122 protein-coding genes and 1 CRISPR repeat array (1 of these 123 running past the window's edge) are annotated in these 115,343 nt (G+C 40.4%); of the genes, 57 read left to right on the top strand and 65 right to left on the bottom strand.

The genetic code is table 11. The features are described 5' to 3' along the window. Nucleotides 1–46: 46 nt before the first annotated feature. Nucleotides 47–2,996: direct repeats of the CRISPR family, unit length 30 nt; unit sequence ATTTCAATCCCATTTTGGTCTGATTTTAAC. Between the two features lie 354 nt (nucleotides 2,997–3,350). The 9 genes from cas2 to cas6 form a co-directional block, all read right to left on the bottom strand. After that, on the bottom strand, nucleotides 3,351–3,614 hold the full coding sequence (gene cas2 / locus DPC56_RS01455; protein WP_112093303.1) for a CRISPR-associated endonuclease Cas2: 264 nt from the start codon (nucleotides 3,612–3,614) through the stop codon (nucleotides 3,351–3,353). Between the two features lie 551 nt (nucleotides 3,615–4,165). Then, nucleotides 4,166–5,134, bottom strand: coding sequence for a type I-B CRISPR-associated endonuclease Cas1b (cas1b, locus tag DPC56_RS01460; RefSeq protein WP_112093304.1), 969 nt, complete (start codon nucleotides 5,132–5,134; stop codon nucleotides 4,166–4,168). 7 nt (nucleotides 5,135–5,141) lie between these two features. Then, on the bottom strand, nucleotides 5,142–5,660 hold the full coding sequence (gene cas4 / locus DPC56_RS01465) for a CRISPR-associated protein Cas4 (RefSeq protein ID WP_112093305.1): 519 nt from the start codon (nucleotides 5,658–5,660) through the stop codon (nucleotides 5,142–5,144). A 13-nt stretch (nucleotides 5,661–5,673) separates the two neighbouring features. Further along, nucleotides 5,674–8,199 carry a CRISPR-associated helicase Cas3' gene (cas3, locus tag DPC56_RS01470; RefSeq protein ID WP_112093306.1) on the bottom strand — a complete coding sequence of 842 codons (2,526 nt, stop codon included), beginning with the start codon at nucleotides 8,197–8,199 and terminating at the stop codon, nucleotides 5,674–5,676. Beyond that, nucleotides 8,199–8,990: a type I-B CRISPR-associated protein Cas5b gene (cas5b, locus tag DPC56_RS01475; RefSeq protein ID WP_181454355.1), complete on the bottom strand. Its 792-nt coding sequence runs from the start codon at nucleotides 8,988–8,990 to the stop codon at nucleotides 8,199–8,201. The genes cas3 and cas5b overlap by 1 nt, the downstream gene beginning before the upstream one ends. A 39-nt stretch (nucleotides 8,991–9,029) precedes the next feature. Further along, nucleotides 9,030–10,199 (bottom strand): type I-B CRISPR-associated protein Cas7/Cst2/DevR, encoded by a 1,170-nt coding sequence (cas7i, locus tag DPC56_RS01480; RefSeq protein WP_245923823.1) that lies wholly within the window; start codon nucleotides 10,197–10,199, stop codon nucleotides 9,030–9,032. Between the two features lie 2 nt (nucleotides 10,200–10,201). Beyond that, nucleotides 10,202–10,516 (bottom strand): hypothetical protein, encoded by a 315-nt coding sequence (locus tag DPC56_RS01485; RefSeq protein WP_112093309.1) that lies wholly within the window; start codon nucleotides 10,514–10,516, stop codon nucleotides 10,202–10,204. Beyond that, on the bottom strand, nucleotides 10,513–12,363 hold the full coding sequence (locus tag DPC56_RS01490) for a hypothetical protein (protein ID WP_112093310.1): 1,851 nt from the start codon (nucleotides 12,361–12,363) through the stop codon (nucleotides 10,513–10,515). Before DPC56_RS01490 ends, DPC56_RS01485 begins: the two co-directional genes overlap by 4 nt. After that, the gene (gene cas6, locus DPC56_RS01495) at nucleotides 12,360–13,088 is read right to left on the bottom strand and encodes a CRISPR-associated endoribonuclease Cas6 (RefSeq protein WP_112093311.1); all 729 of its coding nucleotides are present in this window, start codon (nucleotides 13,086–13,088) and stop codon (nucleotides 12,360–12,362) included. The genes DPC56_RS01490 and cas6 overlap by 4 nt, the downstream gene beginning before the upstream one ends. Before the next feature lie 231 nt (nucleotides 13,089–13,319). On the opposite strand from cas6, the gene DPC56_RS01500 reads away from it, so the two are divergent. Beyond that, nucleotides 13,320–14,312 carry a nicotinate phosphoribosyltransferase gene (locus tag DPC56_RS01500; RefSeq protein WP_112093312.1) on the top strand — a complete coding sequence of 331 codons (993 nt, stop codon included), beginning with the start codon at nucleotides 13,320–13,322 and terminating at the stop codon, nucleotides 14,310–14,312. Nucleotides 14,313–14,314: 2 nt separating this feature from the next. Here DPC56_RS01500 and DPC56_RS01505 read toward each other — a convergent pair whose 3' ends face one another. Further along, nucleotides 14,315–15,079 carry an ABC transporter permease gene (locus tag DPC56_RS01505; RefSeq protein ID WP_112093313.1) on the bottom strand — a complete coding sequence of 255 codons (765 nt, stop codon included), beginning with the start codon at nucleotides 15,077–15,079 and terminating at the stop codon, nucleotides 14,315–14,317. 6 nt (nucleotides 15,080–15,085) lie between these two features. Next, nucleotides 15,086–16,018, bottom strand: coding sequence for an ATP-binding cassette domain-containing protein (locus tag DPC56_RS01510; RefSeq protein WP_112093314.1), 933 nt, complete (start codon nucleotides 16,016–16,018; stop codon nucleotides 15,086–15,088). Between the two features lie 134 nt (nucleotides 16,019–16,152). Between DPC56_RS01510 and kaiC the strand changes: the two genes are divergently transcribed. From kaiC to DPC56_RS01540, 5 genes are read left to right on the top strand one after another with little or no spacing between them, the layout of a single operon-like run. Then, nucleotides 16,153–17,556, top strand: coding sequence for a circadian clock protein KaiC (kaiC, locus tag DPC56_RS01520; protein WP_112093316.1), 1,404 nt, complete (start codon nucleotides 16,153–16,155; stop codon nucleotides 17,554–17,556). 3 nt (nucleotides 17,557–17,559) lie between these two features. Further along, nucleotides 17,560–17,820 carry a circadian clock KaiB family protein gene (locus tag DPC56_RS01525; RefSeq protein WP_245923824.1) on the top strand — a complete coding sequence of 87 codons (261 nt, stop codon included), beginning with the start codon at nucleotides 17,560–17,562 and terminating at the stop codon, nucleotides 17,818–17,820. Beyond that, the gene (locus DPC56_RS01530) at nucleotides 17,817–19,760 is read left to right on the top strand and encodes an MEDS domain-containing protein (RefSeq protein WP_112093317.1); all 1,944 of its coding nucleotides are present in this window, start codon (nucleotides 17,817–17,819) and stop codon (nucleotides 19,758–19,760) included. Before DPC56_RS01525 ends, DPC56_RS01530 begins: the two co-directional genes overlap by 4 nt. A gap of 13 nt (nucleotides 19,761–19,773) precedes the next feature. Then, nucleotides 19,774–21,123, top strand: a complete 1,350-nt coding sequence (locus DPC56_RS01535) for an MBL fold metallo-hydrolase (RefSeq protein ID WP_112093318.1) — start codon at nucleotides 19,774–19,776, stop codon at nucleotides 21,121–21,123. A 19-nt stretch (nucleotides 21,124–21,142) separates the two neighbouring features. After that, on the top strand, nucleotides 21,143–21,619 hold the full coding sequence (locus DPC56_RS01540; RefSeq protein ID WP_112093319.1) for a pyridoxamine 5'-phosphate oxidase family protein: 477 nt from the start codon (nucleotides 21,143–21,145) through the stop codon (nucleotides 21,617–21,619). Nucleotides 21,620–21,893: 274 nt separating this feature from the next. Here the strand turns inward: DPC56_RS01540 and DPC56_RS01545 are convergent, their stop codons facing one another. Next, nucleotides 21,894–22,739 (bottom strand): UbiA family prenyltransferase, encoded by an 846-nt coding sequence (locus DPC56_RS01545; RefSeq protein ID WP_112093320.1) that lies wholly within the window; start codon nucleotides 22,737–22,739, stop codon nucleotides 21,894–21,896. A gap of 54 nt (nucleotides 22,740–22,793) precedes the next feature. Here DPC56_RS01545 and DPC56_RS01550 point away from each other — a divergent pair, with 54 nt between their 5' ends. The 7 genes from DPC56_RS01550 (at nucleotide 22,794) to DPC56_RS01580 (ending at nucleotide 27,197) form a co-directional block, all read left to right on the top strand. Beyond that, nucleotides 22,794–23,432, top strand: a complete 639-nt coding sequence (locus DPC56_RS01550) for a diacylglycerol/polyprenol kinase family protein (protein WP_112093321.1) — start codon at nucleotides 22,794–22,796, stop codon at nucleotides 23,430–23,432. 11 nt (nucleotides 23,433–23,443) lie between these two features. After that, nucleotides 23,444–24,028, top strand: coding sequence for a nucleoside/nucleotide kinase family protein (locus DPC56_RS01555; protein ID WP_112093322.1), 585 nt, complete (start codon nucleotides 23,444–23,446; stop codon nucleotides 24,026–24,028). Beyond that, nucleotides 24,025–24,807: an MBL fold metallo-hydrolase gene (locus DPC56_RS01560; RefSeq protein ID WP_112093323.1), complete on the top strand. Its 783-nt coding sequence runs from the start codon at nucleotides 24,025–24,027 to the stop codon at nucleotides 24,805–24,807. Before DPC56_RS01555 ends, DPC56_RS01560 begins: the two co-directional genes overlap by 4 nt. Nucleotides 24,808–24,839: 32 nt before the next feature. Then, complete coding sequence (locus DPC56_RS01565) at nucleotides 24,840–25,412, top strand: hypothetical protein (RefSeq protein ID WP_112093324.1); 573 nt, start codon at nucleotides 24,840–24,842, stop codon at nucleotides 25,410–25,412. A gap of 2 nt (nucleotides 25,413–25,414) precedes the next feature. After that, nucleotides 25,415–25,690, top strand: coding sequence for a hypothetical protein (locus DPC56_RS01570; RefSeq protein WP_112093325.1), 276 nt, complete (start codon nucleotides 25,415–25,417; stop codon nucleotides 25,688–25,690). 18 nt (nucleotides 25,691–25,708) lie between these two features. Further along, on the top strand, nucleotides 25,709–25,993 hold the full coding sequence (locus DPC56_RS01575) for a DUF2769 domain-containing protein (RefSeq protein WP_112093326.1): 285 nt from the start codon (nucleotides 25,709–25,711) through the stop codon (nucleotides 25,991–25,993). A gap of 106 nt (nucleotides 25,994–26,099) precedes the next feature. Continuing rightward, a complete protein-coding gene (locus DPC56_RS01580) occupies nucleotides 26,100–27,197 on the top strand; it encodes an inositol-3-phosphate synthase (protein WP_112093327.1) in 1,098 nt (365 codons plus the stop codon). Between the two features lie 3 nt (nucleotides 27,198–27,200). On the opposite strand, the gene DPC56_RS01585 is transcribed toward DPC56_RS01580, so the two are convergent. Then, nucleotides 27,201–27,614 (bottom strand): V4R domain-containing protein, encoded by a 414-nt coding sequence (locus tag DPC56_RS01585; protein ID WP_112093328.1) that lies wholly within the window; start codon nucleotides 27,612–27,614, stop codon nucleotides 27,201–27,203. An 86-nt stretch (nucleotides 27,615–27,700) separates the two neighbouring features. Next, nucleotides 27,701–27,886 carry an ATP-binding protein gene (locus DPC56_RS01590; protein WP_112093329.1) on the bottom strand — a complete coding sequence of 62 codons (186 nt, stop codon included), beginning with the start codon at nucleotides 27,884–27,886 and terminating at the stop codon, nucleotides 27,701–27,703. A gap of 274 nt (nucleotides 27,887–28,160) precedes the next feature. On the opposite strand from DPC56_RS01590, the gene oadA reads away from it, so the two are divergent. Further along, nucleotides 28,161–29,873 (top strand): sodium-extruding oxaloacetate decarboxylase subunit alpha, encoded by a 1,713-nt coding sequence (oadA, locus tag DPC56_RS01595; RefSeq protein WP_112093330.1) that lies wholly within the window; start codon nucleotides 28,161–28,163, stop codon nucleotides 29,871–29,873. Here oadA and queC read toward each other — a convergent pair whose 3' ends face one another. Genes queC through DPC56_RS01610 form a run of 3 tightly spaced genes read right to left on the bottom strand, consistent with a single transcriptional unit; the run spans nucleotide 29,874 to nucleotide 32,088 of the window. After that, entirely contained in the window at nucleotides 29,874–30,545 is a 672-nt protein-coding gene (gene queC / locus DPC56_RS01600; RefSeq protein ID WP_112093331.1) for a 7-cyano-7-deazaguanine synthase QueC, read from the bottom strand. A gap of 6 nt (nucleotides 30,546–30,551) precedes the next feature. Then, the gene (gene larC, locus DPC56_RS01605) at nucleotides 30,552–31,748 is read right to left on the bottom strand and encodes a nickel pincer cofactor biosynthesis protein LarC (protein ID WP_112093332.1); all 1,197 of its coding nucleotides are present in this window, start codon (nucleotides 31,746–31,748) and stop codon (nucleotides 30,552–30,554) included. 10 nt (nucleotides 31,749–31,758) lie between these two features. After that, nucleotides 31,759–32,088, bottom strand: a complete 330-nt coding sequence (locus tag DPC56_RS01610) for an MJ1244 family protein (protein WP_112093333.1) — start codon at nucleotides 32,086–32,088, stop codon at nucleotides 31,759–31,761. A gap of 58 nt (nucleotides 32,089–32,146) precedes the next feature. Here DPC56_RS01610 and DPC56_RS01615 point away from each other — a divergent pair, with 58 nt between their 5' ends. Genes DPC56_RS01615 through upp form a run of 4 tightly spaced genes read left to right on the top strand, consistent with a single transcriptional unit; the run spans nucleotide 32,147 to nucleotide 34,940 of the window. Then, nucleotides 32,147–33,031 carry a phosphatidylglycerophosphatase A gene (locus DPC56_RS01615; RefSeq protein WP_112093334.1) on the top strand — a complete coding sequence of 295 codons (885 nt, stop codon included), beginning with the start codon at nucleotides 32,147–32,149 and terminating at the stop codon, nucleotides 33,029–33,031. Continuing rightward, nucleotides 33,028–33,771: an adenosylcobinamide-GDP ribazoletransferase gene (cobS, locus tag DPC56_RS01620; RefSeq protein ID WP_112093335.1), complete on the top strand. Its 744-nt coding sequence runs from the start codon at nucleotides 33,028–33,030 to the stop codon at nucleotides 33,769–33,771. The genes DPC56_RS01615 and cobS overlap by 4 nt, the downstream gene beginning before the upstream one ends. Nucleotides 33,772–33,778: 7 nt before the next feature. Further along, on the top strand, nucleotides 33,779–34,321 hold the full coding sequence (locus tag DPC56_RS01625) for a tRNA (cytidine(56)-2'-O)-methyltransferase (RefSeq protein ID WP_181454357.1): 543 nt from the start codon (nucleotides 33,779–33,781) through the stop codon (nucleotides 34,319–34,321). Beyond that, the gene (gene upp / locus DPC56_RS01630; RefSeq protein WP_112093336.1) at nucleotides 34,305–34,940 is read left to right on the top strand and encodes a uracil phosphoribosyltransferase; all 636 of its coding nucleotides are present in this window, start codon (nucleotides 34,305–34,307) and stop codon (nucleotides 34,938–34,940) included. Before DPC56_RS01625 ends, upp begins: the two co-directional genes overlap by 17 nt. Here upp and DPC56_RS01635 read toward each other — a convergent pair. From DPC56_RS01635 to rplJ, 4 genes are read right to left on the bottom strand one after another with little or no spacing between them, the layout of a single operon-like run. After that, nucleotides 34,933–35,427 carry a fumarate hydratase C-terminal domain-containing protein gene (locus DPC56_RS01635; RefSeq protein WP_112093337.1) on the bottom strand — a complete coding sequence of 165 codons (495 nt, stop codon included), beginning with the start codon at nucleotides 35,425–35,427 and terminating at the stop codon, nucleotides 34,933–34,935. The two genes, upp and DPC56_RS01635, sit on opposite strands and share 8 nt — an antisense overlap. Beyond that, nucleotides 35,424–36,566, bottom strand: coding sequence for a tyrosine decarboxylase MfnA (gene mfnA / locus DPC56_RS01640; protein WP_112093338.1), 1,143 nt, complete (start codon nucleotides 36,564–36,566; stop codon nucleotides 35,424–35,426). Before mfnA ends, DPC56_RS01635 begins: the two co-directional genes overlap by 4 nt. A gap of 33 nt (nucleotides 36,567–36,599) precedes the next feature. Next, nucleotides 36,600–38,879, bottom strand: a complete 2,280-nt coding sequence (gene ppsA, locus DPC56_RS01645; RefSeq protein WP_112093339.1) for a phosphoenolpyruvate synthase — start codon at nucleotides 38,877–38,879, stop codon at nucleotides 36,600–36,602. 31 nt (nucleotides 38,880–38,910) lie between these two features. Further along, the gene (gene rplJ / locus DPC56_RS01650; protein ID WP_112093340.1) at nucleotides 38,911–39,393 is read right to left on the bottom strand and encodes a 50S ribosomal protein L16; all 483 of its coding nucleotides are present in this window, start codon (nucleotides 39,391–39,393) and stop codon (nucleotides 38,911–38,913) included. Between the two features lie 221 nt (nucleotides 39,394–39,614). Between rplJ and DPC56_RS01655 the strand changes: the two genes are divergently transcribed. From DPC56_RS01655 to DPC56_RS01675, 5 genes are all read left to right on the top strand, one after another. Further along, a complete protein-coding gene (locus tag DPC56_RS01655; RefSeq protein WP_112093341.1) occupies nucleotides 39,615–39,836 on the top strand; it encodes a KEOPS complex subunit Pcc1 in 222 nt (73 codons plus the stop codon). Further along, a complete protein-coding gene (gene serS / locus DPC56_RS01660; protein WP_112093342.1) occupies nucleotides 39,833–41,368 on the top strand; it encodes a serine--tRNA ligase in 1,536 nt (511 codons plus the stop codon). The genes DPC56_RS01655 and serS overlap by 4 nt, the downstream gene beginning before the upstream one ends. Before the next feature lie 208 nt (nucleotides 41,369–41,576). Next, nucleotides 41,577–42,710 carry a mannosyl-3-phosphoglycerate synthase gene (gene mpgS, locus DPC56_RS01665; RefSeq protein ID WP_112093343.1) on the top strand — a complete coding sequence of 378 codons (1,134 nt, stop codon included), beginning with the start codon at nucleotides 41,577–41,579 and terminating at the stop codon, nucleotides 42,708–42,710. Then, a complete protein-coding gene (locus DPC56_RS01670) occupies nucleotides 42,707–43,498 on the top strand; it encodes an HAD-IIB family hydrolase (RefSeq protein WP_245923825.1) in 792 nt (263 codons plus the stop codon). Before mpgS ends, DPC56_RS01670 begins: the two co-directional genes overlap by 4 nt. Nucleotide 43,499: 1 nt before the next feature. Further along, entirely contained in the window at nucleotides 43,500–46,037 is a 2,538-nt protein-coding gene (locus DPC56_RS01675; RefSeq protein WP_112093344.1) for an alpha-mannosidase, read from the top strand. On the opposite strand, the gene DPC56_RS01680 is transcribed toward DPC56_RS01675, so the two are convergent. Then, entirely contained in the window at nucleotides 46,034–46,747 is a 714-nt protein-coding gene (locus tag DPC56_RS01680; RefSeq protein WP_112093345.1) for a peptidylprolyl isomerase, read from the bottom strand. The two genes, DPC56_RS01675 and DPC56_RS01680, sit on opposite strands and share 4 nt — an antisense overlap. After that, the gene (locus tag DPC56_RS01685) at nucleotides 46,738–47,838 is read right to left on the bottom strand and encodes a nucleotidyltransferase family protein (protein WP_112093346.1); all 1,101 of its coding nucleotides are present in this window, start codon (nucleotides 47,836–47,838) and stop codon (nucleotides 46,738–46,740) included. The genes DPC56_RS01680 and DPC56_RS01685 overlap by 10 nt, the downstream gene beginning before the upstream one ends. 40 nt (nucleotides 47,839–47,878) lie before the next feature. Between DPC56_RS01685 and pyrC the strand changes: the two genes are divergently transcribed. After that, nucleotides 47,879–49,153, top strand: coding sequence for a dihydroorotase (gene pyrC, locus DPC56_RS01690; RefSeq protein ID WP_112093347.1), 1,275 nt, complete (start codon nucleotides 47,879–47,881; stop codon nucleotides 49,151–49,153). A 19-nt stretch (nucleotides 49,154–49,172) separates the two neighbouring features. Here the strand turns inward: pyrC and DPC56_RS01695 are convergent, their stop codons facing one another. The 5 genes from DPC56_RS01695 to hmdC form a co-directional block, all read right to left on the bottom strand. Then, a complete protein-coding gene (locus tag DPC56_RS01695; protein WP_112093348.1) occupies nucleotides 49,173–50,414 on the bottom strand; it encodes a 4Fe-4S binding protein in 1,242 nt (413 codons plus the stop codon). A gap of 22 nt (nucleotides 50,415–50,436) precedes the next feature. Further along, the gene (mvhA, locus tag DPC56_RS01700) at nucleotides 50,437–51,855 is read right to left on the bottom strand and encodes a F420-non-reducing hydrogenase subunit MvhA (protein ID WP_112093349.1); all 1,419 of its coding nucleotides are present in this window, start codon (nucleotides 51,853–51,855) and stop codon (nucleotides 50,437–50,439) included. Beyond that, a complete protein-coding gene (gene mvhG / locus DPC56_RS01705) occupies nucleotides 51,856–52,785 on the bottom strand; it encodes a F420-non-reducing hydrogenase subunit MvhG (RefSeq protein WP_112093350.1) in 930 nt (309 codons plus the stop codon). Between the two features lie 21 nt (nucleotides 52,786–52,806). Then, nucleotides 52,807–53,235 carry a hydrogenase iron-sulfur subunit gene (locus DPC56_RS01710; protein ID WP_112093351.1) on the bottom strand — a complete coding sequence of 143 codons (429 nt, stop codon included), beginning with the start codon at nucleotides 53,233–53,235 and terminating at the stop codon, nucleotides 52,807–52,809. Nucleotides 53,236–53,376: 141 nt separating this feature from the next. Next, nucleotides 53,377–54,894 (bottom strand): 5,10-methenyltetrahydromethanopterin hydrogenase cofactor biosynthesis protein HmdC, encoded by a 1,518-nt coding sequence (gene hmdC / locus DPC56_RS01715; RefSeq protein ID WP_112093352.1) that lies wholly within the window; start codon nucleotides 54,892–54,894, stop codon nucleotides 53,377–53,379. A 216-nt stretch (nucleotides 54,895–55,110) separates the two neighbouring features. Between hmdC and hmd the strand changes: the two genes are divergently transcribed. From hmd to DPC56_RS01760, 9 genes are all read left to right on the top strand, one after another. Beyond that, on the top strand, nucleotides 55,111–56,145 hold the full coding sequence (gene hmd, locus DPC56_RS01720; RefSeq protein ID WP_112093353.1) for a 5,10-methenyltetrahydromethanopterin hydrogenase: 1,035 nt from the start codon (nucleotides 55,111–55,113) through the stop codon (nucleotides 56,143–56,145). Nucleotides 56,146–56,240: 95 nt separating this feature from the next. Beyond that, entirely contained in the window at nucleotides 56,241–57,263 is a 1,023-nt protein-coding gene (hmdB, locus tag DPC56_RS01725; protein ID WP_112093354.1) for a 5,10-methenyltetrahydromethanopterin hydrogenase cofactor biosynthesis protein HmdB, read from the top strand. Nucleotides 57,264–57,269: 6 nt separating this feature from the next. Beyond that, the gene (locus DPC56_RS01730) at nucleotides 57,270–57,734 is read left to right on the top strand and encodes a DUF3236 domain-containing protein (protein WP_112093355.1); all 465 of its coding nucleotides are present in this window, start codon (nucleotides 57,270–57,272) and stop codon (nucleotides 57,732–57,734) included. Beyond that, on the top strand, nucleotides 57,731–58,486 hold the full coding sequence (locus DPC56_RS01735; RefSeq protein ID WP_112093356.1) for an SAM-dependent methyltransferase HcgC family protein: 756 nt from the start codon (nucleotides 57,731–57,733) through the stop codon (nucleotides 58,484–58,486). Before DPC56_RS01730 ends, DPC56_RS01735 begins: the two co-directional genes overlap by 4 nt. Then, nucleotides 58,483–59,187 (top strand): Nif3-like dinuclear metal center hexameric protein, encoded by a 705-nt coding sequence (locus DPC56_RS01740; protein ID WP_112093357.1) that lies wholly within the window; start codon nucleotides 58,483–58,485, stop codon nucleotides 59,185–59,187. Before DPC56_RS01735 ends, DPC56_RS01740 begins: the two co-directional genes overlap by 4 nt. Next, nucleotides 59,175–59,822 (top strand): hypothetical protein, encoded by a 648-nt coding sequence (locus DPC56_RS01745; RefSeq protein ID WP_112093358.1) that lies wholly within the window; start codon nucleotides 59,175–59,177, stop codon nucleotides 59,820–59,822. The genes DPC56_RS01740 and DPC56_RS01745 overlap by 13 nt, the downstream gene beginning before the upstream one ends. Continuing rightward, a complete protein-coding gene (locus tag DPC56_RS01750; protein WP_112093359.1) occupies nucleotides 59,819–60,307 on the top strand; it encodes a UPF0254 family protein in 489 nt (162 codons plus the stop codon). Before DPC56_RS01745 ends, DPC56_RS01750 begins: the two co-directional genes overlap by 4 nt. 38 nt (nucleotides 60,308–60,345) lie before the next feature. Further along, nucleotides 60,346–61,101, top strand: a complete 756-nt coding sequence (sufC, locus tag DPC56_RS01755) for a Fe-S cluster assembly ATPase SufC (RefSeq protein WP_112093360.1) — start codon at nucleotides 60,346–60,348, stop codon at nucleotides 61,099–61,101. Further along, on the top strand, nucleotides 61,083–62,315 hold the full coding sequence (locus DPC56_RS01760; protein WP_112093361.1) for a SufB/SufD family protein: 1,233 nt from the start codon (nucleotides 61,083–61,085) through the stop codon (nucleotides 62,313–62,315). The genes sufC and DPC56_RS01760 overlap by 19 nt, the downstream gene beginning before the upstream one ends. Nucleotides 62,316–62,320: 5 nt before the next feature. Here the strand turns inward: DPC56_RS01760 and DPC56_RS01765 are convergent, their stop codons facing one another. The 18 genes from DPC56_RS01765 to mcrB all read right to left on the bottom strand — a co-directional run bounded on the left by DPC56_RS01765 (nucleotide 62,321) and on the right by mcrB (nucleotide 76,101). Continuing rightward, nucleotides 62,321–62,587 carry a PRC-barrel domain-containing protein gene (locus DPC56_RS01765; protein ID WP_181454358.1) on the bottom strand — a complete coding sequence of 89 codons (267 nt, stop codon included), beginning with the start codon at nucleotides 62,585–62,587 and terminating at the stop codon, nucleotides 62,321–62,323. Then, nucleotides 62,577–63,185 carry an NTP transferase domain-containing protein gene (locus DPC56_RS01770; protein WP_112093523.1) on the bottom strand — a complete coding sequence of 203 codons (609 nt, stop codon included), beginning with the start codon at nucleotides 63,183–63,185 and terminating at the stop codon, nucleotides 62,577–62,579. Before DPC56_RS01770 ends, DPC56_RS01765 begins: the two co-directional genes overlap by 11 nt. After that, nucleotides 63,173–64,657 carry a methanogenesis marker 14 protein gene (locus DPC56_RS01775; RefSeq protein ID WP_112093363.1) on the bottom strand — a complete coding sequence of 495 codons (1,485 nt, stop codon included), beginning with the start codon at nucleotides 64,655–64,657 and terminating at the stop codon, nucleotides 63,173–63,175. The genes DPC56_RS01770 and DPC56_RS01775 overlap by 13 nt, the downstream gene beginning before the upstream one ends. Before the next feature lie 104 nt (nucleotides 64,658–64,761). Further along, nucleotides 64,762–65,193 carry a universal stress protein gene (locus tag DPC56_RS01780; RefSeq protein ID WP_112093364.1) on the bottom strand — a complete coding sequence of 144 codons (432 nt, stop codon included), beginning with the start codon at nucleotides 65,191–65,193 and terminating at the stop codon, nucleotides 64,762–64,764. 1 nt (nucleotide 65,194) lies between these two features. Further along, entirely contained in the window at nucleotides 65,195–66,145 is a 951-nt protein-coding gene (locus DPC56_RS01785) for a calcium/sodium antiporter (protein ID WP_181454359.1), read from the bottom strand. A gap of 105 nt (nucleotides 66,146–66,250) precedes the next feature. Continuing rightward, nucleotides 66,251–67,186 (bottom strand): tetrahydromethanopterin S-methyltransferase subunit H, encoded by a 936-nt coding sequence (mtrH, locus tag DPC56_RS01790; RefSeq protein WP_112093365.1) that lies wholly within the window; start codon nucleotides 67,184–67,186, stop codon nucleotides 66,251–66,253. A gap of 24 nt (nucleotides 67,187–67,210) precedes the next feature. Next, nucleotides 67,211–67,456: a tetrahydromethanopterin S-methyltransferase subunit MtrG gene (gene mtrG, locus DPC56_RS01795; RefSeq protein WP_112093366.1), complete on the bottom strand. Its 246-nt coding sequence runs from the start codon at nucleotides 67,454–67,456 to the stop codon at nucleotides 67,211–67,213. After that, nucleotides 67,457–67,675: a tetrahydromethanopterin S-methyltransferase subunit F gene (mtrF, locus tag DPC56_RS01800; RefSeq protein ID WP_112093525.1), complete on the bottom strand. Its 219-nt coding sequence runs from the start codon at nucleotides 67,673–67,675 to the stop codon at nucleotides 67,457–67,459. Between the two features lie 17 nt (nucleotides 67,676–67,692). Then, the gene (mtrA, locus tag DPC56_RS01805) at nucleotides 67,693–68,412 is read right to left on the bottom strand and encodes a tetrahydromethanopterin S-methyltransferase subunit A (protein WP_112093367.1); all 720 of its coding nucleotides are present in this window, start codon (nucleotides 68,410–68,412) and stop codon (nucleotides 67,693–67,695) included. A gap of 12 nt (nucleotides 68,413–68,424) precedes the next feature. Beyond that, the gene (locus tag DPC56_RS01810; protein WP_112093526.1) at nucleotides 68,425–68,730 is read right to left on the bottom strand and encodes a tetrahydromethanopterin S-methyltransferase subunit B; all 306 of its coding nucleotides are present in this window, start codon (nucleotides 68,728–68,730) and stop codon (nucleotides 68,425–68,427) included. 18 nt (nucleotides 68,731–68,748) lie between these two features. Continuing rightward, entirely contained in the window at nucleotides 68,749–69,558 is an 810-nt protein-coding gene (mtrC, locus tag DPC56_RS01815) for a tetrahydromethanopterin S-methyltransferase subunit MtrC (protein ID WP_112093368.1), read from the bottom strand. Continuing rightward, complete coding sequence (mtrD, locus tag DPC56_RS01820) at nucleotides 69,559–70,254, bottom strand: tetrahydromethanopterin S-methyltransferase subunit D (RefSeq protein ID WP_112093369.1); 696 nt, start codon at nucleotides 70,252–70,254, stop codon at nucleotides 69,559–69,561. Nucleotides 70,255–70,257: 3 nt separating this feature from the next. Then, nucleotides 70,258–71,139 (bottom strand): tetrahydromethanopterin S-methyltransferase subunit E, encoded by an 882-nt coding sequence (mtrE, locus tag DPC56_RS01825; RefSeq protein ID WP_112093370.1) that lies wholly within the window; start codon nucleotides 71,137–71,139, stop codon nucleotides 70,258–70,260. Between the two features lie 113 nt (nucleotides 71,140–71,252). Continuing rightward, nucleotides 71,253–72,908 carry a coenzyme-B sulfoethylthiotransferase subunit alpha gene (mcrA, locus tag DPC56_RS01830; RefSeq protein ID WP_112093371.1) on the bottom strand — a complete coding sequence of 552 codons (1,656 nt, stop codon included), beginning with the start codon at nucleotides 72,906–72,908 and terminating at the stop codon, nucleotides 71,253–71,255. A gap of 17 nt (nucleotides 72,909–72,925) precedes the next feature. Then, entirely contained in the window at nucleotides 72,926–73,684 is a 759-nt protein-coding gene (gene mcrG / locus DPC56_RS01835; RefSeq protein WP_112093372.1) for a coenzyme-B sulfoethylthiotransferase subunit gamma, read from the bottom strand. A gap of 1 nt (nucleotide 73,685) precedes the next feature. Then, a complete protein-coding gene (gene mcrC, locus DPC56_RS01840; protein WP_112093373.1) occupies nucleotides 73,686–74,282 on the bottom strand; it encodes a methyl-coenzyme M reductase I operon protein C in 597 nt (198 codons plus the stop codon). Continuing rightward, nucleotides 74,283–74,735, bottom strand: coding sequence for a methyl-coenzyme M reductase operon protein D (gene mcrD, locus DPC56_RS01845; RefSeq protein ID WP_112093374.1), 453 nt, complete (start codon nucleotides 74,733–74,735; stop codon nucleotides 74,283–74,285). It lies immediately after the preceding gene. Between the two features lie 34 nt (nucleotides 74,736–74,769). Beyond that, nucleotides 74,770–76,101: a coenzyme-B sulfoethylthiotransferase subunit beta gene (mcrB, locus tag DPC56_RS01850; protein ID WP_112093375.1), complete on the bottom strand. Its 1,332-nt coding sequence runs from the start codon at nucleotides 76,099–76,101 to the stop codon at nucleotides 74,770–74,772. Nucleotides 76,102–76,364: 263 nt separating this feature from the next. On the opposite strand from mcrB, the gene mmp10 reads away from it, so the two are divergent. Both mmp10 and DPC56_RS01860 read left to right on the top strand, forming a co-directional pair. Continuing rightward, nucleotides 76,365–77,615 carry a methyl coenzyme M reductase-arginine methyltransferase Mmp10 gene (gene mmp10, locus DPC56_RS01855; RefSeq protein WP_112093376.1) on the top strand — a complete coding sequence of 417 codons (1,251 nt, stop codon included), beginning with the start codon at nucleotides 76,365–76,367 and terminating at the stop codon, nucleotides 77,613–77,615. Beyond that, nucleotides 77,612–78,904 carry a methyl-coenzyme M reductase glutamine C-methyltransferase gene (locus tag DPC56_RS01860; protein ID WP_112093377.1) on the top strand — a complete coding sequence of 431 codons (1,293 nt, stop codon included), beginning with the start codon at nucleotides 77,612–77,614 and terminating at the stop codon, nucleotides 78,902–78,904. The genes mmp10 and DPC56_RS01860 overlap by 4 nt, the downstream gene beginning before the upstream one ends. On the opposite strand, the gene DPC56_RS01865 is transcribed toward DPC56_RS01860, so the two are convergent. From DPC56_RS01865 to DPC56_RS08315, 9 genes are read right to left on the bottom strand one after another with little or no spacing between them, the layout of a single operon-like run. Beyond that, nucleotides 78,897–80,099, bottom strand: coding sequence for a cation diffusion facilitator family transporter (locus DPC56_RS01865; RefSeq protein WP_112093378.1), 1,203 nt, complete (start codon nucleotides 80,097–80,099; stop codon nucleotides 78,897–78,899). The genes DPC56_RS01860 and DPC56_RS01865 overlap by 8 nt on opposite strands. Further along, nucleotides 80,096–80,713 (bottom strand): 4Fe-4S binding protein, encoded by a 618-nt coding sequence (locus DPC56_RS01870; RefSeq protein WP_112093379.1) that lies wholly within the window; start codon nucleotides 80,711–80,713, stop codon nucleotides 80,096–80,098. Before DPC56_RS01870 ends, DPC56_RS01865 begins: the two co-directional genes overlap by 4 nt. Further along, on the bottom strand, nucleotides 80,685–80,981 hold the full coding sequence (locus DPC56_RS01875) for a nucleotide-binding protein (protein ID WP_181454360.1): 297 nt from the start codon (nucleotides 80,979–80,981) through the stop codon (nucleotides 80,685–80,687). Before DPC56_RS01875 ends, DPC56_RS01870 begins: the two co-directional genes overlap by 29 nt. Continuing rightward, nucleotides 80,978–81,856 carry a nucleotide-binding protein gene (locus DPC56_RS01880; protein WP_112093381.1) on the bottom strand — a complete coding sequence of 293 codons (879 nt, stop codon included), beginning with the start codon at nucleotides 81,854–81,856 and terminating at the stop codon, nucleotides 80,978–80,980. Before DPC56_RS01880 ends, DPC56_RS01875 begins: the two co-directional genes overlap by 4 nt. Before the next feature lie 7 nt (nucleotides 81,857–81,863). Continuing rightward, nucleotides 81,864–82,247 carry a NifB/NifX family molybdenum-iron cluster-binding protein gene (locus DPC56_RS01885; RefSeq protein WP_112093382.1) on the bottom strand — a complete coding sequence of 128 codons (384 nt, stop codon included), beginning with the start codon at nucleotides 82,245–82,247 and terminating at the stop codon, nucleotides 81,864–81,866. Then, on the bottom strand, nucleotides 82,244–83,047 hold the full coding sequence (locus DPC56_RS01890; protein WP_112093383.1) for an Mrp/NBP35 family ATP-binding protein: 804 nt from the start codon (nucleotides 83,045–83,047) through the stop codon (nucleotides 82,244–82,246). The genes DPC56_RS01885 and DPC56_RS01890 overlap by 4 nt, the downstream gene beginning before the upstream one ends. A 20-nt stretch (nucleotides 83,048–83,067) precedes the next feature. Further along, nucleotides 83,068–83,391 (bottom strand): NifB/NifX family molybdenum-iron cluster-binding protein, encoded by a 324-nt coding sequence (locus tag DPC56_RS01895; protein WP_112093384.1) that lies wholly within the window; start codon nucleotides 83,389–83,391, stop codon nucleotides 83,068–83,070. A gap of 15 nt (nucleotides 83,392–83,406) precedes the next feature. Further along, complete coding sequence (locus tag DPC56_RS01900; RefSeq protein WP_112093385.1) at nucleotides 83,407–83,967, bottom strand: DUF134 domain-containing protein; 561 nt, start codon at nucleotides 83,965–83,967, stop codon at nucleotides 83,407–83,409. A gap of 35 nt (nucleotides 83,968–84,002) precedes the next feature. Next, nucleotides 84,003–84,677 (bottom strand): metallophosphoesterase, encoded by a 675-nt coding sequence (locus tag DPC56_RS08315; RefSeq protein ID WP_220084802.1) that lies wholly within the window; start codon nucleotides 84,675–84,677, stop codon nucleotides 84,003–84,005. A gap of 97 nt (nucleotides 84,678–84,774) precedes the next feature. Between DPC56_RS08315 and DPC56_RS08320 the strand changes: the two genes are divergently transcribed. After that, a complete protein-coding gene (locus DPC56_RS08320) occupies nucleotides 84,775–84,993 on the top strand; it encodes a hypothetical protein (protein WP_220084803.1) in 219 nt (72 codons plus the stop codon). Between the two features lie 58 nt (nucleotides 84,994–85,051). On the opposite strand, the gene DPC56_RS01910 is transcribed toward DPC56_RS08320, so the two are convergent. Both DPC56_RS01910 and DPC56_RS01915 read right to left on the bottom strand, forming a co-directional pair. Beyond that, entirely contained in the window at nucleotides 85,052–85,963 is a 912-nt protein-coding gene (locus DPC56_RS01910; protein ID WP_112093387.1) for a methanogenesis marker 7 protein, read from the bottom strand. Beyond that, nucleotides 85,948–86,490: a hypothetical protein gene (locus DPC56_RS01915; protein WP_112093388.1), complete on the bottom strand. Its 543-nt coding sequence runs from the start codon at nucleotides 86,488–86,490 to the stop codon at nucleotides 85,948–85,950. The genes DPC56_RS01910 and DPC56_RS01915 overlap by 16 nt, the downstream gene beginning before the upstream one ends. Before the next feature lie 75 nt (nucleotides 86,491–86,565). Here DPC56_RS01915 and comB point away from each other — a divergent pair, with 75 nt between their 5' ends. Genes comB through DPC56_RS01935 form a run of 4 tightly spaced genes read left to right on the top strand, consistent with a single transcriptional unit; the run spans nucleotide 86,566 to nucleotide 90,225 of the window. Further along, complete coding sequence (comB, locus tag DPC56_RS01920; protein WP_112093389.1) at nucleotides 86,566–87,234, top strand: 2-phosphosulfolactate phosphatase; 669 nt, start codon at nucleotides 86,566–86,568, stop codon at nucleotides 87,232–87,234. A gap of 15 nt (nucleotides 87,235–87,249) precedes the next feature. After that, nucleotides 87,250–88,407, top strand: coding sequence for a TraB/GumN family protein (locus tag DPC56_RS01925; RefSeq protein ID WP_112093390.1), 1,158 nt, complete (start codon nucleotides 87,250–87,252; stop codon nucleotides 88,405–88,407). A 3-nt stretch (nucleotides 88,408–88,410) separates the two neighbouring features. After that, the gene (locus tag DPC56_RS01930; RefSeq protein WP_112093391.1) at nucleotides 88,411–88,623 is read left to right on the top strand and encodes a DUF1922 domain-containing protein; all 213 of its coding nucleotides are present in this window, start codon (nucleotides 88,411–88,413) and stop codon (nucleotides 88,621–88,623) included. A 6-nt stretch (nucleotides 88,624–88,629) separates the two neighbouring features. Next, nucleotides 88,630–90,225, top strand: coding sequence for a GTPBP1 family GTP-binding protein (locus tag DPC56_RS01935; protein WP_112093392.1), 1,596 nt, complete (start codon nucleotides 88,630–88,632; stop codon nucleotides 90,223–90,225). Here the strand turns inward: DPC56_RS01935 and DPC56_RS01940 are convergent. Next, nucleotides 90,209–91,051 carry a TIGR00269 family protein gene (locus DPC56_RS01940; RefSeq protein ID WP_112093393.1) on the bottom strand — a complete coding sequence of 281 codons (843 nt, stop codon included), beginning with the start codon at nucleotides 91,049–91,051 and terminating at the stop codon, nucleotides 90,209–90,211. The genes DPC56_RS01935 and DPC56_RS01940 overlap by 17 nt on opposite strands. 51 nt (nucleotides 91,052–91,102) lie before the next feature. On the opposite strand from DPC56_RS01940, the gene DPC56_RS01945 reads away from it, so the two are divergent. Further along, a complete protein-coding gene (locus DPC56_RS01945) occupies nucleotides 91,103–91,402 on the top strand; it encodes an MTH1187 family thiamine-binding protein (RefSeq protein WP_112093394.1) in 300 nt (99 codons plus the stop codon). Here DPC56_RS01945 and DPC56_RS01950 read toward each other — a convergent pair. Together DPC56_RS01950 and DPC56_RS01955 are read right to left on the bottom strand one after the other, a co-directional pair. After that, nucleotides 91,399–92,478: a DegT/DnrJ/EryC1/StrS family aminotransferase gene (locus DPC56_RS01950; protein WP_112093395.1), complete on the bottom strand. Its 1,080-nt coding sequence runs from the start codon at nucleotides 92,476–92,478 to the stop codon at nucleotides 91,399–91,401. The two genes, DPC56_RS01945 and DPC56_RS01950, sit on opposite strands and share 4 nt — an antisense overlap. Before the next feature lie 11 nt (nucleotides 92,479–92,489). Continuing rightward, nucleotides 92,490–93,509, bottom strand: coding sequence for a CPBP family intramembrane glutamic endopeptidase (locus DPC56_RS01955; protein WP_112093396.1), 1,020 nt, complete (start codon nucleotides 93,507–93,509; stop codon nucleotides 92,490–92,492). 81 nt (nucleotides 93,510–93,590) lie between these two features. Between DPC56_RS01955 and DPC56_RS01960 the strand changes: the two genes are divergently transcribed. Further along, the gene (locus tag DPC56_RS01960; RefSeq protein WP_112093397.1) at nucleotides 93,591–94,736 is read left to right on the top strand and encodes a tRNA (guanine(10)-N(2))-dimethyltransferase; all 1,146 of its coding nucleotides are present in this window, start codon (nucleotides 93,591–93,593) and stop codon (nucleotides 94,734–94,736) included. Here the strand turns inward: DPC56_RS01960 and DPC56_RS01965 are convergent. After that, complete coding sequence (locus DPC56_RS01965) at nucleotides 94,727–95,413, bottom strand: hypothetical protein (RefSeq protein ID WP_112093398.1); 687 nt, start codon at nucleotides 95,411–95,413, stop codon at nucleotides 94,727–94,729. The genes DPC56_RS01960 and DPC56_RS01965 overlap by 10 nt on opposite strands. 200 nt (nucleotides 95,414–95,613) lie before the next feature. On the opposite strand from DPC56_RS01965, the gene DPC56_RS01970 reads away from it, so the two are divergent. The 8 genes from DPC56_RS01970 (at nucleotide 95,614) to cofG (ending at nucleotide 102,216) form a co-directional block, all read left to right on the top strand. Continuing rightward, complete coding sequence (locus DPC56_RS01970) at nucleotides 95,614–96,315, top strand: DUF4013 domain-containing protein (protein WP_112093399.1); 702 nt, start codon at nucleotides 95,614–95,616, stop codon at nucleotides 96,313–96,315. A 393-nt stretch (nucleotides 96,316–96,708) separates the two neighbouring features. Further along, the gene (locus DPC56_RS01975) at nucleotides 96,709–97,449 is read left to right on the top strand and encodes a DUF4013 domain-containing protein (RefSeq protein ID WP_112093400.1); all 741 of its coding nucleotides are present in this window, start codon (nucleotides 96,709–96,711) and stop codon (nucleotides 97,447–97,449) included. A gap of 41 nt (nucleotides 97,450–97,490) precedes the next feature. Then, entirely contained in the window at nucleotides 97,491–97,955 is a 465-nt protein-coding gene (locus tag DPC56_RS01980; RefSeq protein WP_112093401.1) for an Lrp/AsnC family transcriptional regulator, read from the top strand. Nucleotides 97,956–97,976: 21 nt separating this feature from the next. Further along, nucleotides 97,977–98,966 (top strand): histone deacetylase family protein, encoded by a 990-nt coding sequence (locus DPC56_RS01985; RefSeq protein ID WP_112093402.1) that lies wholly within the window; start codon nucleotides 97,977–97,979, stop codon nucleotides 98,964–98,966. Between the two features lie 16 nt (nucleotides 98,967–98,982). Continuing rightward, nucleotides 98,983–99,657: a SepCysE family protein gene (locus DPC56_RS01990; protein ID WP_112093403.1), complete on the top strand. Its 675-nt coding sequence runs from the start codon at nucleotides 98,983–98,985 to the stop codon at nucleotides 99,655–99,657. 83 nt (nucleotides 99,658–99,740) lie between these two features. Beyond that, nucleotides 99,741–100,712 carry a GTP cyclohydrolase MptA gene (mptA, locus tag DPC56_RS01995; RefSeq protein ID WP_112093527.1) on the top strand — a complete coding sequence of 324 codons (972 nt, stop codon included), beginning with the start codon at nucleotides 99,741–99,743 and terminating at the stop codon, nucleotides 100,710–100,712. After that, nucleotides 100,687–101,136, top strand: coding sequence for a DUF2120 domain-containing protein (locus DPC56_RS02000; protein ID WP_245923826.1), 450 nt, complete (start codon nucleotides 100,687–100,689; stop codon nucleotides 101,134–101,136). Before mptA ends, DPC56_RS02000 begins: the two co-directional genes overlap by 26 nt. Further along, the gene (gene cofG, locus DPC56_RS02005; protein ID WP_112093405.1) at nucleotides 101,137–102,216 is read left to right on the top strand and encodes a 7,8-didemethyl-8-hydroxy-5-deazariboflavin synthase subunit CofG; all 1,080 of its coding nucleotides are present in this window, start codon (nucleotides 101,137–101,139) and stop codon (nucleotides 102,214–102,216) included. On the opposite strand, the gene DPC56_RS02010 is transcribed toward cofG, so the two are convergent. Both DPC56_RS02010 and DPC56_RS02015 read right to left on the bottom strand, forming a co-directional pair. Further along, a complete protein-coding gene (locus DPC56_RS02010) occupies nucleotides 102,211–102,765 on the bottom strand; it encodes a DUF429 domain-containing protein (RefSeq protein ID WP_112093406.1) in 555 nt (184 codons plus the stop codon). The genes cofG and DPC56_RS02010 overlap by 6 nt on opposite strands. Nucleotides 102,766–102,778: 13 nt before the next feature. Next, on the bottom strand, nucleotides 102,779–103,504 hold the full coding sequence (locus tag DPC56_RS02015; RefSeq protein ID WP_112093407.1) for a class I SAM-dependent methyltransferase: 726 nt from the start codon (nucleotides 103,502–103,504) through the stop codon (nucleotides 102,779–102,781). Between the two features lie 112 nt (nucleotides 103,505–103,616). Between DPC56_RS02015 and DPC56_RS02020 the strand changes: the two genes are divergently transcribed. The 7 genes from DPC56_RS02020 (at nucleotide 103,617) to comE (ending at nucleotide 110,669) form a co-directional block, all read left to right on the top strand. Continuing rightward, nucleotides 103,617–104,708: a formate--phosphoribosylaminoimidazolecarboxamide ligase gene (locus DPC56_RS02020; RefSeq protein WP_112093408.1), complete on the top strand. Its 1,092-nt coding sequence runs from the start codon at nucleotides 103,617–103,619 to the stop codon at nucleotides 104,706–104,708. Between the two features lie 201 nt (nucleotides 104,709–104,909). Next, entirely contained in the window at nucleotides 104,910–105,539 is a 630-nt protein-coding gene (psmB, locus tag DPC56_RS02025; RefSeq protein WP_112093409.1) for an archaeal proteasome endopeptidase complex subunit beta, read from the top strand. Nucleotides 105,540–105,616: 77 nt separating this feature from the next. After that, nucleotides 105,617–107,524, top strand: a complete 1,908-nt coding sequence (locus DPC56_RS02030; RefSeq protein WP_112093410.1) for a beta-CASP ribonuclease aCPSF1 — start codon at nucleotides 105,617–105,619, stop codon at nucleotides 107,522–107,524. A 13-nt stretch (nucleotides 107,525–107,537) separates the two neighbouring features. Beyond that, nucleotides 107,538–108,563, top strand: coding sequence for a phosphoribosylformylglycinamidine cyclo-ligase (purM, locus tag DPC56_RS02035; protein ID WP_112093411.1), 1,026 nt, complete (start codon nucleotides 107,538–107,540; stop codon nucleotides 108,561–108,563). Nucleotides 108,564–108,587: 24 nt separating this feature from the next. Beyond that, complete coding sequence (gene comC, locus DPC56_RS02040; protein ID WP_112093412.1) at nucleotides 108,588–109,610, top strand: L-sulfolactate dehydrogenase; 1,023 nt, start codon at nucleotides 108,588–108,590, stop codon at nucleotides 109,608–109,610. A gap of 5 nt (nucleotides 109,611–109,615) precedes the next feature. Further along, nucleotides 109,616–110,107: a sulfopyruvate decarboxylase subunit alpha gene (gene comD, locus DPC56_RS02045; RefSeq protein ID WP_112093413.1), complete on the top strand. Its 492-nt coding sequence runs from the start codon at nucleotides 109,616–109,618 to the stop codon at nucleotides 110,105–110,107. Nucleotides 110,108–110,114: 7 nt separating this feature from the next. Then, the gene (gene comE, locus DPC56_RS02050) at nucleotides 110,115–110,669 is read left to right on the top strand and encodes a sulfopyruvate decarboxylase subunit beta (RefSeq protein ID WP_112093414.1); all 555 of its coding nucleotides are present in this window, start codon (nucleotides 110,115–110,117) and stop codon (nucleotides 110,667–110,669) included. Here comE and DPC56_RS02055 read toward each other — a convergent pair. After that, entirely contained in the window at nucleotides 110,650–112,386 is a 1,737-nt protein-coding gene (locus DPC56_RS02055) for a DNA-directed DNA polymerase (RefSeq protein ID WP_112093415.1), read from the bottom strand. The two genes, comE and DPC56_RS02055, sit on opposite strands and share 20 nt — an antisense overlap. A gap of 96 nt (nucleotides 112,387–112,482) precedes the next feature. Continuing rightward, on the bottom strand, nucleotides 112,483–115,343 hold the 3' portion of the coding sequence (locus DPC56_RS02060; RefSeq protein ID WP_281267916.1) for a cobaltochelatase subunit CobN. 2,251 nt of this gene lie beyond the right edge of the window; the window shows 2,861 of its 5,112 coding nt (coding positions 2,252–5,112); its start codon lies off the right edge, out of view — the gene reads right to left on this strand; the stop codon is at nucleotides 112,483–112,485.

Below are 115,343 nucleotides of genomic sequence, written 5' to 3' on the forward strand. Positions count from 1 at the left end.
CCCTATTATCCATCCAATATTCTATGACGAGCGCCATTCTGAATACATTTCAATCCCATTTTGGTCTGATTTTAACGTTTTTGGGTTTTCCCATCTTGCTAGAAAGTTGACTATTTCAATCCCATTTTGGTCTGATTTTAACTCCCTGAGTAAGTCATCTTTTTTGTCAAATCCCTTGATTTCAATCCCATTTTTGTCTGATTTTAACTCTTTCTTCATCGATAATCCTTGCCATTGCAAGAAAATTTCAATCCCATTTTGGTCTGATTTTAACACAAATAATTCAGCAACTTTTTGGATCATAGCAGAATTTCAATCCCATTTTGGTCTGATTTTAACTTTTAAATGTCATTTGTTGGCGTTAGATTATGCTGAAATTTCAATCCCATTTTGGTCTGATTTTAACCGAATTGTTCCGCTTGGCCCGCTAACACCACCTATAATTTCAATCCCATTTTGGTCTGATTTTAACAGGATCCATATGGATCAACTCAGCAACTAACACCATAATTTCAATCCCATTTTGGTCTGATTTTAACAGTTCCACTATAACCACCAGCATATCGCAGTGTTGATTTCAATCCCATTTTGGTCTGATTTTAACTTGCACCAATCACACCAGCGATACCTGCAATCTATAATTTCAATCCCATTTTGGTCTGATTTTAACGATCGCATTGTCAATATCCTTCTTCAATTCAGAGTAATTTCAATCCCATTTTGGTCTGATTTTAACATTATGACTGGAAAAAAAGAGGAAAAAAAACTAAAAGATTTCAATCCCATTTTGGTCTGATTTTAACAAGAATGGCCTCGTGAAGATAGCGGATCCAACCAAATTTCAATCCCATTTTGGTCTGATTTTAACACATGCTGGCACCGTTTGCATATGCGATGAAGATAAATTTCAATCCCATTTTGGTCTGATTTTAACACGATTTTACTCAGATGCTGGAATGGAACCGCCAGAAATTTCAATCCCATTTTGGTCTGATTTTAACCCAAACTCGCACCACACCTTGATGTGCTAATCCCAAATTTCAATCCCATTTTGGTCTGATTTTAACCACCCCAAACCCACACGCCTTTTCTATACGTTTTAATTTCAATCCCATTTTGGTCTGATTTTAACTTAATTATGTGCAATCTTCTGAGTAATGCATCATCATTTCAATCCCATTTTGGTCTGATTTTAACCCTACACAAACGGTTGGACAAAATAGAAGAATACCAATTTCAATCCCATTTTGGTCTGATTTTAACGTTTATGAATGTGTTAAATCGAAGATAGAGGAAGTTGGATTTCAATCCCATTTTGGTCTGATTTTAACTTTAATTCCACATTTCTCTGAGGCTTTCTTAACGGCCATTTCAATCCCATTTTGGTCTGATTTTAACGAGAATGTCATTGACACTCTACCAGAGAATGTGAGGAATTTCAATCCCATTTTGGTCTGATTTTAACCCAACCCAGGGCCTTGGGGTGGTTTTCGGGGTGGTCATTTCAATCCCATTTTGGTCTGATTTTAACCAGTTTACACAACTGGTGGCCGTTTTGATCAAACAAATTTCAATCCCATTTTGGTCTGATTTTAACAATCCTCGCAGTAATGGTCAAAGAACTCCAACTAAGATTTCAATCCCATTTTGGTCTGATTTTAACCAGAGGCATCAACATCCCTAAACTCCACTTCTACAAGTATTTCAATCCCATTTTGGTCTGATTTTAACCCGTTTACTATCTTATCCTTCTAAAATAAGATGATGATTTCAATCCCATTTTGGTCTGATTTTAACTCTTGTCACACCACCACCTTTCCCCTTCCAATCCACCATTTCAATCCCATTTTGGTCTGATTTTAACTCATCCTTGAGCTTCTTTATCAGTTCAAGGTTTCTCATTTCAATCCCATTTTGGTCTGATTTTAACAATTCAAAAACGCCGTTGCCACAGTTTACACAACTGGATTTCAATCCCATTTTGGTCTGATTTTAACTCTTATCTCCATGTTCTTCACCTCCATGTTATATTAATTTCAATCCCATTTTGGTCTGATTTTAACAATTTGATTTCATGGGATGATGTTCTCATAAAAAGATTTCAATCCCATTTTGGTCTGATTTTAACAATAAAAGATATTGAAGAACTCATTAGATCCAATCTCATTTCAATCCCATTTTGGTCTGATTTTAACTCTGCAATGAGATCATACAAGGCTTGAAAGAACTCGATTTCAATCCCATTTTGGTCTGATTTTAACACTGAGAAATACAAAATGAAGATAGTGTTGGAAAACAAATTTCAATCCCATTTTGGTCTGATTTTAACACTCGTAGAATTCAAATTAGAGGAGCCAATTAGCCCAGATTTCAATCCCATTTTGGTCTGATTTTAACTGAGTATCAGGGCTTGAATTCTTTTGTAGTGCGTGAATTTCAATCCCATTTTGGTCTGATTTTAACGCAAATATGCTAAAACATCCCAGATAGCTTCTAAAGCATTTCAATCCCATTTTGGTCTGATTTTAACCCTCCAAGCAATAGTTCATCGATGTCATCTTCAGATATTTCAATCCCATTTTGGTCTGATTTTAACAATCGCTTAGGTCCTGGATGGTGAAGGATTCTGTTGGTGATTTCAATCCCATTTTGGTCTGATTTTAACCATGGAAATCCAAGGCCCTGGACAAGAACCTTACAACGATTTCAATCCCATTTTGGTCTGATTTTAACGGGTGGATGAAGACATTCCCACAGGTGTGGCCGAACATTTCAATCCCATTTTGGTCTGATTTTAACACTTGCAACACTTGAAACGCACCCCTGAGTGTGACATTTCAATCCCATTTTGGTCTGATTTTAACTGTAACTTTGAGGAGAGTCCGGGATGGAGTTTACAATTTCAATCCCATTTTGGTCTGATTTTAACTCAAGGAAGTATGAGTCTTCAAATAGTATATCGATGGATTTCAATCCCATTTTGGTCTGATTTTAACAGGGCGATTTTTTCTTTCTTTTTGTTTTATCTTTTTTCTTGTTGGTTGTATTTAATGGTTTGTGTCGGCGGTCCCTAATAATACAATCCATTTATAAAGATAGACGACTTTGTCAACGGAGTCAAAAAATGGAATAGGGATAATAGGATAAATTTAGGTACATAAAAGCAGATTAAATGGGGATAGATAGATAAACAAGTTAGTATATTTTGTAAAAGACTGAAGGAGAGATAAAGTAACAAAATGTTATAAAAATTGGCTTGGAAAGATAGGTTGATAAACGACAAAATAAGGTTTGGTTAAAGGCAGAATAGAAGGTTGAAGGGTTTTTAAGGTGGTAATAAAAAAAGTTTATCATATTATTTCAGATATTAGTGATTTTTCGATGCCTAAAACTTCTCTTTTCATTGCTCTTTTAGTTCTGAAAGAATAGATTATGATTGAATCTTCTGATTCGTTGCAAATAATCTTAAGGTCCTTTTTTATTCTTTCTAGTTGACTTTTTGTAATTTCGCCTTCAAAGACGGAATTTTGAACCCATAAAAGATATTTTCTTAAATATGCTTTGACTTTGTTAACACGTTTTACATTTATGTCATAAACTATTATAACATACATTATTTCAGGTTTTATGGTTCAAGTATAAAATGTTTTCATATTCTTGAAAGGACAAGTAATGAAATAAAAGGATGTAAAAGTTTAACTAAGTATTTATTAGCAATTCTTGGTGAGACTCGAGGAACAGGGCCGTGTAAAGTAAAAGTTTAACGAACCTTTTGCGCTTTTCTATGTCCCCGTTGAAATCGAACAGGGCCGTGTAAAGTAAAAGTTTAACTCGGTCGGATTCGGCATCATATGTCACTTTGACCCGAACAGGGCCGTGTAAAGTAAAAGTTTAACTAAGTATTTATTAGCACGTAGCTTAACCTCCGAAATCCGAAGATAGCCAATATAGTAAAAGTTTAACTAAGTATTTATTAGCACCTACAGAGTCTGCTTGGATGACAGGAGGGCGTATGTCGGTAAAAGTTTAACTAAGTATTTATTAGCACACAAGACATTTGATAGCACATGGCGGGAAACTGAATAGTAAAAGTTTAACTAAGTATTTATTAGCACCCTGGTCTTGATTTCTTTTAATTTTGCTAATGTTAGAATTCAATTAAGTGTTACCACCAGCTTATGAATGGTTTATACTGTTCCTTTCCTAGAACATGTTTTATCAATTTGTAGCATTCTAACCGTATTAAACGTTTATATGATACTTTTCTCCCGATTTTCCTATGTTTAATTGTCTTTTTAAGTCTTTTATCGTATTCTGCTATGAATTTTCTTTTCCCATTTTCGTTGAGTAAAGAATAATTTAAATCTTTTTCAAAGTCTGTTTTATCTATCATATTCTTCTTTATTAGATACAATATTAGGCGATCGATGATTATTGGCTTGAATAATTCGCTGATGTCTAATGCAAGTGAGTATCGTCTTTCAAATGGTTCATGGAGATATGATATAGTGGGGTTTAACTGTGTATTATAGATTTCGCTTATGATGGTTGAATATAAAAGGGAGTTGCCAAAACTAATTAGTGCGTTTGTCATGTTTTTGGGTGGTCTACGAGTCCTCTGACCTATCCTAAAATCTTTTGGGAGTATCTTGTCCAATAATCTATAATAGTCTGCTCTAGCCCTTCCTTCAACATTCATGATCTCGGTTATCTTATCACATGAATTAAGATTTTCTAAGAGAGCATCCATGTTATTATCCAGATTATAGTAGGATAAAACTCGTTTCATGTTAGATATTGCGCCTTTAACAAAATCTGAGGCAAGTTTTAACCTTTTCTCATTATCTATAAAATGTTCGACTTGTTTTATCAGAAGATCCCCAGACAGTAGCGTCTCCCTCGGATAAAAACTCCCTGTGTAAAATCCGTACCGGTTAAAAAAGTGTATTGGTATACCTTCTTTTGATAACAAATTCACAACCTGGGAGGAAATGCTAAGCGCCCCATATGTGTATATTGAATATATAGCGTGGATTGGTAGTGGGCGTTTCCCATCCTTGTTTATGAAATATAATGTGTTCTCTTTCCTTTTTAGGAGGCCATTTGTAAGTATATAGTAATTTTTCCTAGTCATCGTGATGTTATGACCAACAAAATTCAAGGTAGGCACAGTTTCTACATATTTTCTTCCTTTGAGGCTGTGGAACGTCGCCTTTAATTATGGAGTCTATATCTTGGAGAATTTTTTCTAATCTTTTCTCAATATCGTGGGTTAGTCTTATCTCTTTCCTTTTGCGGAGTTTTGGATAATCTATAAAACCTCTAATCTTCTCTATTCCCTTTTCATTTTTCAAGTAATAGAGATAATAGAGTAATTGGAAAAGGTGAGCTTCCTCCATTTTATTGCTTTTTTTAACTTCATGAACTTCAAGGACTTTTCCTTTTCTCATGAAGTCTGCGCTTATAAGGTCATCAAGTATCAAACCCTTTTCTTCCCGTTTATAAGTGTCATCATGTATCAATTTCCCTAGTTCAACAGCATCTGATTCCTGCTCCATTTGTATATGGTGAGAAAAAAGCCAAAGCTTAGTTTTACATACGAAATAATAATTGATTTGAGTTCCACGTACCAGAAGCTTCTTCTCAGCCTCTGAAATCATCAGATCACGTCCTTTATAGGATGGAAGGGGAGTTCGTGCTTTCAAATATGCTATCCAAGCCAAGTTCTTTTATTGCATTAAGATCATCCGCGTTTATATTACCCCATATGTAAAATCCTTTAAATTCTCCTGTAGTTTTATCCCAAAAATCGCTTTTCTCTTCGTAATAAACTGGCATGTTTATTGAGTATTCATAAAGTAATTTCTTAAGTGTCCACATATCAACTTTTTTGCCTGTCTCCTCCTTTATTCTTTCTATGATTTCTTTCCAGGTTTTAGCGCCTTCTTTTATACATTTTCCAAAAATTTTTTGGATTTTATTATCAGAATCCTGGATTATAATATCAGGTATTACTATCTTTACTCCTGCAATTCTTCGGAATAATAATTGGGCCTGGCTCTTTTTCTCTACGCTGAAATATTCAAGATCTTTGAGTATGTCTTCTATTTTGTTTTCGTAATGCTCTTTCAGTGTTGAATTTCCAATCTTCTTTTTAAACACTTCTAGAATGAGGTTCCTTTCAGAATTATAATCCAAAATTTCGCCTTCATATTCTTTAAGCACTTCTCTTGTTTTCTCCACTACTCTCTGATCATATATGCGCTTGGTTCCATTGTCAATTTTTAGATTGCCGTTTTCCACTTTTCCAGTAAATATTATTATGTTGGGTTCATGTTCTTGGTAATCTTCTTCTCTATTCCTGTAGATTCGTCCCCAGCGCTGGATTTGACTGTCAATTGTGGATATCTCCGTTATCATCGTGTCAAAATCGAGGTCTACAGAAGCTTCTATTATCTGCGTCGACACAACTATTACTTGCTCTCCATTTTCTACTTTCTCTCTTATTTCTTTTAATCTTCTGTCTTTTTCGATTTCAAGTATTCTTGAATGGAGAAGGTACACATTAGGATAATCTTCATTTAATTTTTTATATAATTGAATTGCCTTTTTGACATTATTGACCACTATAAGAAAGTTCTTATTCTGATCTTCTAGAACATCTTTTATCTCATTTTCACTTTCTTTATGGATTTTTAATTCTTTGTCCCTAAAAAGTGGTTTATCTATGACCTTTATCTTATGTCTTTTTAAATTTAGATTTTTCACAGGGAGCCCATAATCTTTAACATCCACAAAATCGAAATCTTTAAAGAATCTCTTAAAATAAGGGGGGAAAGTTGCAGTCATTATCATGACTTTACCATCTAACTCCTTGATAATATTAACTGTTTTAATGATGATAGCGGCCATTTCTTCATTGTATGTTTGTACTTCGTCTATAATAAATGAAGAGAATGGATAGGCAGATATTACCTTATCAGATCCATAATAATTAAGCGAAGTTAAAAATACCTGGTCTGGTGTCGTTAATAAAACAGGTGATGCTAGGAGCCTTGCAGAAGTCAACATTTTATCAAGATCTATACTTTTTCCTTTCCTTTCTTCGTCCATGTATTCTATAAAAGCAGTTGAATGAAGAATATCAACATTAGAAGCGTTGAAATAACCATTTTCTTCGTTTCTGAACCTTATGAAGAGATCGTTCAATGCTACTCGTAATGGTAATGTGTACATTAATTTTCTATTATTTTTTGCGGCCCAAAGGATGGCAAATTCTGTCTTACCAGAACCGGTTGGAGCCACAAGAACTAAAGAATCTCCCAGATCTATTTCATCTAAGAGTGTTTTTTGCCATAATTTTTTCACTGGGATTCTTTTTTTGAGTCTATCTTCGATATTAACGAATATTCTTGGAGTATATGATTCTATGGGCACGTTTGCACTTGCTGAATAATCTGATCTTCTAAGAAGCCCCAATAAGACTAAAAAATCATAATCTTCCGCTTTTGGATTATAAAATCCTGCGAAATCAGAAATATCATCATCATGCCTATTGATTTTTCTTAATAAAACCTTTGCTTTATCAAAATCCATCTTTTTTCTTAGATAATCAATTGCAGAAGAAACTATATTCTCCTGGAAGTCTCTTTTGATAGATTCCAATAATTGAATTAAAAAATCTTCTAATAGATGACGTTTTTCAATTATAAACTCAAGGTATGAGTTTACTTGATCCTCATAATTATAGACTATTTCCATCAAATCCCGTTCAACAGTAAAATATTCATTGTAATGATGTAAAAGAATGGCAGTTCTAATTTTTTTGTCTAACTTGTCATTACCTACGAGAAATGTGCTCCATATACTTGAAAGTATTTCGTGACGTGGAGATCTCTGAAGACCTCTTAAAGGTTTGAAAAACTCCTTTAATTCAATCCAATCCTTATCTTTCCTTTCTTCTGGCTTTAAAACTTTCCTCTGAAAATTATAGTCGATCTTTCCAAGGTCGTGGATTAGCGCAGCAACTATAAGCCTCTCAAACAAAGTCCTGTCTAAATCGTATGTGAAATTCCCCCTATTTTCGTCAAAAAATCTATACATTTCAACAATCCTATTCACAGTCTCCTCTAGGTGGTCTTTTAAAAGATAATTCTCTTGATCACTCGATTTAGCCCTTAAAAGCTCCATTAATTCCATTATAACCACCCGAAATTTTTAGATATCTTGAAAACCAGCCCCCCAACATGGTACTCTTCAACAGTTACCTTATCCTCTAAATATATTACTTGATCTGTGCCGGTATAAATTACACTTTCAAATTCAGGTACCCTATCTGTAGAATTTGATAATTCGGCCTTGTTTGAAATGACACGGTCCTTGTTTTTAAATAAAACCTTTAGGGGTATGGAATAAACGGGGAATTTCCTATTTTTTAAGGGGAAAGTTTTGCCATTATCTTCTAGCTTAATATATGTTGGATATGTGAGCCATATGTTCCTTTTAACCTTTTTTTCTTTTAAATCGAAATTTTTGTGCATATTTTTTATGAATATAATATCTTCGCTTCTTCCTAAGTAGAGTATATTAGAAGGTTTCGAAAGTGACTCTTCCACCTCCAAGAGCATGTTTTTATCACCTTTTAGGAAAATATAATAATGTCCATTGAAAAGCTCCTCTTGGTATGTTGGACTCCTTTGCGACTTTATATTTTCACTATAAAGGGGATATCCAGCATTCCACAATTCTAGGCGTCTATGACGTCTTCTTAAGGAGACTTCTCCCTTTATCAAACTCTGGTAATTCCAGAATTTACTTTCGAATAATCCATGAACACTAACCTTTAAATTGTATAATTCTTCGTCGTAGTATTTGCCAGTGGCGTTCTGTAGCATTCCGATGATCGTTGATTTAGGCGGTAAAGGATAACTCTGAGCATAATCAAATGTGAATGCATTTCTGTATTGTGCAAATGGTTGGAATATTTCCATGATTAATGTATCATCCATTTAAAAGCGCCCCAGTCCAAATTAAATTTGCACTTCTATACTCTCATCTTTGAAAATTTTCACATCCTTGTATTCACCTTCTTTATCGAATATCTTCTCGATAAATGAAAGAATTTTTTCATCATCTAACACGTCTATAGCGGCTTTAAGTCCATTAATTTCGAATAAAGGCTTCCTTGTTTTATTAGTTTTGTGTTTCACTTTTAATATGCGTCCATTTTCTGTTTCATTTTCTTCTATTTCATCGTATGCCTCTTCTACGTATTCGTCGACAAGAGCTAGTTTGTCTTTATATGTTTTGTATGGACAATCACTGTATATTCCTGCGATGAGGAGTTTAGGCGATAAATCCTCCTCCCGACCTTTTATACTGCGTTTTAAATTCATCAATGCTCTTATAAAATTCAATATCCTCTCTTTAATCTTTTCATTATCCTTTAACCTATATTTGATTGCATAAACATCATCAAATTCTGTGAACTCTGATAATTCTACGAGGTCTGATTGTAAAAGCTCTTTCTCATTTCTGCTTTTTTTCAATTTTATTGACAATTTTTCTCCACCATCTAAGCCACTTACTTTCTCTATACTTTCCACTTTGAATTTTCCATCTTGAATAGTAACATCTTTCTTTGGTTGGATGTAAACTTCTATTTCTCCGATATTTTCGATATCCACTACAACAGTGTACTGATAATATGTTTCGTGTTCTTCCATTGTGAACGGATTGGGTTCCATTTCACCGTGCATTTTTCGCATTCTATTTGCAAGGCCGATGTTGGCATTGAAATGTGCGTCATACATGAAAGGCGTCATAGAAACAGCATGAGAAATCTTAATAGGAGCCGTTCTAAAATTCTGTGGGGTGGTGTCCGTTATCAGATACCCGAAAAGATCAAATTCAGGATACTGTAATATGTCTCCAGTTAATAGAAATTCTGTTGCAGGTTGTATAACCTTGTTTTCACCCTTACCAGCTTTTATGAGGTTTTCTGCTTCGGTTAATTTAAATAAATTCATATTTTGCGCTGTTTCGAGCAAACTGTACCTTATGGCGTACCTACTTACTAGGGTATATTGTCTACCATCCCATTTCGTTATTTTCTTCAGTTCCTGATAATTTCCACTGCCTTGGTCATAGTTTAAAGAATTTCCATGGAAAACTATATCTAGCACTACATATTTTCCCATCTTTATTCACCTCGTACACTCATTATGCCCATTATGATTGAATATGCGATTTTTTCGAAGTTAGAAGGTGAAAGCGGGAACAACCATTCAAGTTTTCTGGAAAGTCTTTTAACATGTTCATCATTTTTACGGGAATTCAAAGCCCTTAGTAACGACGAAAAGAAATCATTCTGATTGTTCACTTTAGCTGAATTGAGTAGCTTGTAAACTAATCTTTGTCTATAACTTTCAGATCCAATATTTTCGAATGCTTTTTTCGTATATATTTTTATTTCATCATAATCTTTTGCTGAAATAGGTTTTTTAACAAATTTCATTGTTTACCCCCTATAAATCCTATGAAGAGGCCGAGAGCGTAATAAATCCATGTTTCATCATTTTGTACAATTTCATGGAAAACGTAATCATTTAAGTGCTTAATTAGCTTTTTATCCTTTTCTGGATTTGAAATTATAAGCCTTAAAAGGGAGTTTACAAATGAATATTTACTTTGTCGTCTTATAATAGAAAATAAATGTGGTGCGTTATTTTCTCTTATATCCTTAGAGAATAATTTCTGGATATTTGTCATGGCCATGCCCATTTTTTTACGGCTTTCCTTTATCTTTGGAATTAACTCATCCAATTTAGCCTTCAATAACATTGGATCCTCAAAGAGATTAGTAAAATCGTGTGCTGGGAATAATTCCGCCTCTACTGCAAGCGCGTAAAGTAAAGGTTGGACTTTTCGTTGTTTTGTTTTCTGGTTCAGCCTCAAAACTAAGTGATTCATTATTATAGGCATCAAAGATTTATTTTTAATGAATTCCTCAAAAAGCCATCTGTATTCATTTTCATCCACTTGCACTCTCTGATTCAAGTTTCTCCTGATATCATCATCCAATAGCAAGGTGGCCTGCAATCTGGAGATACCCATATACTCAACATCGATGAAGCGTTGAGTGTTCTCGTCCAACTTGGCATATTTTATGAGGTAAAGGTTTTCAAGAACCCACCATGACTCCATTTCTATTATAGTGTCAATAACTGTCTGCCACGTGCCTCTAAAAATACTATTCGGATCCTCCTCACTTTCAATCTTCGATTTTCTGAGCCTTAAACGCTTGTTAATTTCATATGTTGTAAAAATGTCATTTGAATAAAATACAAGATAATCAATGTTTCTATAATACTCGAATGCACGATCAAAACAGAAGAGATATACAAATAAATATGGTATATTGTTTATAAAGAATTTTGTCTTTAATGGCGCATAATAAATGTTAACTGCTTTACGATATGACGCCAAGAACTTGTTAATTGTCTTATCTATCCTATTAAGAATATGATCTTCCTTTTCTATCTTAAAATCTATAGCATGATAAAATTCTTCTTTTTGTTTTTCATGAGTGTAACCTGGCTGGAAGAATAAAAAATTCTTATAATATTTATTATCAATAGGTATCCTAAATACAGTACTTTCAGAAATATCTTTATTACCTACGATTTCGTCCTTCCATTTTTTATCTAAATATCTATCAACTTTAGAGAGCAGTTTTTTAAATTTTTTAGCATTTTTTATGAACTCTTCCCCATATTCTTTAAATTTTTCTATTGGAGCATCCCGAAACTTTTTTATATCCTTATATTTGAATTTTTGAAACCTTCCTTTTTTGTCTAAAAATCTCTTTATTTCATCTCTATTTTTTCTAATAAATTCCTTCTCAAAATCTTCTAATTCTCTTATTAACTCTTTTAGTTTTTCTAAAGATTTAGAGACTTTAGAGATAAACTTCTTATCATCCACCACTCTTTCTGTAATATAATCTTTCCAACGGCTTGTAGCCGCCTTGGTTATGTGGTTTTCCCATGTAAAGTCAAATATTTCCTTTTTTGATCTGAATTTTCTTTTATAAATTTCATTTAAAAAATCTTCAATAATCTTTTTAGAAACTGTTGAATCTTTCCTTTTTATCTCGGAACACATGTAGGCAAATGGGAAAAGCCCATAATATACGATTTCTTCATTTTCTTTTATTCTCTTCTGTGTCTCTAAAATATCCCACCCATAGATCTCCTCTAAGAGGTTTACGAACCCTAACATTCCTAAATCTATGATCCAGTTGCCGGTAAATTGTAAAACAGGCTCGCCTACTAATCTCGTTTCATTAGAAGCTTTTATCATGTTTTTATCACCATCCCAAATCCCATGCTATTTTTTTCTCCCACTCCGCAATCGTATGCGAATTCAATGAGCCTGGGATCTGCTTCCATTTCAAATCTCATATGGTATGCTCGATGGTATGTTTCAGCCCCACTTTTAGGTATTTTGATCCTCTTCCTCTTTATCGACCGCTGTTCTGGGACTATTTTAATGTATTCGTCTCCATCGTATTCTCCATGGAATGCGATGTACTTGTTGATGAGGTTTTTTTGCAAGTTTTCATAAAATTTAAGATCCGCTGGGTTGAGATCCCATTGTTTCAGCTTCCCATTTTCTTCCTTGAGCGTTCGTGTGATGATAGGGGATAAAGTTTTGAATTTCATTCGCTTTTTTATCTTAGGTTTTTTTAGAAGGCTGACTTTTTCTATCCAAATCTTATTTTTTAGAAGGTTTATTTGGGGATCTGTTAAGAATCCTTCTACAAGTGATTTGATGAATCCTTCGTCTGGTGATGATATGTAGAGGCCTATTTCTCCGTTTTCTGCTATTAGATACTTTTTGAGGGGTTTTCTTTTCATGATTTGGAGTTCTGAGAATGTGAAAAATTTGTAGTTTTTTGTTTGGTGTAATTTTGCTGCAAGATCTTTGTCGGCTATTTTGTTGTATATCATGGAGTTTATTGCATAATTGTAGTTGTAGGGTATTTTGATCGGCTCTTCTGCCTTAAATAGTAGGTGTAATCTCATGTGTGTCTTCCCTGTTTTGTTGTTGGTTATGGATAATTGTGTAAACTAATAATATATAAGCTTTTATTCTATAATTATATCGTAAATGATTTATATCATTATATTGTCTTTGTTTGTGGAGGACTTCATTGAAAGATGTGAATATTTTTTTAGTGGGATTGTCTCTTTTTTTGATCTTGAGGGGGGAGTGAGGCGTTAATATTATATTTTAGTGTTTTTAGAGTGTAGGTTATGGTGGGGAATAGGCGGTTTTTTTTTTTTTCGGCTCAGCATGATGAGATAGATAAGGTAACTGATATTTATTTTGTAAAGACTTTGAGGATATTGGAGGATTTGGGATTGGAGGATACGCTTGTTAAGGCGGAGGTGTTTGCGGGGGCGGATGGTGTATTCTGTGGACTAGTTGAAGTTTTGAATTTATTGGAGGATTCTGAGTGTAAAATATATTCTTTAGAGGAGGGTGAAAGGTTTTCGAAGAAGGAGGTTGTCTTGAGGATTGAGGGGAGGTATTCGGAGTTTGGGTTGTATGAAACCGCAATCTTAGGGGTGTTGGCAAGTTCTTCTGGCTGGGCTACGGCAGCCCATAAGTGTAAGGAGGCTGCTGGTGACAAGCCTGTTGTATGTTTTGGTTCGAGGCATGTGCACCCTTCTGTGGCGCCAGTCATGGAGAGGGCGGCGAGGGTGGGTGGCGCGGATGGTGTTAGTTGTGTTTTGGCCGCCGAGATCCTGGGGGTTAAACCATTAGGTACTGTGCCCCATGCCGCCATGCTAATAGCTGGTAGTACTGAAAGGATAGCCACCACTTATGATAAGATAATGCCAGAGGATGAGCCTAGGATAATCCCTGTAGACACCTTTAAGGATGAAGCGCAAGAATCATTGGATATTGCGAGGATACTTGGCAAAAGATTGGATGGGGTCCGCTTAGACACGCCAAAGGAGAGGGGTGGTGTGACGCCTGATCTAGTGCGTGAAGTTAGGAAGAGATTGGATCTTGAAGGGTTTTCACATGTTAAAATATTCGTGTCTGGCGGGTTAAACCCTGAGAAAATAAGAGTGCTTGGCGAGGCAGGGGCTGACGCGTTTGGCGTTGGATGGTATATTTCAGCCACTCCTCCAATTGAAATGACAATGGATATAAAAGAGGTGGATGGGAAGCCCGTGGCTAAGAGGGGTAGGATACCTGGGATAACAGAAAATAAGAGGTTGAAGAGGGTTAAATAGGATTACATTAGGCTTTGTTCTTTGACATTGAACATGAAAGCTGCTAATAGGACCATTATAATAGCAAATATTGTCACTACAAGTATGTTAATAGCTAATGGGAACACTGACCTGTGAAGTATTATGTAGCGTAGAGCGTCCACTCCATAAGTTAAAGGGTTCATGTAAACCGCATTTTTCAGCCAAATTGGCAGTCCTGTTATAGGGAATAGGGCGCCGCTAAGGAGGAATATTGGCAATACTATGAAACTCATTATAAGGTTGAATCCTTCCATGCTATCTGTGAATGCTGCTATCAACAATCCTAGGCCGCCGAAGCCTAATGATATTATCAATGAAAGTATCATTGTAGTGATGAAACATGCTGGCGTCATTGTAATTTCCACGATGAATGATAGTATTAGTAGGATGGTTGTTTGTATCATTGAGGCCGTGCTTATGCCCAGGGCCTTTCCAAGGACTATTGACGGTCTCGATATCGGGGCTACCAGTATTTCTTTGAGGAAACCGTATTGTCTGTCTATTATTACAGAGACTCCTGAGAATATGCTTGTGAATAGTATGGTTTGGCCTATTATGCCCGGGTAGATGAATGCTCTGTATCCTCCTGGGATTCCCCCGAATCTTACTGAAGCTCCGAGTCCTGTTCCGAATATGATTAGCCAGAGGAGTGGCGTTACTATGGAGGTGACTATCCTTGATCTGTAACGTAGGAATCTTTTCATTTCCCTTAACCATATGGTGTAGATGCCTTCTATTTCACCCATAATTGGTCACTTTATCCTGGTTCCTGTATATTTTATGAAGACGTCTTCGAGTGTTGGATGTTCTAGTTCCACTGATTTTATCTGGAAGCCTTGTTGTGTTGCGAAGTTTACTATCGCTGGTATGAGGTTTTCTCCCCTTTCTACCATGAGTTTTATCATGCTCCCGGTATTGTAAGCTTCTTTCACCCCAGCTAATTCTATGATCTTATCTGCGAATTCTCTGGGCTTGTTGGTTTTTATTTTTATCGTGTCTGCTTTTAGTTCTCTTTTGAGTTTTGCTGGTGTGTCTGCTTTTATGATTTTTCCACGGTTCATTATGGCTACTTTGTCGCAGAGTTTGTCGGCTTCTTCCATATAGTGTGTTGTGAGTAGTACTGTTACCTTTTCTTCTCTGTTGAGTTGTTTTATGTATTTCCAGATGCTTTCGCGTGTCTGGGGATCCAAGCCTAGTGTTGGCTCATCTAGGAATAGGACCCTTGGGTGGTGTATGAGTCCTCTTCCTATTTCTAGTCTGCGTTTCATGCCACCTGAGTATGTTTTAACATATTCGTCGGCTTTTTCTCCGAGGGCTATCAGTTCTAGCACTTCCTCTATCCTTTTTTCCCTTATTCTCTTAGGGACTCCGTATAATGCTGCGTGCATTTCTAGGTGTTCTCTTCCTGTTAGCATGTCATCGAGTGCCCTGGATTGGAATACTATGCCTATGGATGCTCTTACCTTCTCTGGTTCCTTGATGACGTCGTGTCCGTTCACTTTCGCCGTGCCGCTTGTTGGCTTGAGTATTGTGCACAACATTGATATTAGGGTTGTTTTACCGGCCCCGTTGGGTCCTAGTATCGCGTAGATGTCCTCCTCTGGTACTTTCAAGTCTACTTTGTCCACTGCTGTGAAGTTGTCATATTTTTTGGTTATTTTTTCTGTTTCGATGATGTAATCCATGGCCACCCCCCTGGAGTGTTAAAGCTATCCTCTTTTTTTTGTTCCCTATGGGGATTATTCTATTAGAAAGATTTATTATGAATTGTTGGTAATAACTTTTTTTAGTTAGCCTTTCACCTTGGGGGTGAATTTTCATGAGAGAGTCTCCTAGGCCTGTTGATAAGACTCCGACTGGTATTTGGGGTGTTGATATTATTACCAGGGGTGGTTTGCCTCGTGGCCGTAATACTCTTGTTTTTGGAGGTCCTGGTACGGGTAAAACGTTTTTTGCCATGGAGTTTCTGGTTAATGGTGCTAGTGTTTATGATGAGCCTGGTGTGATGGTAAGTTTTGAAGAGAGTGAGGATAATATTATTGAAAATTTCAGGTCTGATGATTTGCTCAGGGAGCTTATAAGGGAGAATAAGATTTTTATAGAAGATTTTTCATCTACTAAAGATTTTGAGAGTGGTGATTATAGTTTAGAGGCTTTGTTCATGCGTCTTGATCGTCTTGATGATGCTATAAAGAGGGTGGGTGCCAAAAGGATAGTGCTCGACAAGATCGATAACCTATTTTCACACTTTGAAAAGAAAGCGATCATAAGGTCCGAGCTTTTACAACTTATAGAATGGTTGAATAGCAGGGGACTTACAAGTGTGTTTACAACTGGTGAAAATCCTTATGGTGGGGCGGCCCATGGCCTTGAGGAGTATGTATCAGATTGTGTTATCCATCTTAAACATCGTTATAAAGATCATATTGGCACCCGGTATATGACAATAAAAAAGTATAGGGGTTCTGAGCATGGTTTGAACGAATATCCGATGCTCATAAACTCTAAAGGTTTGTCATTGTTCCCTATAACATCTCTTAGACTTGATTATACTGTGAGTCGTAGGATTGTGTCAAGTGGTATCCCTGAACTTGACAATATACTTGGCGGCGGATTTTATCAGGGGTCATCTGTGCTTATCTCAGGGACTAGTGGGACTGGTAAAACAAGTTTTGTGGCCAAATTTGCCTATGAAGCCTGTGAGAGAGGTGAAAGGTGTCTTTTATTTGCTAATGAGGAGCCTGCGGATCAGATAATCCGTAACATGGCCTCTGTTGGGATAGATCTTGAAAAGTTTAGTAGTCACAATCTCCTGATCCATTCTGAAAGACCCACTACATTGGGCCTAGAAGCTCATTTGACGGCTATGCAGGATCTTGTACGTGAATTCGAACCAGACCATGTTATAATAGATCCTATATCCGCGCTTACAGAGGCCGGTTTTGGCGTGAAAGACCTTTTTGTAAGGTTCACAGATTTCTTGAAGAATCGTAAGATAACCTCTATCTTAACATACCTTACAAAAGGTGGTTCGCCCTTGACAACTACAGAAATACACTTGTCCTCTCTCATAGATACTTGGGTTATACTCCAACAAGTAGAAAAAGGGGGATATTATGCTAATATTTTAAGGGTGCTTAAAAGTCGCGGCCTTAAACATTCCAAAAAACCTGTAGAATTCAAATTAACCAGTAAGGGTATAAAAATTTTGGGGGGAGAGTAAATTTTGGATGAGGTAATCCTAAGATTATATGTGACTCAAAAAAATCCTCATGCAAAGGCAGCTATCCAAACCCTCAATCAACTCCATGATAGAGTGAATATTAAACTTGAGATTGTGGATGTTAGTGAAAATCCGGATTTGGCCCGTGAGAATCATCTTATCGCCATACCCACCCTTGAAAGGATAAAACCCGAGCCTAGAAGGAGGCTTATAGGTGATCTTTCCGATACTAAGGCGCTCTTAAAAATAGGGTGTCAACTTTGAAAGAGAATGCTAGATCCTTAATAAAGGACATGAAAGTCCATGACCACATCTGTTTAATTTATGAAGATGAAAGAGAATGGGAATCCACTATCATACCATTCCTAGTAGAAGGATTAAAAGGTAATGATAAATGTATTTATATAACTGACAGGCATAAGAGCGAGACCATAAAAAAACTTCTCAAAAAGAGGGGATTCGACCCTGAAAAGCTTAAAGGGCAATTTGAAATATTATCAGAGGATGAAGCATATACCCTTGGCGGATCCTTCGACCCTGATGCCATGATAAAACTCCTAGAAAAGGAAACAGAAAAAGCCCTAGATGAAGGTTATTCCGCCCTCCGGGTCACTGGAGAGATGACCTGGATCTTGAAGGGTAAGCCTGGGAGTGAAAAGCTGATAGAATATGAGGCTAAACTTAACAGGTTCTTTCCAAAGGCAGAGTGCTTGGCTATTTGTCAATATGAAAGGTCTGCTTTTGAACCAGAAATCCTTAAAGGGGTTATAATGACCCATCCTATCCTAGTATGGAAGGGTGAAATTTACAGGAATTTCTATTATATACCTCCCAGGATTTTTCTTGAAGGCGATCCCGCCCGTGCAGAGGTTGAAAATTGGCTTAGGAATATAAGACGTGAAAATGAGTTTATAGAATCTGTTGAAATGTTCACAAGATTATTTAAGAGTTTTATTGCTAATGTTCCGGCTATTGTGTCTGTTAAAGATTCTGATTTAAGGTATTTTCTCGTGAACGATAAATTTTGCAGGTTCGCTGGGAAAAAAGAATCCGAAATAATCGGCAAAACCGTCAATGAAATATTTAACGGGGAAACAGCAGCCATATTTGGAGATTTGGATGAAATACCATTAAAGGGTGATGATATAGCCATTGAAAGGAAAATCAAGGGCAGATATTATCATATACGTAAGTTTCCCGTGGAGATACCCATCGGTAAAAAAGGTGTGGCATCCATAATAATGGATATAACTGAAAGTAAAAAATTTGAAGAAAAACTAAGTAAATTGACGAAAAATTTCATCAACATCGTCGAGAACAGTCCAGAGAGCATATTCATCGTTAACAAAACAGGGAAAGTATACTATGCAAACCACCAAGCCCTAAAATACTTTGGATGGGAAAAAAGTGAAATCATAGGAGAAAATATAGGAATGCCAATAAAACCCAACATCACAGAAGAAATCCAAACCATAGATGCAAATGGCAACCTGAAAACCGCCGAAATAAGAACCGCCAAAACATACTGGGAAGACGAAGAATGCACCCTAATATCCCTACGCGACATAACAAAAATCAAAGAATATGAAAAATCCCTCAAAAAAGCCCTAAAAGAAAAAGACGCACTCCTCCTAGAACTACACCACCGCGTCAAAAACAACCTCCAACTCATAATAAGCCTCATAAACCTCCAAGAAAAACAATTCCAAAAAGAAGACAGAAAACTACTCAAAGAAACAACAAACAGGATAAGAGCAATTGCACGAGTCCATGAAAAAATCTACCAATCAGAAGACCTAACCTCCATAAACCTCAAAGATTACATAAAAGACATCATCTCAGAACTAAAAGCAACATACAAACTCCCAAAAATAAAATTCAACTGCCAAATCCAAGACATAAAACTCAACATAAACCAGGCCATCCCCTGCGGACTTATAATAAACGAAGCCCTTACAAACTCCATGAAATACGCTTTCCCAGACAAGAAAGGGACAATCACAATAAAAGCATGCAAAAGTGGAGATTCCTTAAATCTTATCATAGCCGATGATGGTGTCGGATTCCCAGAAGGATTCAAACCAGAAGAATGTGAAGGTATGGGTATGAGAATAATCTACGCCCTGACAAGACAACTTGACGGTGAAATAAAAATAAAAGGAGAAAAAGGGGTTAAAATCAAACTCAAATTTCCATACTATTGAGAGGTTGGAAATAATGATATTTGAGATAATAAAATCCGAGGGAATATCACACAACTCCTATTTTTTAGGATCAGAAGGCGAAGCCGCCATCATAGACCCTAGAAGAGACATTGACATCTACCTAAAACTTGCAAGAAAACATGATATAAGCATCCGTTACATATTCGAAACCCACAGAAACGAAGATTATACCATAGGCTCCCTAGAACTTGCAAAATATGTTGACGCCGAAATACTACACGGAAGCAAACTAAACTTCAAATACGGGACCAAAGTAATCGAAGGAGACACATTCAAACTAGGCTCCCTAGAACTCGAAGTTTTAGAGACTCCAGGGCATACATATGAGAGCATATCCATCCTCGTGAGGGATAAAACCACAGACAAACCCATGATAATATTTGTTGGTGATGTGCTCTTCCCAGGAGAAGTTGGAAGAGTCGACTTTTTCGGGGAAGAAAAAATACCAGAAACCGCAAGCCTACTCTACGAAAGCTTACATGAAAAAATATTACCATTAGGTGATCATGTTATAGTCTGCCCAGCGCACACCGCCGGTTCAGTCTGCGGCGCCCAGATAAGAGACCAGGACCTCACAACCATAGGATATGAAAAATTAACAAATCCCCTCTTAAAATTAGACAAAGAAAGCTTCATAGAACATAAAAAGAACGAAAAAGTTTACACACCACCATACTTCAAGAGGATGGAAAAAAACAACCTCGAAGGAGCCCCACTAGAAAACCCACACCTAGAACCATTAAATGTCCAAGAATTCAATGGTATGATAAAAGAAGGGGCTCAACTAGTGGATGTTAGGAATCCCACAAGCTTCTGCGGAGGTCACATACCAGGAAGTCTGAATATCTGGAGCAGTGGCTTCCCAGCATTCGCAGGATACTTCTTAGATTATGAAGATCCGATAATCATAGTAGATGAAAGCGGATCCAACGAGTTTGTGAGAAGATCCCTTATAAGACTAGGATATGATAACAAGTATGGTTATCTGCAGGGTGGATTCCCCAATTGGTACATTAATGGAATGAAATGTGACAACCTGGAAGCATGGACTGTAGACCGGCTTAAATCCCAAATTGATAAAGGTGGAGACTTCTTCATCTTAGATGTTAGGAAACATGCAGATCGTGAAAAATATCCTATAGAAGGCTCCAAACATTGCTGGGTTGGTGAAATCCCAGAAAAATTGGATAATATCCCTGAAAATGTAGTTGTCTACTGTGATTCAGGTTATAAATCAACCATGGCAGCAAGTTTCCTTAAAATAAACGGTTACAAGAATGTTAAAACTCTCCTTGGGGGGATAACCGCTTGGATAAAAAGAGGTTATCCTATCAAAAAATAATAATGGGGAGGTTATATAGATGGGGATTGTTAAAATACCCTTAATGTCAAAGGAAGAATACGACGAGTTTATAAGCGAGAATTTTATGAGCAGGATAGCCTTCAGTGGAGAATACCCCTATATAGCACCTTTTATTTATGTGTTTGATGGGGAACATTTGTACTTCCTGTCAACTAAGTATGGGCGGAAAATCGAACTTCTAAAAAACAACCCATATGTTGCGGTGGAGATAGAAGAATTCGAACCAGACCTTTCAAGTTACAAATTCGTGACACTACAAGGCCAGATAGTCGAAGTGACAGACCAGGATGAAAAGAATAGGGTTAGGGGAATGTTCGCAGACATGATCAAGGAAAAAGGCCTTTCTAGGAAGGTGCTTAAGGCCTTGGGCCATTCCCCTGAAGATCCGCTGGCATGTCTTGTTAAAATGGAAAGATCCTATGTCTGGAAACTCGTAGATGTGGTTGATATAACCGGTATAAAAAGTGGAGAGTGAAAAATATCTTACATGCAGGTTGGCTGACAATGCTCTTTAGCTCCCCCAGATTTTAGGGATGATAAAGTCACACACCAGTGGGGGATCCTATAAAAGTACTATTAGGATATCTCAGTCAAGAAGATATGGGGGGCTGGTAAGATGAGCATATCTTTTTTTTAAATGTTTAGTGGGGGGGGTTAAAGGAGGGAAGAATGGGGGGTGAAAAAAATATTACCTCCTTAAACCCTTATCCCTTGATCTTCTTTTCACATATATTAACCTTTTTTAGTGACTATATTCCCAATATTATTTTTGTTAATGTTTCGCTTCCTAGTGCGAAGGCTATGAAGGTTATTCCCATCCCTATTTTTATCTGCTTGGAAACCCTAGTGGCGGTTTCTCTCCTGGGATCTGATAAAATCTTGAATGCGGCCTTTAGGAATACTATTATTGCTATTGCCAAAATTGGAATGTAGAGTATGCTGAATATTTTTATAATGTAGAGTATGGGGCTTGTTAGGCTGGCTATGAAGATGAAAATAGCGGCTATTATACTTGAAGTTTTGTGACCATACTTTATTGGTAGTGTTTTAGCTCCTTCCATTTTATCTCCTTCTATATCTTCCATGTCTTTGATTATCTCCCTCGCCATGGTCATGAGAAAGGCATATAATCCTATATAAGCTGCTTTAACTGTTTCACCGACTATTATACCCCCGAATACGAAACTTAGGCCTGTTAAGAATGATACTACAAAGTTGCCGATGAAACATTCTCTTTTAAGGGTATGGGCATAGTATATCATAAGCAGTGAACTTCCAGCCACTATAAAACCTGGCAGCGAACCCAGATAAAAACCGAACATGGAAGCTAAAATGAAAAGTCCCATCGCATAGACACCTGCAACCTCCCTTCTAATCCGGCCAGAAGGTATAGGCCTCCCAGGCCTGTTTATGGCATCGATTTCATAATCAAAATAATCATTAATGACATTACCAGCCCCAGTGGCCATGAAAACAACAGCAGCCGCTAATAGGACTTTTAAATTGAATTTCCATCCTATAAGGGCCATTAAAATGATTGAAACCACAGCCATGAAGGCATTAACTGGCCTTAATATTTCTATATAAGCTTTCATCATCAGCCCCCTAACCAAAAGTCAAATATACCCAAGATTATCTTTAATTAAAATATGATACTCAATGATATACTTGGCCTGGCATTAGTATATGTTTATGTTGCAATTTTACTTTTCATAGCTGATAAGTTCCAAGATTTGAATGTTAGTCGCAAATTTGTACATATAATGGTTGGTAATATCCTCTTTATATTACCAGTCTTTAAAAGTTGGTGGGTTATGACATTCCTCGCAGCAGCACCTTTCATCCCATTAACTTTCCTTATAAGCCCATATTCCCCCATTAAAATGGAACATAAAGTATCATCCTATGGTCATGGCCTTGGACTCGTATACTACTCAATCTCTTGGACCTTACTCGCACTATTATTCTTTGATCGTCCATGGATCATCGGAATCGGAATCGCAGCAATGTCATATGGTGACGGCTTAGCATCACTCATCGGCGAAAAATATGGCAGAAGAAAATACAACGTCCTAGGGGATGTTAAAAGTGTGGAAGGATCCCTTGCAATGTTCATCACACTCCTAATAACACTACCCCTAATCCTACTCTATTATGTACAACCCATAGAATGGCCTATAATATTTGCCATAGCAGCCACGGCCACAATGATAGAGGGGGTCACGCCAAAAGGACTTGACAATATAACAGCGTGCATGGGATCAGTGGCAGTTTACCTCCTAATCTAAGGGTGTGCTCTATGAGGTTCATAGTTATTGACGGATTAGACGGCGCCGGTAAAGACACGCACGGAAAACTCATAAAAAAGAGATACGAGAATATGGGGGAAAAGGTTATATTCAGGTCTCATCCAGAGGATGACAACCCATATGGCCGAAAAGCGAAAAAAGCTCTGCTTGAGGGTGGGAAAATAAATCATCTAAAAGCGAGCATATATTATGCATTGGATGTTATAAGATCCCTCAGATTATACTATTGGTCGAATCCAGGTGCCGATACTATCATATTTGTAAGATATCTTATGGGAGTGGCATATCTACCATCAACACTATCAAGGATATTATACCATATCTTCTCATTTATCTTTCCCACTACAGAATACATGTTTTTCCTTGACGTTTCACCCCAAGAATCTTTAAGGCGTCTTCAAGAAAGGAATGAACATGAAATGTTCGAAAACATTGAAGATCTCAGGCGAGTCCGCCAAAAAGCCCTTAGATTAGCCAAAAATTGGCATATTATAAACACTGAAGAGTCCATAAAACAAGTTCAAAAGAAGATTAACAAAATCTTGGATAAACTCGACCAAAGGAGGATAAAATGAAGATAACATGTCTCATAGAAGATAATGGTCCCGGCCAATTCAAGGTTGAACATGGATTATCACTACACATAGACCAGTTCAATTTATTATTTGACATGGGACAATCCCATTCCTTTATTGAAAACGCCCAAGAACTTGGCATAAGCATATCCAAGGTACAATGCGCTATAATCTCTCATGGACACTATGATCATGGGGGAGGCCTAGCCCACTTCCTTGAAGAAAATAACAGTGCGAACATTTACATTGGCAATGGCGCTTTTTCCAAAAGATACGCTGATGATAATGGGTCATGGCGTTATATTGGCTTGGACAGGAGATTATCTGACAATCCTCGGATAAAAAGCTTAAAAGGGGACACTACACTGTTTATCGGCTGCGATATACTAGTTGATATTCGGGATTTCTTCTCACCGCCAATAGGTAATCGTAAACTTTACAGGATATCAGAAGATGGGGTTGTAAAAGATGATTTCAGGGATGAGATAGTCTTAATCATGGAATCAGAGGATGGTCTGATAGTTTTAACCGGATGTTCCCATCGTGGCATCCTTAACATAATAGAGACGATAAAAAGAAAATATGGCAAACCTATAAAAGCCCTCATAGGGGGCTTCCACATAGAAGCCAAAGAGGCCCTAAACTTACTAGAACCATTCAAGAACATAAAAGAAATCTATACTGGACATTGCACATCAAAGGAAGCATACAATATACTAAAAGAAAACCTAGAAAATATAAAACCCCTCCATACAGGAACCCAAATAAAAATCAGATAAATTTAATAATTAATAAAAATAGAAAATTATCCGTGAAAACCAAAATCTTATTCCTCGTATTGGCTGTTATCTGCCTCGTAGGTGTTGTAGTCGCCCATCAACCACGACTCGCACCATCAACAGCCCCAATAAACAATCCTATAATCATAGAAAAACCAGAAATCTCACAAGCATTCTATGGCCAATTACAAGGCGAACCAGTCTACTACATGATAGAATCCCCCAAAAAGTTCAGATTATACGTCAACATCCTAGTACCAGATAATCCAGGGGCCGACCAACTCGTATATGCTAGGATAACCGACTATAAAGGCAAAACCATAAAAGAATTGGGCCCAGGAGACTGGGAACCCTACTTCGAAGAGTTCGGGGGTGACTACTATCTTAAAGGGCCCGAATTCAATGAAACCCTCCCACCTGGGAAATATTATATAATAGTATTCAACGAACAAAATAAAGGCAAATATTCCCTCGCAGTCGGTGATATAGAGGCCTTCCCAGCTGACGAAGCCCTCAAAGCAATCATACTCCTACCAATATTAAAAGCAAGCATCTTCAACATACCAATACTTGAATCGTTCCTACAATTCCTAGGATCATATTAGCAATGGGCACATTCATATCCCTAAACTTCACAGATAACAAGAATCTTATAAAAATCAACTGGGCGGGTATCATACTAACAACGATAATGTGGGGATTCCACTACATCCAAAACCCTCTTAACATACTTGCTAACGTCCAAAACATTATATTACTGGTGACGATAATCCTAACCTGGAAATTCAACAGGCAAATAATCCGGGGTAAGATGCCAATTTGGACCAGCAGAACCCTAATGATATTCTGGTTAATATTCCTATTCCTCAGAGTAACAATATAACCATCTTTGGGGGATATCATGGACCGCTTCCAAGAAGAATATACAAGGATAATGGCAATGGATAAAATAGAAATGCAAGAAGAAGTTAAAAGGTTGTCAGAGGATTGCGCATGCCCATCATGTCCATCCTATAAGGAATGCGATGAGAAACTATTCTGCATCCTAGGAGAATCAAAGTGTATAAAAGATGAAAAAGGATGCCTATGCCCCACATGCCTAGTAGCATCCACCCTAGGCATTGGGATTTCAAGAAACTTCTACTGTACTAGAGGCTCTGAGATGGATCAAAGAACCAAACCATAACTCTTGAAAAGCGAAAGATTTAATAATCTGGATAAGCATGATTATAGTAGTTGATCATTCTAACCTTCTCATCACAATAAACTGGAATACTGGAAGGGTGTTCTAATTGGGTAAAATAAAAATCGCTATCATAGGCGTGGGGAATTGCGCAAGTTCCTTAATCCAAGGAATATACTATTACACGGGAAAAAATGAAGAGGATGCCATAGGATTAATGCATTGGGATATAGACGGTTACAAACCAGAGGATATAGAAGTTGTCGCAGCATTTGATATTGACAAGAGAAAAGTGGGGAAAGACCTGAGCGAGGCAATATTCGCCCCCCCAAATTGCACAAAAATATTCTGTGAAAACATACCCTGGATGGACGTTGAAGTCGCAATGGGCCCAGTCCTCGATGGTGTAGCATCCCACATGAAAGAATATGATGAAAAATACACATTCTCAGTTGCAGATGAAGAACCGGTGGATGTTGTGGAGGTCCTAGAGGACAGTGGCGCGGAAATACTCCTAAATTACCTGCCAGTTGGTTCAGAGAAGGCCACACGCTATTATGCTAAATGTGCACTCGAAGCCGGCACAGCCTTCATAAATAACATACCAGTATTCATAGCAAGCAACCCAAAATGGGCATCCCGTTTCGAAAAGGCGGGTCTGCCCTTAATAGGAGATGATATAAAGGCCCAGATAGGGGCCACTATAACACATAGGACGCTAACACAATTATTCAAAAACAGGGGTGTTAGATTAGATAGAACCTACCAACTAAACACCGGTGGAAACACTGACTTCCTAAACATGCTAAACCGGGACAGGCTCCATTCAAAGAAAAAATCAAAGACAGAGGCTGTACAATCCATCCTAGGCGATGAAAGACTAGACCCAGAGAACATACATATAGGTCCAAGCGATTATGTAGCATGGCAAAAAGACAACAAAGTCTGTTACCTTAGAATGGAGGGGAGGATCTTTGGTGACGTTCCCATGAATCTTGAAGTCCGCCTTAGTGTCGAAGATTCGCCCAATTCTGCAGGTTGTGTCATAGACGCTATAAGATGTTGTAAACTAGCGCTCAAAAGGGGAATTGCAGGCCCCTTGACATCCATATCAGCCTATACAATGAAACATCCGCCAATACAATATCCTGACGAGAAAGCAGCCAAGCTGGTTGATAAGTTCATCAGCGGGGAAATTGAAAGATGAATTTTATATTTCCTCAAAAAGGCAGGTTCTGTCTCCAAGACCCCAACACTTCACTTCTTTAAGGTCTATATCATCTCCTAGGGCTGATCCGAGCAAACCCGCTAATAGGCCGCCTTCAAAATGGCACAGTGGCCTTCCAACCTTTGGGTGTCCTGAACAAGTGACGCATTCGTCCACTTTAACCCTTAAAGGGTCCGTGCTCAAGATCTTTACCCTGCCTATCTTTTTTTCCTTGAAAAAAGCGACTATCTCATCTAAATCTATTTCCATGTCAGTGGTTGCGGTTTTCGCACCATTGTATATTAGGCCATCCACTCTTTCACCTAACATTTCCATTGGTAGGAAGCGGATCATGCGGAAGAATTCAACATCAACGAACCTTCCAATAGTGGGTCTTTCAATCTTTCCAAATTCCATGGAATGAACACCCTCCAGTAGGGTCAATGGGGGAATGTTAGAAATTTTAACCCCCCCTCACAGGATATTCATTGTGTGGGGTTTTTTTATTCTGGTTCTACTTTTATGGCTTCATTTGGGCATACATCCATGCACACCTCACATTCATTGCAGTCTTCAGGATTTTGGACCTCTAGTTTGTCATCAACTATTATGAGTATCTCCATTGGGCATAAATCGGCACATTCTCCACATGCATCACATTTGTCATAATCTATAATTATCTTTGCCATCTTTGATTCTCCTCTGGTCTTTGAATTATAATCCCTTAAGATTTTACTATAATATAACCATAACCCTCAAAGATTAGAAAATATTGCAAAAAAGTGAGCTTAAAAATATTTTACTATGGCTCGAGTGGTAGTGTATTATCCTACTATGAGAACCTTCCCATAGTAATAATATGATTTTGTTATATTATGAGTAGGCTTCCTTTTTCTTTGTTGAAGTATTTAAGTCAGTTTTTACTATTGTATATAGAGATGATCAATCACCGTGAGGGTCAGCATGAAAAGGATAAAAATTGTTGAAACAGCATTCAGAGATGCGCATCAATCACTCCTTGCAACCCGTATGCGGACACGAGATATGTTACCCATAGCCGAAGATATGGATAAAGTGGGCTTTTTTTCATTAGAGGCATGGGGTGGTGCAACATTCGATACTTGTATAAGGTACCTTAACGAAGACCCATGGGAGCGTCTAAGAAAATTAGATGAAAAGGTCAAGAAAACCCCTATACAGATGCTTTTAAGGGGACAGAACCTTGTAGGATATAAGCACTACCCTGATGACATAGTTAAAAAGTTTGTTGAAAAAGCCTACGAGAACGGTGTTGACATCTTCAGGATATTCGACGCCCTAAACGATATAAGGAACATGGAATATGCTATTAAGGTGGCTAAGGACCAGGGGGCCCACGTCCAGGGCACCATCTGTTATACAATAAGCCCATACCATACCCTCGACAAGTATGTGGAATTTGCCAAGGAACTCGAGGCTCTAGAATGTGATTCAGTCGCTATAAAGGACATGGCTGGCCTAATATCACCGCATGATGCTTATGAGCTTGTTAAAGCACTTAAGGAGGAGACAGACCTTTTAGTGAACCTCCACTGTCATTGTACGAGTGGAATGACCCCCATGAGTTATTATGCCGCGTGCCAGGCCGGTGTTGACATACTAGACACTGCAATATCACCCTTATCATGGGGTGCTTCACAACCTCCAACCGAGAGCGTGGTAGCCGCCCTCAAGGATACACCATATGATACTGGTCTCGACCTCAAAAAATTAACCCAAATAAAAAAATATTTCGAGGAAATCCGGGAAAAGTACAAGTCCATACTAGACCCAATAGCAGAACGTATAGATACAGATGTCCTAATCTACCAGATACCCGGGGGAATGCTATCAAATCTAGTAGCCCAACTCAAAGAACAGGATGCCCTCGACCGTTATGATGACGTCCTGAAAGAAATGCCAAGGGTGAGGAAAGACATGGGATACCCTCCCTTGGTAACACCTACAAGTCAAATCGTTGGAATACAAGCTGTTATGAACGTGCTTTCAGGTGAAAGATACAAGATGGTGTCAAACGAAGTCAAAGACTACTTCAGGGGCCTCTATGGGAGGCCGCCAGCGCCTTTAAACCCAGAAGTAGCCGCCAAGATAATAGGAGACCAGAAACCTATAGACTGCAGACCAGCCGACATACTAGAACCCCAATTCGAAAAGTACAAGAGAGAAGGAGAAAAACTTGGGATAATCCGGAAAGAAGAAGACATCTTAACATTCGCACTTTACCCAACGATAGCACCAAAATTCCTCAGAGGAGAAATCGAAGAAGAGCCACTAAAGCCGCCAAAAGAGGCCGTGCCTGGACTTGCCGAGGCTGTTCCAACCCAGTACCTTGTAGAAGTAGACGGGGACGAATTCGAAGTCAAAGTGATACCTACAGGTTATTTGACTATTGAAGAAAAACCGAAAAAGCCAGAAGAACCAGTGGAAGGTGCTGTGGAGTCCACCATGCAGGGGATGATAGTGAAACTAAAAGTTAAAGAGGGTGACATAGTAGAAGAAGGAGACGTTGTAGCGGTAATAGAGGCCATGAAAATGGAAAACGACATACAAGCACCACATTCTGGGGTTGTGGAGAAAATATACACCCAAGAGGGGGAGAAAGTGGAAGCAGGGGACATACTCATGGTGATAAAATAATCAAAATTTATAGACTGTAGGATCCTCTATTCCAGCAAATTTAAAAGCCCTTTTTCTCCTCATACAAGATTCACATAGGCCACAATGCAACCTCCCACCCTCATAACAAGAATATGTGACCTCTAGGGGTGCTTTAAGCCTATGACCCTCCTCTACTATCTCCTTTTTAGTATAATTTATCAAGGGCGCCTCTACCTTAACATCTGCAAGAACACCCACTTCAAGGAGCTTGTTGAACGCTCTTAGGAATCTCCAGGAATTATCAGGGAAAGTCCTTGCTTCCTCCTTGTCCCAGCCGACTATGATGGCCCTTGCATCTATCGCATCTGCATATGCCGCTCCAATGGAAGTGAAAACAAGATTGCGACCTGGAACCCAAACCATCCTAGCGGTTTCCTTGGCAACATCAGATTCTAATTCATCCATTGTGGGTTTTGGTATTCTATTTTTTGTTGTGAGGGCTGAACCTCCAAGTTTTCCAAGCCAAGGAAGTTTAATAACATGATGTTTGAAACCATATGTTTTGCTTATAATCTTGGAGGCTTCTATTTCCATCATAGCACTTCTCTGACCATAATCAAAGGTTATGGCATGTATGTCATACTTTTCAGCGAATTTTACTGTGGCCACGGTCGAGTCAAGGCCTCCTGAAAGTATGCTGATAGCCTTCAATTTGGTTCACCATCTCCTATTTTTGAATTGTTCTTCTGCCATTTCCATGACTTCACGTAGAGGGAGTCCAGTTTTTGATGATATCTTTTTCGCATCTTCGTATTCTATACGTGCGCTTATTATTTCAGAATCTAGGAAGGCTACTTTGAAGTTTGCTGTCCATTCGCCTTTGATATTAACTTTAAATGGTATTTTATCCCTTTTTAGTATTGTTCTGTGTACTTGTGGGAATATTCTGATGCCAAGGGTTCCTGTTTCCTTGAATATTCTCCTTAGGATATTTTCTTGGTCTTCTGGTTTGGATATGACCCTCAAGAGGTGGCCTGGTCTGTTTTTTTTCATTAGTATGGGTGTGATTGTCACATCAAGGGCTCCTTCTCCTATTAGATCATCGAAAAGGTTTCCTATTATTTCACCGCTTAAATGGTCCAAGTTTGTCTCGAATAATACTATTTTATCCTCTTCTAGGCTCTTTGTGCCCTTTATTATCCTGAGTATATTGGGGAAGTCTGGATCCATTTTACCCGCGCCATATCCGATCTCAACCACCCTGATGGGTGGAAGGAAGTTCTTGAATTCATCTACTATGTTAACGAGTAATGCTGCACCTGTAGGTGTTGCAAGTTCCATTTCAACAAGTCCTCCGTGGATTGGAACCCCTCTAAGGATCTCAAGGGTTGCTGGGGCGGGTATTGGGATCCTGCCATGGGCTGAGGTGGTTGAACCTCCCCCTAATGCTACCGGGAGTGAATAAACTTTCTCCTTGTCAAATCCTAAGCTGAAATATGCGAATGCCGCCCCGAAAACGTCTGCAACAGCATCTGATGCTCCAACTTCATGAAAGTGTATATCATCTAGGGATTCTCCATGGATTTTCGCCTCGGCTTGTGCTATGGTATGGAATACTGCCCTAGAAAATGATATTACATTATCATCTATGAGTGGATGGTCAATGCTTTCAATTCTTTCCAAGAACTCAGGATACTTAAAATTTGGCATGGAAGCTTTTTTCACTTCAACATAGGTGGCTTTTATACCAGCCCTTTTAACATCAGAAACTTTAACATCAACACCGCCAAAATAGGATGCTGCGGCCTCCATAACCTCTACAACCTCGTCTGGGTGGGCTCCCAAGCCTATGAGAGCCCCTACGATCATGTTACCAGCAACACCAGCTAATTGGGGGTCTACAACCACTACCATTGAGGATCAGTTATGGTGGTGAATTCACGATTATGCGTTTTACAGGAACTTCTAAAAGGGTGTAACGTTTATCAGAAAGTTCATCCTTGAATCTTTCTATTATATTCTCTACTTGTTCCTCATCAACCACAGAACAGAGAAGTATAGCATCCCTTGCATGATTCCTTATAAGTGATATGGCGGATTCCGGATCCTCCCTAACAATGAACCCACTCCACTCACTAGGGGAAATACCTTTATATTCCACTAAATAAAATCCTGTGACACCCTCCTCTGCAAGTATATTTATAACCTTGCCAAGGTTTTCAACTTCAATAAACACCCTAAGATGCACCTTCATAATATCACCAAAGTTTAGATATGTGAAGATGACTAAATAAAACATTTGGTGATCCTCAATGCAAATCGTAAAAGGCGAAACTAGCATCCAATACAACAAGAACAAGCTAACCATAAAAAACAGCCATGGACTAAAGACACTAGAAGTATGCGAGACAAAAAGCGGCTTCCATGAAACAAAAAAGATAACATACCCAAGCAATGATATGGGAGCATCCGCAGATAATTTTAAACTCCTCCTAAAAGACTTTGAAAACATAACTTGCAGTATAGGAATTGGAAATTCACTACTAGACCTTATAATATTCATAGACGATAACAAAAGCCTAGAAGAACTTTTATCATATCTTAAGATAGTAGTAGAAACCAAGGACAAAATACTAGGACCCTTAACCAGATTCTACAAATCCAAAACCATCCTCATAATAAGTAGAGAAGGTCAACCAGGAAACTGCAACACCAAAAAATTAAAAAATTGCATAAAAACAAGCCTCCTTGAAACACTAAAAGATAATAATATAAGTATACTCGATCAGCTAAGAGAAAAGGGCATACTATTAGACGAGCTCGTAGAAGCCGGTCTCAAACTCTGCATAGGAGTTGAAATAGACAATAAGCTAAAAGAAAAACTCAAAAGGCAATTGATCAAATCATTGTCTGACATCAACGTTATAAGCTTAATATTAGCTGCGATAAGAGCTGAAGAAGACCTCCAATATCATAGGATAAAAAACGTGAACATAGATGATGATCCAGCCCACCTTTACGCTGATGAAGTCCTGGGGATGGCGGTTGCCAACCAAATTGCAGGTACAAAGGCAATATTCAACTTTAAACGTTACGATGAAGAAAAACCAGGTATAATAAGTAGATTAGGTCCAATGACAGATGATGTTATCGCAGGTCTCATCGCAGGATCCATGTCAAAAATCTTCGAAGAATGATAACCATGCTACGTGAAATAATAGGCCTCCTATCCTTCCTAACAATACTACCACTAAAAACACATATTAGCATACCAAGGATCGCAAAATACACATGGTTATTCCCAATCATGGGAGCCATCATAGGCCTCACCGGAGGAATCTTCGCAACCCTACTACAACTACTAGGAATGCCACCCATCATAATAGCCAGTCTAACATATGGATTCCTAATCTGGTTTACAGGCTTCCACCATCTAGACGGACTCATAGACATGGGCGACGCCCTAATGGCCCATGGAAGCCCAGAAGATAAGATCAAGATAATGAAGGACGAACGCATAGGAACCGGAGGGCTCAGTTTATTCTTTATCATCGCCATCACAACATTCACATGCCTCTATTCAATACTCCCAGGCCAACTACTCCAAATGATAATAATCGGGGAAGTAGGCGCCAAGATGGGCCTTGTAAGTTCATGCATCATATCAAAGCCACTCAATGAGGGGATAGGACGCCACTTCATAATAGAAATGGACAAAAAAAAATTCATAGCATCATCCATCCTATCATTTATCATTGGATTTTCACTACTCAAATATCAAGGCATGATAGGAATACTTGCAAGTATAATCGGGGGCCTATTCATCGGAACAGTTGCAAGAAAGAACTTCAAATATACAACAGGAGACGTTCTCGGCGCATCCAACGAATTCAACAGGATGCTAACACTAATCATATTAGTACTTGGGAGTAGGTGAAAAATAGATGATGATAAAAGTTTTAAGATTAGGTCACAGGAAAGCCAGGGATGCCAGGATCACAACCCACGTATGTTTAGCTGCGAGGGCGTTCGGCGCTTCAGAGGTTATCATTAGTGGGGAACAGGACGATAAACTCATAGAGAATGTTAATGACGTTACCGAAAGATGGGGTGGACCATTTAAAGTATCATATCAAAAAGATTGGAAGAAAATCCTAAAGGAATGGAAAGGTGAAATAATACACCTTACAATGTATGGTATACCCATACAGGATATTATAAAAAAGATCAAAGAAAGTAAGAATGAAAAATTAATAATTGTCGGGGGGCCTAGGGTGCCTGGGGAGATCTTCAAGATAGCTGATTTTAATGTGGCAGTCACAAACCAGCCGCACTCAGAAGTCTCCGCACTTGCAGTATTTCTTCACATGTTTTTCGAGGGGAAAGAATTAGAAAAAGAATTCGAAAACCCTAAAATAAGGATAATACCCTCAAAGGAGGGTAAAAAAATAGTGGATGGGGGGGTGAAAGATGATAAAGCTAGTTGATAATCTTATAGTCCAAGAAAAACTTGGGAGGATACGCCGCAAAGGGATCGACCCGGCACATTTCAGGCATGGTTTAACCGATATTGGACGTTATATGGCATATGAGTTCGCTAACACACTATCCTATGAAAAAACTAGAGTTCAAACCCCACTGGGAGTTGCTGAGGCCCCGAGAATTACAGATGAGATAACAATCATAAGTGTTTTGCGAGCATCATTACCATTCAGTTATGGTATAATGAAAGTGTTCCCAGAAGCCCAACATGGGATAATCGGAGCATGGAGAGAAGACAAAAGCCCATTCAAGGTTCACATTGACTATTTCAAAATACCAGAAGTTCATGGCAAGATAGTGATAATAGCAGATCCGATGCTAGCAACAGGGAACACCATGGAACAAATACTAGAAAGGCTAAAGTCTTTCCCCATTAAAAGACTTGTAATATTTAACATAATATCAGCAAAAGCAGGACTTGAAAGGATAAAAAGATTTGATATAGAAGTTTACACTTGTTCCATCGAAGAAGAACTTGACAATTCAGGTTACATTGTACCGGGTCTCGGCGATGCTGGGGATCTTGCATTCGGGAAACCATCAAAGACTATAAACCTCAAATGATGGATTTCCCATGGGCTGCCGCGACTATACCCGGGAATCCCTCAACTTCTAACTCATAGAGTGCTTCCATACCCTCCTCCTTATATGCGATAATTTTCTTTGACTTTACTCTGCTCGTAAGCAAAGCCGCCACAGGAGGCGTGACCACAAATATCGCACCAGCTTCATCTAATGCGTCTATAGTCTCCTCTTTGAGGGCTCCCTTCCCTATATGTATGAGAACACCCGCAGATGCTAAAAATGGGATGCTTTCTTCGATATCCTTCTTGTTACTGCTCGTTGGGGCGATACCAGCATCGCTTACACCTGTGTGCATTATAGCCGCGCCCCTCAAATCTACTGGTGACCTGCCAGATTTCACAGCATCCACTAGCCTTGGCAAAACAGCATCCCTGCCAGTATAAATCTTACCCTTTAATAGGATCCTATCACCAATTTTTAAAGATTTCAACTTGTTTGGTGTGGATGGTACTCTTATCTCCATCATATCCTTGTAAGATCCTCCATGAAAGCTTCTATATGTTCTTTTTTGATATGGGGCATTAAAACTATCCTCACAGCTGGGGGATACGATGAAATGGACACAGACCAACCTTTTAATCCAAGTTGATGTGCAAGAGCCTCAGGGGGCATGTCAGGCGAATTAAAAGCTACAATATTTAACTGGGGTTCTGTTACAAGCTCGAACCCACACCTTTTAAGTTCACGGGCTAAAAAATGTGTTATCTTCATAGAATCCTTAACAACCCTTATATATCCTTCCCGTCCCATATATTTCATTATAGCCCATGTTGCGGCTGCTGAAGCCCCACTACGAGTCCCTACTATAGTTGATTGCTGCTTCTCTGTAAGATATGGTGTCTCGATACTCATAGAATCAAGATACTCCCGTCCCCTGAAGACTATACAACCACTTGGTATAGGGGCTAAACCCATCTTATGAGGATCTATAGTAACAGAAGTAACACCTTTCAGCCTAAAATCGAAATCAGGAATATCATAACCAGCCTCTTTCAGGAAGGGTATTATGAATCCTCCAAGGGCCGCGTCAACGTGTAAATATACCCCTTCATCCTCACATAATCTTGAAAGTTCTGGTATGGGATCCACAAGTCCAAGTTCAGTAGTCCCGGCGATGCCTACAATAGCAACTGTATTGGATGATAGGAGCTCCCCAACAGAATCAATATCCACCCTATAATCAGGGCCGAGCGCGGCTTCCTTCAAATTTAACCTTAAAATCTCAGCAGCCTTTTTAAAAGAAAAATGAGCCGACTTGGGAACTATTATCTCCGGCTTCACAAGACCTTTAATATTACGGGCGGCACGCATTGCCATCAAATTAGCCTCTGTACCCCCAGTTACCACATGCCCCACCACATTAGGGTCGCCGAGGAGCTCCCCAATCATTTTTATCACATCATTTTCAAGAGCCCTTGTACCTTTAAAAAGGCCAGGGTCTCCAAGGTTAGACTCTATGAATTCGCAGAAAACTTCCTTTGCAATAGGATGGGGACTAGTACACATTGAACCGAGTATCCTACCTGAATCGTAGGTTAAGTCTTCCTCTTTAACCTTTTTTAAAAGTTTTAAAATTTTATCCCTAGAGAGGCCTTTGAAGTCCATTTCTATAACCCAAAGAAAAAATAGGAAAATGTTTTATCCTAGTAGTTTTCTCGCCGCTTTTAACATGATTTTTTGCTCTACTCTTGCAACTGTCCTTCGGACTTCTCCAACTGCATCTGTATTAGCCGATACGCTGTCGATTCCAAGTTCGACTAGTCTTTCAACTATCCATGGTATGCTCCCTGCTTGGCCACATATGCTTGTCTTGACACCGGCTTCCCTACACTTTCTTATAACCCTTTCTATGAGTTTCATGACTGCTGGGTGTCCTTCTGTGTAAAGATCGGCGACTAGTTCATTGTTCCTATCAATTGCAAGTGTGTATTGTGTTAAATCGTTTGTACCGAAACTTACAAAGTCTATCCCAACATCTATGAAATCTTCGATTATTAATGCGGCGGCTGGAGTCTCAACCATTATACCAAATTCAACATCCTTGTGTGGTTTGAGGCCAACTTCTTCTGCAATCTCCTTGGCTTTCCTTAACTCATCTGGATGCTGTACAAGGGGTATCATTATACCAATGTTGTTGTATCCTTTCTCTTGCAACCTTTTAATGGCTTTGAACTCGGCTTTTAGGATTTCAGGCTCATCAAGTTCTCTTCTGATACCTCTCCAGCCTAACATTGGATTGTGTTCGTATGGTTCGTCTTCCCCGCCTTTCAATGTTTTGAATTCATCTGTGGGAGCATCTAATGTCCTATACCATACAGGTTTAGGATAGAATGCGTCCGCAACCTTCATAATATTCTCAACTAATATTTTAACTAATTCTTCTTCCTTCCCATCCTTTATAAACTTCTTTGGGTGGACTCCGGGTGTTAACATCATGTGTTCAGTTCTTAGGAGTCCTACCCCATCAGCTCCGGTAGCTGCTGCTTTCCTAGCAGCCTCTGGCATGCTCACATTAACCTTGACCTCTGTAACAGTGAGTAATGGGGCCTCTGGTGGAATTTCCTCTGTCACTTTTTCCTCCTTTTCTTTGGGTGCTGCGATCTCACCCTTGTATACTATGCCTTTTGTACCATCCATGGTTACAACTTGGTTGTCTTTTAGTTTACGGGTTGCATCACCAGTTCCTACTATACATGGTATGCCAAGCTCCCTTGATACTATGGAGGCATGACATGTGACGCCTCCTTCATCTGTTAGGATTCCACTTGCCCTCTTCATCGCAGGTACCATGTCTGGTGTGGTCATCACAGTTACGAGTATGTCTCCTGTCTGTATTTTGTCAAGTTCATCTATATCCTTTATTATTTTAACTTTACCCGAAGCAAGACCTGGACTAGCACCTAAACCCTTTAATATGATCTCTTTCTCCTCTTCTTCTTTTTCTTCCGGGACTTTAATCTCTGTTAATGTTGTAACAGGCCTTGACTGTAACATGTATACTTTTCCTTCTTCTATTGCCCATTCTGTATCTTGAGGGAACTTATAATGTTCATGGATTTTCCTTCCAAGGTCTGCAAGTTTCGCTATCTCCTCATCTGATAAAACTCTCTTCTCCCTCATATCATCCGGTACCGGGACTTTAACTGTCTCGCCATCTTCTCTTTTGAACATTACATTCTTTTCACCGATTTTGAAGTTTAAGAGTTTCCCTGTGGCTTTATCAACTGAATAAGTGTCTGGGGTTACAGCCCCAGAGACCACAGCCTCTCCCAAGCCCCATGAAGCCTCTATTAATAGGATGTCCTCGCCCGTTGAGGGGTGTGCTGTGAACATTACACCAGCCTTTTCCGCGTTCACCATCTCCTGGACAACCACTGCTATGGAGACCTTTGCATGGTCGAAGTTGTTCTGTTCCCTGTAGAATATCGCTCTTGCCTCGAATAGTGAAGCCCAACACTCTTGGACATGTTTTAGCACATCCTCGGCCCCTTTTATGTTGAGGAAGGTCTCTTGTTGGCCGGCGAATGATGCTTCTGGCAAGTCTTCTGCTGTTGCGGATGAACGTACAGCAACATACACGTCCTCTCGGCCTATGCGCTGACATAGAGCATTATAGGATTCTATTATGATGGTTTGAATGTCCTCAGGCACCTCGGTAGATACTATAATATCTTTTATTTGCTTGGAGACTCTCTGAAGTTCCTTTGTATCATTAACGTCTAAGTCCTCAAGTAAGCCCATAACCTCTGGGAATAGGCCAGTGTCTTTCATGAACTTGTCATAGGTCTTGGATGTCACAACAAAACCTGGAGGTACTGGTATGCCTGCACGGGTTAGTTCACCAAGGTTAGCCCCTTTACCTCCAGCTATAGGCACGTCATCCTTGGTGAGTTCCTCGAAAAATGCCACGAACTTCATATTATCACTAAAAAAGGATTTTGAGGGGGTTTTATTTGATAAGTTCTTCTCCTCGGTCGATTATTATCTTGCATGGGACTGGGAATTTCATCGCAGCTCTCCTAAGAGCTTCCTTGGCGTTCTTGAAATTCCTCTTATTGGTTTCGATTGTTATTATTCTCTGGTTTTTCTTGACTAGTGCAACAGAACTCACTGGTTTGCCGAAGGCCTTTCTCATACCATCCTGCACACGGTCGGCCCCGGCGCCTGTGGCCATTGGATTTTCCCTTATGATATGGTGCGGGTAGACTCTAATCTTCAGATGGTAGCCCATTCTACCAGCCTTTCTCTGCATGTACCTGTTCGAGGCTATCCTAGCCGCCTCAAGGGCGTTATGTGTGATCTGGGCAGGAGCTTTAACGGCCAAACTTAAAGATAATGGGAAAGAACCTGACAAATTGCCCATATCATATTGGACTATCTTTACTCCAGGAATCTTCTTAATATACTCACGTCTAGTATATGCACGAACCATAATAATCCTCCCTTATATCTTATGAAGATAAAAAATTTACCTTATGTGAATTTCTCCAACTCCTTTAATAAACTTTTATCCTATATCACTTAAAATAATTTTTAGGTTGCAAAAAGTTTTGAAAAATACCAAAGTATATTGCAGCCCAAAAAAATTATGAGATAAAAAAACTAGTGGGAAAGATTATCAAACCTTATGGGCGTGGGGGATGTGTGCAAAATATGATGATAAAAGCAAAAATCAGATTAGATTACAAAGACACTGAAACTGCTTGGATAACTTTCAAGGCACTTGAACCAGACAATCGAGGTTTCATAGATAGTGAGATAATAGGTAAGAGTATAATATTCAAGTTAGAAGGGGAATCCATAGGTAGTATACGTCAGAGTATAGACGACCTACTAGTCTCTGAGATGATAATCGAAAATATGGTGATTAAATGAAATTTAAACTCAAAGGGAGAATAATCTTCAATAAAAAGGTATCACCTGCAATGGAAGAAATAGAAGAATTCATAGAAAAAGCCAATAAAGATCTCCTGTTAAGGGGTTCAAAAGAAGAAAAAGACGCCTCAAAGATAACCCAATGGAAGATCAAGGACAAAGAAATCCAACTGACAATAATATCAGGTAGGAGGGTAAGAGCCCATGACGGACTCTTAAGACTCAAAAAGCCATTAACCCAACTACTAGGACCAAAATATCATATTGGGATCCGTAAAATGGTTGTTGACGATTACACTTTCAACACAAAAATACCCAGAGACATCCCAGAGGAAAAATTAGATGAGATCAAAGAATTACCCTTTGTAGACACTTTAAAAATCGAAGAAGACACGCTAAAAATCCATTTCAAACCATTAGATGAAAAAGAGCTTAGAAGACACGTTATTGACCGTGTGGTTAAACAAGTCCAAAATCTCTTGGAATTTGAAGAAGATTTAACAGTGAAGATTACAAAGGCAAAACCAGGGGAAATAGTGGCTAAAAGCAGACCATACAAACCATTATTCTCCGGAGACCCAACAGAGGAGGCTATAAGGCGTGGATGGGTTAAAAAATTCCCGGGAAGGGGGCAATGGTTCTACACACCACCCATCACAGCCCTACACAGGGCCCTCGAAGAACTTGTAATCCAAAAGATCGTCAAACCGCTAAAATTCCAAGAATGCCTATTCCCAAAACTCATACCACTACCCATAATGCAAAAAATGAGATACCTTGAAGGACTACCAGAGGGCATGTACTATTGCAACGCACCACGAAGAGACCCTGAAACTTTCGAAAAGTTCAAAAAGGAGCTCATAATAAAAAAAGAGATACCCATAGACTTGCTTAAGGAAGGATTAAAAAATCCGGGGTATGTTATCGCACCTGCACAATGCGAACCTTTCTACCAGTTCCTATCACATGAAATAGTAAAAAAAGAGGATTTGCCAATAAAATTCTATGACCGCAGCGGATGGACCTACCGATGGGAAGCCGGAGGCGCTAAAGGACTAGACAGAGTCCACGAATTCCAACGAATAGAACTAGTCTGGCTTGGAACACCAGAACAAACAGAAAAAATAAGAAACAAAACCGTTGAATTATCACAGAAACTATCAGATGAACTCGAACTAGAATGGTACACCGAAATAGGAGACGACCCATTCTACCTAGAAGGCCGGAAAATAGAAGAAAGGGGCATAGAATTCCCAGACATACCAAAATACGAAATGCGAATAACACTACCAGGAGAAGAAAAAGGAGTGGCTGTCATATCAGCTAATGTGCACGGAACACACTTCATAGAAGGATTCTCAATAAAAGAAGCCCATGGAGAGAAAATATGGACAGGATGCACAGGCATAGGCCTCACAAGATGGGTGTTCGGATTCCTAGCCCAAAAAGGCTTCGAAACCAATAACTGGCCCAAACCAATAAAAAACAGAATAAAAAAAGTCGAAATCCCACCCATAGTAACCTGGCCATAAAACCCCCTTCAAATATTGGGAGCCCCCACTTCACCAATATTTTAGACACACCCCCCAAGAAAAATAACTTCATACTTGGCATAGGCTACCATCGCCATTCCTTGCGGATAAACATATAAATCAGAAGCTCTTATATTGTAAATCCTCATTTTTTGGGAAAATTTTATACTATCCCTCTAACAATAAATTTCAAAAAGGAGAGATTATCATGCTTGTCGAGGCGCCTAAAGGCGTTGAAGACATAGGCCCTATTAGGGTATATTATCCACAGAGTATAATCAAATTAGAATCTAAGAGTTCAAGTTTATCTGCTCTTAATTTTCCAAAGGAGAGTCTTAAGCATATCCTCGAAGATTTCTCTATTATAGTACCTATCAAAAATGAAAATATAAGATTATTTGATAGTGTGATCCGTTCAATACCTGCTGATTGTCATATAATAGTGGTTTCAAATAGTGACAAAGAAAAATGCGAAGAAGAAATGAAAGTTGTGGAGGATTTCCACAACATAGCAGGGGATCCTATAATCTTCGCGCATCAAAGAGACCCTAGTATCGGGTCAATATTAGAAGATATGGGGTATACAAATATACTTGATAATGGGATAGTAAGGGATGGTAAAGGCGAAGGTCTAATCATCGGCCTTTTAATAAACAAATGCCTTGGAAGAAAATATGTTGGTTTTGTTGATGCTGACAATTATATGCCCACATCAATCTATGAGTATGTTCTAGATTTTGCAGTTGGAATAGCAATGTCAAAGACGCCCTATTCGATGGTTAGGCTATTATGGAGGTATAAACCGAAGGCTGCAGGTAATAGATTACATCTTGAAAAATGGGGTCGTGTCTCAAGGATTACGAACAAGTACATGAATTTACTTCTAAGCAGCCGATTAGGGCATGAAACTAAGATTATAAAGACTGGAAATGCAGGAGAGCATGCCATGAGCATGGAACTAGCCGAAAGATTAGCATATGCCCCTGGTTATTCCTTCGAACCCTACCAGTTGATCCACATGCTAGAATCCGCGGATGGCCTAAATCTTAAGGATGGGGTCGAAGTGTTCCAGATAGAAACTTTAAGCTCGCATATGCATGAAAACAAAGGCGAAGAACACGTCAATGATATGATACTCAGTTCATTATCCACTATATACCATAGTAGACTATCCAACAAGGACATACAAGAAAAAATAGTAAAAGAATTAAAAGACAAAAACATCCTAGAGGATGATAAACCACCAAAGAATATTATAATACCCCCAATCAGGGACATTAACGCCAAACATTTTATAAATTCTGTAAAGAGGGAATCTGATATTTTCATGGAATTGAGGTGAACAATATCTTATATATCATCTTCACAGACTTGGACAACACACTATTAAACAAGGAATATTCCTACAGCGAAGCCGAAAAAGTTCTCAGAGAACTAAAAGAGGCTGAAATACCCATTATTTTTTGTTCAGCTAAAACCAGGAGAGAACAGGAGAAAATAAGGGAAAAGATGGGAATATACCACCCATTCATAGTAGAGGATGGATCGGCGATCTACATCCCCAAAGGATACTTCAAAGAAACAAAAGGTAAACCAATAAACAATTATGAGATTATTGTTCTAGGCACAAAACTTGAAAATATAATCAAGGAAATCCAGAAGCTGCAAAAAAAAGGATATAAGATAATAGGCTACCAGGACATGACCCCAGAAGAAATCGCAGAGATTACAGGACTAAGCATCCATGATGCCAAACTCGCCAAGAACAGAGAATTCAGCGAAACCATCATAGAATACGACGAGGAAGGATTAGAGAAACTAAAAAGAAAATTCAACGTCCAAATAGGGGGCAGATTCATACACGTCTTCGGCAAAGGAGCTGATAAAGGCAAAGCCATAAAAATCCTCACAAAATTCTACAAGGAAGAACATGAAAAAATTAAAACAATAGGCATAGGAGACTCATATACAGATGAACCACTCCTAAAAGCCGTGGACATCCCAGCACTAGTAAAAGGATACAATGGCCAATGGGCCCAAGTAAATGTGAAAAACCTCTACTATGCAAAAGAGGCCGGCCCAAAGGGTTGGGCAGAAACCATGAAAAAATTCATCCCCAAGGTGAAATAAGATGGATGAAAAATATGTTATACACCTCGTCCCACATACACATTATGACGCAATATGGGTTTTCACAAAGGAAGACTACTTCTATATAAATATTGACATGATCCTCAAGGCCGTGATAAAAATCATGGAAAAATCCAAAGACTACAAATTTCTAATAGAACAAACATACCTCCTCGAAGAAATCGAGAGAAGATACCCTAGATTATTCGATAAAATAAAAAAGTACATCAAAGAAGGGAGGATCGAAGTAGCAGACGGCGAATACCTAATGGCAGACACCATGCTACCACAAGAAGAAACACTCATACGAGAAATACTCATAGGCAAAAAATATCTCAAAGAAAAATTCAACCTAGACATAGAAGTCATGTGGCAGGCCGACAGCTTCGGATTAAACGCCCAACTCCCCCAAATATACCGCAAATGCGGCTACAAGTACTTAGCCTTTAGAAGGGGCTCCCCAGAGAATAAACCATCAGAATTCCTATGGGAAGGACTTGACAAGACAAGAATACTAACACACTTCATGCCACTAGGCTACAGGGCGGGCCTAGATTTTAAAAAACTCGAAAAAAATTTCCATATCCTCAAAGAACTCGCAGCCACCAACCATATACTAATGCCATCAGGCAGCGGAGTTACAATGCCACAACCTAACACAGAAAAAGTTGTCAAAAAATGGAACAAAACACACAAAAACTCCAAGATGATAATATCAACATCCAAAGATTTCTTTAAAAAATTGGAAGAGTCCGCCAAAAACCTCCCAATCAGAAAAGGTGAAATGTACAGTGGCCGATACTCAGAAGTATTCCCAGATGTCGCATCAAGCAGAATCTGGATAAAAAAGAGCCTGCGAAAATACGAAAACTGGTTAAACACCTTCGAAAGATTCTCAACCATAAAATTCCTCATAGACAACCACTATCCGGAAGAAATCTATGAATGTTGGAAAAAACTCCTATTCTTAGCATTCCATGACGTGGCCCCGGGCACGGGAGTCGATGAAGTATACGAAGAAGTTAAACAGAATATAAAATTCCTCAAGCAACAACTCACCACACTCACACCCAAGGTTTTAAAGGCTATCACATCCAAAGGAAGCCAAAAAGAGGATATAATAGTCTATAATCCATTCCCTTGGGATTCCAAGGATTGGGTTGAAGTCGACTTAAATTTTGAAGAAAGCCAAATAAAAAGTATTGGCACCCTAGAATGTGAGGGGGAAAAAATAGACATTGAAATATTAAAGGAGACTAGACACGCTGACGGGTCGATAAAGTCTGCTAGGATAGGTTTCATAGCAGAGGCGCCCCCACTTGGTTACAGAACATATAAAATCCTCGAAAGGGGGTGGAGAAAGGGAAAAAATGGTATAAAAGTCCTTGATAATACCATCAGGAACAGATTCTTCGAATTATCATATTCGCCAAAGAATGGGTTGATCAAAGTTAAAATGGACGGGGAAGAAATCCTCAAAGGCAATGAAATAATACTCGAAGAAGAAATAGGAGACCTATACAATCACAAAGAAGGGCTGAAAGAAGTCTTGAAAAGAGAATCAAGCAGTGGAATAAAATATGGGGCCTTCAAGGTCAAAGACATCCGCATAGGAGGTTCAGATCTTAGAAAAGTATTAGAAATTAAAGTTGACTATTATTCACTAAGATGGCCTTACCGCCTAACAAAAAAGTGGAAACCTCGAATCTGGCGACACAAATCCCTAGCCTGCACCAAAAAAATAATAATCTACAGGGACATTCCCAGGATAGATTTCGAGATAAAATTAGAAAATAAGCATCCCAGGACCAGAATACGGGTACTCTTCGAAACACCCTTCACCAACCCCACCTACAATTCCGAAACACAATTCGGGGCCATCACAAGAAAAACAGACCAATACTACTTCGCAGCAGAGGATTGGAAGGAAAAACCTTCAGGAACGTCCCCCTCACTCAGATGGATAGCCTATGAAGAAAACGGGAAAGGAGTCGCGCTCTTAAACCTTGGCAACCCAGAACATGAAATAAGGGACGGGAACATATACCTCACACTATTAAGATCAGTAGACCTACTATCAACCGATGGAAAAGCAGGGCCCATAATACCAGTACCAGATGCTATGGAATTCAAAGAATACACATTCAAATACTCAATATACCCTTACAATGGTAACTGGAAAGAATCAAAAGTCTACAAGATGGGATACGAATTCAACTATGGACTAATCGGACTACAATTAGATAACAGAGCATATAAGACTAGTGAATCATTCCTGGAGATCAGACCAGACAATATCATACTCACAGCACTTAAAAGATCAGAGGAAAGGGATCATATAATAATGAGATTCTATGAGGCCGCTGGAAAAAATACGAAAGCTTGTTTAAGATTCTTCAAAAAACCTAAAAGTGTAGAAATTGTTAACATGCTAGAAGAAAAAGATGAAGAATTTGACAAGGAGATCATCATGGATGGTGAGTCCATCAAACTCTCCATGGACCCCTTTGAGATCGTCACATTAAAACTTGAATTCTAATCTTCCTTTTCTTCTTTTTTTGTGAACACGTCAACAAATTCCACCTTTTTAATGTCCATGTTCTCCCAGATATCCCTGGCAATCCTGAACCTTGAAAGTGTAACATCCATGTATGGCCTTCTATCAAAGCGGCTCAACTCATCCATGTAGATCTTAACTGTACCATCATCAATTTCAACCTGGATCTTATCAAGGTTGATCTTATCCAATGGATAATATAATTGTATCATGCTCTTAACCTTCTCAGTATCATCCTTGATTATCTCCTTAACCTTAATATCATATTCAAGGGTTTTGCCTGCAAGTTCATGATTAAAATCTACACGGACACGGCCACCATCTATACTCTGGATCCTGCCTTCATGACCCTCTAAGGTTATGCTCATACCAACCCTCGGTTTAATGCCTTGCTTTTTAAATTCTATCATTGGTATGAGCCTTACAAGGTTAGGATCTCGTTTACCGAAGGCTTCTTCTGGTTCGAGTTCAATATGCTTTTCTTCCCCTTCTTCCATGCCAAGAACAGCCTCATCCAATCCTTTGATAAGATGGCCTCCTCCAACAATCACAGGAACCGGCCCGAAGACTTTTTTGATTTTTAGACCGGCCTCTTTGGCAACATCCTCTATGGTGGTGTCGAATACCTCACCGGTCTCTTTGACACGTCCTGTGAATTCTAATCTTACAAAATCTCCCTTTTTCACTGCCATATCTCTAGCCTCCTATGTGGTATTCTATCTTCAAATTCCTTTAAAACCTCTTCATTCTTATAATCTAATATTCTGATGGTGGAAGGATAATTTTCTATATATTTAGAGATCAGTCCTTTATGAACTTTTGCCTCTAGCACAGATAATATACGATTCTTATAATGTTTGCTGAAACCCCGGGGGATGCAAGCCAGTATCTTCTCTATACTATTAAATGGTCTATTTTCTATGATGGCATTGGCAGTTTTTTCATCAAACAGGTTAAGTTCTAGGAGTTCATCACGTCCTAGGAAGTTTGCATTTTCTATTATTTCATCTTCAAGGCGGATTTCATGTAATGGTGCTCTGCCTTGGCTGATTTCATCCTTGAGAACCTTAAGCGTCTCAGGGGGTAGCATGTTCTCTATTTCGTCAAGCCGCCCCTCTGATGTGGCCTTCCTGATCAAAGTGCCACTTATACCCTCTAAGCGTTCCACGAAGATGAATTTATCCTTAAAATCGAATCCTATCTTCCCAAGGGCTCTTGAAAGTGATAGGATGACATAATTATCCTCTTCAAGTTTGCCCTCCAATATTGTCTCACCAGTTTCAAGGTCGACTATCCTATAAGGGCGTGGAACCACCCTATGCCCCTTTTTTATCCTCTCCAGGATCTCTTGGAAACCTTCCATTGGCCTATAACCCCTTGGGATATAATCGGCATCAAGGGCCTTGAACATCTTAGCAAGACAGATGGAATATTGTCCAGAACCCATAACACCCATTGGGGGCCCCTCAACTGCAATGTCAGCCCCCACCATTACAGCGGCCTTTGCACGGGCTCTTCTCGTCATTATATAGGGTAGACCTCTTCCACTGCGCTCCAACGGCCCTGGGATAACTGCCACGAATAAACCGTCTGGTATCCTCTTCTTGGCCTCGAACATGCAATGCCTATGACCATTATGTAAAGGAGAATATTCTGTAAAATCGGCTATAATAGGCCTATCAGACGATGAACTCCCATACAATGGGGTGTGTTTAGAATCATCTACTATAAGCTGAAAATCTTCCCTGATAATCTCCTCTATGAATGAATAGTCAATTTTCATAGAATAAAATATAATAACTCATAGTGAATATTTTTTATTGATGTTAGACTTAGCACTTGAAAATTGTAGTATAAACCAGAATATAGTGAATATTGGCGTCAAGGATGGTAAAATAGCCAGTATAAGTAAATCACCCCTAAAGGCTGATAAGAAGATAAACATAAAGGGGAAGATCATATTACCAGGGCTTATAGATGCTCATGTACATTTTCGCGAACCAGGATACGAATATAAAGAGGATTTTAGGACAGGTTCCATGGCAGCCGCCCACGGGGGCTTCACAACAATACTGGACATGCCAAATACAAAACCGGAAACAAACACTGCAAAGGAATTTAAAAAAAAGATTAAGATAGCATCAAAAAAGAGCATAGTAGACTTCGGATTACATGCAAGCATAAACAAAATAAAAGAAATAGAAAAGATAATACCATTAAAACCAGCATCATTCAAAATATTCACAGAAAAAATAGAAAACCACAAAATATCTCTGATATTCCAGACCTTAAAGGGGTCCAAGATCCCGGTAACATTTCATTGTGAAGACCCAGAGATAATAGAATATTACACAAGCCAATTAAAAGATGAAACCAGACCAGAAATATACTCCCTCGCAAGGCCAAGCATAGCCGAGGAACTCGCAATTGCAAAAGCAATAACATTCTCCCACCACTACAACCATCCAACCCATATATGCCATGTAAGCTCAAAAAAAGCACTAAAACTTATAAGATCTGTAAGAGCCCCTGTAACGTGTGAAATAACACCACACCACCTACTACTCAGATCAAAAGATTTGAAAAAGTGGGGAACCATCACAAAGACTAACCCACCACTCCGACCCGAAAAAGAGGCCATAAACTTCAAGGACCTTAAAATGATTGATATAATAGCCACTGACCATGCGCCACACACACTACAAGAAAAAGAGAACAACATCTGGGACGCCCCACCAGGAATACCTAACCTAGAAGTGACCCTGAAACTCCTGCTCACATTAACCAGGAAAAAACGCCTCAAACTAGCCAGGATCCAAAAGATGCTCTCAGAAAAACCAGCAAGCATATTCGGACTCAAAAACAAAGGCCGGATAAAAATTGGGATGGACGCGGATTTCGTTGTCATAGACCCTAAAAAAACCGGTAAAATAAAAACTGACGAATTCTACAGTAAAGCACATTACACCCCATTTGAGGGCAGAGAATACATAGGGGAGCCGATAATGACCATACTCCGCGGAGAACTGATAATGGAATACGGTGAAATATCAAAGAACAAGGGAGCCCATATAAAAAGCAAATACACCAAAGAATAAAAAAAGAGAGAATAATAGGTTATTTTAGGGATAGTGCATTGTTTGGACAAACATCTATGCACTGGTCACAGAGTATGCAGAATCCCTTAAGTGGCACGTTTTCCTCTGTGAGTTTGAGCATATCATATGGGCATGCTTCTATACATGTACCACACTGCTGGCATTTGATTGGATTGTACTGTATCCTATTCCTTTTGACGATCTGGCCATTGATTTCCTTGTCTATTTCAGAGAGTGTTAATGCTCCGTGTGGACACACTACTGTACATGCACCGCATCTTGTGCACATGTTATATGATGGTTCCTCGTCCACTTTTATCTTCCCTGGGATTTGGAAGCCATTCTCTGTAACGACCCTTATAGCCTCATTGGGACATTTTTTGGCGCAGGCACCGTCTAATCTGCATTTTTCTTCATCCCATACAACGCCTTCTTCTGTTGTGGGCTTTGCTGGTCCGAATTCAACATCTAATGTTATGGCATCTACTGGGCATAATTCCTCGCATAAACCGCAAGCAGTGCAAATCTCTGGTAATTTAACAGTTAAACTGGACGCTTTAGCATCTATGAAGTCGCCTGGACAGGCTTCAACGCAAGTGTTGCAGCCTATGCATGTTTCCTCGTCCACTTCAAATTTTTTGATTTCCCTAGTCCTCTTTTCAGGTTTTCTACCTGAAATGTAAACTGCATTCCATGGGCATGTCTGGGAGCATACACCACACTTGATACAAAGGTCTTCGTCGATTTCAATTGTACCCCCTATCTCCTCGAGGGTTATTGCCTCCACTGGACATTCATCTACACAAGTTCCGCAACCCACGCAATCTGTGATGAATATTGGCTCTGTTATCTCTAGTTCAACTCTTTCGGGTTCTTTAACGCCTTCGATTCCGATAACACCAACTGGGCAGATATCCACACACTTCTGGCACATGACACAGAAACCCTTTAATGGGACCTTCTGTACTTTACCCTCCTCCAATTTAAGTATTTGTGGGGGGCAGATCTCTACACAGTCGCCGCACTGTTGACACTTATCAGGGTTATAAACTATCCTAGCTTGTGTAACTTCTCCATCATCTTCGATTGTGATATCCCCAACACTCAATGCCTGGTTTGGACAGACTTCAACGCATTTAGGCTCGCCCTCACAAAGGTCACAATAGATTACATCCTCTGGTGTGACTTCAATGGCTTCACTGGGGCATGTTCCTTCACATGCCCCGCAACGTATACAGTCCTCTTTATTTACTATTATCATCCCTACCACCTTCTAGTGGGGTTTAGAACTTCTTCACTAAGTTACCTTCGCTGTCATAGATTTCTAGGGTGGCGAGCCTCATTTGACTGTCAATTGTATGGGTTGCACATGAGAGGCATGGATCGTATGCTCTGATAACCATCTCCATTAGGTTGAAGATTTTATCATCTAACTCGACGCCTGGTTTTATATAATCTTCTGCAACCTTTTGTATGCCCATTTCCATGGCTGGGTTGTTCTGTATCGTGGCGACGATAATGTTGGCCCTTGTTATTAGTCCGTTTTCGTCACATGTGTAGTGGTGTGTTAATGTTCCCCTTGGTGCTTCAACTATACCTACGCCATCACCTTCCTGTCTTTCGAGTTCTCCTGGTATTTTCTCTCCTGATAGGTCCCCTTCTAGGGCGTCTGCTGCACATTCTGCACATGCTAGTAATTCTATGAGTCTTGCCCAGTGGAATAGTAGTGTCTGTTGTGCGTATCCAAACCTGTCCCTGAATTCTTTGAAGTAATCTTGGGCTTTTGGGGCGGCGTCCGGCATTTTATCTGCAACGTTTAATCTTGAGAGTGGAGCAACCCTATATACACCATCTGGGTAGCCTAAGTCTTTTATGTATGGGAATTTGAGCCATGAATATGGTTTCACGTGCTCTGCCATTGTATCAGCATAATCTGCTGGTTTGAATTCCCTGAATAGGTTACCTTCCTTGTCTTTGATCCTTACTATACCATCATAGACATCCCACACACCATCCTTCACTAGACCTGTGTGGTATGTTTCAATAACACCTAATGAGTTTACAAGGTCGATATTCTCTTCAAATATTGGCACTGCGAGCTCTATTGTCTCCTCTGCTAGTTCAACACACCTTTTAGCTTTTTCTAGAAGGTCTTTTTGTGTTTCATCATCGAGCTCTGATGTTATGCCGCCTGGTGTGAATGTTGTTGGGTGTATTGGTCTTGCACCGGTGGCTGTTACGAGGTCTAGGGCGTTTTTACGGAGTTCTATTGCTTTGAGTGCTATGTCTGGTGAATCCTTAACTATCTGGAATACGTTTCTTGTTGCCCTGTCTTTTCCTGCTATGAAGTCTGGGGCTGCTAGGAAGTAGAAATGTAGTGCATGGGAGTGCATGTATGAGCCCCAGTTCATTATCTCTCTCATCTTGTATGCTGCTTCTGGTATGTCCTCTGGTTCGAATCCGAAGCATGCGTCAACTGCTTTTGCACTGGCGAGGTGGTGTTGCACGTCACATATACCACAGATCCTGGGGACTATACGTGGTGCTTCTTCGATGGGTCTTCCCTGGAGGAATTTTTCGAACCCGCGGAATTCCATGACATGTAATCTTGTATCTTCAACATTACCTGCTTCGTCAAGGTGCACGGTGATCTTGGCGTGACCTTCAATACGTGTTACAGGTTCCATTGTAACTTTAACCATTTATTTCCCCTCCTTTTGGATTTTCATGGGTATAAGGGCGGCTGGGAGCGTGTAGGTATAGAATGTTCCGACGATATCATCTAATTGTTCTGCGACCTCCTCAGGGTCTACTTTCTTATCCCTTTCAACTCCAAAGTCTGATGCTATGGCACTTATCATCTTAGCTCCCTGGTCTATTACACGTGTTGTTGGCCCATAGCATCCTCTGCAGTGTACTCCATTGCTTGGACATTGTGCACCACAGATTGATACTGTTGCTGGGCCCATGCATACTATGCCCTGTGCTATGAGGCAGAGGTCTTCTTCTGGTTTCCCTATTTCGAATTGCCTTTTTATGAAGTCCATTGCAAGTCCTTCTGGTGGTTTTTCTCTTGGACATACCTCGCACAAGTTTGTGTTTGGTAATTCAACTTCTTCTCCTTTTAGTAATGCTATGACGGCCTCTGCTACAACATCTGATTTTGGTGGGCATCCTGGGACGACAAGATCCACATCTATCACGTCTGAGAGTGGTCTTACTCTGTCTTCGAGGTGTGGCACGTCTTCTGATGGTATTACCTTGTCAGGGTTTGGCGTGCTTATTGAATTGATGTATGCTTCTTCAATGACTTCTTCTTTTGGCCAGAGGTTTCTGAGGCCGGGTATGCCCCCATAGGCTGCGCATGTACCATATGATATGACGAAGTCGGCTCTTTCCCTTAACAGTTCGGCGAATTCCCTGTTTTCGTCGTTCACTATCCCTCCTTCTATTATTACGACGTCAAGTTTTTCTGGGATTTCATCATATTTTATGTCCATTAGGACTGGGCTGAATTTAATTTCTGCCAATTCTAATAAATCTAATATTTGTTCATGGAAGTCTACTATTGATAGGTGGCATCCGGAGCATCCTCCAAGCCACATCGTCCCTATCTGTGCCTTTTCAGCCATTTTTATTCTCCCTCCTCCAATTTAGGCTTCAGCTGCTATTTGTTCTTTTACTGGTGATGGTCCAAGGGCTTTTATCCTGTCGACCATCATCTTTACTGTCTCGGCGAATTTTTCACCTTCTGATGCTGATATGTAATCATGGTGTAGTCTTTCTTTGCCTATTCCAAGTTCTTCTACGAGTTTGTAGACTAGTTCCATTCTCCTGGCCATTTTGTAGTTTCCTGCGTCATAGTGGCAGTCCCCAAAGTGACAGCCAGCTACTACGACACCGTCTGCGCCTTCTCTGAATGCTTTGAGTATGAATTGTGGTTCGACTCTTCCAGAGCACATAACCCTGATTACGCGGACGTTTGGTGGATATTGCATTCTTGCAGTTCCTGCTGTGTCAGCCCCACCATAGGAACACCAGTTGCAACAGAACATAACGATCTTTATATCCTCCTCAGCCATAGAGTCTCCTCCTTGCTCTTTTTTATTGTACAAATTGTACTTGGTATATTGGTTGAAAAAGAATAGGTATAAAGATTACTTATGAATCAATTTCGAAAAATTTATATACTGGATTAATAATCCTTGCATTTTTAATACATTCTAAATGAAACTTATAGTATCCTTAAAATCTCTGGAGATCTTATTGACGACCTCTGGTATTGTTGATGATATTATCGTAGTATCTGCGTAATGGTATGCCCTTTTATCATCACCATTTGCACCATTTAAATCAACCTTTAGTTGGGATCTTAGATTATCAATCGTCACATTCTCCACCCACTTGTCAGTGTCGCTTATCACGATCTCATCAACATAATCTTCTAGTTCCCTGCCTATAACCCAGGATAGAAACCTTGCACCTATGATCGCAATTTTATCCCCTAAAAGACCCTCTGAGGCCATCCTTTTAATATCATTCACGGTTTTCTGGATTTTAACCCGCTTGTATAAGGGTGTGTGTGGTAGGCATGCCCAGTGGGCGTCACCCACAAAAGTATGACCTATCCTTTCAGGATAAACATTGTCTTCACCAGCGGCTTTAACGGCCATTGCAAGAGCTTCCATTTCGCTTTTCTGGATTGGAACCCTTGTAAGCCCCTCTGGGATTTCATCTTTCATTATCTTGATTATTCTGGGAAGTCCAAAGTTTCCTCTCCTAGCCGTGCCTGGTGAATATCCGCACATGTAACCGTGATGGTTCCGTGGAAAACCTGTTATTATAGCATTTAACCCTGCTCTAAGGCCTACTCTACACTCATCCTCATAGGCTCCATTGGTTGCCACGATTTTGCCCGGTGCAAGGATTCTTGCCATGGCAACTGCCCGTGCGAATGTTCCAAGACGGTCAGTTGCAAGGTTGAAAGGACCTCCTTCAAGTACGAAAACATCCACGCCAATTTCAAGGGCGGTTTCAAATCCTGTGATAAGATCATCATATCCATCCCCTATGAACATTATCGCCTCCAAGCCTTTTCCATGTTCCCTTGCAAGTTTAGCAACCTTTTTAGCTTCTTTTATCGGGGCTGCATGGGCTTCAGCCCCTTGTGCAGAGGTCAGATTAATTGCAACTGATGTTGAATTTCTGATCCACTCATCCCTTTCGTGGAGCGCCTCTTTTTCTTTATCCAATAACCTGGAGTGTATCCTATTGCGGGGACAACCCTTAAATGGGGGTCCTTCCATGTAGCATTGGCCGATGCAATGTGTTATATCCTCTGGGAATCTCATTGGCCCATATTCACCGAAGTGGTCTAAGTCGATGGGGACTTCTGTTATCTGTCTGACTTTGCGCATTAATTCCACACCGTTCATCCCATAGGATTCTGCCATGTCTGCGAACGCGTATGCACAAGCATGTATGGTTGCCCCTATCATATCAGCTAATATGCAATTGCCTAGGAAGTCTATTTCTTCAAGGTCTGAGGCGCATGTACCCACTAGGATTTCTGTTAAGTCGCATCCGATGGGGAATCTCTTAAAATTGTATCCTAGTTTAATGGCTTCTTCCATTGAAAGTTCCGAGATGGTGTCAACTACTTTTATGGGGTCCTTGTCCTTCTTTGCAAGTTCCCAGGCCGCATTTGGGTCATGAATGGCTTCCATGATAAGATCTTCCATTATATCACCATGTTCTCTATTATATTGGATAAATGTCTAAAATGATATTATTTTTTTGGTTTCTATATTATTCTTATTTAATAATTTCTTGTATTATATGAATAAGTTTCGGATATAATTTTGGATTTGATTATGATCAAAAAGTTTATTTATAATAAAAGAGGAGTTATTAGTACTATCTGAAAAGATAGTAATACAAGTTTGTGAGGTGATGGTATGAAAGTTGCAATATTAGGTGCTGGTTGTTATAGGACGCATGCCGCAACTGGTATAACAAACTTTGCAAGAGCTTGCGAAGTCGCGGAAGAAGTGGGTAAACCAGAGATAGCCATGACCCATTCAACGATAACAATGGCAGCAGAATTAAAAGAATTAGCAAATATAGATGATATTATAATATCAGATCCAGTATTCGATAACCAATTCGTGGTAATAGACGACTTCGACTATGAGGAAGTTATAGAAGCCCACAAGGAAGACCCTGAAAAAATAATGCCAAAAATCAGAGAAAAGGTGGATGAGGTGGCTAAGGACCTTCCAAAACCACCAGAAGGTGCAATACACTTTGTACACCCTGAAGAATTAGGATTAGAGGTTACAACAGATGACAGGGAAGCCGTGGCCGACGCTGATTGGATCATGACCTGGCTGCCAAAAGGCGACATCCAACCTAGTATCATAGAAAAATTCATAGACAACCTAAAAAAGGGTGCAATTGTAACACATGCTTGCACAATACCCACCACAAAATTCTATGAAATATTCGCAGAAAGACACGGAGACCTCGCCACCTCACCAGAAACCCTCAACATATCATCATACCACCCAGGCGCAGTACCGGAAATGAAAGGACAAGTCTACATAGCAGAAGGATATGCCTCAGACGAAGCAATAAAAACCCTCCTAGAATTAGGTGAAAAAGCAAGAAGCAAAGCCTATAAATTACCAGCAGAACTCCTAGGCCCAGTATGTGACATGTGCTCCGCACTCACCGCAGTAACCTATGCAGGCATACTCACCTACAGAGACGCTGTGACTAAAAACCTTGGCGCGCCAGCAGGATTCGCTCAAATGATGGCCAAAGAAGCCCTTGAACAATTAACCGGATTAATGGAAAAGGTTGGAATAGACAAAATGGAGGATCACCTAGACCCTGGAACACTCCTCGGAACAGCAGACTCCATGAACTTCGGATCCCTCTCGGAGATACTTCCATCAACATTCGAAGTCCTTGAAAAAAGGAAAAAATAACCCCCCCATCCCACTATTTTTTTTTGAAAAATATTTAAATCACCTACATTATAAATAATATTCACTAATTCTAATCTCGAGTTTAGGGTGTTAAATTGATAGAAAGGATCCTCAAAAAAGCAGAAAACATGCAACCGTTAAAAGACGATGAAATAATCCAACTATTCAAAATAGATGACAGAGGAGACTTTAATAGGCTAATGGATGTTGCAAGGCAACTTAGAGAAGAAAATAGGGGTCCCATAAAGCTTACATCAACCATTCATGTGACTAATAAATGTAAAATCACCCCAAAATGTAAATATTGTGGATTCGCCGCCGGCACATCACCCCAAGGATACTACAAAGAATTCTCAAGAAAAGATGAAGAAATATTAGAAGCAGCAAAAAGAATAGAAAAAGCCGGGATTCCAAGGGTCAGTTGCTCAGGCGCCCACGGATACAATGGGAAACACGCTACCAGAGCAGCTAAAATAGTCAAAGAAAATACTAGCCTAGAATTACTCATAAACGTGGGCTCAGACCTCAAAAGAAAAAACATACAAGAACTAGCAAAGTATGGAACCGACACCATATGCTGCAACCTAGAAACAATAAACAAAAAACTCTTCCATTACCTCAAACCAGGAGAAACACTAAAACAACGCATAAAAGTATGCGAGCTCATATCAGAAAAAGGCCTAGAACTCTCATCAGGACTATTAATAGGAATCGGAGAAACATACAAGGACAGGATAAAACACCTAAAATTCCTCAAAAAATTCAAAAGCCTCGGAGAAGTACCTATAATGGGATTCAACCCATACAAGGACACCCCAATGGAAAAACATCCGCCATGTCCAATAGACGATCAGATGAAAACCATAGCAATAACAAGAATATTATACCCCCACCTAAGGATAACAGTACCCGCACCCACCATAGGCCCCGAAAATGTGAAATTTTCCCTCATAGCAGGCGCAGACAACATAGCAACAGTAATACCCGACGATTATCCCCTACACGTCAAAGGCGTCGGATCACCACACGTAGGGAATCTTAAAAAAATAGTTAAAATCATAGAAAGCATGGGCCTAAAAGCCGAGATAAAAAATTTAGCCTCACCCAGCCCATGGTGATAAAAGATGCTAAAAGAACACATAAAAAAAGCATACAACGAATCAGCAGAGGGAAAAAGAAAAGGGGATAAAAAAATAGAAGTCGAAAAGATAAAAGAATACATCCTCTCAGCAGAGAATATAATCATCCCCAACTGGGACAAGAAAAAACTAGAAAGTATAAATAAAGTCCTCAAAAAATTCGGACTCCCCCAGGCCAAAGGACTGAAAATCCACACCAACGCCGCAGACCTGACAAGGATGCCAACCATAACCAAAGCCCTCATGGCAGTGGATACAACAGACTCGGACCTTGTAATAGCAAGGGGCCGATTAGGAATTCCAGGCTCTGGTTCAATGCTAGTAATAATGGACTGCAAGGGCAGAATACTCTCAGCAGCCATATCACCACCACACATCATCCACGGAAAAAGCCTAGAAGAAGCAGTAGAAGAAGAACTGAAAACAGCCCTAAAAAGGCTAGGATTATGAAAACAGAAACCGGTATAACAAACACAGTAAAAAGCTACTTCTCACAGCACACAATCCAAGATATCATAGAAACAATAGGCAAGATAAAAACAGACACCCTACTAGACTGGCTGGCCTATAAAAAAATCAAACCAGAGAAAACCCTCATAATAGGCGCCTACCTTACAGGTGCCATGATAGCCAACAAATTCAAAAAATACAATGTTACAATAGTCGACAAACACCCCCACCTTAAATGTCTAATCGATACAAAGGTAACATTCAAAAAACCAGAAGCCATCAGAGGATCCTGGGATCTTGTAGTGGATACAACAGGCATCGGAGGCATAAAACCAGAAAAATTAAAAATCAAAACAAAAACCTTCATAGTTGAAAGTCCAATTTCAGACGCCAGTGACACTATAATAAAAAACCATGACGAAACTAAAAAGAGAATAAAAGCCGTAAAAGCCCCAGTAAAGGGCATATTATATACCAGCGGCCTAAACACAAAAACATCAGGGACAATGACCCTAACCATAGAAGTGCTCAGAAGAAGCTTGGAAGAAATCCTAAAAGCTGATGGTGTGCTCTACGCTTCATCACAATTAAGATTCTATGAAAGAATCCTATTCAAGGAAAAAGATTGTGAAAAATTTAAAGAATCCCTCAAAGAAAATGCGATAATAGCATCATCCCTCAAAAAAATAGACTGTGACATGCCAATAAAAGGAAATCTTAGAAGAATAAAATCCGAAATAAAAGAAGTATGAGACTAAAAGAATTCATAAAAATTATAGAAGAGAAAATACCGCCACAAATCGCCATAAAAGGCGACAAAGTAGGCCTGATAACACCAACCAATAATATTAATGTAGAAAAAGTCCTATTGCTAATGGACTACATTGCCACAGACCAGATACCATACGACGATTATGACCTACTCATACTACACCATCCACCACAACTAAAACCTCCAATACCAACATATGTTATACACTCAAACTGGGACATCATCAAAGGAGGAGCATGTGACGCCCTTGCCAACAAACTAAAACTAAAAGTCATAGACACAATAACAGAGGGCCTCGGGAGAATCTGCGAAACAAACATCAGACTCGAAACATTCATAGAAGAGATCCGCAGAAGACTCAAAGCAGAAGAAGTAAGGATTGTTAATTTTAAAAGAAACCTTAAAATTGATAAGATAGCAATAGTATCAGGTTTCGGTTTAAATCCGAAAATGATAAAAAAAGTCCACGAAAAAAATGTTAAAGTTTACCTTTCGGGGGATCTCACCCAAGAGGGGGCTATACTAGCAAAGAACCTAGATTTAACCCTCATAGACGCGGGACACCATACAACAGAATTACCAGGCCTATACAAGTTAGGCGAGCTCCTATCCCAGCTAGGGGTTGAAGTTAGGATAATGGACACGAAAACGCCATGGGAGACCATAAAATGGAATCCATAGAAGAATTGGAAAAAAAGAAAAAACCCCATGGTAAAGTTACAATAATCGGCCTCGGGAGACTAGGCTTTAGAGTAGCCCTAAACTTGATGGAAGTGCACCGTGGAGGGCCAAAAGAGATAAAAGCCATTGATGGACAGCGAGTAACAGCCGATGACATTATATTCAGGTTAAAAGGGGCTAATATAGGAGAATACAAGGTCAAATTCCTTGAAAGATTAGCCAAGGGATCAACCACAAGAAAAGTGGTGGGAATCCCAAAATACATTACAAAGGATAACCTTCACCTAATAGATGGTGACATTATCTGCATTTCCATCGCAGGTGGCGACACACTCCCAATCACAGCATCCATCATAAAACATGCCCATAGGATAGAAGCCTCAACCATTAGTACAATGGGAGTCGCAGGAATCGGCCAAGAAAAAATAATAACAAAAGACATATCCAAAATCCACAAGGATAATCCGATAGTCAAATTCTTACAAAATAAAGGAATAAAGGATCACACACTAGTAGGGACTGGTAAACTTATAAGGGATTGGGAACCCATAACAGGATACACACTAGATGAAATAGCAAAAAACATAACATCCCATATATTAAAGATTCTCCATTTTGGTGGGGGAGTGAATTGATCAGAATAGCCACTGCAGAATGTTTCACCCATGGTAAAATAGCCAGGGAAATACATGCATTTTCCCAAGGCTACCCACTATCCTATAAATGGACTATAAGCCCCAAAGATTACAGATTATCACTTATAGCAGGCCTATTCATCCCAACCATCTCAGGGATTAGAAAGATTCTCAAATTCGAACCACTCCCACCAACTGAAGTGGTGGATGATATAAAAGTCTATGACGAATCCGCAGATAAAAAAATGGCTAAAAGGATGGCTGAGGCCATAAAAGATATTACAAGAGCAGACATTGGTATAGGGACAACCGCGGGTGTCGGCAGGGGTGGGATAGCTATCATAGCTGATAATATGAAAGTTATAAGTTCATCGGATGTTTACGCTGATCTAAGATCTTCACCAGCCACTGAGATCATGAAAAGACAAAAATCAGGGGTGGAAAGGGCCCTTAAACTCCTAGAGGTTATTCTTCCACATATATAAATATCATGGAGTCTATAAGGTAATAGTGGTGGTTTAACATGCTCCTTGAAATTACAGACTTAGCAGTTGAAGTGGATGGGAAAGAAGTCCTCGAGGATATAGACCTCTACATAGACAAAGGGGAAACCCATGTTCTACTAGGACCTAATGGATCCGGGAAGAGCACACTTTTTATGACGATCCTCGGCTTTCCCAAGTATAAAGTTAAAAGGGGTGAGATAATATTCAAAGGAAAGGACATCACAGACATGTCCACAACAGAAAGAGTTAGGATGGGTATAGGTGTGAGCTTCCAGAACCCCCCACCAATCCGTGGCGTTAAACTCGTCGATCTGCTCAAAATAGAAAATGGACAAACAGTCGAAGAAGAATTAAACCCTGAGATAATGGAAGTAGCCAAGAAGCTGAAATTTGATGAAAGATTCCTTGAAAGAGATGTTAACATGGGTTTTTCAGGTGGTGAAGTTAAAAGGTCAGAGATACTGCAACTCTTAGCCCAGAAACCCGACTTTATAATGTTTGATGAACCAGATAGTGGAGTTGACATTGAAAATGTTGAACTGATCGCAGAGGAGATCAACACACTACTAGAAAAGGATAAAAAACCAGGACAAAGACAAAAAGCAGGTCTCCTCATCACACACCTCGGCTACATACTGAACTTCGTAAGAGCCGATATAGCCCATGTTCTCTTAGATGGTAAAATAGCCTGCACAGGAAACCCCGATGAAATATTAGAGGATATAAGAACAGAAGGATTTAAAGGGTGTCTTAGATGTTTCCAGACACAATAAAGAAAGCTGAAAAGGCAAAGGAGAAAAAATCACCATACGGTCATGACATAGACCTTGAAAAGTTCATAAAAGAGGAAGCAGGAGAACATGAAAGGATCAACAAGGCGACCGAAGTGCCGAAGAAGATGAGAGAAACACTATTGAAAGTCGGTGTAGACCCCACAGAAAAAGAAAGGGCGGGCACGTTCATACAATTAGACCAGACAGGGATATACTCAAGTCAAGCTTCAAAGGCAGTTGAGATAATGGGCTTAAACGTCGCCCTAGAGAAATACAATTGGCTCAAAGATTACATGTGGAAGGTTGTAGCACCAGACACCGACAAGTACACTGCACACACAGCTTTGAGAGAATCCGAGGGGAATATAGGCGGATACTTCATAAGATCTAAACCAAATTCAAGGGAGATATTCCCACTCCAAGCTTGCATGTTCATAGGCGACGAAAGGGTTATGCAGACACTCCATAATATTATAATCGCAGAGGAAAATTCTGAACTCCATATAATAACTGGCTGCGCCACAGGAGAAGATGTGAGCTCAGCACTACACCTTGGGATAACGGAATTCTATATAAAGAAAGGTGCCAGGGTCACATATACAATGGTCCACAATTGGGCTGAACAAGTAGAGGTGAGGCCAAGAACAGGTATTATGGTAGGGGATAATGCAACTTTCATAAACAATTATATACTCACAAGTCCTGTTAAGAGTATACAATCATACCCAACAGCTTATTGTACGGGTGAAAATTCTAGGGTTGTTTTCCAGTCAATCCTTGGGGGTAGGAAGGAATCCGTACTTGATATGGGCTCTAGAGTCATCCTTGAGGGTAAGGGATCTAGTGCCGAGATAGTCTCAAGGGCTGTTTCAAAGGATAAATCAGAGATATATTCAAGGGGTCATCTTGCAGGCAGAGTTCCAGAGGTTAAAGGGCATTTAGAATGTCATGGTCTTGTATTATCTGATGATTCCATGATATATGCCGTCCCTGAACTCGTGGGTAGTGCAACAGACCTTGAAATGTCCCATGAGGCGGCTGTTGGGAAAATCGCCGAAGAGGAAATATTATATTTAACATCTAGGGGTTTGACAGAGGAAGAAGCAGCGTCTATGATAGTTAGGGGTTTCCTTAGCATGGATATAAAAGGTTTACCACCAGAACTTGCGGAAGAGACGAAGAGGATGCTTGATATGAGCTTGAAGGGGATGTAGAATTGTTATTCCGCTATTATTATGAACTCTCCAACTTTCTCCACCTTCCCAAATGGTACGAATAGGCGGTCACCCTTTTTCTTCGCCCCTTTTACTGTGACATTCCTCCCTTTTTCTACTTTTATGACTATGTCTGTTATTTTACCGGTTTTATCGTTGATTATGAGTTCTTCGAGTTCGCCGAGTATCCTAGCATTGTTCGTAGCGACCTGATAACCTTTAATGTCGCTCCAATATTTTTCTTCTCCCTTTATTAGACTTTTATCTTCCAATATCATCACCTAGTATCCTTTTGAATGCTATAAGATCCCTGGGGGTGTTTATGTTTATTGCAAGTTCCAATCTTGGGATCTTCAAAATTTCTTGTTTTTGTATCTTATTTTTACTCCTTAATATATTTACCCCGCTTGGCACCATACCCTTCCATGAAATAGGTGGTATGAGACCATGATCCTTGTAAACTTTAACTGGTACAAAAACAGTGAGAGCCTCAAACTTAGAAGCTTTATAATGTTCTATTATTTCATCAATGATGGAAGAGCTTGCCAATGGCAGGTCCGCGTTTATAATGAATAGGATATAATCGCCTTTTTTTTCGAAATAGGATAATATCTCCCCTAAATCTTCTATGTAGCCTTGGCCACTGGTGCGGATTATATTATATCCTAACCTTTTCACATGTTTTTCCGTCTTTGGAGTGTTTGGACTTGTTGCAACTGTTATACTTTGGATGTTCTCTGATCCCTCAAGGTTTTCTAGTACATGGTCTATGAGGGGTTTTCCCCCTGCTGGGGTGAGTGGTTTTTCATGTTCTGGGTTGAGGCGTGTGCCTCTTCCACCTGCCATTACAACAGCTTCTATTCGATCCATTTTTCCTCTTTTTTCTGTTGTATTTTCCTCCTCATCCCAAGTATGCATGGTCCTCCTTGTCTGCCACCTATTGGTGTGTGTGGAGTGCCCATGGAATTCATGCACCGGGCCATTACAGCAGCTCCCAAGGCAAGGGCATCTGATACAAACACGACATCCTTAAACCTTTTATTAACATATTCTAGTATTAGTCTTGGTTTTTCACCTGTTATGCCTGCTCTTCCCGTCACCCCCAAGACTGAACCTTCTTCTATAACTCCTTCTTCGAAGGCCTCGTCTATGAGCCTTTTTGCTATAAGTGCGCTCACATAATCTAGGGTCGCGAATAATGTGTGTATACCATCTTCTTGGTATATTTCATGGCCGATCTCTGTAAGTTCTGGAAGTTTGTCACCATTCTTTCCAGCGTCGCAGCCTATGAGTGTTGTACCGGCCTCATAGGCAGCCTCGGGATCTACAGGGACTGTGCCGAATCTTCTACGGTTTTCAGGTACCTTTCTTATATCTATTACCTTCTCGTGGACCATCTCGGCGTTTTCGCGCGCTTTTTTCCAATTAGCACCTTTTAGGATGGATTTCTTATAAAGGTCTATGGCTGCTCCGCCTTCCTTGTCAACCATTTCGGTTCCCCTTATGAGGGCGTCAGGTATGGCCCCTGCAAGCCCGCAGAAATTTCCGATGGTTCTCGCGTAGGGTTCTGCGCTGTTTACTATACGTCCTGCGAGTGTTGTGCCAAAATCTAAGGAGACGCAAGGGTTCCTGTAATCTATTTTTGTCCATTTAGCCCCTATTTTTATCCCTGCTGTAACTAATTCGCCCTCCATTTCATTAGCAACCACTTGCCTGCCAGTGGGTGGTATCACACTTGCCACAGCACCATCAAATATCACTTTATCTAGTAGTGAGAATTTTCTTAAACGTGGGGGTAGATTATCAACTGAAAGAGCTGGTGCCATCTTCCTTGGTGGTATACCAGCCTTTAGACATCCTTCCGCAAGTGCTATGATGAGTTGGCCAACATCTTTGGGTGATGCGAACCCTGCTGTAACACCAGTAGATCTTACCACGAAATCAAGATCCTTTTCTATGTCTATTCGGGCCCTCTTGGCCGATTCTAAGATCGTGTCCCTTACGAGTTCGGCTACTGACTCTTTTGTTAGTTCAACGCCCCATACTGTTTTTCCGAAGACTTCTTCTCCGGGTTTTGGGGGTCTTATGTCCCTTGTCATGTTCACTGTTTTATCTAGTAGGTAGCTTCGACTTGTATTAAGGTTGGTTGCGGTTAATATACATTTAGTGGTGGTGTTACCTAGTTCTACTGATGCTACTATGTAATATACGTCTGGGTTTAGCGCGTAGCCGGAGCCCACGGTCTTTTTTGTGAATGGTGATGCCTTTATTTCTTCTATGGTCTTATATTTACTTTTGGCTATTATTGGTTTAGGACCGAATAATCTTTTCAGCAATGACAAATTGGATACCCCCAAATCTAAACATTTAGTGGATTTAATAGCATTAGATATAAATTTTTTGGAGAAAACAATTTGAAGGGTCCTATAATAATAAAATGGGTGGCCTATACTGTTCTTACGAGGTGTATAGTGCAGGGAGCGTAATGTACAACTTTTTCGGACACGCTTCCAAGTAAATGTTTGTCAACGAGACTTTTACCGGTTCCCAACACGATAACATCGACTTTTTCTTCTTCTGCAAATTTAACGATTTCATCAGCAGGGTCTCCTTCTTTTATCACGCCCTTAAATTTTACGTTTGGGTTCTGGGGGCCGTCAATGCCCTTTTTCATATCTTCTATTATTTCTTTTCCTCTTTGGCGCAATTCTTTTACCATCATTTCTTTGATTTTCCTTGGCGTTAGGAATGGTACTGATGTGTCAACAACATATAAGCATATGACTTCTGCTTCCCTACCATGGAGTAGGTCGAGGGTATGCTCTATTAATTCATCCATGTATTCTCCCATTGTAGCAACAAGAATCTTCCTATACATATCAAACACCATATAATCTGATAAATGCATATAGTATGTATACTGCGAATAATATTATGCCCCCGCTCCTTTTAAGTTTCATGTTTCCCTGTTTGATTAATAATACAAGGAGTATTGTTACAATTATCATGACTGGAGCATCTAATCTCAAGGATAGTGGATCAACTGGGATCGTTTTTATAAGTGCGGGGACTCCTATACCTATAAGGATATTAAATGTGTTACTTCCGAGCACGGTTCCAAGTGATAGATGATGGAGTCCTTTAATTGCAGATGATAGTGTCACAACAAGTTCAGGTATGCTTGTCCCGATGGCGAGTGTGAATAAGCCCATTATCATTTCAGGGACGCCCATTATCCTCGCAAGTTCGACAGCAGTATAAACTAGGACCCTGCATCCTACTACAAGCCCTGCGAATCCAAGAACTGCTAAAAGGACAATTTTAGGGTTTAATTTTCTTCTTTTCCCATCCCTTTCATGTTCCATGTTATAATCTTTCTGGGCTTTTATAAGACGCCAGAAATAAATCAAATATACCAGTATCATGAAAAAGGCAGCGACCCTACCAATATCACCCAATAACATGAATAATACTAATATAACGGCTGTTAAAAGCGTGACTGTGAAATCCCTTTTAAGGCCAGCTGCCTCAGTGCCTATCTTCCCTGCTACTATAGCCGAAATACCTAGTATGCCCGCGATATTCCAAATGTTAGATCCTATAACACAACCCACCCCAATCGCTGTGCTCTCAGAAAGGGATGCTATGACCGCCGAACCAAATTCTGGCAGAGAAGTTCCAATTGCAGATGCCGTAACCCCAAGTATAATCTCTGATATCCCGAGTACGCCCCCAATTTCGACAAGGTTATCTACGAAGACATTAGCAGATTTTATAACTATAATCAATGATATGACCAACGCAACAACTAGGATAACTTCCACTATCAAAAGATATCACCACAAAAAAACCGTTACAACTAATCAAATTTAAACGTTACGATTTATTCAAAAAAAAAATATTAAAAGTAAAATAAAGGGAAAGCTACCAAAATTTTAAAGTAGCTTATAGAATGGGTGGTCCTCTGTTTGGGGTTCTGTGCCTAAGTCCATGGCTGCTTCGCATATGAAGATATCAGTCATGGCACAACCCGCGAAAGCCATCCTCACATTCTCTATTGGACCATAAAATATCCAATCTGAGCCTGTCATCTGCTGTATGAAATTGGAGCCCACATCACAGACAGGCCAAACCTCTCTGTGCTCTTTTCTAAAGTCTCGCACCCAATTCCAAGCAGATGGTACATTGTGGATAGCGCTGCCAACAGGATAACCCCATTTGCTCTTCACAGCAAAGGCTGTTCTTACTGCATGTCCTGCACCTGCACCCAATGGTGTTACTGCAACGTCCATAAGTGGCTTGTCAATACCACATTCTGCTGCAATTTCTAACAATCCTTTATGGATCATGCCCCCACCATCTTCCCATATGGCGATTCTGCCTTTAACACTGGGGTCCTGGGCATTGAAACCTAAAACTACAGCAGATGACACACCAGTATCCTTTAACCCTGCAATTTCATCATCATCAATTGACATGTTTATAGAATTGTATATGGCCCTGTCAGCTACTCCTATTTCATCGGCGTGGGCAGCCCCTGCAAGTCTTGCATCAGCAACTGTTGAGTCTATGAGGAATGGCGCATCTGTAACTTCAACGACGAAGTCTATATGGTTAGCCATTGCCTCGCCATCTTCAGCTTGTATACCTACGAAACAAGGATTACCAGTCGTGTCGGACATTTCTTCCTGAAGTTTTATCAGGGCCTCTGCCTTCTCCTTATTGAAAATATCCTTCTTTTCATCTTCAAAAATGTCCTGCCCAGGATAGAATATTGTTCCAGCTAGGACTGTTGGATATTCTCCAGGTTGACCTCCAACTTTAACACCTGCTATGTCAAATACTTCTTGTTCCTTATCAAACCTAAACATGTTATACCTCCCAAATAATTAATTTTAGAATCCCAGTAGGGATTTTATCAATCCTGCAAATAAAAGTCTTGTAGCTAAAAGGATTAAAAGGCCTATGATTATACCATATAGGATTCCAACATCCCTACCTATCTGCTGGCCTAGTCTCTGGGAATACTCCCCGACTACGAATTCAACTTTCTCTTCGACATCGTCTAGGCGTTCATTAGCTTTGTTGAACTCCTCAGCAGATACCATCACGCGAGGTATTATAGTTTCTTCCTCTGCCAATTAGATCACCCCACGTACCTTTAAGTACGACATTAGTAGAGGTATTATCAGCCCTAGGATAAATGCTATGATGAGACCATAGCTGATTCCGCTTATCCTAGTGGCTATTAGGCCCGCGAATAATCGGCCATCTCTACCGATTAATTGAGTTCTGTACTTTATGTCCTCTGTGACATTTTTTATACCCCGGACATTTGGTTTACTTGATAATTTGATCACCATTCCTATTACCTCCGTTATATCATTAATAGCAATCCTAGGATTAATGTGAAGGCCAAGCCTATCATTATGCCCTGGACTTTCCCTGAGTACATGCCTGCGAACATCCGATTGGTGGAACCTATCATTTTAACCTGTGTTTGTATGTTCCTCATCCTAGCTTCTATGAGTGCTGTTTCCGCTGCCACGGGCCTGACTTCTTCACCAACCTCCTCCTCAGCTTCTTCTTCCACTTCTATTACCATTGCCTCTTCTTCGAATGCTCCTGGGTCTTTTTCTATGCACTCTTTGACTTTCGCCTTGATCTGCTCGGGGTCTTCAACGTCTATCATATTGACGAGTTCTACTTGCTTCTGGAATCTCTCTATGCCCTCATCTGGTATGTTTTCAATGTAGGGTATTGCACCATCAGCTCCTATGATTTTTCTGTTCTGTTCTGGGTCCACTCCATTCTCGTAAAGGGCTGCAAGACTCTGACCCACAATATGGCCCTGAACCTCTGAACCACAAAGTACAAGGAACCTGATATTAGGATTGGAGATCACATTAGCAATAACCTTCTCAATACCGATGTTCTCTGTCTTACAAGGTCCGGCGATAGCGGCACCAGCTTCATGAGGGACATCCTCAATATGGCTGGCGAGAGTCACCGCGGCCACAGGACTCTCAGGGTCACCCACAACATAATCACCATTCACAACAGGCCAACCCTCAGCAGGAGCCTTTTTCTCAACCACAAAAAACACCTCCTATAAGAATATCAAGGCGCACAGCAGGATCATGCCAAGGATGAAACCATAGACTATGTTGGTTAGTTTACCCGCGGTGAGGTATACACCCTCCCTGCCAGGATATGATCCTTCTGGTACTGTGCTCGGATCCAATGAATTAACAAGATCATCTGCCGTGGCCTCTAAAGCAGCTATCTGTTCATTTATCTCATCCATGGATAATATTAGGAGTTCTCTTCCGACGGCCGCCCCTATCACACCAGTGGAAGGATCCAGGCTATAATTAAATTCAGGGACAACCTTAATCAAGGGTAACATGTCCACCATTTCCATATCCTCCTTTTATTCGAATTCTTCCTCCTTAGGCCATAATCCAGTCCACTTAACAGAAGCTGCGTCTTCAAAGGTTGCGCTGATAAATGCTCTGAAAGCTATTAACCATCCTATGGCGCCGATGAGTAATACGAGCCACCAGCTGGGATTAGTTGAAATTGATAGTAATCCTACCACGGCCATTGAAAGGAATCCGCATGCTGCTGCTAGCTTAAGGGTTCTTCTCTGGTTTTCGTTCGGTCCGAGGCATGCGTTAAATGGATGCTGGATAGCCATGGTATCTAATATGAACAGCAAAGCGATGAATCCCGTAGCCATAACTGAAGTTACCATTGGTTTCATGATGTAATTACCAGATAGGGCTATTATAAACCCTAAGAGAGATAATGCAGCGGCTCCTGAAATCTCTGCAGTGCATCTTGTAAGTATGGGGATCTTCATCTTCAAGACCTTCCGGCCTAAAAATCCTACCACAGCTCCGAGTATCATTGCAAGTATCAAACCTATAATAGGTATTGCCATCTCGGGAACGGCTACTACCATAGGAGCGGCTACACCAGCAACTACTCCTACTATACCAATGGCCACTGACATGTACCCTATAGATGGTACCCCTGTACCAAGACCATAACTTGCAACTCTTCTAATAGCATCAGCACCCCATACTATGGCACAAACTGCACCAAGACATGCGAGTAACGCTCCAATAATAGGAACACTAGATAAGTATATCCCCACAAGGCCGCCTACAATCCCAAGGACTAACAATCTGCTCTCCGGGATCGCCGCGGCTGTAGGGCCTCCAGCTGCTACTGTCATTTAGAATACACCTCCAATCAATAATGTTGAGAATATTCCGGCTACTAGGGAGGCGACTAGACAGGCTAATATGCCTCTACCAATTCTCTTAAACTTGGGATCATGGAATCCTTCGATTGTACCACCAATATTGTAGGATGCGATCACAGCATTAATAAAGAACACGCCCACAGCGAATATCCCTGCGATTGTAGCTGCTCCTAACATCCCATAGGATGCGAGTAGTGCCTGTTGTAGCGCCCAGTATACTAGGCCCCCTCCTATTCCACCGAGAGCTGCTCCTATAAGACCACTCACAAAGCAGACTGTTGGGAGGCCATGACCTTCTGTACCTGGGGTTACATAGTCTTTCTGTTCAAGCCTTGTTATAGGGTCTCTGTCGACCTTTGCTGATACTGGGATTGTACCTACACCAAATACGTAAATTAGGTTACCAAAAAGCATAGTTATACCTAGCATTAACATGGCACCAACTGCCCCCGCAGCCAGTATCAATATTGGGTTCTGGCCTGTCATTGCCGCTGCTGTTATCAGTCCAGTCATACCTGCACCGGCTGCTAGCATAGCAGTACCTGTACCCACACCAGTTGCTGTTGCCATGGCAGCTGGGGCTCCTCCTACAGGCACGAAATGAACGCCTCCACCTACAAGTATTCCTCCAACTGTAATTGCTCCTATTAATGTTAATGGATCCATTATCTATTCCTCCCTCTCCTTGTAGGGTCCGTAATTCTTTCTTGCGAACATTTCTATCTTATTGTTTAGGATTATCAACAACAGGACTATTATAAGGCCTGCGATTATCCCACCCTGTAGACCAAATACTATTGTGGTCCAGAAGCTGAAGAATACTATGAGTCCGAAGCAGAAGCCTGTGACTGGTCCTCCATATTTAGCGCAGAAGTTGACTACATCCATTGAATTCCTGGCTCCAAGCTCCGCCTTGGTTGTTATGTCACCATGGTTTGCTACTGGCACGCCACCACCGAATGGGTAATGCTGGTATTCTCTTTCGGCACCATAGTGGACGTCTCCAGTTGATGAACCAATGGCCCCTATTGTGATACCCCATAACACTGCAAGTAATGGCAATGGGAATGGGTGGCCAAGTCCTTTAAGTGGTAATGTCATGAGATATGATAATCCTACAATACCAAATGTCACGATAAATCCATGGCCTGCAATGGGGCCTATATGCTCGACGAGTATGTCGAGGAATAAAGGCTGATTAAATTGAGATTGGCTTGCAATCCTACCCATGTGGGAGGTTACAGCATATATTGAGTGAACCATTGCAGCTACAACCGCTCCAAGGGCTATTGAGATGATCACAGGGATATGAGCGCCTATGAACACGTATGCTACCGAACCTGCGATACCAGCCCATAAACCATAAGCTACTGGTTCCCCAGATACTGCCTTATTGAATATACGGTGTAAGTGTCCTACTTGGGGTGCTAACTGGACTTGTGAGTTTGGGTTACTCTGGGATCCTACATCAGATTCTAGGTCTTCAGCAGCGCCTGCTATGGTTGCAGCTGCGCTCATCAAAGCCAGTACACCTAAACTAATAAAGTCCATACTTTTGTTCCTCCTCTTTCCTTTAGTAATAAAAAAATAGGTGTATTACACGCGGGGGGACATGGGGGCCCTCCTACGTGTAATACACCTCTACACTCTTCTTTTGGGTGTGATTATTTTGCTGGTGTGATGAGGTCTCTTTCACCGGCTGGTTCGAACTCTCTTAGAGCACCTTTAGCGTATTCTCCACGTACGTTGGTCCAGTCAAAGACTAGGTTGGGGTCTGCGAATGCTATCTTGACTAGTGGGTTGAAGCAGAATGCGTCTCCACGTGCAGCGTGTACTGCTTGGACTATACCTGCGTATTCACCTTGGTGTCCGACGTTCATTGCGTAGTTTGGATAGTTGGCTCCTCTTGCCTCTAATGGTAGGCCTTCGTCTCCTCTTATTGCGAAGACGTTAGCTGCACCACACTGATCTTGTAGGTCGTATCCATAGAATCCGAGTCTTGCGTGCTGCTCCTTGTGCAGGTACATTGATAGGTACCATCCGCTTAATGCAGTCTGTGAGTTTCCTGTTGCGAATCCTGTTGAACAGCCTGCTGCTGCTGCTGCGACAGCTGCCCTCTGTGATCCTCCGAACTGTGTCTCGAGTAGGGATGGGTAGTCCTCATACTGTTCTAGGCCGTAGAATATGACTTCACTTGCCACATCTAATACAGTGTCCATGGTGTTTGGTGCTTCTGCAAGTCCATACTTATCTTCGACGTATTCTTTACCATAGTAGGTGAAGTCGTCTAGGATGTTGTCTGTGTATGCTGCTGTAGCATATTGTGTGAATCCTACACCACCTGACATGTATGAGCCTAGCCAGATCTGGTCGTATAGCATTGCACCTGCTGCGACTACGTCGAGTGCAACGCGTACTGGGTCATCGTAGTTTACTCTCATTGATTGGACTATGTCTGCGAGGAATCCGAAGGCTAATCCTCCGGGTTCGTTTTCACCTCTTGCACGTCTTACTGGTAGGTAGGTTGCCATGTGGATGACTTCTGCGTGTTTTGCAGCGTATGCGAAGTCTCCTGTTGCGGCTTCACCTGCACATTGTTTGTATGCGGAGATCATTGACATACCGATCTGCATTGCTGACCATCTGCTTGTGGTACCACCGTCACATGTCCTGGAGACTATTGTGGGTATTCTGACTGCTTGCCAGATTCCGTCTCCGACCTCGGCTTTGAGTTGTTCGGCCTGGTCTTCTGGGAATTGTTTGTTTATGTCTATGAGGAATGCGTCATCTATTTCGTCTGCTATTTCGTCGTTACCGGTGAAGACTTTAACGTAACTGTCAGCTGTTAATGCTGGGTGTGTTTCTACCATGTGTTCCTGGACGACTGCTGCACCTGGCATTGCGTGGTTGACTGTTTCAAGGTAGTGGTTTATGGTTTCTGGTGTAACTTCTTTACCCAGCCTCTTTTCTATGACTGCGTGAGCGTGGTTTAATCCTACGATAACTGTTTTTCGGATGTCGTCCCAGAATTGTTGCATTGCTGCATTGTTTACGAAGTGTAGGTCGTCACCTTCTACGAATGTGTCGGTTGTGGATACCTGGTATGGCATCAGTACCCTCTGTCCTAGAGGAGTACCAATGTCTGGGTTGTATCCGGGTATTCCACGTTTTTTGGCGATCTCTTTACCTGCTTCTACGAATTCTCTTTTTCTCTCTGATTGTTTCCAGCCGCCGAATTTGTAGAAGCTGGTCTGTCTCTCTTCTGGGTCCTCTTCGAACTTCCTCTTCAATGCTTTCATAAATAATTTTTCTTCAGCCATGTTTCACACCTCCCCTCCTATTTTATTTCTTCCGGTAGGAAGCCTGCTTGGCTTCTTAGGACGTGGATTCTTTGGGTTACTTCTACTACGGGTTCATCGTCACGATATGCTATGTTGTCTCCACGGTATATTGTGGTTTTCTCTTTTAGGGTCTCCTCATCTAGTGGTTCTCCTAGGTCTACTGGTTCGTCTAGTTCGTCTCCGATCTGGTTTTTAACTGCTTCTACTCTGCCTGTGTCTGGGTTGTAGACTTGTCTTCGTAGCATGTCGAACATCATACCGTTTTCGTCTAATCTTAGTGAGTGTCCGTGTACTGTTTTACCCCTTATACCGCTTCTTGCGGGGTCGAAGAATTCTGTTTCGATAAGTTCCTTGGAGAGTTTTTCAAGGTCTCTTTCTCTTGTTTCGATAATTTGTCGTCCTGATAGTGTACCTGCATCAGCCCCTCTGTATCTCCAGAGGTATGCTCTGGATCTTACATATGGTTGGGCTGGTGCATTGTACATTGAGTCTGTGAATTGGATGTATCTGACCCTGTCACCTGCCTTGGCACCGTCTAGTGGTTCTACAAGTTCCCTTATTGGGTCTTCTGGTTCATCTAATTCTTCGAGTGGTGGGTGTACGCTTGGGTATTCTTCTCCAGGTGCTCGGTGTCCTAGGATCCATACCACGTCCTCATCTGAGACTTCTCTCAATTTTTCTAATTCGGCTTCAGGGTTCATGAATTTTCTTCTGTTTTCGGCAATCTTGGTTTTGCCGGGATAGAATTGTGCCATATCATGCACCTCCTAATGCTAACTTAACCTTTCTAATGATCTCATCCAACTTTTCTTGGGGGCATGTTTCTCCTCTAATAACCCCACTGATTATATCAACTATTGTACCCTTTGTTTTGGGTTCTTCTGGCATGACAACCCTCGTTTTAACACCTATCTTCGCGAAGTCCTCGAAGTCGACGGGATATTCGCATATTACTATGCAAGGACGATCTACATTCCTTAGTATGAGCCTAGCCTTGTAGATTATGTGATGTTTCACTCCTCCTAGGTGTACTACTAGGAGTTTGTGTCTTTTCATTTGTTCAATTTCTTGATCTGTGAGTCCGAATAAGCTTCCTGCACCTGCTGTCGGAGCATCTTGGGGCACTCCCGCCCCTGCGTTTAATACTAGTGTGCTTGTCATTATATTAGCTTCACGGAGTGCGAATGTTATCTCACAGACTGGCTTTGTTATGTGGCGTCTGCCAGGGGACATTGCAACTGCAAGGACTTCACTTCCACATTGGGCGAAGGTTCCTCTCTGGGCTATGCCACCTCCTTCACCCATACCCATTGTTTCTCGGCAGTCAACAACATGTGTGCACTTTCCGATCATCTACTGCTCCCTTTTCTCCTTTTTCTTCTTTATTATTGTGGCCCTTTCAGTTAACCTGGCGTTTGGGTCTGTTAAACCGATGAGTTCATCTGGGATCTCATCAAGGAGTTCTCCATACTTTAGTTCATCGGTTACTGTTTTCTGGGTTCTTATGAATTTTCCTATGTGAACTTCGAATCCGAATGGTAAATGTTCTTCACAGACTTTCTTTATATCATCGATTGCGCTTTCATCCTCGACTTCTAATAGTACTCGACCAGGTTTCACTTGTAGTTCGACTTCCTGGCCGCTGATTTTGATCATTCGACGGTCAGGGTGCCCCTCCTCTGCTGGGGGGAGTCTCTGACCTTGTATGACCATCCTCTTTATACTTTCGATTTCTTCAAGGTCGTTAAGGAGTTTCTCGGTTGTGTCGGCCCCGAGGAGTCTGTGTGGGAATATTTCAATGTCCATTAGTTTCTTTGCCCCCAATCTTGGGTGAGATCATCTAGATTTCATCTTTTATTTCGGCGGCAGCCTCCACTACGAATTTGAGTGGTTCTCGGAACTCGTCTACTTGGCTGAACACGTCTTTAATTAGTCCGGATGTTGCTTCTGGGGAGAACATCTGGGTTCCTGAGTCTAGTGCCATTGCAGCGGCGACGCATGGTATGGCGAACCCTTTACTGTGTCTTGTGACGATGTGGTTTCCGTTGAAGATACCTGGACCACCACCACCGTAGATGGAGTGGCTGAAGAAGGAGAATCCTACTGCTGTACCTTCTACTCTTCCGAAGTCTACGCTTGGTAGTCCTGTTTCGAATTCGATTAGGTCGTTGTAGTATAGTAGTGTTGATGATACACCTTGTGCTGCCCTTGCTGCGCCTTGGTTGACCATTGTAGCGGCCATTTGACCGGCTGCAGCATAGGCGTTCCATAGTGGTATGTCATCTGTTCCATATACTTTGAAGCCATCTAATTCTTTCTCGACTTTTATCACACCATCTTCGAGTGCTCTTTCAACAACAGAGGCTACTACGGTACCTACTGTTCCTTCTTTTCCGTTTTCTTTAACTAGGTCGTATACGAGATTGTCTGCGTTCATTCCCTGGTATGCAAGTCCAAGGAGGTGCAATCTTTCAAATGCTCCTACTGCGTCACCCATTTCGAACATTGCTGTCTGTTCTAGGATTGATGATAGTGCTGCTGCTTGCATTGTGTTCTTGAGTGTGGCTGCTACGATGTGGTTGACTAGAATGTTCCTTAGGGCATATCCTGGGCCTTCGAGTTTCTGTGGTATGTCTAGCATTGTGGCTATGTTACCTCCTAGGTATTCGACTGATTGTGGGTATCTTCCGAGTACTGCTGCTTTGACCATGTTGGCGTCGTACATGCTAACATCTAATTCTTTGATTATGGCTTGTACGAATGCGCTAGCTGTTACTAATGGTGCTACGGAGTATTCTGCAGCAGCTTCGAATCTTGTGCTTGGTACTTGTACGAGCGCTCTCTTTCCGCCATGTAATAGTTCTACTGTTGTGTCGTCGTCTTCGGAGACTTGTATCATCTCCTTTGCGGATTCTGCTATGGCCTCAGCATTTCCTAGGATGTCAAGGTCCATTTCTCTTCCTGGTATTCTGCATCCAGGTCCTGCTACCTTTGCTGTTTTCAGCGCGTTTTCGATTCCTTCCAAGTTGACGGCTACTGTTCTTTTAATGCCTTGTACGATTCTTCGAATTGCTGGGTTCCAGAGAGGACTTAAGGCCTCTACCGGCACGTCCTCTTCGACGAGGTTGCCTCTGTCGTCGTACAAGTCGACCTTATCCTCAAACTTCGCCATTTTTTCCCTCCTAACAATTAGTTTTGTATACTATGCAAGTTGGACATCCGGGGATGTCCAAGATCGTTCATCTAAACCTTGCATAGTATACGGTGTATATCTCTTATTAACATGTTTAATTAAGGTTTCTTTTTAATTCAAGTCGAAAAATTTATAAATAAGAAAATAGGGCTATGTATAGAATTATTAACATTTTCAATATTTTTCACAGTTTTTCCATCCTTAGATAAATTATTTATCACTAAAATGATAAGATAATAATCATGCAAATCATGGCTGACGTCGGTGGCAGACCAGGAATAGACTGCAGAGGATTTTGCAAATACTGCTATTTTAAAGGTGTTAAAGACTTCCCACCATTAGGTTGCAAGAATTGCCCGCCAAACAGGGTCGGATGTGAAACATGCACCTTGGAAGTTGCCGAACGCAAAAACGAATTCTTACCACCATTCTTCGTCCTAAGTAATGTTCAAACAACCCTCATGATGACACAACCCCAAGACAAGAACCTAAAAATTAACATAAGTGGTGGCGGGGACGTGAGCTGTTACCCACACCTCCAAGAACTGACAGAGGGGCTTAAAAACCTTGGAATACCAATACACTTAGGTTATACAAGTGGAAAGGGCATAGACGACCCAAAAATCGCCACGAGACTAATCAACAACGGAGTAGATGAGGTCACGTTCACCGTATTTTCCTGCAACCCAAAACTTAGAAGAGAATGGATGAGAGACAAAAAACCAGAAGCATCCCTAGAAGCCTTGAAAATATTCTGCGAAACAATAGAAGTCCATGCAGCAGCAGTCATAATCCCAGGTATAAATGATGGAAATGAGCTGCTAGAAACATGCGCCAAATTAGAAGAATGGGGGGCTAAAGCCCTAATCATGATGAGATTCGCCAACTACGGAAACCAAGGGATCATACTAGGTAACGATCCAATACTCGAAGGAATAGAACCACACCCCATAGATGAATTCGAAAAACTGGTAAGAAAAATCGACAAAGAATTCAACCTAAGAGTCACAGGCACGCCAGTCTGCGACCCCAAAAACAAGACACCATTCGCCCTTGCAGATGACAAAAACAAAAAATACCTTGAAATACTCCCAAAGATAAAAGCAGAGGCCACAATACTCACAGGAAAAGTAGCAGCACCATACATAGAGAAAATAATAAAAAATCTTGGAGCCCAGGACCTCGTCAATGTTTACCCGACAGAAAAGGACATAGGATGCCTAATAACAAGAAAAGACCTGGAAAAAGTAGACCTCTCACAAATCAAAGAAACCGTCATAATACCCGGAAGAGCATTCGTACACGAAAAAGAAGCCGAAAAAATCCTAACACGTGACGGAACAGACAGAATAATAGCAAGAGGCCCTGACAAATTAACAGTAGATGGTGAAATGAGCGGAACCCTAACAAAATACGATGTCATCGAAAGGGAAATGGAAGGATTCTACGAGCTCATACAAGCCATAAATTTCTTCGGGGTAAGACGAGGATGAAAATAGTGGTTATAACACCCGAATTCTACAATTACGGTTCAATGATAGTCGCGGGAATCTTAAAAGATCTGGGACATGATGTAACACTACAGAAAGACTTTAAAGATCCCAGGGCGGATATTGTCTTTATAAGTTTGCATTCAACGATCCACCTTATCAAGTATAGAAGAGAGATCAACCAGATAAAAGCCTTCAAAGTGCTCGGAGGCCCAGTAAGCACAAATCCACAACTAATATTCAGGTACCTTGACATAGACCTTGTGGTCAGAGGGGAGGCAGAAGACAAAATAGACAAGATAATAGAATACTTAGAGGGTAAGCGGGAGAAAACATCCATCCCAGGTGTAGCGTTCAAAGAAGACGATGAAATAATAGCCACGCCCTCCACACAAGAAGATTCTATTGAACATCCATTACCCTTGATACCATCTGACATATCAAAGGAGAATATAAGAGGGGCTAACGTCTACATTGAAACCCACCGAGGATGCGTGGGTAACTGCACATTCTGCCAAGTACCTTGCTTCTTCGGCAGAAAAGTCAGGAGTAGGAGCCTGAAAAGCATAATAGAAGAAGTCAAGGAGTTCATGAGGAAAGGTGCGAGGAGAATAGCCATAAGTGGGGGTACAGGGACGCTTTATGGTAGCAGAAAATTTAAAAACATAAATGAAGATGCGTTCATAGAACTCCTAAAAAAAGTTAGTGAACTCACAAGACCCATAAACTTGACAATCCCTGATATAAGAGTAGATCTCGTAACCGATGACATCCTAGAGACCATAGCACGTTACACCAACGGCTGGATATACTATGGAATCGAATCAGGAAGCCCTAAAATCCTGAAGAAGATGAAAAAGGGTATAAGCGTTGATGACGTATCAGAGGCTGTTGAAATGGCGAGAAAGCATGGAGTGAAAGTCGCCGGATCTTTTATAGTGGGCTATCCAGGAGAAGAAGAGGAGGACTTCCAGGCCACACTCGAACTTGCAGATGAACTCATGCTAGACGATTATTTTGTGAGTATAGCCGAGCCAATACCAGGAACGGCCCTTGCAGAGGAAGTGAAAAAGCTTCCATTCCATGAGAATCCAGTTTACATGGACTCTATTGATGGTAGATTTAAGAGTCTCGCGGCAGAGAGAGCCTTCAAATTCCTTTTAGACTCCTATGTATTTAGGAGTATTCCAGTCCCAGTAACAGATAAGCTATTTAAATCCATCATCGACGAGGTTAAATCCCAAGAAGAGCATATTAGAACCGTAACGGCCATGATAAAAGGTCTTATCTAAACTTTTTATAGGCGTTTAATATTATTTCTCCTAATGATGTTCCTTCTGGTTTTGTCGTGCCAAGTATATGCTGTGATAAAACATATGCCGGACCCTCTGACAAATGATCGATTATGAGCACATCGATCTCCTCATCTTTTAGCAACTCCGCAGCTTTTATGCCCCTCTTTTTTTCCAAGTCCTTTCCAGGATTTTCTATTATTTTAAAATCTTGGACTTTATCATCTTTTACTGATGCTATGATGAAATAATTCGCCCTCCCAAAATGTGAGCTGATAGTCGACTCTAAGCCTCTATTATCTTCCAAAGGTGCTGCGATCAACATATAATCCTTAGGTAAGGTTTCTGGTTGTATTATAAGATGATCCATCGCTGGAATTTTCTCCTTGACCCTATCATTTACTTGTGAGATTATCTCCTCTATCTTTTTAAGAGGCATCCCCCTCTCAAGTTCAAGGTGGAGTTCCGCGAACAAATAAGGCCCCGATCGTCTGACCTTAACATCATGGATGCCCTTCACGCCTTTGACTCCAAGTACAGTCTCTTCTAAGATTTGAAGCGATTTCTGGTCAATACAAGCATCAAGTAAGACTAGTATGTCATATCTGGCAAGTTTTAATCCTAGATAGATGATCAGAATCGCTATTAGGATCCCTGCAAAACCTTGAAATCCTCTCAAACCAAGATATTCAAGGAGTATACCAAAGAACACAACCATAGATGATATTACATCCAAGAAGCTGTGCCTCCCATCATTTATAAGTGCCTGTGAGCCTATCTTCTTTCCTATCCTCTTCTTGTAAACAGCGAAAAAATAGGAGACAAAAACTGATACCATACTTACAAATAAAGCCAGAAATGGTAACATAAGCCTTGATGGGTTTAATATGTATGAAAATGATTCCATACCAATTTCAAAGCCGGTTATTATAATCGTTATGGAAACGATTAATGACGCGAAGGTTTCAATCCTATAATACCCATAAGGGAACATTTCATCCGGTTTTCTCTGCGAAAGCCTCAATCCTATGAAAACAGAAGCAGAAGCAAAAATATCCACAAGTGAATGAAGAGCATCAGCTACTAACGCCAAACTACCCGATAAGAGGCCTACAACACCCTTTATTAGCATTAGGAATATGTTCGCATAGGTAGAATATTTGGCAGCCTTCTCACCCTCCTTGAGGAATTTCATATTATCCCCATGAGATTATCAATTATATCATTAAATGATTTTTCCAATTCATAGTCATATAATACTGCTGGTATTAAATTAACCAGCGCCTCTATAAAGCTGACAGTGTAGGGTATTCTCCCAAGCACTGGGATATCCATTGTTTCAGCAAAATCTTCAATCTCTCTAGTAATATCCTCGTTTATATCCCATTTATTGATCACTAAACTGTGTGAAATTTCAAAGTGTCTGACAAGCTGAAGCGCCCTTCTAAAATCATTTAATGCAACTATACTAGGTTCAACTACTATAATGACATGATCTGTTCCTTTTACTGATGATATTACTGGACATCCGATGCCTGCAGCAGAATCTAAAAGTATTAACTCCATATCTTCTGATTCACAGATTTCGGAGGCTTTTCTCCTCACAGCATCCACGATTTTCCCGGATCCTGCCTCACCAAGCTTTAATTGGCCAGTTACAATACTGAAGCCATAATTTGTCTCTGATAAACATACTTCACCCGTATCTACTGGACGGATTTTTATGGCATTAGAAGGGCATGTATATGTGCATGCTCCACATCCTTCACAGAGGAACTTGTTAATTTTTTGGTTTTGATGTCTTATCATCCCAGTTGATGGCTTTAAACCTACAAGCGCTTAAACATTTTTTATGAGATTTGCAACGCTCTGATAAAATGAATGCCTTTTCGGAGGCGCTTATCTTTTCACAGTAAAGTTTCTTGTGGTTGCCGAGAAGAAGTGCGAGGTTTGGCGCATCCACGTCACAATCACAAACGATAATATTTTTCCTCTTGGCGAGTAAAATAGCGATTGAAGCTGTTATACTGGTTTTTCCCGCGCCGCCTTTCCCTGAGAGGATGCATATCTCCTTCACGTTAACACCATTAGTGATTCAACCACTTTCATGATATCAGTTATCCCTTGGATTTTAAATGGTTTTCCCTTCGAATAGGCTCGGAGAATAGTTTCAGAATAAGGTATTTCAGCCGCTACAGGTATCCCAGATTCCTTGGAGACATTGTATATGATGTTATCATCACCTATCCCTGCACGATTAAGAACGATATTCGAGTCTATGCCAAGTTTTTTCAACAATTTAAGGATTAATTTTAGGTCATGGACCCCTAATGGTGTTGGTTCTGTAATTGCGAAGGCGATATGACTTTTTATAAGGGCGTGTATCACGTTACAGTGCACACCGGCTGCTGTGTCAATGATAATAATGTCCACATCATGAGAATTTTTTATTGTCGCGTCAACTATAGCGGCAGTAGATGCAAGATTAACCTCTGCTTCTCCAGATATAAGTGTGAAATTTTCTCGAAGTCTTTTTGGATATTTTTCATTTAAAAAGCCCTCATATACTGAACCGATGACTTTTTCAGAGGTTCCTATGGCGTTATTTGGACACGTTAGGATGCAAGCACCGCACCCATTACACCTGTCCTCGATAAAAATAGGATAATGACCATGAACATGGACTATTGCATGTTCTCGGCATGCTTCAGAACATTTACCGCACATGAGACATCTTGTATGATCAAATGATGGTACTGGAATCGTGACTTCCTTTATTTTTTCCCGTTTTACTGATAAGATTATATGGTCATCTGGACATTCAACATCAGCGTCTACAAGTAAAACTTTGAATTTTTCTGCGAGGGAAAGTGCAAGGGAACATGCTATAGTTGATTTCCCAGTACCGCCTTTTCCACCGGTTATAGCCACCCTCAATGGTTTTATGCCCATCACCCTTTTAGAGGATTCTACCACCTCTTCTTCCACGTGTGGTGGCTGGAGATGTCACTTCTTGGAGTTTTCCCTGGTTGAAGAGTTTTAGGTTTTCTTCGACAGATCCTTGGGTTGATTTGTAAATTTTTATATTTAGATTATTCAAAAGTTCAAATGCGTTTGGACCGATAGCAGTGGATATTATAGCATCCACACCTTCATTTGCGATTAGCTGAGCGGCTTTTATACCGGCCCCGCTAGATTCCGAAGTCGCTGAATTCGCCACACTCTTAAAAAATTCTATTTTCCCGTTTTTTATTTCAGCTATGATGAAAAATTGTGCACGCCCAAAAAAGCGGCTGGCTTCTGATTTAATATCATCTCCAGAAGATGCTACAGCTATTTTCATTTAAACCCTCCTATTCCTATGTTTTTTATTATATTTTCAGATATCCTGGATGAGTCTATTGTGGGAGTTTCCTTGGATTTTCCCATGCTTGTGTCTAATGGTATTCTGCCTAGGAGTGAGAGGCCGAATTCTTCAGCTAAGAGTCTTCCACCATTTTTGCCGAAAACAAAGAGTTTTTCGCCACATTTAGGGCATTGGATATATGACATGTTCTCGATTATCCCTATGATAGGGATTTTTAATTCTTTAACCATGTTGATACATTTTTTCACATCATGGAGTGAAACATCATGGGGTGTTGTGATGATAATCACGCCATCAATATTTGGAATTGATTGTAGAACTGTGAGTGGTTCGTCACCTGTTCCTGGTGGGTTATCAACGAGTAAAATGTCGATATTATCCCAGTTAACATCTGCAAGTAATTGTCTTATGGCGCCTGTTTTTCTCGGCCCCCTCCATATTATGGGACTATCTTCTGATGGTAGGAAGAATTCTATTGACACGACGCCGATACCTGCCTTAGTTACGGGGTTTATCTTGTTTTCTGTTAATGTGATATCTGCTTTTTTAATATTCATCATCTTTGGAACATTGGGGCCGTGGAGATCTGCATCTAGAATGCATACTTTGTAATCTTCTTGTTTGAAAGCTTCTGCAAGTTTTATCGTGACTGTGGTTTTACCTACTCCGCCTTTTCCGCTCATCACCACAATTTTATGCTTTATATTGGACATTGCATTTGCTATTTCCATATCCTGTTTCATGATAGCTAATTTTTGAGCATGTTCCTCATCCATTAAAACACTCTTCTACAAATTCATTGGCTGCGGAGATTTTTCATCTTAAATGTTTGGAGCACCTGTCTTAGATTGCCAGCAGCTCCTGTTAAAATGTATATATTTCCTTTGAGTAAATCTATGGCTTTGGGTCCTATGTTTGAGCATATGAGGATGTCTGCGTCTGAATTTAGGACTATTTCTGCTATTGTCTGTTGGCCGCCGGCATGTTTCCCGGCTATTTTAATTATTTCAAGTTTTGATGTTTTATCATCATAAAATGATAGGAATGGACTCTTCCCAAAATGATCTGAGATCCTTGAGTCCATTCCATTATCTTCTAGGAGTGGTATACATATCTTCATCTTTACGCCTCTTGTTCAGTCAGCGGCACACATTATTCCGCCACATTTTGGACATTTTTCGCTTCTGCATGGCACTCCTGGGGTTTTTGGTATTTCGTATCCGCATTCGATGCATTTGCAGGCTCTGGGTGGCCCGGCTCTCATACCTCTTCCTCTTTGCATACCGATTCTTCCGGGCATTATATCTTCTCCTATTATGGTTATGTTTTCTGATCCACAGTCTGGACACTTTTTGTATTCTTTTTTGGGGGATATCCATTCGAATTGGCAGTCTAGGCACTTGTATCTTTTTTTGTCTGTTATATAATCACCTCCTTTTAGGATTATTGTTTTGCCTTCAACCAAGGCTTTTGCTATCTTTGAGCGTGCTGATGTTATTATGCGGTGGAATGTGGGCTGTGATATTCCCATTATTTCAGCGGATTTTTTCTGTTTTATACCATGGTAGTCTCTGAGTCTTATGGCTTCGAATTCATCTAATGTTACTTCTATTAGTTCATCTGAAGTTGTATCTGGTTTGAAACATTTTATTGGTGGTTTTCCTAGGATTCTTCTGTGTCTTTTTGGCCTCGGCATATTTTGAATATATATTCAAAACTAGTATTTAAAGATTATGATTTAAATTTAAACATGACAATCTCATTAGAGGATCCAAGGCGCATAGGAGGCCCCCAAGTACCTGTACCCTCTGATACATAAAGATAACTACCTGAATTTTCATAAAGGCCTGAAAAGTATGGGAACATCCACCTAACAATAAGGTTGAAGGGATAAAATTGTCCACCATGTGTGTGACCAGACAATTGAAGATCAACACCCCATTCACGTGCAGTATCCCACTCCGTGGGGAGATGATGGAGTAAGATAGTTGGAAGATCCTTTCTAAACTCGATTTGATCCAATAGAACCCCTAGGATCCCGCGTTGCATATAATATCCAACACCCACAAATTGTAAACCCATAAAATCTATGCTTCTATTATCTAATATTGTCACGCCCATGGACTCTAATAGATGGTAAACTTTTTTTCTGTCGGCATATGTGTCATGATTCCCCGAAACGAAGAATATCGGCGCTTTTATTCCTTTAAGGGGCTTTAAGGTGGAATCATCAATGGGTGAACTCCCATCAGCAAGGTCTCCAGTGATAAGAACAGCATCAGCTCCTAAGCTGTTTACTATATCCTTCACACTCTCTAGGAAACTTTCACCTCTTATAGATCCAATATGGAGATCTGAAAGTTGTACTAGTTTAACTTCACATGGAACCTCTAGAGGTATTTCCACTTGTTTTACCTTGACTCTTGTACCTTTAAAAATCGAAAAAAGGCCTATAAAAAGGGCTAAGAGGTAAGCTGTCCCTTCTATCCATGGGGGAATATAAATGAAGATTTTAAGCAGATCAACAATTAAGGTTGTCCAGAACAAGAATAGGATGACTCCGAGCCATGTCATGGAAAAAACATATAACACCCTTGTAAAGATGGATGGGAATTTCTGTTCACCTATAATGGCCAATGGTAAAGCCATAGATACCAATGTCGCTAACCATATATTCCCAGCACCTATTGAAACTAACACATGGAAATTCAGTAAAGTATAAGCCAATGTTAATATTAGTATGAGGAATAGGGTTCCTATGAGCTTTTTCAATTATATCACTAGACTAGGGAGGTCTCTGGTAGGAGTTTTACGAGAATATAATCATACATGATTGAAGGTTTTATCTCTGCAATATCCCCCAGTTTATAATCGTATACCTTAACTTTTTCAATATCCTTATGGTAGCGTTCATAATTTAATTTGACGCGGACGCCATCAAGTTGACTTGTAACAGGTGTTGGAGAATATATGTTCTTTATGGCATGGACTTGATGTTCAATTTCGCTTTTAACAACTATTGGGGGGACCAATGGAGGATCCTCAGCTATCTCCCTCCTCCTATTATCAAGGATCTCCTCAACAACTCTAACTAGTTTTTTCAAGGCTCTTATGTTTTCGCCTCTTTTAAGGCGTCTTGGTATCCTCCCGAAGCCGCTGACATATGCCGTTGCACCTGGAAGCTCTTCCACCTTGATCTTGGGGGCGCCTGTAACAACCACTGGCACATTTATATCCTCAAATAGGTGTGTTTTCTCTTTTATGCAATGTTTGAAGCTTCCGAGGGCGAAGATTGCAAGGTCGTGTTCATTTATAAGCTGCTTCTCCTCCTCTGATATTCTTGATATTCCCTTGCCAGCGCCTCTAGCCAATCCTATCATGTTATCCTTGGCACCATACCTTCTAAGATACTCTGCAATGTCACAAGCTGCATGTGGCAGATGATGCCTTGCAAGTGTGGGTGATACAACAGCAATCTCTGTACCAGCCATTGGAGCTATCTTAACCTTCCCCAGGAGTTCTCTGGCCTTCTCTTTAACCTTTTCAACATCATCTATCGGAACCGCAAGTGTTAATATAAGATCCATCTGTAACATATTCTCTTGGAGTACAAAACCTCCAAGGTCTTCGATGAGTTCCTCCATTTCCTCGTGGCGGTGCACACCACCAACATAAGTTAATGTTTCATACATATTCTATTCTCCAATATCTTGTATCTTAGCAGGGCCCTTTTAACAGGATCCAATGGCAGATTATAATGTGATGGGACCTCTACTTTTTCCCCTTCTTCTTCTATTTTCATGTAATCTGGATAGACTATATAATCTGGGTTATCTTCAACTATACTATAACCCATATGTTCAATAATATCTTTGAGGAAATTTGAATAAACTTTTATTTTTATTTTTTTGTTCCTCTCTTGTAGTGGCCGTGGATCATCCCACCATGGAGAGCATACCCTAAATTTTATCTCAGAAAAGGACCCATATTCTAGATCATATGATAATCTTTTAAGGGTTTCAAAGACTATACGCATGCTTTCCCTGATCTGTGGAAATGTGTTCAATTTTAATCTGAGGGCCTTTGAACGTGTTCTAGTCTCTGAAAGTACTATTGCAAGGTCCGGATTCTTAGTATCAGGGTCTCTAGCTACAATATACTCATCTGCTCCTATAATATCTAGTATGCCTTTACACATGGGTGTGGTGACAATCCTCATATCATGGCCCCCAGGATTCTAGTTATTGAATCCTTTTAATCTAGGTTACACATATATTTTCTTAAGGTGAATACTATGAGGATCAGTTTAACCCATCAGAGATCAAGTACAGAGGACCTTAGTATCATGGTAGATCTACTAAGGGCTAGTACAACGATAACAGTAGCATTAGATAAATTCAAGAAGGTAATACCAGCCGAAAGCGTGAGTGAAGCTCTTGAAATTTCAAAGGAAACCGGCGGATTGCTTGCAGGTGAACGTGGTGGTGAAACCATCAAAGGCTTCATAGGGAATTCACCACTCCAAATACAAGATTACAATGGTGAAACTTTGATCCTCACAACAACTAATGGTACGAGGATACTTAAAAGTTTAAAATCCAAGGCCTTGATAGGATCCCTCATAAATGCAAGGGCCGTGGCCCGTGCAGCTGTTGAACTTGCAAATAATGAAATAGAAATAATAATGGCTGGTGTGAATGGTAGATTCGCTATCGAGGATTTCCTTACAGCAGGAGAGATAATATATTATTTAAGAGATTATGAACTTGATGAGTTTGCAAAGGCTGCGATGATAGCAGCCCATGATAAAAGGATAGTGGATGATATGATACTTAATTCCAGTTCTGCTTTGAAGTTGAAAAAACTTGGATTTTTCGAGGATGTGAAATTTTCCATCCAAAGAAACATCTCAAAGAATGTTCCCATCTATAATGGGAAATTAATAAAAAAATATAAGATATAATATTAGTGATGTTCCATGGAAATAGAACAACTTAAGATAATAGGGACAGCCCATGTATCAAAAAAGAGCATAGAAGAAGTGAAGGAGATTATACGCGCTGAAAAGCCGGATGTTGTGGCTGTTGAATTGGATATTGGAAGATACCAGAAACTCATAAAGGAAAAGTTAGGCTTAAAAGATGACCAACAATTCTCAGTTAAAGATTTGATCAGGGGAGAGAACATCGGCCTCTTTCTTATAACCGGCCTTTTAACCTACCTGCAGAATAGGATAGGTGACGATCTAGGTGTGAAGCCAGGCTCCGAGATGTTAGCGGCTATAGAAGCCGCTGAGGAGATAGGTGCAAGGATAGCTCTCATAGACCGGGACATACGCATAACTATGCAGAGAATAATAGATTCTATGAGTTTACGTGAAAAATTAAAATTCTCTTTTAATATCCTCGCATCATTCTTTAAAAAGGATGAAATAGAAGATGTGGAAAGCCTAAAAAGTGAAAAAACCTTAGAGGAAGTCATGGAATACTTCAAGGACATTTCACCCCAAGCATACCACGTACTAGTAGATGAAAGAGACGCCTACATGGCCAAGAAATTACTAGAAATCCCAGAGGATAAAGTGATCGCAGTTGTGGGAGCAGGGCACAAAAAGGGTATAGAATATTACCTTCAAAATCCAGAGAAGATACCTCCATTCAGTGAACTTTTATCCTTCAAGCAGCAGAATTCCACTCTAAGGAAATTATTAGTCATCGTCCCAATATTATTAATTGTGCCTTTTGTCCTAGCATTCATTTCAGGGGTCAACATACAAGGTGATATTTTTAAATTCATATTCTTGACAGGAGGTTTCGCGTTTATTGGCTCATTGGCGGCTGGTTCAAAGCTCAAATCTGCTTTAGTAGCATTCCTTGTAGCTCCGATGACTGTACTCCATCCACTCTTGGCCGCGGGATGGTTTGCAGGGTTAATGGAGGCTAAAATGCGAAATGTAAGCTTCCATGACCTTGAAAATTTGAATAAGTGTGGTAGTTTTCATGAACTTTGGTGTAACAATCTTTTCAGGGTCATGCTTGTTGTTGCAGGTGCGAATCTTGGCTGTAGCATAGGAACTTTCCTCACAATACCCCAGATCATACTCCCTATGATCGGTAAAATAATGGGAGCTGGTTAGAAAATGTACTTAATATTCAGATGCGATTGTGGAAGAGCACTATACGCGCGTGAAGGTGTTAAAACTCGTAGGTGCGTCTGTGGGAAGACGATAAGGGTTAAAAGTCGTCGGATACTTGGGAAAGTTGAAAGTTTCCAAGATGCGGCTTATATGGTCCGAAAATTACAAGAAGAAAAGTATGGACTTGGCGGATTCTTAAAAAAGGAAATAAAATGATTAGACATGATCAAGGATTTGAAATCCTTCACCAAAAAGGGTGAAAGAAGGAACATAGAATTTAAAAAGGCCCTCAAAATCTCATATCATCTTAACGAAGACAGAAAAAAGCAATTAATCTCTCAGATGAAATATAGGATGGAAAAGGGAAAGGGCAAAGCGATCTACCTTCTAGGTGTTGAAGATGATGGGAGCCTAACAGGCCTCCCAATGGAAGAACTCCAAGAATCTATCCACGTCCTCAAGGTTTTAAGTCAAGAGATAGGAGCATGTATAGAAGAAGTGAATGAATATCCACTAGATGATGGTAAAGTAGCTGAAGTTACAATAGGATGGAAAAATTCATTCAAAAAAGAACATATTGTCATAGGAGTTGCAGGTCATGTTGACCATGGTAAAAGCACGCTCCTAGGGAGTCTAACAACTGGAATACTTGATGATGGAACTGGAAAAACTCGCATATTCCTCGATGTTCAGAAACATGAAATAGAAAGAGGACTTTCAGCAGACCTTTCATTTGCAATCTACGGTTTCCTAGACGGTCAGCCGATCCGCTTAGACAATCCACTTGATAAAAAAGAAAAATCCGAGCTCATGGAAAAATGTGAAAGGATAATATCCTTTGTCGACACAGTAGGCCACGAACCATGGCTTAGAACAACAATAAGGGGTATAGTAGGCCAAAAGTTAGATTATGGTCTTTTAACAGTCGCCGCAGACCAGGGACCTACACATATCACAAGGGAACACCTGGGGATAATCCTAGCAATGGAATTACCCGTAATAGTAGTTATAACAAAAAAAGACCTAGTAGGAGAAGATGGAATCCAAAAAGTCCATGATAAAATATCAGAATTGCTCAAACTCGTGGGTAGGATCCCCTACAAGGTCAAAGGCAGGTCAGACGCCCTGCTAGTATCAGAGAAGATGAACCAACACATCGTCCCCATAATAGAAACATCGTCAGTAACAGGAGAGGGACTAGAATTACTAGATGAATTATTCCTAAATTTAAAAATCCCAGAAAACGCATCAGAGGACAAAAAACCATTCATGATGTACATAGATAAGGTTTATTCCGTGAAGGGCGTGGGAACAGTGGTCAGCGGCACCATAAGACAAGGAAGGGTTAAAAAAGGCGAAAAATTACTCCTCGGACCATTCCACACAGGAGAATTCAAAGAAGTGAAAGTTAAATCCATTGAAATGCACCACTACCAGATTGGATGCGCGGAACCAGGCCACATCGTTGGAATATCAATTGCAGGAGCATCACCACAAGAAATCGAAAGAGGCATGATACTAGCCCACCCAGAATACAATCCCAAAGCCGTGAGAGAATTCGAAGCAGAAGTAGCAATCCTAGTACACCCAACAACAATAAAAGCCGGATATGAGAGCGTTACACACATAGAAACCATCGCAGAGACAACAATACTAGAACCCCTCGACCAGGAATTCATGTCCGCCGGGGACAAAGGAAAAGTCAGAATGCGATTCAAATACAGGCCACACCATGTAAAAGAGGGACAAAAACTAATATTCAGAGAAGGAAGAAGTAAAGGTATAGGTTCTATAACAAAGATCATAGAGAACCTCTAATCACAGATAACAGTTCACAGGCTTTACAAGTCCCCATAGAAGCCGGCTCCCCACAAACTTCACATTCAAAAAGTTCAACATCCTCCTGTTCAATTTTAAAAGTTTTAATGAAGGATTTCATGATTAAGTCCTTGGTTCCAGGCCTCTTCAACTCTATCCTGTTAAGAAATTTCTTAACCCTTGATCTGAGGGATAAACTAGAATAGGGACAATCCTCCAAATGAACCCTAATATTATTGAGGATGGCCCATTTTTTGGTTTCTTTTTCACTTGTATTCCATAAGGGTTTTATCCTAGGTATAAGCTTGGGATGGATCACCTCCAATTTAGGGCCGAACTTGGAAAATTTGCGCGTATCACCCCTAACTAGGCTCATCATAAATGATTGTATCTCGTCATCCATGTTATGTCCAGTGGCTATCTTATCAGCTCCTAGACTGCGGGCGGTCCTATTCAGTATATGCCTTCGGAAAACCCCACAGGGGATACATGGACTCTTAAAAATCCCATAAACTTCATCCAATGAAAAATCGAATTCTTCCTTGAAGGATTTTTCAACCAATTCAACGCCTAAAAGTTTTGTATTGTAACGTGCAGCATCTAAGCCCTTCTCTCTATAATCTCTTATACCCTCGTCAACGGTTATGGCGACAATATCAAAACCAAAATCATCTCTAAGGGCAGTTAGGACGTGTAATACGAGTAGACTATCTTTTCCACCTGAGAGTGCCACAGCTACTAATTCACCCTCTTCTATGAGCCTATAATCCCTTATAAGTTCCCTGATTCTCTCTTCTAATTTCATGTTAAAGTCTACTTCTCCCATAATAGTAAATATTATATAGTTATTATACCATTAAGGTAGGGGGGATCGTGATTGATAACAGCAGAATTAACCATAATCCCCATAGGAACTGGGGATACAAGTTTAAGTGATTATATAGCTGCTGCGATAAAAGCAATAGAGAAAAAGAATATCAAATATGAAATATCTGGTATGGGGACGCAGATAGAAGCCAAGGACCTTGAGGACATCCTAGACGCCATAAAAGCGGCTCACGAAGCCGTATTCAAATTAGATTGTGATAGGGTGTACACCACAGTCAAAATAGATGATAGAAGAGATGTTGAAAAAACTCTAAAAGATAAAATAACCTCTGTGAAGAGCAAACTCTAAATTTGGAAATTCTCAACCGCATCGATTATCCTATCAAGCTCCTCAACGCCTAAGCTAGGATGCACTGGTAATGACAATACCTCCCCAGAGGCCTTCTCAGCCTCTGGACAACTAACCCCTAAACCAAGATCCTCATATAACGGTTGACGATAGATCGGCTTCGGATAATACACTCCAGTCCCTATACCCTCTCTTTTAAAATGTTCTATCCATTTTTCCCTGTTCTCAACCCTTACAGTATACTGGTGGAAGACATGCTTAACATCATCCATGACATATGGGGTTGTGATATGCTCAAAGTCCTTAAGATTCTCTGTTAAATATTTTGCATTTTCTATCCTTTTACTATTGAACTTGTCAAGCTTTTTAAGTTGAACAATCCCAATGGCAGCTGCTATATCAGTCATCCTAAAATTGTATCCTAGGATCACGTGTTCATAACGTTCACTTTCACCATGAGACCTTATCATCCTAGCAAGGTGGGCTATATCCTCATCATCAGTTGTTATCATCCCCCCTTCACCTGTGGTGATATTCTTCGTAGGATAAAAACTGAAACATCCAATATCACCCAATGAACCCACCTTCTTCTTATGATATAATGCTCCATGTGCCTGGGCAGCATCCTCAATAACTATGAGTCCATGATCTTCACCTATATCTATGATATGGTTCATTTCAGCCGGCTGCCCATAAAGGTGAACAACTATTATAGCCTTTGTATCCTCTGTTATAGCATCTTCTATCCTCTCAGGGTCTATATTGTAGGTTAGGGGGTCTATATCAACAAAAACTGGCCGGGCCCCCACATATAAGGCTGCATTTGCTGTTGCCGCGAAACTAAAAGGCGTGGTTATAACCTCATCGCCTTTACCCACACCAGCCGCGGATAATGCAACGTGTAATGCGGTTGTACCAGAACTTGTAGCCACGGCATATTCACTGTTGGTGTAATCGGCAAATGCTTTTTCAAATTCCTCGACCTTGGGGCCTTGGGCGAGGAAACCTGAACGTAATACTTTTACTACTTCTCGGATTTCATCATCTTCTATTATCGGACTCGCGATTGGTATCATAATCGGAAACCTCACTTAAATACTTTGAGAATATCTTCTCTCCTATTTCTAAATAGTATGAATATTGCAGTTAGGACAGCGGCTATGAGTATGATAGGTGAAAGGTAGGGGTCCTGGGGGGTTACCACTAGGGATGGCAAGTTGCCTATTCCACTATCAGGGGAATTATGGATTAAACTCACATAAAGGTTATTGATTATATGGATACCCACAGCCAATTCTATACCATCATCTGCGAGTGTGATTAAACCTAACATTAAACCTATTATAAACGCGCTTGTCACAATAGATAAGCTCATTGTCAGATTGCTCCCATTCCACCAGTGAAATCCAGCGAATATCAATGAATTCACGACCAAGACCAAAAATGGACTCTTTAATATTAAACCAAAAGCTTGTAGGAGGTATCCTCTGAAAAAAACCTCCTCGAAGGATGCTTGTATTGGGAATACAATAAGGGCTATAAAAGATAATATGAAGAAGCTGTGCGGTTCGAATGAAAATCTAAATGATCCCGGGCTTACTATAAAATATATGATATCAAAGATTGAGAGTATCGAAAACCATACAACAGCCCCTCTCATTATCCTTTTCCAGTCAATTTCCCGACCAGTATTTATGAGGGATTTGAAGCTTCTATTATGCAAGAACCTTACAGATAGATAAAGGAAAATATAGGCCACAAAGAACACCATACCAGCGATTATAAGCAGATAAAATGGATTAGATAACATGTTAAAAATATCAGATGTCCTATGGGATAAAAGAAGAATAATCCCAAGGAATATGCCTAATATTATCCCTGTAAGGATGCTGGAAACTCCAAGGGTTAATATTATGGTTAGAATATACCTCCATAGACTATTATTACCCTCCCTAGCATTAAATAAAAACCTTGGCCCATTATATGCCTGGTCCCCTAATCTTCTGCCGCAAAAAATGCAAAATCTAGCAGTTCCCCGATTTAAAGTACCACACCATGGACAATTTACCTTCCCAGGATCCTCTTTTATTCCTCTACCTGACTCCATGATATACCCCAAGATTGTTCTCTTTAAAATTTTACTATTAACCCTAGTTAAAAGTATAAGATTTTCCTATAGGGTAATATGATGATGACAATAAATGAGGGTATAGTAACAGTCAAAATTCCCAGTTTCCATAAGATTTCCTCAAAAGCTCCCGTATTCTATAATCCCAATATGGAGCTTAACAGGGATATATCAGTCTTGGCAATTCAACAATTCCAAAAAGAGAAAAAATCCAAGATAAAAATAGCCGATCTCTTTGCCGGTAGCGGTATAAGGGGTATAAGATACCGTCTCGAAATAGAAGGAGTTGAAAGCGTCCTGGCCAATGATATAAACCCAGTTGCAGTGGAATTCATAGAAGAAAATAGTAAACTCAACAATGCCCCTGTTGATATAACAATGGAGGACGCTAACATCCTACTCCGAAGGAATAGGGGCATTTTTGATGTTGTTGATATAGACCCCTTCGGCACACCATCCCCTTTTATAGAATCGGCTGGTTATTCCCTCAAAAAAGACTCATTATTATGTGTCACTGCAACAGACACTTCTAGTCTCTGCGGCACATACAAAAACCCTTGTATAAGGAAATATAATGCAGTGCCTTTAAAGACAGAATACTGCCATGAAAATGGTCTGAGAATACTGGTAGGTTTCACAAGTTTAACCCTTGCAAAGTATAAAAAATATATCAAAAGCAGGTTAGCTTATAGTAGCCAACATTATATGCGCATTTACCTGGAAATTGGCAAAGGAGCGGCTAAGGCAGATAAATCCCTCAAAGAAAACATTGGATTCATATACCATTGCCACAATTGCCTATACCGGAACCTAGAACATGGTATGCTCCCAATTTTGCCAAAAAAATGCCCTAAATGTGGTGGAAGATTGGATTTTAGCGGCCCTCTTTGGATAGGGGAATTGGAGGATGAAAGTTTCATCAAGGGAATGATAAGATCGCTGCCCGAAAAGACTTTGAACAAGAAAAAAGAAGCCCTAAAATTATTAAAACTTTTAGAAGAGGAGGCTGGGATGCCTCCAACATTCTATGATATCCATAAAATCTGCAGCAAAATGAGGATAAGCGCCCCACCCCTCAAAAAAGTCATGGAGAACCTACAAGAAAAAGGTTTTAAAGTGGTTCGAAGCCACTGCAGAGCCACTGGTATAAAAACCAACGCCTCGATAATGGAATTAAAAAAATCAATCAAAGAAGTCTATTCATAATTTAACATGTTATGGGTGTAATAATACTGTAGGGCTTCTGCATTTTTAATCTCAAAATTACGATAAGGATTATAAATGTACGGATAAAAGAAACCTTTAATTACATAATAGTATGCCACCAATGGCCCGTATTGGCTCCGTATTATATGATAATATAATGGAAAGCCACAACCTTGGTTTATTACAATATCACCTTCCCTTACCGTGCCATGGTAGACGAGCGGTATGGGCCCATCCTGGCCATTCTCCCTTGCACGTTCCCTGATATAGGCCAAAGCCTCATCTAACGTTTGAAATTCTATCCCATCACTCCTGTAGGTCCATTTGTCGGCTGGAACCCCATTAATACCCTCCTCCCATACTTCACTCCAGTTTATCCCTGGGGTGTATGGTTTTTTCTCTACATATGCTAGTTGTAGTATTAGGATGTCCCCTTCCATGTAGCTGCGATAATTGGAGCTTCCACCATAATGTACTACAAGGGCGCATTTGGACCCATGAGACCTCGCATACTCAGCAAGCAACCTAGAATGCGGATGACCAGGATACATGTCAGGATTAGCCAACTTAACAAAAGCTAACCTGCCCAGAGGCTCAAACTCCCCATTAGCTGTTGTGAAATGCACATATCCCACAAAGATTATAACTAAGATGATGAAAATCACAGTTTTCTTCATGAGGCCACCAATAATAAGCTTTGATGTATCTTCTGATATACCTTGATAAACTTATTCTTTATAAATTTTTTGTGAAGATAAAAAAAGGTCTTTATACACCTTTTTACGAGATTTTCATTTAAAATTGCAATTTTTTATATCAAAAAGTATATAATATTTGAAAAATCATGTATTAATATGGCTTTTTAGGGGTGTGAAAAGTGGATATTGGCGAAATTATAAGTGATGCCATCAAGTACCCGGCATCTGATTGGAAGAAACTCATAATATTAGGAGTGTTCTACCTACTAGGTTTCCTAATAATACCCACATTCTTTGCTATTGGGTATGTTTTCCGGGCTCTTAAGGCTACAATAGCCGGGTTTGATGAGCTTCCAGAATTTGATGAATGGGGTGGAATGTTCGTTGATGGGCTTAAAGTGTTCGTTGTCGGTCTAGTCTATATGATAATACCACTGATAATTATAGGTGTTGGTGTTTTCACAAGCTTAGAAAAGTTATTATCAAGTCCTGGTGCTTTCACACCCTATGGAAATGTTATAGTCACGGATTTAACACTATTGCAGGCTGGTTTAGGCATTATTATAATAGGGATTATCGTAGCAATCATATTTGGACTATTATTGACCATAGCAATAGCCCACATGGCATATAATGACAGTGAATTTGGAGCAGCATTCCGATTCAGAGAAATATTAGATGTCATATCAGAGATCGGATGGGGAAAATATATCCTATGGTACCTTGCAGTTATAATCGTATCCTGTGTGATACTCTTCATTGGATCTTTAATACTTGGCAGTATTCCAGTTCTCGGCCAAATATTAGTACAGTTATTGGTGACACCTTATGTCACTCTCTTTCTGTACAGGGCCATTGGACTCAGGTACGCCTATGAATGATATCCACCTCCATTTTTCTATTTTTTGGTGATGTATCAGACTTTACATCCTTGGGGGTGTATGTCTCCTTCCATGTAGTTGCGATAATTGGAGGTTCCACCATAATGTACTACGAAGGGCGCATTTGGACCCATGAGACCTCCCATACTCAGCAAGCTAGAATGCGGATGCCCTAGAGTACATGTAATTAAGCTACCGAGAGGCTCAAAAAAAAGTTACACTCTTAAAGTCGCTTAAAGGAATCCTCGAAGTATTAGGATGTCTATACTTTCATTTTTTTGATACTGTTTTTTATTTATTCTAAAAATTTTTTTGAAATTTTAAAAAATATCAAGTAGTTATATATATGAAACTGACAAATTTAATTATTAGATATTCTTGGGGGCATAAATTGTGAATATCCAAGAGATTATAGGTGACGCCATTAAGTACCCAGCGTCGAATTGGAGGAAATTAATCACATTAGGTATATTATTTCTACTCGTAAACTCACTTCCCCTATTAGGGGGACTTTTACCAGCACCCCTACCAGTCCTAATTGGAGTTTCCCTGATTCTAATGTTAATCCCATTATTTTTCGTTATTGGATACGCTTTCAGAGTTCTTAGAACTACAATAGCCGGGTTTGATGAGCTTCCAGAATTTGATAAGATATGGGGGATGTTCATTGATGGGCTTAAAGTTTCGAGTGTAGCCATAGTCTATATGATAATACCATGGCTAATCATGAATATCGGCCCCTTCATAGCCCATTCAAACCCAACCGCCAGTAGTATCACAAGATTATTGGGGATTATCATAGCCATAATATTTGGACTATTATTGACCATCGCAATAGCCCACATGGCGGCTAACGACCGATTTAAAGCAGCATTCCGATTCAGAGAAATATTAGATGTCATATCAGAGATCGGATGGGGAAAATATATCCTCTGGTATATTATAGTTGCAATTATAGTATGGATAATCAGCTTCATATTAAATTTCATCATAACGTTAGGTTACATTGGCCTTAACATAGCTACTGGGCCACTACTCGCTTACATAATCGCAAATCTACTCTACGCGATCTTCATAAGATCTTATCTTTCCCTATTCTACCTTAGGGCGCTTGGACTACTATACCCCAAATAATAATTTTCCCCGTCCTATAAGATGAAATAGAAGGTGGTAATATGGAGGATATTGTTAAAATAGATGATATAGACAAGAAAATACTCCATCTCCTTAACGAGGATGGGCGGATGTCCTATAGGGAGATTTCCAGGAAACTTGGAGTATCAGTAGGCACCGTCCACAATAGGGTTGAGAAGCTCATGAAAAATGGTGTTATAAAAAAATTCGTCCCTGTGATAGACCATTCAAAACTTGGCTACAAACTAACGGCTATTATAGGTGTTAGAATAAAAGGTGGGGTTCTGAAAAACTGGGAGGAGAAAACAGCATATCATAAGAATGTTTTAGCAATCTATGATGTTACAGGAGAATTCGACGCCATACTAATAGGGAAATTCAGGGACACCAGCGAACTTGACAAGTTTATAAAAGGCCTACTCAAGGAAAATGACGTTCAAAGAACATACACCCAGACTGTTTTAAATATTGTTAAGGAGGATATGACATCCTCACAGATGCTATAGTCGGCCATGAAGGTGCGGATTATGACAATCGTCTATTCTTCATCCTATGATCTCCATAATATGGAGTTCCATGTGGAAAATAAGAAAAGAACAGATGCAATCATGGAAACACTCCGCATTCTAGATCTTAAAATAGTGGAACCCAAGAGTGCGAGTCCAGATGATATCCTGAGGGTCCATAGCCAATCCCATCTCGATTATGTGAAAGGATTCGCAGAAAGGGGTGGGGGTTATCTCGATTATGACACTTATATGACAAGTGAAAGTTACAATGTGGCGCTTTTGGCCGCTGGGGGTGCTATAATGGCATCGAAGGTGGTCTTGGAGGATGGTGGGTGGGCTTATTCTGTTGCAAGGCCGCCTGGGCATCATGCCACTAGGGACAGGGCTATGGGCTTTTGCATATTTAACAATATGGCTATAGCTATCGAAAATCTCAGAAAAAGGGGATCGGATCATTTCCTTATAGTAGATTTTGATGTGCATTATGGTAACGGGACAGCTGACATATTCTATGATGACCCTAATGTAATGTATATTTCAATACACCAGGATCCCAAGACATTATACCCTGGCACAGGATTCATAGATGAAATGGGTGCTGGTGAGGGCATGGGTTATACTATGAATATTCCCATGCCACCAGGTTCAAATAGCCAAGATTACATATGGATACTATCAAGGATACTGGAGCCTGTGAAGGACGAATTCAAGCCAAGTATGGTCTTCCTAGAAGCTGGTTTCGACGCCCACAAAGATGACCCCCTAGCTAATATTAAGGTTGATGAAGAATTTTATACATGGATAGGATCATACTTTAAAAATGAAAGGGTGGTTGCAGTCCTTGAAGGAGGATACAACCTAGAAGCCCTTGCAAATTCAAATTTAAAATTTGTTAAATCACTAATGGGCCTTGAGAGTCCAATAGAAGATGAAGTAAAAGCTTCCAATCCTGTGAAGGATGTATTCGCGAGGATAAAGGATAAATTTTCAGAATACTTCAGAATATAGATGAGAGGATCACATCATGGAAAGGATGCGGATAAAACAAGCAGAAGAACTCATAAAAAAAGCATGCGTTAAACAAAAAAAGACAATGATAAAAGAACCAGAAGAGGGTATAATCAACGTCAAACTCTTTGAAAACGCCATAAAGGAGCTGATAAGGGCTGAAGAATACATTTATAAAAGCTTACCTTATCATAGGCTCTCAAAGAAGGATGCATCTGGATTCTGCCAACACATCCTCAAAGCCCGGGAGAAAATCGATAAAATACTCTCAGACTTTAAAGTATTAGAAATGGAAGACCTAGAAGATAAAATAAGAGAATTATCCCTAAACACTCTTATAATAACCACAAAAAGTGACGTGAAAAAAGCATTGATTAAAAGGGGGATTGAAGCCCCCCAGATTATTGTCACCGGCGCCCCGCTCTCAATCGAAGACATGAAAAAGATAAACCCCAAAATCCCAGAAAAAACCCTAGAGAATATAAAAAAGAAAATAGAACACACAAAGGATAACATAGAGCGTAAAATCAAAAAAATGAATATAAAAAGGGTCATAGTATTGGCAGAACCCAATCCAACATCAAAACTCATCGGAGAAAGAGCCAAAAAACTCTACAATGCAAAAATCATCCTAGATAAAAACCCAAAGGAGATAACATATAATAAACTCATCAAAATACTCTCAAAATGAACACCATGAATCATAATATAGACGAACTTATATATTGGATTTCCTCTTATTATACTCTAAAAACTGAGGTGTAAAATTTGGGCATGATCTGCTTCCCAGATACACAAGAAAAAATACCCTCAATCCCCGTACATCTTACAAGAGTCGGGGTCACAGGGGTTAAGAAACTTCTCAAAATCGAAAGAGAAAACAAAAGACCAATAATACTCCTACCAACCTTTGACGCCTTCGTAGACTTGCCAAGCAAACAAAGAGGAATTCACATGTCAAGGAATCCAGAGGCCATCACTGAAGTATTAGAAGAAGTGGTTGAAGGGAACATACTCGAACTAGAATCACTATGCGCAGAAATAGTTAATTTACTACTTAAAAAGCACAAATATGCTCGGAGAGCCGAAGTTAGCATGGAAAGCGACTTCATGTTCAGAAAAATGTCTCCAATCACTCATAAGAGAAGCCAGGAAATGACAAAGATAATGGCTGATGCAGTTGGATACAGAGACCGAGACGAAGTAGTAATAAGGAAGATGATAGGCGCTGAAGTAGTGGGCATGACAGTCTGCCCTTGTGCACAAGAAACAATAAAAGAAGCAGCGAGACAAGAACTAATAAAATTCCTCGACGAAAAAACGACAGAAAAAGTCCTTGAAACGGTTCCCATAGCTTCGCACAACCAGAGAGGAAAAGGCATGATCATGATAGAAGTCCCAGAGGGTCACACAATCCGAGGCGAAGACTTAATAAAGATAATAGAAGAATCAATGAGTTCTCCAGTCTATGAACTGCTCAAAAGACCGGATGAAAACGCCGTGGTAATAGAAGCCCACAAGAATCCAATGTTCGTAGAAGACTGCGTCAGGAACATGATACATCGCATAGTTCAAGAATTCCCAAACCTACCAGATGATACGCTCGTAACAGTAAGACAAACCAACGAGGAAAGTATACACCGCCATAATGCCTTCGCGGAAAAAGTTGCCACCATGGGAGAATTAAAATACGAAATAGAAGAATTAAACAACCAAATAGGTGGTCAACTTGATAAAACTGCATAGATTAGCAGGCGAAATAATGACATACCTAGACGCCTATGAAGGTTCCAGACCAGCCTTAGACGCCGCCCAGATACTAATAGTAAGAGGACATTCCAAAAAGAGGATAAAAGCAGATAACATGAAAAATATCCTTGACAACCTCATGGAACACCTCCAAGCAAAAGAAATAGACCTACTATCAGATGCTGGAACAGACCTCATAAGTATAATGGATGAAAACATAAGAAAAAACGTTGAAGTCGGAGCAGACCCAGACATAGCAGGAGTACAGCGCCTAAAAGAATCCCTTGAAAACATGAACTTCACAGTAGAATACCGCCTAGGAATTGCCGAGAAAACAGGATTCTTCATAGTATTATACAAGGACAAAAGTGACATGGGCCCCTGTTTTGTTGAAATCGTCGTCTCAGACCTTGGTGAATAAATGAGACCCTCAAAGGACGACCTCAAAAAATACCTAGAATATGAAGGCATCCAAATACTGGATTTAATGAGAAAAGCTCTAAAGCAACAAAAGGAAAAAACCATAACATATTCCCGGAACATTTTCATACCAGTGACAAGACTTTGCAGAAACAGATGCGGCTACTGCACATTCCGAAGAGACAGAACAAGACAGCCCATATTAACACCTGAGGATATAATGAGACGATTAAAAAAGGCAGAATCATATGGTTGCAAAGAGGCCCTATTCACATTTGGAGAAGCCGCAGACAAACTAGAACCTGTGAAGGATCAGTTGGAAAAACTAGGCTATGATACCATGGTAGATTATATCTACCATCTCTGCCACGAAACCCTCAAAAATACACTACTTTTACCCCATACCAACATGGGAATATTAAAATTTAAAGACCTTAAAATGCTAAAAGAAGTTAACGCATCCATGGGCCTTATGCTGGAAACATCAAGTCCGCGACTCATGAAAACAATAGCCCATAAAGAGAGCCCAGGGAAAGATCCCAAGCTTAGGATCAAGACCATCGAAGACGCTGGCAAACTCAGAATACCATTCACAACCGGGCTCCTAATAGGCATAGGTGAGACAATAGAAGAAAGAGCGGAATCCCTTTTAGAGTTAAGGAGGATACAGGACAAATATGGGCACATCCAAGAGATCATAATCCAAAATTTCAGGTCAAAACCTGGAATCCCCATGGAAGACCATCCAGAGCCCACACTACTTGAAATGATAAAGACGGTAGCCACTACGAAGATACTTTTCCCTGATGTGAGCATACAAGTACCCCCAAACCTTAACAAGGAAACCAGTGAACTGTTCCTTCTTGCAGGTGCAGATGACTGGGGTGGCATATCACCCTTAAGTAAAGATTATGTTAACCCGGAGGCTCCATGGCCTGAGATAGGAGAACTTGAGAGGATAACAAGGAATGCCGGGTTTAAATTAAAAGAGAGACTTCCAGTGTATCCAAAGTTCATATCGGAATATTATCTTAGTGAAAGAGTACTTGAAAGGGTGAAAGTTCACCTAGACATGCTATAAAGGTTTTGGGAGTACAATAGTGCCCTCAGACGCGTCTCCTAGGATTATACATTCCCCTTTAAGGTAAAAATAGCCCGTGACAGCGGCTATGATAGCATCGGATTCGTGGGGGCTTAGCTCATCCCATTCTATCTTGAAAATGGAAGATATCCTGGATAAGTTTATTAATTTTCGTGCTGTGCTTGGATGAGTTTCTATTATAAGTGAATTAGGGTTCAATGATTCTAGAATGTTCTTTAACCGGATCCCCCTGTAGGTTAACATTTTGATATGGGGGAATGTTAAGGGGAGTACTTTTCCATATTTTCTGATCTTCAAATCGGATTTTCTGAAATGTCCAAACTTGCTGCATTCGCATTCCCTTTCAAGGCAACATCTGCCCGCGGGGAGTGAAAGAGGAGCATCGAACACAAGAAGGTCAGCGTCCACGATCACGTCTAATATCTCATCATCAGATGATACTTCAAAGGCTTCAACCTCTTTATTGGATATTATGGCGATACCTGTCCTATTTTTTTCCTTTGCCGCGAGATCAACACCAACAATCAAATTATTACAACCCTTAGTCTATTTTGGCATCTATTACAACATGCCAGACGCCTGGGGAATATTTTTTTATAATCCTTTTATTTAATATTCTAACTTCGCGAGGCTTTGCGGCCTTTTTTATCCTTTTTATTGGTCTTTTGAATTTTATCTTGTCAGGTGCGGTTTCATGGTAGTGTAATATTCCACCTTTTTTTAAGCATTTAAGTGCAGCGTCAAGGTAATGGTGTGTATTCACAACATATCCCATTAGGACCCTATCAGCGGAGAGTGTAGGTGCTATGATCCTTGAATCTCCTAGTAGGGGTTTTACCTTGTCTTGGACTTTGTTTAATTTTATGTTTTCTTTAAGGTAGTAGTGTGCTTTCGGATTTATTTCAATTGCATAGACTTTTTTCGGGTTTGCGTGGACTGCTATTGGTATTGAGAAGTATCCTATCCCGGCGAACATGTCGACTATGGTCTCACCATCTTGTATGAGTCTTGGTATTCTTATCCTCTCATAGGTGTTGCCCTTTGACCACATGATATTGGCAACATCTAATTTAAACAAGCACTTGTTTTCTTTGTGTATTGTCTCGGTCTCTGTCCCTGCGAGGATTTTAACCTCTGGTTTCCTCATTCTACCCCGGATTCTCCCGATTTTGATCACGGTCTTCACGCCTTTCATTTTGAGGAATTTTTCCGGGTTTTCCACGTTCCTGTTTAGTATTATTATGTCACCTATCTGTTTCCATTTCATTTTCTTCTCCACTGTTTTTGCCCTTTTAATATTAATGTTTTGGTTTAAAGACAAAAATGATAATTAAGATGAAATTTTAATAGTCTATAAAAGAGTTTGAAGGGGGATTTTAATGGGTAAAATAGACAGAGATGAAATATTAGAGATACTTGAGGGATACGATAAGGAAGATTTGACCATAGCAACTCTTGGCAGCCACACATCCCTCCACATACTCCACGGTGCCAAGATGGAAGGCTTCAAAACCACTGTAGTATGTGAAAAGGGGCGTGAAGTCCCATATCAACGTTTTAGGGTGGCTGATGAATTCATAATAGTTGACGAGTTCAAGGAGATTGCTGATGATGATGTCCAGGAAAAACTAAGGGAGATGAATAGTATAATCATCCCCCACGGATCATTTGTAGCCTACGCCGGACTTGACAGGATCGAAAACGACTTTTACGTGCCAATGTATGGAAACAGGAACATTCTAAGATGGGAATCTGAAAGAGAACTTGAAAGGCGCCTTATGAAAAAAGCTGGTATAAGGATACCCTACAGATATGATGACCCCGAGAAGATAGACCGTCCAGTTATGGTGAAATTCCCAGGGGCCAGGGGCGGTAGAGGATACTTCGTAGCCGCCACCCCCGAAGAATTCCATGAAAAGATTGACCTAATGATAGAACGTGAATGGATAACCGAGGATGAAATATCAGATGCCCACATAGAAGAATATGTTGCAGGTACAAACTTCTGCATACAATACTTTTATTCACCCTTGAAAGATGAGGTTGAAATCCTTGGAATGGACAGCCGCTATGAATCAAATATTGACGGCCTAGTAAGAATACCTGCTAAGGATCAATTAGATATAAACTTACAACCTTCATATGTCATCACAGGCAACCATCAAGTAGCTATGAGAGAATCTCTCCTCCCGCAAGCCTTTGAGATAGGTGATAGGATGGCGGATGCTGCCAAGGAACTTGTACCCCCAGGATTGAATGGGCCCTTCTGTCTACAGACAATGTGCACAGACAATCTAGAGCTTGTAACATTTGAGATGAGCGCACGCTCAGATGGTGGTACAAACACGTTCATGGACGGATCAACCTACAGTTACCTCCTCTATGGTGAAGGTATGAGCATGGGGAGAAGAGCTGCCCTTGAAATAAAAAACGCGAAAAATAAGGGCCTCCTAGAAGAGATAATAACCTAGCGAAAAATATTTATACAAGAGGGGACTATCCTCCAGATAAGGTGGGGTGAAAAAGCCCCCCACCATGATGAACCACCACCTCATATATTTTTTTGGGGTGGGAGTTGAAGAACATATACAGTAAACGTTTATATAAGATAAAAGGTAAAAACTAAGATTAGAAGCTAGTTCTTATTACTATTTTTATTTTGAGGTGTATCTATGGAAGACGAAAGAAGATTAAAAGGCACTACAACTGTGGGTATAACCTGCAAAGATGGGGTTGTTTTTGCAACAGAAAGAAGAGCTACAATGGGGAACCTGATAGCGCACAAAGTCGCTGATAAGATATTCAAAGTCGATGAACACATAGCAGCAACAGTCGCAGGATCCGTGGCCGATGCTCAGACTCTAATGAAATATTTAAAAGCTGAAGCAGCATTATATAAGATGAGAAACTCCGAGAGGATAAGTATAGAGGCGGTCGCGGCCCTAGCGTCAAACATACTCCACTCAAACCGCTTCTATCCACTCATAGTACAAGCACTACTAGGAGGAGTGGATGACACAGGAGCAAAAATATACTCCTTAGACCCTACAGGGGGGATGATACTAGACAAATTCATATCAACAGGCTCAGGTTCACCTATAGCCTATGGTGTGCTCGAAGACAGATACACCGAAGACTTATATGTAGAAGAAGCAATCGACATTGCAATAAAAGCCCTAAAATCTGCAATAGAAAGGGACACATTCTCAGGGAATGGTATAAGAGTAGCTGTAGTCACAGAAGAAGGTTTCAAAATGTTAAGTGAAGAAGAAGTTGAAAAAAGAATTAAAGAACTTAACTAATTTTAACCCTTCGCACACGATTATAATTATTTTTTAAAATATACACCATCCTATTCTGTTTTTCAAGAAGTGATCATATGGTTTCAAGGGTCCTTGAAGAAATCAAGAAGACTATAATGCAAAGATTACCAGCAAGGGTCCAAGTAGCCAAAGTAGAATTCGAAGGACCAGAACTTGTAATCTATACAAAAAACCCGGAGATCATAAGCGAAAACGGTGACCTAATCAGGGAACTGGCCAAGGATCTTCGCAAGCGTATTATAATACGCTCAGACCGCTCAGTACTCATGGAACCAGAAAAGGCCATAGAAAAGATCCATGAGATAGTCCCAAAAGAGGCCGAGATAACCAATATCTCTTTTGATGATGTAACTTGTGAAGTTATCATAGAAGCTAAAAAACCAGGACTTGTAATAGGCAAATACGGTTCAACATCAAGAGAAATAGTGAAAAATATAGGATGGGCCCCTAAGATATTGAGAACACCACCCATATCATCAGAGATCATCCAAAGAATACGAAGAACCCTTAGAAAGAACAGCAAAGAACGTAAGAAGATACTGCACCAACTAGGGAATCGCATACACCAGGAGACAAAATACGAGAACGACTGGGCGAGACTAACAGCCATAGGCGGGTTCAGAGAAGTTGGAAGATCTTGCCTTTACCTTCAAACTCCCAACAGTAGAATACTACTAGACTGCGGAGTAAATGTAGCAGGAACAGATGAAAAAACATCCTACCCATTCTTAAACGTTCCAGAATTCGCACCAGACAACCTAGACGCTGTAATAATAACACACGCCCACCTAGACCATTCAGGCTTCGTACCATACCTCTACCATTATGGCTACGACGGGCCAGTATACTGCACAACACCCACAAGAGACCTAATGACATTACTCCAACTAGACCACATAGACATAGCCTACCGAGAAGAACAACCACTCCCATTCAATGTCAAACACGTGAAAAAATGCATAAAACATACAATCACACTCGACTACGGAGAAGTAACCGATATAGCACCAGATATAAGACTAACATTACACAACGCTGGCCACATACTAGGATCAGCCATGGCCCACCTCCACATCGGAGACGGCCAACACAACATGGTATACACTGGAGACTTCAAATACGAACAAAGCAGACTACTAGAACCAGCCGTCACAAGATTCCCCAGACTGGAAACCCTAGTCATGGAAAGCACCTATGGTGGAAAAGAAGATGTACAACCATCAAGAAACCATGCAGAAAAAGAACTGATAAAAACAATCTACACCACCCTCAGAAGAGGGGGTAAAATATTAATACCAGTATTCGCAGTTGGAAGGGCCCAGGAACTCATGGTAGTACTAGAAGAATATATAAGAACCGGGATCATCCATGAAGTCCCGGTATATATCGATGGGATGATATGGGAAGCCACAGCCATCCACACAGCCCGCCCAGAATACTTAAGCAAAGACTTGAGAGACCAAATATTCCATATGGGCCACAACCCATTCATATCAGATATATTCCATAAGGTTAATGGAATGGACGAGAGAATGGACATAATCGAAGGAGAACCATCAATTATCCTCTCAACCTCAGGGATGCTAACCGGTGGAAATTCTCTAGAATACTTCAAATGGTTATGTGAAAATGAAAAGAATTCCCTGGTCTTCGTAGGTTACCAAGCCGAAGGTTCGCTTGGCAGAAGACTCCAGAAAGGCTGGAAGGAAATACCACTCAAAGAAGAGGGTAAAACAAGAGTATACAAGGTTAAAATGGATATAAAGACTATAGAGGGTTTCAGCGGACACTCAGATCGCAGACAGCTCATGGAATATGTGAAAAGAGTGAGCCCCAGACCAGAGAAGATACTTGTATGCCATGGTGACAATTACAAAACCCTAGATCTCGCATCAAGCATCTACAGAACCTACAAGATAGAAACAAAAACGCCACTAAACCTAGAAACCGTGCGAATACAATAAAAAGGTGATTAGATTGGTAACATACGCCGATTCTGGAGTAGATATAAACCTTGAAGCATTAACCATATCAAAACTAGCCTCAAAACTCGAAAAAACCTTAAAATATGTTGATGTACTCACAAAAAAAGGCCACTTCGCCTCTATAATACGAGTAGGTGACATGGCAATAGCAATGAGTACAGATGGGGTTGGCAGTAAAATACTAGTAGCAGAGAAACTAGGAAAATATGACACCATCGGAATAGACTGTATAGCAATGGTGGTAAATGACATAATATGTGTAGGCGCCAAACCAATCGCAATAGTCGACTACCTTGCAATGGAAAAACCAAACCCTGAAATCGCATCAGAAATAGGTGAAGGATTAGCAAAGGGGGCTGAACTAGCAGAAACCGCTATAATAGGTGGGGAAACAGCAACACTACCAGAGATAGTGAACAATTTCGACCTAGCAGCCACGGGCATAGGGATAACAGACCCTGAAAATATAATAACCGGAGAAAAGATAAAAGCCGGTGACAAGCTAATAGGAGTCGAAAGTAGTGGGATACACAGCAACGGATTAACCCTCGCAAGGAAAATATTCTTCGAAAAACTGAAACTAGATGCCAGTGACCCCCTACCAGGTTCAAAGGATAAAATAGGGGAAGAACTCCTAAAACCCACAAGAATTTATGTCAAACCCATACTAGAACTTCTCAGATCAGGAGTAGACATCCATGGACTCGCACATATAACAGGAGGCGGTTACACAAACATACGCCGCCTTAACGATAAAGTAGCCTATAATATAGATAAACTGCCAGAACCACAACCCCTATTCAAGACAATCCACGAAAACGGAGTACCAATAAATGAAATGTACAAAGTCTTCAACATGGGCATAGGCCTCGTAATAATAGTGGACAAAGAAGATGCAAAAAAAACAATAAAAATAACCAAGAAGGCCTACAATGCAAAGGAGATAGGAACTGTCGAAGAAGACCCCAAAGGGGCTGTGAAAATCAAAACATACACAAAAGAGGATATCACACTCTAAAAAAACTAGGAAGGTGTACTTCTCATGAGAATAACTAGTGAAGATGAAAAAAATATTATAACCTCAATCCTAAAGGCCCTAAACGTGCCAGAAGAGCATGCCAATATAGTTGCGGATGTAACAGTCAATGCCGACCTTAAGGGTTTCAGTTCACATGGAATCGGGAGATTCCCCCAGTATGTGAAAGGCATAGAACACGGAACCATAAAAACAGAAGGCAATATAGAAATCGAAAAGGAAACAGTATCAACAGCCCTAGTAGATGGTAACCACCTGCTCGGACATTTTGTAACCTATAAGGGGATGAAGATAGCTATCCAAAAAGCAAAAAAGACAGGAATAGGATTAGTAGGAATTCATGATTCTAACCATTTCGGTATTGCAGGATACTATTCTGACATGGCAATCAAAGAAGACATGATAGGTATAGTAATAGCAAACACGGAACCAGCCGTGGCACCACTAGGGGGAAAAGAACCAATACTCGGGACAAACCCCATAGCAATTGGAATACCATCCAACAAATACTATGTTTCAGTTGATATGGCAACATCAGCCTCCGCACGTGGAAAATTACTCGAAGCCGCCCGTAAAGGAGAAAACCTACCAGAAGGCATAGCATTAGACTCCAATGGCAGCCCCACCACAGACCCAGAAAAGGCCCTAAAGGGTTCAATATTACCATTCGGCGGGCACAAAGGCTACGCATTATCATTCATGATAGAAATATTAGCAGGGCCCCTTGTAAAAGCCGCCATCGGCAAGGAAGTGAAAGGCACCGTGAACCCCTATGATAAATGTACAAAGGGCGATCTTCTAATAGCCATTGACCCATCAAAGTTCGTTAACATCAAAGACTTCAAAGAAAAAGTTGACAAATTCGTGGAAGAAGTCAAATCCACAGGTAAAGTGCTCATACCAGGTGACATAGAAAAAATGAACATGAAAAAGAACCTAGAGGAGGGCATATACATAGACCAGGAACTCCTAAAACAATTAAAAAAACTAGAAGAGAAACTAAACTTGGACCTGAAATTGGAGGGATAAAAGCATTGGACAGTAGCAAGGCGATATACAAGGCCCTTAAAGACAACAACATAAATTTCATAGTAAGCGTCCCTTGCATAAACCTTGCAAGGGTGCTTGAAATGATAGACCAGGACAAAGAAATTAAACATGTACCGGTTACAAGAGAAGAAGAAGGCTTTGGCATAGCAGCGGGCGCATACATGGCCGGAGAGGACACAGCTATCCTCATGCAAAATTCGGGTCTTGGAAATTCTATAAATGTCATAGCATCCCTCTACAAGTTATATAAGATCCCCATACTCATGATAATAAGCCACAGGGGCACCCGCGGGGAATTCATGAAAGCCCAGATCCCAATGGGTGAAGCAACACCACTCCTACTAGAAGCACTCAAAATACCATACCATGTCCCATCCACCCCAGAAGAAGCATACAATGATATAAAATCTGCTTGGAAACTTGCAAAAGCGAAAAAATATCCCACAGCCATACTCCTAGAAGTTAGTTTTTGGTGAACCTAAAATGGAACGTATAGAAGCCATAAAAACCATCGTAGAACAATTAGATGATGAACTAATCATATGCAATCTTGGATTCCCATCAAGGGAACTTTACAGTATAAAAGATTCCCCAAGACACTTCTATATGCTAGGATCAATGGGGATGGCATCATCAATCGGACTGGGACTCGCATTAACACAAAAACGTAAAGTAATAGTATTTGAAGGTGATGGTTCACTCCTCATGAACCTCGGAAGCCTCGTCACAATCTATAGCCAATCCCCCAAAAATTTCATACTCATAATATTAGATAATGGATGCTACGCGACCACCGGTTCACAGTGCACCTACGCCCTCCAAGTCGATCTAAGCAAGCTTGCTAAGGGTATAGGATTCAAAAAAGTATTCAAATTCGAAAAACCTCATGAGATAAACATGAGACCAATACTAGAAAAGGATGGGCCAATCATAGTCCATGTGAAAGTAGAACCTGGAAACGCGGATGTCCCAGTCATAGACATGAACCCAGAGGAGATAATATCAAGGTTCATGAAGATTATTTCTTCTGATAAGTAGCATAGAAGCCATCAGTATCAGCATATACTGTATGGAATCCAAACTTTTCGGCCTCTTTTATCGTCTTCTTAATATAATTCCGACCCCATGCGGTTATAGCCTCAGCACACTCCAAACAATACCATCTGAAACGCGTGTAACCATAAACCCCATACATTGTATTAGCAAGCCTTTTAAGAGCCTCCTGTTGCACGTCAAGTATCCTTTTTTCCATCGGATCCTCAGCCGCGTTCATCTGATTCTTTATCTTCATCCTCTCATCCAATATTTGCCCTATAATCGAAGGTACAAAACCTCTAGGTTTCTTCCTAAACCTATAACCAGTCTCAGGGGCCACATAACAATCTTCTCTCGGATCCTCACTGAAGGTGTCGGGTGAAATATTCTTAGAAATTATAATACTAGGATATAGGCTCCTGAAATCAAATTGTACAATGTTTTCATGAAGACCCTTCTCTGGTTCCTTCACATAACCTCCAACGACTTTTTGTGTTCTTCTTCTTTGCAACTCTGAGGGTGATGGTTTGTTAGGTACTAATTCACCATACTCAAATGCTTTCCTTATAAGGAACCATTCAACTTGTTGTCCAGTGGCCATCCTGCTTATGTCGAATAGTGGTTGTCCCACAATCCTTGTGATCTCCATATTTAATGGGAGTATTTTTTCAGCGATCCTATAGGTTGCCATGACATCCTCAAGTGAATATTTGAAAAGCTGGTCCCTCAAGTTTTCATTGTCCCAGTATTCCCATAATTGGTCGCCTGGTAATTCAACCTTTTTTTCACCGAATAATTCAAAGTATACTCTCTCAAGGGTGTAGGTGTCAAGGTTTATGTAGCGTCGCATCACCGGGTAAAGGTCTACATGTACTGTCCCCTTTATTGCCGTGGCGGTTGCCAAACCCCTTCTGAGGGATTTTATAGTTGATCCGTCCCATCCTATGTCGAGTTTAACGCCTAAAAGATCAGCTCTCCTTCTTATATATGGGAAGTCGAAATTGTCAGAATTATATCCTACAATTAAATCGGGTTTAGAATCTTTTATTATTTGAGTGAATCTTTCTAGGATCGCCTTCTCATCTTCTACAACTTCAACAAAGTTGAGATGCTCTCCCTTGGTTGATATTATCCTCTTTTTTTCGCCATCATAGAAGCTTATCATTAGTATTTGATCCTCTTCAGGGTTGGGCATACCATGGGGGTTATAAACTTCAATATCGAAAGCTAAGATTTCAAGGTGGGGGAATCTTGACTTGAGGGTTCTTGGAGGCTCATCCAATTCAATAATCTCAACATCAGAAGATATTATATGACCCTTTAATTCTATATTTGACATTGGAAACAAACTATTATCGATGAGATACCTCCTATAAAATGGTATGTCATGTTCACGGATTTCTTGGACGTGCTCAAGATCTTTCACCTTCTTCCTGATCTTGGGAACTTCCTGGGGATGTCTCAAAATGATTTTGATCACATCAACCGGTCTTCCGAGATCTTTCTTTTTCACGACCTCTAATTCTTCAAAACCGGCTTCTGATAATTCATCCAAACATGAATCAGTATCTGAAGGTATTGCATAAATATATGGCCTGAATGACTTGTCCAAGGCTATTATAGGCTTCCCATCCTCGTCTTTCCCAAACAATCTTATAACTGGTATATCATCCTCTGTAACATAATCAATGTCGAGAAGAATCATTGCTCTTTTCTCCATACTTTTTATGTTTCTATGAGGAACTACTTATTTATTCCCATGCTAGTAAAATAATACTGCGGATAAAAAAAATAGTAAAAAGGATGGAAAGTAGTCTTAGACGACCTTACGCCCTGCAAGGAGATATCCTGCCCCTACTAGTGCTACTAGGATTATAACACCAACAACTGCATATACTGGGAGTCCTCCTGCAGCAGTTGATGTTCCTCCGGGTTTGCTGACCTCATAAACCTTCCCAGTTCCTGGACCTGTACCTCCCGCAGCTCCTGCAGCTGCTCCTACTGCTCCTGTTACTCCAGCCATTGCACCCATAGAACCTGCACTTGTCCCCTGCGTTCCTGTACCTGGAGTTCCTGTGTAACCCGGTGTCGGCCCTGGCTGTCCCGGGACACTTGGAGCCCCCGGAGTTCCTGGCTGTCCAGGTACTCCTGGTGTCCCCGCTGGTGCGAATGCGCTGTTTTTTGTGGCTCCGTAAATTTTTGCTTTAATCGCGTTCACAAGGTTCGGGTTTATGTATTGCATGGTCCACTGCATCATTGCTATGTTTCCACAGCTGCAGTCACAACATGAGACACCATAATTTGATATTAGAGAGGCCCATGTATTTGCAACGAGACTTAATGTTCCAGTGTCGGGCTTCCAGTAGCCACTGTGGGCCATTGTAAGAAGCTTGCCTGTAATGTCTATCATTGAGTAGGCATTACTGCCTGTTGAAAGCCAAGTACTCACGCCAATATTGTATTTGTCCTTTATGTAGATGTCCGTGATTTCATTCCAGACTTGATTGCCGACCAAGTGTGGTGCTGTGACTTGCCATCCTACCAAGTAGTCTATAAATTTTGAGGATATTTGCCTTGCACCAGAGTATCCTTCTTTCATCATCCCTTTGATCCATTCTGGGTTGAAATAGCGTGTTCTCATCTCTTTTCCCATGAATTTTGATAGCGTCATCACTTCTGGGTTGGCTGGGTTTGCATAGTAGACAACATTCAAGCTTGGAGCCTTGCCATTTAGTTTTTCTATTGCCAATGATAGTCCACCATAGTAGTCATAGTAGTCGTCATTGTCTATTACACCATAGAGGTTTGTGCTCCTGCTATGGTATGTGACTGTAACACCCTTTAAGAGGTCTTCGAATAGCTTTTGTTGGGATATGCCCCATTGAGTGTTTGAGTAAGCGTGGCTCATCCTGCGCAAGTATATGTCTGCGAGTTGTGAACGGTCATCCCAAGTCCATATTTGTTCAACTGCCTTGTTGACTCCTGCTCCATAATCGCCTACTGGAGGTGCGAATATCCTTGTTATGGCCGTGTCGCCATCATATCCTCCTTTCACGAGTTCTATCCAATGCTTTGCTATATAATTTAATTCTATTGGGTCCTTGAGGTCTATTGCTTTAATGAGAGCATCCAATGTTTTTGCCTGTGGGAATTTTCCAGTTATTAAGGGGTCAAGGGTCTTGTCGAGTTCTGGTTTAAGTTCTGGATAGGCCTCTATTATCTTTGAGTAGGAAGCTGCCAAGGCTACTCTGTTTGCTATGTCCATTTTAGCGAGCAAGTTTGGATAAAGATCCCTGAACAATCCAGTAGTGGTAACTATAACATCTATTCTTGGCCTTGATGTGACGTTTGCTAATCCTAGGCTGTTTCTCACCTTGTTGAGGTCAGTTAGGAGCTCGTTGAGTGGTGTTGGTATTATGTATGAGAGTTTTCCTCCATTGAGCCATGTTTTGTCGTCAAGTTTTGGCTGTACTCCTAGGAGGCGGAGTACGAATGATACCATTGTCCCGTCGTCACGTGCTGTTTCAACGCACCATACAACCGCCGCTATCTTCTCTGGGATGGTGTCCAATTGCGCAAGTGCCATGTCCGCAAGTCTTTTACCAAGGTCCCATGCAACTTTTGTAGGTAATGTGTTATCGTCTTGTGCATAGAAGTTTCTACCTGTTGGGAGTGCATATGGTGCCCTTACTGGGTCTCCACCCTTAGCCGGTGTGATGTAATGGCCAGATAGCGCTTCTATTAGGGCGTCCATTTCATTGGTTGGACTTTCCTTTAAGAGTTGGATGTACTCTAGTGCCAATTGGAGTTTTTCTTGTAATCTTTCACGTAATTTTGCGTCTGTGATATTCTCTGTTATCTCTTGGATTGTCTTGCCTCTGAGAAGTTCTTTAATTACTTGTATGGCCATTTCATTGACTCTCTCAGCCTCTTCTAATGTTAGTTTGTCCCAATTGTATCCTAGCATTGTGCTTATGATTCTTTGGAGTGATGGATCATTTTCGGAATCGGGTGAGAGCATTGTCGCGACCATGAGTGCTATTTCATCATCTGTCCAATTTTCGCCGAAAGTGTGCAAGCCGTATGGCATGAGTGTCCCTTGTAGATCTAATAGGTAATCATGGACTTTGTCTATGTCCTCATCTGTTATGTTATTTGGGTCTAGGCCTAACTCGGCTGTTAGGTTTAATTTTATGATGGTCTCTTTGATTTTGTTTGCATATTCTTCACGCATTGGGTTGCCTTCCGGTGTTTTCTCATAGTTTGTTATGAGGCCTGCAAGTTCCTGTAAATCCCCATAGAGTTTTGTCTGGGTCAATGGGGGCGTCAAATGGTCTATGATAACTGCCAGTCCTCTTCTTTTTGCTTGCATCCCTTCACCGACACCATCCATGATATAGATGTAGATGGATGGTTTGTCTGCTATGCAAATGTCTGGGTAGTCGAAGCGGCTGAGTGCATATTGTTTTCTTGGCAGCCATTCATAAGTTGCATGTCTACCTACATGGATTTGAGCATTAGCATTGAATACTGTGTTAACCCATGCGTACCATGCAAGGTAACAATGTGGCGGTGGCACAATTGTACTATGGTAGAACGCTGCTGCTTCGGCTTCCCATCCACGTTGTGGTTCTGGGCCTATGAAGATATTACCAAATAATAGGCCAGGGATTACAA

The sequence above is a fragment of the Methanothermobacter tenebrarum genome (assembly GCF_003264935.1).
Taxonomy (GTDB): Archaea; Methanobacteriota; Methanobacteria; order Methanobacteriales; family DSM-23052; genus Methanothermobacter_A; species Methanothermobacter_A tenebrarum_A.

Excerpts from the sequence above, each read along its gene's own strand:
- mtrE (WP_112093370.1), bottom strand. The coding sequence starts at position 71,139 with ATGGACTTTATTAGTTTAGGTGTACTGGCTTTGATGAGCGCAGCTGCA.
- mtrC (WP_112093368.1), bottom strand. The coding sequence starts at position 69,558 with ATGACAGTAGCAGCTGGAGGCCCTACAGCCGCGGCGATCCCGGAGAGC.
- cofG (WP_112093405.1), top strand. The coding sequence starts at position 101,137 with ATGAGACCCTCAAAGGACGACCTCAAAAAATACCTAGAATATGAAGGC.
- DPC56_RS01535 (WP_112093318.1), top strand. The coding sequence starts at position 19,774 with ATGATATTTGAGATAATAAAATCCGAGGGAATATCACACAACTCCTAT.
- DPC56_RS01510 (WP_112093314.1), bottom strand. The coding sequence starts at position 16,018 with ATGGATTACATCATCGAAACAGAAAAAATAACCAAAAAATATGACAAC.
- DPC56_RS01570 (WP_112093325.1), top strand. The coding sequence starts at position 25,415 with ATGGGCACATTCATATCCCTAAACTTCACAGATAACAAGAATCTTATA.
- comB (WP_112093389.1), top strand. The coding sequence starts at position 86,566 with ATGAGGATCAGTTTAACCCATCAGAGATCAAGTACAGAGGACCTTAGT.
- DPC56_RS01925 (WP_112093390.1), top strand. The coding sequence starts at position 87,250 with ATGGAAATAGAACAACTTAAGATAATAGGGACAGCCCATGTATCAAAA.
- DPC56_RS01960 (WP_112093397.1), top strand. The coding sequence starts at position 93,591 with ATGATGACAATAAATGAGGGTATAGTAACAGTCAAAATTCCCAGTTTC.
- DPC56_RS01985 (WP_112093402.1), top strand. The coding sequence starts at position 97,977 with ATGACAATCGTCTATTCTTCATCCTATGATCTCCATAATATGGAGTTC.
- DPC56_RS02030 (WP_112093410.1), top strand. The coding sequence starts at position 105,617 with ATGGTTTCAAGGGTCCTTGAAGAAATCAAGAAGACTATAATGCAAAGA.
- DPC56_RS01490 (WP_112093310.1), bottom strand. The coding sequence starts at position 12,363 with ATGATAAAAGCTTCTAATGAAACGAGATTAGTAGGCGAGCCTGTTTTA.
- mcrB (WP_112093375.1), bottom strand. The coding sequence starts at position 76,101 with ATGGCGAAGTTTGAGGATAAGGTCGACTTGTACGACGACAGAGGCAAC.
- DPC56_RS01485 (WP_112093309.1), bottom strand. The coding sequence starts at position 10,516 with ATGAAATTTGTTAAAAAACCTATTTCAGCAAAAGATTATGATGAAATA.
- DPC56_RS01710 (WP_112093351.1), bottom strand. The coding sequence starts at position 53,235 with ATGGCTGAGGAGGATATAAAGATCGTTATGTTCTGTTGCAACTGGTGT.
- DPC56_RS02015 (WP_112093407.1), bottom strand. The coding sequence starts at position 103,504 with ATGAAATGGAAACAGATAGGTGACATAATAATACTAAACAGGAACGTG.
- hmdC (WP_112093352.1), bottom strand. The coding sequence starts at position 54,894 with ATGGAAGATCTTATCATGGAAGCCATTCATGACCCAAATGCGGCCTGG.
- rplJ (WP_112093340.1), bottom strand. The coding sequence starts at position 39,393 with ATGGTTCGTGCATATACTAGACGTGAGTATATTAAGAAGATTCCTGGA.
- mptA (WP_112093527.1), top strand. The coding sequence starts at position 99,741 with ATGATCTGCTTCCCAGATACACAAGAAAAAATACCCTCAATCCCCGTA.
- DPC56_RS01760 (WP_112093361.1), top strand. The coding sequence starts at position 61,083 with ATGTTTCCAGACACAATAAAGAAAGCTGAAAAGGCAAAGGAGAAAAAA.
- comC (WP_112093412.1), top strand. The coding sequence starts at position 108,588 with ATGAGAATAACTAGTGAAGATGAAAAAAATATTATAACCTCAATCCTA.
- sufC (WP_112093360.1), top strand. The coding sequence starts at position 60,346 with ATGCTCCTTGAAATTACAGACTTAGCAGTTGAAGTGGATGGGAAAGAA.
- DPC56_RS01910 (WP_112093387.1), bottom strand. The coding sequence starts at position 85,963 with ATGTATGAAACATTAACTTATGTTGGTGGTGTGCACCGCCACGAGGAA.
- cobS (WP_112093335.1), top strand. The coding sequence starts at position 33,028 with ATGATAACCATGCTACGTGAAATAATAGGCCTCCTATCCTTCCTAACA.
- DPC56_RS01590 (WP_112093329.1), bottom strand. The coding sequence starts at position 27,886 with ATGGCAAAGATAATTATAGATTATGACAAATGTGATGCATGTGGAGAA.
- DPC56_RS01615 (WP_112093334.1), top strand. The coding sequence starts at position 32,147 with ATGCAAATCGTAAAAGGCGAAACTAGCATCCAATACAACAAGAACAAG.
- DPC56_RS01635 (WP_112093337.1), bottom strand. The coding sequence starts at position 35,427 with ATGATGGAGATAAGAGTACCATCCACACCAAACAAGTTGAAATCTTTA.
- DPC56_RS01730 (WP_112093355.1), top strand. The coding sequence starts at position 57,270 with ATGCTAAAAGAACACATAAAAAAAGCATACAACGAATCAGCAGAGGGA.
- DPC56_RS01935 (WP_112093392.1), top strand. The coding sequence starts at position 88,630 with ATGATCAAGGATTTGAAATCCTTCACCAAAAAGGGTGAAAGAAGGAAC.
- DPC56_RS01780 (WP_112093364.1), bottom strand. The coding sequence starts at position 65,193 with ATGTATAGGAAGATTCTTGTTGCTACAATGGGAGAATACATGGATGAA.
- mpgS (WP_112093343.1), top strand. The coding sequence starts at position 41,577 with ATGCTTGTCGAGGCGCCTAAAGGCGTTGAAGACATAGGCCCTATTAGG.
- mvhG (WP_112093350.1), bottom strand. The coding sequence starts at position 52,785 with ATGGCTGAAAAGGCACAGATAGGGACGATGTGGCTTGGAGGATGCTCC.
- DPC56_RS01740 (WP_112093357.1), top strand. The coding sequence starts at position 58,483 with ATGAGACTAAAAGAATTCATAAAAATTATAGAAGAGAAAATACCGCCA.
- DPC56_RS01950 (WP_112093395.1), bottom strand. The coding sequence starts at position 92,478 with ATGATACCAATCGCGAGTCCGATAATAGAAGATGATGAAATCCGAGAA.
- DPC56_RS02055 (WP_112093415.1), bottom strand. The coding sequence starts at position 112,386 with ATGGAGAAAAGAGCAATGATTCTTCTCGACATTGATTATGTTACAGAG.
- DPC56_RS01735 (WP_112093356.1), top strand. The coding sequence starts at position 57,731 with ATGAAAACAGAAACCGGTATAACAAACACAGTAAAAAGCTACTTCTCA.
- DPC56_RS01770 (WP_112093523.1), bottom strand. The coding sequence starts at position 63,185 with ATGGATCGAATAGAAGCTGTTGTAATGGCAGGTGGAAGAGGCACACGC.
- mcrD (WP_112093374.1), bottom strand. The coding sequence starts at position 74,735 with ATGGACATTGAAATATTCCCACACAGACTCCTCGGGGCCGACACAACC.
- DPC56_RS01915 (WP_112093388.1), bottom strand. The coding sequence starts at position 86,490 with ATGAGGATTGTCACCACACCCATGTGTAAAGGCATACTAGATATTATA.
- DPC56_RS01685 (WP_112093346.1), bottom strand. The coding sequence starts at position 47,838 with ATGAAAATTGACTATTCATTCATAGAGGAGATTATCAGGGAAGATTTT.
- DPC56_RS01895 (WP_112093384.1), bottom strand. The coding sequence starts at position 83,391 with ATGAAGATATGTATACCACTCCTAGAAGATAATGGAATGGACTCAAGG.
- DPC56_RS01560 (WP_112093323.1), top strand. The coding sequence starts at position 24,025 with ATGAAGATAACATGTCTCATAGAAGATAATGGTCCCGGCCAATTCAAG.
- kaiC (WP_112093316.1), top strand. The coding sequence starts at position 16,153 with ATGAGAGAGTCTCCTAGGCCTGTTGATAAGACTCCGACTGGTATTTGG.
- DPC56_RS01885 (WP_112093382.1), bottom strand. The coding sequence starts at position 82,247 with ATGAAAATAGCTGTAGCATCTTCTGGAGATGATATTAAATCAGAAGCC.
- DPC56_RS01540 (WP_112093319.1), top strand. The coding sequence starts at position 21,143 with ATGGGGATTGTTAAAATACCCTTAATGTCAAAGGAAGAATACGACGAG.
- DPC56_RS01890 (WP_112093383.1), bottom strand. The coding sequence starts at position 83,047 with ATGGATGAGGAACATGCTCAAAAATTAGCTATCATGAAACAGGATATG.
- DPC56_RS01870 (WP_112093379.1), bottom strand. The coding sequence starts at position 80,713 with ATGATAAGACATCAAAACCAAAAAATTAACAAGTTCCTCTGTGAAGGA.
- cas3 (WP_112093306.1), bottom strand. The coding sequence starts at position 8,199 with ATGGAATTAATGGAGCTTTTAAGGGCTAAATCGAGTGATCAAGAGAAT.
- cas2 (WP_112093303.1), bottom strand. The coding sequence starts at position 3,614 with ATGTATGTTATAATAGTTTATGACATAAATGTAAAACGTGTTAACAAA.
- DPC56_RS01545 (WP_112093320.1), bottom strand. The coding sequence starts at position 22,739 with ATGAAAGCTTATATAGAAATATTAAGGCCAGTTAATGCCTTCATGGCT.
- mvhA (WP_112093349.1), bottom strand. The coding sequence starts at position 51,855 with ATGGTTAAAGTTACAATGGAACCTGTAACACGTATTGAAGGTCACGCC.
- DPC56_RS01680 (WP_112093345.1), bottom strand. The coding sequence starts at position 46,747 with ATGGCAGTGAAAAAGGGAGATTTTGTAAGATTAGAATTCACAGGACGT.
- cas1b (WP_112093304.1), bottom strand. The coding sequence starts at position 5,134 with ATGACTAGGAAAAATTACTATATACTTACAAATGGCCTCCTAAAAAGG.
- DPC56_RS01550 (WP_112093321.1), top strand. The coding sequence starts at position 22,794 with ATGATACTCAATGATATACTTGGCCTGGCATTAGTATATGTTTATGTT.
- mmp10 (WP_112093376.1), top strand. The coding sequence starts at position 76,365 with ATGCAAATCATGGCTGACGTCGGTGGCAGACCAGGAATAGACTGCAGA.
- DPC56_RS02020 (WP_112093408.1), top strand. The coding sequence starts at position 103,617 with ATGGGTAAAATAGACAGAGATGAAATATTAGAGATACTTGAGGGATAC.
- DPC56_RS01655 (WP_112093341.1), top strand. The coding sequence starts at position 39,615 with ATGATGATAAAAGCAAAAATCAGATTAGATTACAAAGACACTGAAACT.
- DPC56_RS01745 (WP_112093358.1), top strand. The coding sequence starts at position 59,175 with ATGGAATCCATAGAAGAATTGGAAAAAAAGAAAAAACCCCATGGTAAA.
- oadA (WP_112093330.1), top strand. The coding sequence starts at position 28,161 with ATGAAAAGGATAAAAATTGTTGAAACAGCATTCAGAGATGCGCATCAA.
- cas5b (WP_181454355.1), bottom strand. The coding sequence starts at position 8,990 with ATGGAAATATTCCAACCATTTGCACAATACAGAAATGCATTCACATTT.
- DPC56_RS01880 (WP_112093381.1), bottom strand. The coding sequence starts at position 81,856 with ATGGGCATAAAACCATTGAGGGTGGCTATAACCGGTGGAAAAGGCGGT.
- DPC56_RS01610 (WP_112093333.1), bottom strand. The coding sequence starts at position 32,088 with ATGAAGGTGCATCTTAGGGTGTTTATTGAAGTTGAAAACCTTGGCAAG.
- mcrA (WP_112093371.1), bottom strand. The coding sequence starts at position 72,908 with ATGGCTGAAGAAAAATTATTTATGAAAGCATTGAAGAGGAAGTTCGAA.
- serS (WP_112093342.1), top strand. The coding sequence starts at position 39,833 with ATGAAATTTAAACTCAAAGGGAGAATAATCTTCAATAAAAAGGTATCA.
- upp (WP_112093336.1), top strand. The coding sequence starts at position 34,305 with ATGATAAAGCTAGTTGATAATCTTATAGTCCAAGAAAAACTTGGGAGG.
- DPC56_RS01865 (WP_112093378.1), bottom strand. The coding sequence starts at position 80,099 with ATGAAATTCCTCAAGGAGGGTGAGAAGGCTGCCAAATATTCTACCTAT.
- DPC56_RS01955 (WP_112093396.1), bottom strand. The coding sequence starts at position 93,509 with ATGGAGTCAGGTAGAGGAATAAAAGAGGATCCTGGGAAGGTAAATTGT.
- hmd (WP_112093353.1), top strand. The coding sequence starts at position 55,111 with ATGAAAGTTGCAATATTAGGTGCTGGTTGTTATAGGACGCATGCCGCA.
- DPC56_RS01575 (WP_112093326.1), top strand. The coding sequence starts at position 25,709 with ATGGACCGCTTCCAAGAAGAATATACAAGGATAATGGCAATGGATAAA.
- pyrC (WP_112093347.1), top strand. The coding sequence starts at position 47,879 with ATGTTAGACTTAGCACTTGAAAATTGTAGTATAAACCAGAATATAGTG.
- cas6 (WP_112093311.1), bottom strand. The coding sequence starts at position 13,088 with ATGAGATTACACCTACTATTTAAGGCAGAAGAGCCGATCAAAATACCC.
- mtrD (WP_112093369.1), bottom strand. The coding sequence starts at position 70,254 with ATGGATCCATTAACATTAATAGGAGCAATTACAGTTGGAGGAATACTT.
- DPC56_RS01585 (WP_112093328.1), bottom strand. The coding sequence starts at position 27,614 with ATGGAATTTGGAAAGATTGAAAGACCCACTATTGGAAGGTTCGTTGAT.
- mcrG (WP_112093372.1), bottom strand. The coding sequence starts at position 73,684 with ATGGCACAATTCTATCCCGGCAAAACCAAGATTGCCGAAAACAGAAGA.
- DPC56_RS01505 (WP_112093313.1), bottom strand. The coding sequence starts at position 15,079 with ATGGGTGAAATAGAAGGCATCTACACCATATGGTTAAGGGAAATGAAA.
- mfnA (WP_112093338.1), bottom strand. The coding sequence starts at position 36,566 with ATGGACTTCAAAGGCCTCTCTAGGGATAAAATTTTAAAACTTTTAAAA.
- DPC56_RS08320 (WP_220084803.1), top strand. The coding sequence starts at position 84,775 with ATGAAGATTTTAAGCAGATCAACAATTAAGGTTGTCCAGAACAAGAAT.
- DPC56_RS01625 (WP_181454357.1), top strand. The coding sequence starts at position 33,779 with ATGATGATAAAAGTTTTAAGATTAGGTCACAGGAAAGCCAGGGATGCC.
- cas7i (WP_245923823.1), bottom strand. The coding sequence starts at position 10,199 with ATGGGAAAATATGTAGTGCTAGATATAGTTTTCCATGGAAATTCTTTA.
- cas4 (WP_112093305.1), bottom strand. The coding sequence starts at position 5,660 with ATGATTTCAGAGGCTGAGAAGAAGCTTCTGGTACGTGGAACTCAAATC.
- larC (WP_112093332.1), bottom strand. The coding sequence starts at position 31,748 with ATGGTAGTGGTTGTAGACCCCCAATTAGCTGGTGTTGCTGGTAACATG.
- mcrC (WP_112093373.1), bottom strand. The coding sequence starts at position 74,282 with ATGATCGGAAAGTGCACACATGTTGTTGACTGCCGAGAAACAATGGGT.
- DPC56_RS01980 (WP_112093401.1), top strand. The coding sequence starts at position 97,491 with ATGGAGGATATTGTTAAAATAGATGATATAGACAAGAAAATACTCCAT.
- DPC56_RS01940 (WP_112093393.1), bottom strand. The coding sequence starts at position 91,051 with ATGGGAGAAGTAGACTTTAACATGAAATTAGAAGAGAGAATCAGGGAA.
- DPC56_RS01900 (WP_112093385.1), bottom strand. The coding sequence starts at position 83,967 with ATGCCGAGGCCAAAAAGACACAGAAGAATCCTAGGAAAACCACCAATA.
- DPC56_RS01930 (WP_112093391.1), top strand. The coding sequence starts at position 88,411 with ATGTACTTAATATTCAGATGCGATTGTGGAAGAGCACTATACGCGCGT.
- ppsA (WP_112093339.1), bottom strand. The coding sequence starts at position 38,879 with ATGAAGTTCGTGGCATTTTTCGAGGAACTCACCAAGGATGACGTGCCT.
- DPC56_RS01965 (WP_112093398.1), bottom strand. The coding sequence starts at position 95,413 with ATGAAGAAAACTGTGATTTTCATCATCTTAGTTATAATCTTTGTGGGA.
- DPC56_RS01555 (WP_112093322.1), top strand. The coding sequence starts at position 23,444 with ATGAGGTTCATAGTTATTGACGGATTAGACGGCGCCGGTAAAGACACG.
- mtrH (WP_112093365.1), bottom strand. The coding sequence starts at position 67,186 with ATGTTTAGGTTTGATAAGGAACAAGAAGTATTTGACATAGCAGGTGTT.
- DPC56_RS01990 (WP_112093403.1), top strand. The coding sequence starts at position 98,983 with ATGGAAAGGATGCGGATAAAACAAGCAGAAGAACTCATAAAAAAAGCA.
- DPC56_RS01500 (WP_112093312.1), top strand. The coding sequence starts at position 13,320 with ATGGTGGGGAATAGGCGGTTTTTTTTTTTTTCGGCTCAGCATGATGAG.
- DPC56_RS01860 (WP_112093377.1), top strand. The coding sequence starts at position 77,612 with ATGAAAATAGTGGTTATAACACCCGAATTCTACAATTACGGTTCAATG.
- DPC56_RS01695 (WP_112093348.1), bottom strand. The coding sequence starts at position 50,414 with ATGATAATAGTAAATAAAGAGGACTGTATACGTTGCGGGGCATGTGAA.
- DPC56_RS01675 (WP_112093344.1), top strand. The coding sequence starts at position 43,500 with ATGGATGAAAAATATGTTATACACCTCGTCCCACATACACATTATGAC.
- psmB (WP_112093409.1), top strand. The coding sequence starts at position 104,910 with ATGGAAGACGAAAGAAGATTAAAAGGCACTACAACTGTGGGTATAACC.
- comE (WP_112093414.1), top strand. The coding sequence starts at position 110,115 with ATGGAACGTATAGAAGCCATAAAAACCATCGTAGAACAATTAGATGAT.